The organism is Streptococcus sp. ST16 (assembly GCF_046098135.1).
Taxonomy (GTDB): domain Bacteria; phylum Bacillota; class Bacilli; order Lactobacillales; family Streptococcaceae; genus Streptococcus.
Genome location: NZ_JBJUSE010000001.1, coordinates 1 through 115,343 on the forward strand (window position 1 = coordinate 1; position 115,343 = coordinate 115,343).

Below are 115,343 nucleotides of genomic sequence, written 5' to 3' on the forward strand. Positions count from 1 at the left end.
TATACGGATGTGACAGAATTTGCCATTCCAAATAGCACACAGAAACTCTATTTATCGCCTGTTTTAGATGGCTTTAACAGTGAAATTATTGCTTATCATCTTTCTACTTCGCCCAACTTAGAGCAAGTAAAAACGATGTTGGAACAGGCATTTACAGAGAAACACTATGAAAATACCATTTTACACAGCGACCAGGGCTGGCAATACCAACACGATTCTTATCATCGGTTCCTAGAGAGCAAGGGAATTCAAGCATCCATGTCACGCAAGGGCAACAGCCCAGATAACGGCATGATGGAGTCCTTCTTTGGCATTCTGAAATCGGAGATGTTTTATGGTTATGAGAAGACGTTTCAGTCGCTTAACCAATTGGAACAAGCTATTGTAGACTATATTGATTACTACAACAATAAACGAATTAAGATAAAACTAAAAGGACTTAGTCCTGTGCAATACAGAACTAAATCCTTCACTTAAATTATTTGTCTAACTTTTTGGGGTCAGTACATTCCTCTGGCCTTTTTTAGATATAGGAGTAAAAGAAAGACCCAGCATTTAATACTGGGTTGGTAATCATTTTACCATCATCAATTCGACAATCATTGCTATGTAGATGATTAAGGTAAGGAGAAAACCAGCTCTCCAGAAGAATTTGATAAATTTAGGGTAATAAAAACTTCTTTTTTTGAGAAGGAAAAAGACTACAAGGAGGATTGCTAGGAGAGAAAGTGCGACTCCAAGTCGTGGTAGAAAGTTGTGGGTAAAGGCTTTAGCAGTAATCAGATAGTACTCGAATACCAAAAGTGGAAAAGCTAGATCCGCGAAATTAAATCCTATTTTCCTAAGTCCGAAAAGCTTGGTGACAATAAAGCAAACCACCAAGGTTAATATCAATAATAAAATAGATGCTATTTTCATTAAAATCATACCCATATTGTATCATAAAAAAACGCTAAAGGAAATGAGAAACAAGGGAATTTGTTGGAAAGTCAGGCTTTTGAGATTGTGGGTGTTTTTTGTTATAATGAAAGTTATGAAATCTTATAATACCTTGAATGATTATTATCGAAAACTTTTTGGAGAAAAGACTTTCAAAGTTCCTATTGATGCGGGATTTGACTGTCCCAATCGGGATGGAACTGTAGCTCATGGTGGTTGTACTTTTTGTACAGTTTCTGGTTCTGGAGATGCTATCGTGGCACCAGATGCCCCTATCCGTGAGCAATTTTATAAGGAAATTGACTTTATGCACCGCAAATGGCCAGATGTTAAAAAATATCTAGTTTATTTCCAAAACTTTACCAACACCCATGAAAAGGTGGAAGTGATTCGGGAACGCTATGAGCAGGCTATCAACGAGCCAGGTGTAGTAGGAATCAATATTGGAACGCGGCCAGACTGTCTGCCAGACGAAACCATCGAATATTTGGCTGAGTTATCGGAACGCATGCATGTGACGGTAGAATTGGGCTTGCAGACCACCTTTGAAGTAACATCTGACCTGATTAACCGTGCTCATTCCTATGAATTGTATGTTGAAACAGTAAAACGCTTGAGGAAATATCCCAAGATTGAGATTGTTTCCCATTTGATCAATGGTTTGCCCGGTGAGACTCATGAGATGATGGTCGAAAATGTCCGCCGCTGCGTCACGGATAATGATATACAAGGTATTAAGCTGCACTTGCTTCACCTCATGACCAATACACGGATGCAGCGAGATTACCACGAAGGACGCTTGCAACTGATGAGTCAGGATGAGTATGTTAAGGTCATTTGTGACCAACTGGAAATCATTCCCAAGCATATTGTCATCCACCGAATCACGGGAGATGCGCCTAGAGATATGCTGATTGGTCCCATGTGGAGCCTCAAAAAATGGGAAGTGCTAAATGCTATTGAAACTGAGATGCGCCGTCGTGGAAGTGTGCAAGGATGCAAGGCTGTAAAACAGGAGTTTAAAAATGAAAAGACCACTTGAGATGGCACATGATTTTTTGGCTGAAGTTGTAACAAAAGAGGATATTGTAGTGGATGCGACCATGGGCAATGGCCATGATACCCTTTTTCTAGCCAAGCTAGCCAAGCAAGTCTATGCCTTTGATATCCAAGAGCAGGCTTTGGAGAAGACGCAAGAGCGTTTGGATCAGGCTGGAATGACAAATGCCCAGTTAATCTTGCAAGGTCATGAGACACTAGACCAGTTTGTGACAGAAGCTAAGGCAGGGATTTTTAATCTTGGTTATCTGCCTTCTGCTGACAAATCCGTCATCACACAACCTCAGACTACCATTGAAGCCTTAGAAAAGTTGTGTCATTTGCTTGTCAAAGGAGGACGGATTGCTATCATGATCTACTATGGTCATGAAGGAGGAGACACCGAGAGGGATGCTGTGTTGGATTTTGTTAGCCAGTTGAACCAACAAGAGTATACAGCTGTTATTTATCGAACTCTCAACCAAGTTAACAATCCACCGTTTTTAGTTATGATTGAAAAATTAGAAAGGTATAGACATGGATAAACAATACCTTCGTGAGAAATTAGAGGCCATGCGCCAAAATTTTGTCGAGTCAACGCATCACGAGCGAGCAGTCGGAGTGCTCGACGAAGCACATATGAGCAAGAAAATGCTTAAAATCAAGAAAAAATTAGTTGCTCTTGAAATGGAACGATGCCAGAAAAAAATTGAGCACAAAGACTGTTCCAAGATTGATCAGAAAATCCAAGAGCAAAAGGAGATTTTTGAATCTTGTTGTAAAAAAGATTAAGGAGAAATTGTGTGGAATTACTCATTTACTTGATTCTATTTTTATTTGTCTTAATCATTTCAACTACGACTAATAAACTTCTCCCATTTTTACCCCTTCCTCTTGTGCAAATCCTTTTGGGGATTGGGATTGGCTTATTTGTTCCCGATGCGGACTTTCATCTCAATACAGAACTGTTTCTAGCCATGGTTATTGGTCCCTTACTTTTCCGGGAGGCAGAAGAAGCAGATATTACGTCCATTTTGAAACACTGGCGGATTGTCGTCTTTCTGATTTTTCCTGTGATTTTTATCTCGACCTTAAGCTTAGGGAGCATGGCTCACTTCCTTTGGCTTACTCTTCCTTTGGCGGCCTGTTTAGCAGTTGGAGCGGCACTTGGCCCAACAGATTTGGTTGCCTTTGCCTCTCTTTCTGAACGTTTCCGTTTTCCCAAACGGGTTTCCAATATCCTAAAAGGAGAAGGGCTCTTAAATGATGCTTCTGGTTTGGTTGCCTTTCAGATGGCTCTGGCTGCTTGGACAACAGGAACCTTTTCTCTCAGCCAAGCAGGAACTTCCCTAGCACTTTCTATCCTTGGTGGTTTTGTAGTCGGTTTTGTGACGGCTATGGTCAATCGTTTCTTGCATACCTTTTTACTGAGTGTGCGAGCGATAGATATAGCCAGCGAACTATTGCTAGAGCTAAGTTTACCACTCATGACCTTTTTTATCGCAGAAGAGTTTCATGTTTCAGGGATTATCGCAGTAGTGGTTGCAGGTATTTTGAAGGCCAGTCGCTTTAAGAAAATTACGCTCCTTGAGGCCCAGGTAGACACCGTGACGGAGACCGTCTGGCACACCGTGACCTTTATGCTAAATGGATCAGTCTTTGTTATCTTGGGAATGGAGTTAGAGTTGATTGCGGAGCCAATTTTGTCTAATCCTCTCTACAATCCCCTTCTTTTACTGCTTTCAGTTGTCGTTCTGACCTTCTTGCTTTTTGCGATCCGCTTTGTCATGATTGCTGGTTTTTACTTTGTGAGGACGCGTCGACTCAAGAAAAAAATTCATAAGTACATGAAAGATATGCTTCTTTTGACCTTCTCTGGTGTCAAAGGGACAGTATCTATCGCGACCATTCTCCTCATACCAAGTCATTTGGAGCAGGAATATCCTTTGCTGCTCTTCTTAGTAGCAGGCGTTACACTATTGAGCTTTCTAACAGGTTTATTGGTCCTCCCTCACTTATCTGAGGAACAAGAGGAAAGCAAGGACCATTTGATGCATATTGCGATTCTGAATGACGTAGCTGCAGAATTAGAAAAAGAGCTGGACCATCACAAGAACAAACTTCCTCTTTATGCAGCTATTGATAACTATCATGGTCGGATTGAAAACCTCATCCTTAGTCTGGAAAATAAGAGAGTCCAAGAGGACTGGGAGTCCCTCAAACTTCTTATCTTGAGTATTGAGAGTGATGGTTTAGAGCAAGCCTACGAGGAAAATAGAATCAGTGAGCGTGGCTATCGAGTTTACCAACGTTACCTAAAAAACATGGAGCAGAGTATCAATCGGAATTTCGCTTCTAGAGTGACTTATTATTTCCTAGTTTCCTTACGGATACTGCGCTTTCTACTCCATGAAATGTTTACATTTGGTAAGACCTTTCGTAGTTGGATGAATGAAGAATCTCGTAAGCTGCTAGCAGTTGACTATGATCAGATTTCAGAGTTGTATTTGGAAAATACGGAGTTGATTATCGAGAGTTTGGAAAACCTCAAGGGTGTTTACAAGAGTTCTCTGATTAGTTTTATGCAAGAGTCTCGTCTACGCGAGACGGCCATTATCGGAAGTGGTGCTTTTGTTGAGCGGGTTATCAATCGCATCAAGCCAAGCAATATCGATGAAATGCTACGAGGCTACTATCTCGAACGTAAGGCAATCTTTGAATACGAAGAAGCTAAACTGATAACAGCCAAGTATGCTAAAAAACTACGCCAAAATGTGAATAATTTAGAGAATTATTCTCTGAAAGAGGCTGCAAATACCTTGCCTTATGATATGGTAGATTTAATCAGAAGAACTTAGATGATGAAGAAAATGACGGAGGATGGGATATGAAAAAGTGGTGGAAAGAGCTATTGGATAAGCCCCTATTGAAAGCTTTTTTGCATTATTATCAAGCATCTGATAGCGAGTTGACTAGTGTCGCTGTTGCTTATTATTGGTTGATTTCAATCTTTCCTTTGATAATGATAATGGTCAATATCTTGCCTTATTTTCAGATTCCGGTCTCAAATTTCTTACTTACGATCAAGGAATTTTTACCTGATACAGTGTATGATGTGGTCGCCAAGATTGTCCGAGAAGTTCTGACTCAACCATCGACTGGTTTGCTGAGTTTTGCCGTTTTATCTGCACTCTGGACCTTTTCAAAATCAATGGATTTCCTCCAAAAAGCTTTTAACAAAGCCTATGGGGTGACCAAAAGTCGAGGGATTATCTCCCATCAGTTGATGAGTTTGCTTGTTAGCCTCGGCTTGCAGATTCTTTTTGCCCTAGCCTTGTTTTTGAGTATGTTTGGTCGTATGTTGCTCAACCTCCTCAAAACTTACTGGCAATCAGACAGTCCGCTATTCTCCTACCTGCAAGATTTTACAGGCCCTCTAGTCTATGCCTTGATCTTTGCCATTCTAGTCATGATTTACTATCTCCTTCCAAAAGTAAAAACACCACGAATCCGCTATGTTTTACCAGGAAGTGTCTTTGTCTTGCTAACGCTTATCTTTTTATTGAATATCTTTTCTGTTTATTTTAATAACTATGTCAATCACCTAGTGGATGTCCGATTTTTCAGTTCCATCATCGTGGTAGTCATGATGTTCTGGTTTATTCTTATTGCTAAGATTTTGATTATCGGAGCAGTTATCAATGCCAGTGTTCAAAGCTTGAAAGATCCAACCTTTACAATAAATTAACTAATAAAGTTATCCATTACAAAACGCATAGGATCAAATCTGATTCTATGCGTTTTTTGATTATGAAAATTAATAGATAAACATGGCATCACCGAAACTGAAGAAACGGTAGCGTTCTTGAATAGCGTGCTGGTATGCATCTAAGACTAATTCACGGCCTGCAAAGGCAGAAACCAACATGACGAGAGTTGATTTTGGCAGATGGAAGTTGGTTGAAAAGGCATCCACAACCTTCCATTCGTAACCAGGTTTGATAAAGATATTGGTCCAACCAGAATCAGCCTGGATTTGCCCATCAAACTTGGAACCAATAGTCTCTAACGTGCGGATGGAAGTGGTTCCAACAGCGATGATACGGCCTCCATCTTCCTTAACAGAGCGAAGGGTGGCAGCTGCTTCCTCAGAAAGTTGGTAGAATTCGGAGTGCATTTCGTGTTCGTCCAGATTGTCCACAGAAACAGGTCTAAAAGTTCCGAGTCCGACATGGAGGGTTAGATAAACCAGATGGACTCCCTTGGCTTGGATTTCTGCTAGCAGTTCTTTGGTGAAGTGGAGACCAGCAGTTGGTGCAGCAGCAGAGCCACTTTCTTTAGCGTAGACCGTTTGATAGCGTTCACGGTCATCTAGTTTTTCGTGGATGTAGGGCGGTAGTGGCATTTCACCTAGACTTTCCAAGACTTCTAGAAAAATTCCTTGGTATTCAAAGCGGACAATGCGTCCCCCGTGGGTCAATTCTTCCGTAACGACAGCGCTGAGGCGACCATCACCAAAGTTGACACGAGTCCCGACCTTGAGGCGTTTGGCAGGTTTGGCGAGAACCTCCCACTCATCTCCACTGGTATTTTTGAGTAGGAGAAGCTCCACATGGCCTCCAGTTTCTTCCTTTTGACCATAGAGGCGGGCAGGGAGAACACGAGTGTCATTCATAACAAGAGCATCACCAGGTTCCAGCATATCAATAATAGAGTGGAAGTGTTTATCCTGAAATTCTCCCGTCTCACGATTAACGATAAGGAGTTTAGACGCATCCCGTTTTTCAAGTGGCGTTTGGGCAATTAATTCCTCTGGTAAGTGGAAATCAAAATCAGCTGTATTCATTTTTTCATCATTCTTTCTAAGTTCTAATCTTATCCATTATAACACGTTTCAAGTTTGGGCGCTCTTTTTTTAGAAATTAAATCGTTTTCACTTGACAAAAATTGGTCTATACCATATAATGAATATAGATTAAAACGGAGGATGAAAAGATGAAAGTTATTAAAGTTGAAAATCAGGTTGAAGGTGGAAAAGTTGCTTTTGAGATTCTGAAGGAAAAATTGGCCAATGGTGCTCAAACTTTGGGACTTGCGACAGGAAGCAGTCCGCTTGAGTTTTACAAGGAAATCGTTGAGAGTGACCTTGATTTTTCAAATCTAACCAGTGTCAACCTTGATGAGTATGTAGGACTTGACGGAGACAATCCTCAGTCTTACCGCCATTTTATGCAAGAACACTTATTCAACCAAAAACCATTTAAAGAAAGTTTCTTGCCTCGTGGGATTAAGGACAATGCTGAAGCTGAAGTAGAACGCTACAACCAAATTTTGGCTGACCATCCAGTTGATTTGCAAATCTTGGGAATCGGCCGCAATGGACATATCGGATTTAATGAGCCTGGTACTGCCTTTGATAGCCAGACACACCTTGTAGACCTAGACCAGTCTACAATCGAAGCCAATGCTCGCTTCTTTGACAAGATTGAAGACGTTCCAACTCAAGCCATCTCAATGGGGATTAAAAACATCTTGGATGCAAAGTCAATTATTCTCTTTGCTTATGGTGAGTCGAAAGCAGAGGCCATTGCTGGAACAGTATCAGGCCCAGTGACTGAGAATCTTCCAGCAAGTAGCCTACAAAACCACCCTGATGTGACTATTATTGCAGATGCTGAAGCGCTCAGCTTGCTTGAAAAGTAAAATGACAAGAACCACTTGCTCTTTGGAGTGAGTGGCTTTTTACTTCAAATGTTCACTATCCTGTTAAAGTGGTATAATATAGCTATACGAGGAGGCTCGATTTTGATTAATATAATCAGTTTTATTTGTTTTTTACTTTTAATGTTACTATTTAGTCGCTTAATTCAGCAATCAAAGAACCCTTCGGGTTTTTTAGGAAAACGAATGATGAAATTGTGGAATAGAGCCTACCTTCCCATGTTTGTATGGGCAATTCGTTATCTGGATAGAACATTTTACCCTGTAATCTTAGATGTAGGAGTTGGGAATGGTCGTTCAACCATCCTGCTAAAAGAAACTTTTCCGCAAAGTACCATAACTGGAATCGATATTTCAGATACTGCAATAGCTCAAGCCAAACAGGTAGAGATGACTAATCTAAATTTTGAATGAAGAGACGTTAGGGAGACAGGCTTTTCTGATGAAAGTGTTGATTTAATCACAGCTTTTCAAACTCATTTTCATTGGCAGGACCTAGAGGCTTCTTTTATGGAACTTCGAAGAATACTCAAATCAGGCGGGATGCTCTTACTGGCTTGTGAATATAACAAGTTGTCTTACTTTTTACCAGAGGTCCAAAGCGAAGAAGCATTTAGACGATTCTTGTTATCAGTAGGATTTGAGCTCGTAACTAGTCAAAGAAAGGGATCATGGATCCTTTATAAAATTGTTAAACATTAATGGAGGTACAATCATGAAACAATTATTTCTATGTTCACACTTTGCTGGAGTCAAAAAGCTTTTTAGCGATTATGCAAAGGAAAAGAATCTAGAAAATAAGGTTTTATTTATTCCTACCGCTGGGAACAAAGAGGATTATACTGCCTATATCGATGAGGCTCAGCAAACATTCAAAGATTTAGGATTTGAGATAGAGGTTCTAGATATTGCTTCTTGTGATCGAGAAACTGCACAGGCAAAGATTTTCCAAAGCAAGATTCTTTATATCTCAGGCGGGAATACCTTTTATTTATTGCAAGAATTAAACAAAAAGCAACTCCTATCTCTCATCAAAGAGCAAATAAGAGATGGGCTGGTTTATGTGGGAGAATCAGCGGGGGCTATCATTACAGCCAAGGATATTGACTACAATAAACTCATGGACGACAAGACGGTAGCGACAGAGTTATCTGATACAGCGGGATTGGATGAAGTGGATTTTTATGTCCTTCCACATTATGGTGAAGAACCTTTTACTGATAGTAGTCAGAAGACCTTTGAAACCTATAAAAAGCAGCTTGAATTGCGACCACTTCATAACCACCAAGCAATTATCGTTAACGATGAGCAAATAGATATCTTGACAATAGAATAAAGATGTGGTTGGAAGAACAGTAATATTTTACCAATAAAACGATTAGCGATTGATAATTCACTTAGTAGGAATCTGCCATGGATAGATTAATTTTATGAATTCAAGAAGGGAAAAGTTATGAAAATAAAAACGTTAGATAAAATAGGTGGGGTTATTTTCTTGTTTCTAACGATTGCTATCATTGTCGTTTTTTTATCAGATACGAGCTTTTTTGAGTGGGCATTTACTAGACACCAGAATACTCTGAGTTGGTATATTCGCCCTCTCTTTATTATTCCAATTGTAATGGGAGCTTATAAAAAATCCTATAGCCTGATTTTCTTTTCTGTATTTTGCCTATTTACTAGTATGTTCTGGTTCCCAAATCCGGAAATAGTTGATGTAAAAGTAATTGAGTTTTTGAATTTTGAGAAGACTTATTTTACGAGCGGATGGAGTATTGAAAAAGTTATCATTCTGGCAACAATTCTAGCATTTTTTACGGCGATTATATCCTTAACATGGAGTAGACGTTGGTATGGATTATTAGCAACGGTAGTGATCGGAGCATTTCTGAAGGTTGCCCATAGTCTTTTATTTAGTGGAGGAAGTGGCATATCGATTGTGAAACCAGCTGTTTTGGGCTTGATTCTCTGTATCTTAGTGATTTACTTCATCTTCAAAAGAAGAAAGTAAAAATAATAGAAGTTTATGGTTGCTTTTCTCTTGACAATTATTCACTTTGTGTGTAAAATGGAATAGATCTTGAACTTGAAGGGAGTGAAAAAAATGTCTAAAACAGTGGTACGTAAGAATGAATCTCTTGACGATGCACTTCGTCGTTTCAAACGTGCGGTTACTAAAGCTGGTACTCTTCAAGAAACACGCAAACGTGAATTCTATGAAAAACCTTCTGTAAAACGTAAACGTAAATCAGAAGCAGCTCGTAAACGTAAAAAATTCTAATTTGAAATGAAAGGCTAGACTTGTCTAGCCTTTTTTCTTTCCAAATAAATACTGTAAATCCTGCAAAAAAAGGAAACTTCCTACCACAATTTGATATAATAGTAGGGAGAACTCGATTGAAGGAGGAAATTATGTCGGTTTTAGTAAAAGAAGTCATTGAAAAGCTCAGATTAGACATTGTTTACGGTGAAGGCGATTTACTTGAAAAAGAAATCAATACTGCGGACATTTCTCGACCAGGTCTTGAAATGACAGGCTATTTTGATTACTATACTCCGGAGCGGCTTCAACTGTTGGGAATGAAGGAATGGTCTTATTTAGTCTCCATGTCTTCTCACAACCGTTATAAGGTGTTGACCAAGATGTTTCAACCAGAAACACCCGCTGTCATCGTTGCTCGTGGTTTGGTAGTACCAGAGGAAATGTTGAAAGCTGCTAGAGAATGTAAGATTGCGATTTTGACCAGTCGAACATCAACCAGTCGTTTATCTGGAGAGTTATCTAGCTATTTGGATTCTCGTTTGGCTGAACGTACGAGTGTTCATGGTGTCTTGATGGACATCTATGGCATGGGGGTCTTGATCCAAGGGGATAGTGGTATCGGTAAGAGCGAGACAGGCCTTGAACTTGTGAAACGGGGACACCGTTTGGTGGCAGATGATCGTGTAGATATCTTTGCCAAGGATGAAATGACCCTTTGGGGAGAGCCCGCTGAAATCCTGAAGCATTTACTTGAGATTCGTGGAGTGGGAATTATTGATGTGATGAGTCTCTACGGAGCAAGTGCTGTAAAAGATTCTTCACAAGTTCAGTTGGCTGTTTATTTGGAAAATTATGATACACATAAGACCTTTGATCGTCTAGGAAACAATGCCGAAGAACTCGAAGTTTCTGGTGTAACGATTCCACGTATCCGCATCCCAGTAAAAACAGGACGCAATATTTCTGTCGTTATTGAAGCGGCTGCCATGAACTACCGTGCTAAGGAAATGGGCTTTGATGCGACACGTTTATTTGAAGAACGCTTGACAAATCTGATCGCTCAAAATGAGGTGAAAAATGATTAATCCAGTCGCATTTGAAATCGGTCCTTTTTCTATTCGTTGGTATGCTCTGTGTATTGTGGCTGGTTTGATTTTGGCAGTCTACCTTGCCATGAAGGAAGCTCCTAAAAAGAAAATTCTGTCAGATGATATTTTGGATTTTATCCTGATTGCTTTTCCAGTTGCGATTTTAGGGGCTAGACTATACTACGTACTCTTTCGCTTAGATTATTATCTGCAAAATCCAGGTGAAATCATTGCCATCTGGAATGGTGGTTTGGCCATTTATGGAGGTTTGATAGCGGGGGCTATTGTCCTTTATATCTTTGCAGATAGAAAGCTGATTAATACTTGGGATTTCTTAGACATAGCAGCACCAAGTGTCATGATTGCCCAAAGTTTAGGTCGCTGGGGGAACTTCTTTAACCAAGAAGCCTACGGTGCAGCAATAGATAGTCTGGATTATTTGCCAGGCTTTATCCGTAATCAGATGTACATTGATGGTAGCTACCGTCAGCCGACCTTCTTATATGAGTCGGTTTGGAATCTGATTGGATTTGCTTTGATTCTGATTTTTAGAAGAAAATTGAAGGAAATCAGACGTGGTCAGATCACGGCTTTCTACTTGATTTGGTATGGCTTTGGTCGTATGATCATCGAAGGCATGCGGACAGATAGTCTCATGTTCTTTGGCCTGCGAGTTTCCCAATGGTTATCAGTTGTCCTTATCGGACTTGGTATTTTTATCATACTTTATCAAAATCGAAAGAAAGCCCCTTTCTATCATACAGAGGAGGAAAACTAAATGTTAGAAGTTGCATATATACTTGTTGCCATTGCTTTGATCGTTTGTTTAGTCTATCTGACGATTACCATTCAAAAAGCAGGTCGTATGATTGATGAGACAGAGAAAACCATCAAAACGTTGAGCTCAGATGTGAACGTTACCTTGCATCAGACCAATGAATTGTTGGCTAAGGTTAATGTGTTAGCAGACGATATCAATGTCAAAGTTGCGACGATTGATCCACTTTTTACAGCTGTGGCAGACTTGTCTGAGTCAGTATCTGACCTCAACCAACATGCACGTGTTTTAGGCAAAAAAGCTTCATCTGCTGGTTCAAAGACTATTAAAACGGGTGCAGGCTTGTCAGCTCTCCGTGTCGCAAGTAAATTTTTCAAAAAATAAAAAAGGAGAATTCTTATGGGTAAACTATCCTCTATCCTTTTAGGAACAGTTTCAGGTGCAGCTCTTGCTTTGTTTTTGACGAGTGACAAGGGCAAGCAAGTTTGTAGTCAAGCTCAGGATTTTCTAGATGATTTGAGAGAAGATCCAGAATATGCTAGAGAGCAGGTTTGTGAGAAACTAACTGAAGTGAAGGAACAGGCAACGGATTTTGTGCTGAAAACAAAGGAACAAGTAGAATCTGGTGAAATCACTTTTGATAGTGTCCTTGACCAAGCTAAAACCTGTGCTCGACAAGCGACAGAAGCGTCAAAGGAAACCTTTAACAATCTCAAGGAGCAATGGCAAGAACAGTCAGCAACTCCAGACGTTGCTGAAGACCAAGAAGAAATCATCATCGATATTACTGAAGTATAAGGTATCACCATCTCTGGTTTTTGGAGATGGTGATTTTTATCTGCAAACCTGTCTTTGTGGTATAATAAATACTATGCAGAAAAAACCAACGTCCGCCTACGTGCATATTCCATTTTGCACACAGATTTGTTATTATTGTGACTTTTCAAAAGTATTTATCAAGAATCAGCCGGTAGATAGTTACCTGGAGCATCTGCTAGAGGAGTTTCGTTCTTATGATATCCAAAAGTTACGAACTCTCTATATTGGAGGAGGGACGCCAACGGCTTTGTCCGCTCCGCAATTAGAAGTGCTCTTGGATGGCTTGACTAAAAACCTAGACTTGTCTGTCTTGGAAGAGTTGACGATTGAAGCTAACCCAGGAGACTTGGACGCAGATAAGATTGCGGTTTTGAAACAGTCGCCAGTCAATCGTGTTTCCTTAGGTGTGCAGACTTTTGATGACAAAATGCTGAAAAAGATTGGGCGTAGTCACTTGGAGAAGGATATTTATGAAAATATCGACCGCCTCAAACTGGCCGGTTTTGACAATATCTCCATCGACCTAATCTATGCTCTTCCAGGTCAAACTATGGCTCAGGTCAAGGACAATGTAGCTAAGGCTATCTCGATTGATATTCCTCATATGAGCCTTTATAGCTTGATTTTGGAGAATCATACGGTCTTTATGAACCGCATGAGACGAGGGAAATTGCCCCTACCCAAGGAAGAGTTAGAAGCGGAGATGTTTGAGTACATCATCGCAGAACTGGAGCGAGCTGGTTTTGAGCATTATGAGATTTCCAATTTCTCCAAACCCGGTTTTGAAAGTCGCCACAATCTCATGTACTGGGATAATGCTGAGTATTATGGTATCGGTGCGGGCGCTTCAGGTTATGTGAATGGGGTGCGTTATAAAAACCACGGTCCTATCCGCCACTATCTCAATGCGGTAGAGGCAGGAAATGCTCGGATAACAGAAGAACACCTGAGTCAAAGGGAGCAGATGGAAGAAGAAATGTTTCTGGGACTCCGCAAGAAATCAGGGGTTTCCATGACACGATTTGAGGAAAAATTCGGACGGTCCTTTGATGGACTATATGGAGAAATTGTCAGAGACTTGGTTCAACAAGGTCTTATGCAGATCGACGGTGATCGTGTCCGAATGACAAAGAGGGGTCTCTTCTTGGGAGACACTGTAGCAGAACGATTTATTTTGGAGTAGAACAATGGGCTTAACTTATCAAATGAAAATGAAAATTCCTTTTGATATGGCAGACATGAACGGTCATATCAAACTTCCAGATGTGATTTTGCTGTCCCTGCAAGTATCAGGTATGCAGTCAATTGAGCTGGGAGTTAGCGACAAGGATATGTTAGAACGTTACAATCTGGTCTGGATTATTACAGACTATGCGATTGACGTGGCTCGCTTGCCTCGCTTTGCTGAGGAGATTACGATTGAAACAGAAGCATTGACTTACAATCGTCTTTTTTGCTACCGCCGTTTCACTATCTATGATGAAGCAGGTCAAGAAATCATCCACATGGTGGCAACCTTTGTTCTCATGGACAGAGACAGTCGTAAAGTCCATGCTGTCGAACCAGAGATTGTTGCGCCGTACCAGTCTGAGTTTGATAAAAAACTGATCCGTGGACCAAAGTATGCTAACTTAGAAGACCCAATCAGTAAAGACTACCATGTTCGTTTTTACGACTTGGATATGAATGGTCATGTTAATAACAGTAAATACCTGGATTGGATTTTTGAGGTCATGGGAGCAGACTTTTTGACCAAGTATATTCCAAAGAAAATCAATCTCAAATATGTCAAAGAGGTGCGACCTGGCGGTATGATTGCTTCAGCTTATGAACTCAAGGGGCTAGAAAGCAAGCATCAGATTATCAGTGATGGCGAGATCAATGCCCAAGCTATGATTACTTGGCAAGAAATTGAAGGCAATTAGAAAGGGCGATATGGCTTATAAAGGTTATTTGATTGATTTAGACGGAACCATTTACAAGGGGAAAGACCGAATTCCGGCAGGAGAGGCTTTTGTCCATGAGTTGCAAAAGCGAGACATTCCCTATCTCTTTGTGACCAACAATACAACTCGTACTCCTGAGAGCGTTCAAGAGATGTTGACTCAGAATTTTAATATCGAAACGCCTCTATCAACTGTCTATACAGCAACCTTGGCAACCATCGACTATATGAATGACTTGGGACTGGAAAAGACAGTCTATGTCATCGGTGAAGCGGGGCTCAAGGATGCCATTCAGGCGGCTGGTTATGTCGAAGACAAGGGCAATCCAGCCTATGTGGTAGTTGGACTGGACTGGCAAGTCGACTATGAAAAATTTGCGACGGCGACTCTAGCTATCCAAAAGGGAGCTCACTTTATCGGAACCAATCCAGACCTCAATATCCCGACGGAACGTGGTCTTTTGCCTGGTGCTGGTTCACTTGTAACCCTGCTTGAAGTGGCAACACGAGTGAAACCAGTTTACATTGGGAAACCGAATGCTATCATTATGGATAAGGCAGTTGAGCACTTGGGTTTGAAACGAGAAGAATTGCTCATGGTGGGGGATAATTACCTGACAGACATCCGAGCAGGGATTGACAATGGCATTCCAACGCTCTTGGTGACGACAGGTTTTACCAAAGCAGAAGAAGTGGCTGACTTGCCAATCGCACCAACTCATGTGGTTTCTAGCCTTGCGGAGTGGAATTTTGATGAGAACTAAACTGACTTTTTGGGGAAGTATGCTCTTTCTCCTCTCCCTTTCTATTCTCTTAACCATTTATCTGGCATGGATTTTCTATCCTTTGGAAATTCAGTGGCTGAACTTAGCGGATCGAGTCTATCTAAAGCCCGAAACCATTCAGTACAATTTTCATATCTTGATGAATTACCTGACCAATCCCTTTAGTCAGGTCTTAGAGATGCCAGATTTTCGTTCGTCAGCAGCAGGTTTACACCATTTTGCGGTGGTGAAGAATCTCTTCCACTTAGTTCAGCTAGTTGCCCTAGTGACACTACCAAGTTTCTATTTCTTTGTTAGAAAGATTGTGAAAAAAGGATTTCTACCTCTATATCGTAAAAGTATTCTGACTTTAGTGCTATTGCCTCTAGTCATTGGCCTTGTAGGAATGTTGATTGGTTTTGAGCAATTCTTTACTCTTTTCCATCAGATTCTCTTTGTGGGAGACGATACCTGGCTTTTTGATCCAGCAAAGGATCCCGTTATTTGGATTTTGCCAGAGACTTTCTTTCTCCATGCCTTTTTACTTTTCTTTGCTTTGTATGAAGGAATGTTTGGTTTCCTTCTTGCTAAAGCTTCAAGGAAAAAGTAGATAACATTCTGTATTTTTAATAAAAAACGAGAGAAGTCGCTCTGCTCCCTATTTATTGTTAGGTTATCCTAAAGATAAACTTGCAAGGCAGGAGATTTTTGCAGAAAACAGTCTATTTTCTATGAAAAAATAGGCTTTTTTTCTAAAAATACCTAGTCAAGCGCTTTATTTTTTTGTATAATAGAAATAGCAAGTATAGACAAAAGAAGAGAAAAGCATGATTACACTATTTTTATCACCGAGTTGTACATCATGTCGTAAGGCAAAGGCTTGGTTAGAGACGCATAAAGTGCCCTTTCAAGAGCATAATATTATGACTAGTCCTTTAACAAGAAAAGAATTACAACATATTCTTTCCTTGACCGAAAATGGTACTGATGACATCATTTCAACTCGTTCAAAAATTTTTCAAAAATTGGATATTGATGTAGAGAGTATCTCGGTATCGGAGTTGCTTCAGTTGATTGAGCAATATCCTAGTCTTTTGCGTCGCCCAATTATTATAGATACCAAACGCATGCAGATCGGTTTTAATGAAGATGAGATTCGTGCTTTTCTCCCTCGTAGTTACCGTAAACAAGAATTGAAAGAAGCAACATTGAGAGCTGGTATAGGATAGATGAACAAACAGTATAGTTACCCACTAGATTTGTCGTGGAGCACTGAAGAACTTGCTTCAGTGCTTTCTTTTTTTAATGATGTTGAAGCTGCTTATGAAGATAAGGTAGAAGCAAAAAAGCTGCTAGATTCCTATAAGGAATTTAAGTCTGTCGTCCCGAGCAAAAGTGAAGAAAAGCGCCTAGGTCGCGAATTTGAGACGGCTAGCGGTTATTCCTTCTATCATGCAGTTCAATTAGCAAAAGAAAAAAGAGAAGGGAAGATTTCTCTTGGAAACTAAATTTGAATTTGCCAAACAGATTGTGCAGGAAGCTGCTGACTATATTTTGGCTCACATGAAAGAAGATTTGCAGGTTGAGCGCAAGTCTTCACCTACCGACTTGGTGACGCGTTTGGATAAGGAGGTCCAAGAACTCTTGGTTGATTGGATCAAGTCTACCTATCCTGAGGATTTGATTTGCGCGGAAGAGGGCTGTTTACGTGCTGCGGTTGATCAAGGTTCCGTTTGGGTGATTGATCCCATTGACGGTACCAATAATTTTGTTGCCCAGCAGGAAGATTTTGCAGTTATGTTGGCCTATTTTGAAAATGGGGTTGGGAAATTTGGTATCATTTATGATGTCATGAAAGGGGATTGTTACCATGGTGGTGGTGCCTTTCCTCCTTGTTGTAATAATGAGCCCTTACCGACTTTTAAAAAGAAACCTCTTCAAGAATTTCTAGTGGCTGGTAACTCAGGTATGTTTGAAACCAATGAGTGGGGCTTGGCAGATTTGGGCCGAGCAGCGTTGGGAGTCCGTGTCTATGGTAGTGCGGCCATTAGTTTTGCCAAGGTTTTATCGGGTCGTCTTCTGACTTATATTACCTACTTGCAGCCATGGGATTACGCTGCGGCTAGTATTTTAGGGGAAAGTCTGGGTTATCGCCTTCTTACGGTATCGGGTGAGCCCGCTGATTTTAAAACACGTCAGCCTGTCATGATGGTGCCAATCGAGATGCAAGAAGAGATTCAGTCTTATATCTACGAAAGGAAAGAGAACTAAATGCAATTTCCAGAAGGATTTGTTGAAAAATATGAAGCGATACTAGAAGATGAGGCAAGAGATTTTCTTGCCTCTTTTAAGCAGGAAGCGGTTTCGGCTTTTCGGGTTAATCCCTTAAAAGAAAGTCAATTGTCGTTTGCGGATGCTATTCCAAATACACCTTGGGGACATTATGGTAAGGTCTCAGGGAAGTCACCAGAGCACGTGACGGGTCTCGTTTATTCACAAGAGCCTGCAGCCCAAATGGTGGCCCAGGTAGCTCAACCCCTTCCAGGTATGAAGGTCTTGGACTTGGCAGCAGCACCGGGTGGCAAATCCACTCAACTAGCAGCTTATCTGGCTAATCAAGGAGTCCTTGTTTCCAACGAAATTTCAAGCAAGCGTGCTAAGATTTTAGTGGAAAATATGGAGCGATTTGGAGCGACAAATGTTGTCGTGATCAATGAATCTGCTGACCGCTTAGCCAAGGTTTTTAAAGGTTACTTTGATGTGATTGTCCTTGATGCACCTTGCTCAGGTGAAGGGATGTTTCGTAAGCAGCCAGATGCCATGGGCTATTGGAGTCTTGACTATCCGAGCCAATGTGCCAGCCTCCAAAGAGAGATTTTAGAAGATGCAGTCACCATGCTTGCTGAAGGTGGTCGTCTGGTTTATTCGACCTGTACCTGGGCGCCAGAGGAAAACGAAGAAATCGTTCATTGGCTACTAGATGCTTATGATTTTGAATTACTTCCAGTCGAGCATGTGAACGGTATGGTAGCAGGAATTGATCTTCCTGAAACGGCTCGGATGTACCCTCACCATTTTAAGGGAGAAGGTCAGTTTGTTGCCCATTTGCAGTTTAAGGGAGAAAATCCAGCACCCAAATTCAAACCCTGCAAGACCAATCTCAGTCGCGAACAGCAGAACTTGTGGCAAGAGTTTGCCCAAAAACATCTCAAAATATCACTAACTGGCCTTCTACAAACTTTTGGAGACCAACTCTATCTCTTGCCAGAGATGCTACCTGATCTAGGGAAACTCAAAATTGCCCGAAATGGGCTCCATCTGGGGACGTTTAAGAAGAAACGCTTCGAACCAAGCTTCGCTCTCGGCTTAGCCTTGAAACCAAGTCTAGTAAAACAAAGTGTCGAAATCAAGGATGAGGACTTTGTGAAATATGTGGCTGGCGAGACTGTTCAATTGTCTGAAGCTCGACCAAATGGCTGGTACCAAGTTGTAGTTCAAGGAAACGGATTAGGCTTTGCTAAGGTAACAGGAAATGTTTTAAAAAATTATTATCCAAAAGGACTCAGATTCAGGTGAAAAAGCTAGTCAAAGAGCCTATTCTATGTTATAGTGGAAGTATGAGTTTTTTCTGATAGTCTTTCATTATTACTTATATTATACGATGGAATTGTCCGCTCCTAAGAATGACTAGATAAAATAAAGCGGGACAATCATTGATGATAACTGGATGATCAGGACAAACGGAAGAAATCAGAACATTTATCATTATGTTCAAGGAGAAAAACAGTGAAAAAAAGAAAAAAGCTCGTCATGTCTCTTGCAGCTCTTTTGATGGCAGGTTCTCTAGCAGGATGTGCTAGCTGGATTGATCGTGGAGAATCCATAACAGCTGTTGGTTCAACTGCTCTTCAGCCTCTTGTTGAAGCAGCAGCAGATGAATTTGGTGCTAGAAACATCGGAAAAACAGTCAATGTTCAAGGTGGTGGATCAGGTACAGGACTTTCCCAAGTCCAGTCTGGAGCAGTAGACATCGGTAACTCTGACGTCTTTGCAGAGGAAAAAGAAGGAATCGATGCTTCAGCACTAGTAGACCACAAGGTTGCAGTGGCTGGTCTTGCTGTGATTGTAAACAAGGAAGTGGATGTTGAAAATCTCACAACCGAGCAACTTCGCAAAATCTTTACAGGTGAAGTGACCAACTGGAAAGAAGTTGGTGGCAAAGACCTGGCAATTTCAATCATCAACCGAGCAGCAAGTTCTGGTTCAAGAGCGACGTTTGACAGTGTGGTTATGAATGGCCAAGCAGCAATGCAGAGCCAAGAACAGGACTCTAACGGGATGGCCAAGTCGATTGTATCCCAAACTCCCGGAGCTATTTCTTACCTAGCCTTTGCCTATGTAGATGACTCAGTGAAAAGTATGAAACTGAATGGGTATGAGCCTACGTCTGAGAATGTAACAACCAACAATTGGCCTTTGTGGTCTTATGAGCACATGTACACCTTAGGTCAGCCAAATGAGTTAGCTGCTGAATTCCTGAATTTCATCCTCTCAGATGAAGCTCAAAATGGAATTGTTAAGGGAATGGGCTATATCTCTATCAATGAAATGAAAGTCCAAAAGGATGCTTCAGGTACCGTTACAGCAGTAGAAGGAGGTCAATAATGAATCAAGAAGAATTATCTAAAAAATTACTCTCTCCTTCAAAGAACTCTCGTCTTGAGAAGTTCGGTAAAGGATTGACCTTCACTTGCCTTTCTTTGATTGTTATCATTGTGGCCATGATTTTGATTTTTGTAGCGCAAAAAGGCTTGTCGACTTTCTTTGTTAATGGAGTGAACATCTTTGATTTCCTCTTTGGACAAACTTGGAATCCTTCGGGAAAACAATTTGGTGCCCTTCCGATGATTTTGGGTTCCTTTATTGTGACGATTTTATCAGCCCTCATCGCAACTCCTTTCGCTATCGGAGCTGCAGTCTTTATGACAGAAGTCTCACCAAAGGGTGCAAAAATCTTGCAACCTGCCATTGAACTTCTCGTCGGTATTCCTTCAGTCGTCTATGGATTTATCGGTTTGCAAGTTGTGGTGCCTTTTGTTCGTAGCATCTTTGGTGGAACTGGTTTTGGAATCTTGTCAGGGATTTTCGTTCTTTTTGTCATGATTCTACCAACTGTAACCTTTATGACAACAGACAGCTTGCGTGCTGTTCCTCGTCATTACCGTGAAGCTAGTTTGGCTATGGGAGCCACTCGTTGGCAAACCATCTGGCGTGTGACCTTGAAAGCAGCACGTTCAGGTATTTTCACAGCAGTGGTCTTTGGAATGGCGCGTGCCTTCGGTGAAGCTCTTGCTATTCAGATGGTTGTCGGAAACTCAGCAGTTATCCCAACCTCGCTAACAACACCTGCTGCGACTTTGACTTCTGTTTTGACTATGGGTATCGGAAATACCGTCATGGGAACGGTTGATAATAACGTTCTCTGGTCACTGGCCTTAGTATTGCTCTTGATGAGTTTGGCCTTTAACAGTGTGATTAAGTTGATTACGAAAGAAAGAGGAAAGAAAAACTATGCACGCTAAGAAATTAGATAAACTTGCAACAGCTGTCCTCTATACCATCGCTGGTATCATTGTTGCCATCTTGGCATCCTTGATTCTCTATATCTTGGTGAGAGGGTTACCGCACATCTCTTGGTCTTTCTTGACTGGAAAATCATCCTCTTATCAAGCAGGTGGGGGTATCGGGATTCAGCTCTACAATTCCTTCTTCCTTTTGGTCATTACCTTGATCATTTCTGTTCCTTTATCCATGGGAGCGGGGATTTTCCTAGCTGAATATGCCAAAAAGGGTCCTGTGACCAATTTTATCCGTACCTGTATCGAAATTTTGTCTTCTCTACCGTCGGTCGTTGTGGGGCTCTTTGGTTACTTGATTTTTGTAGTCCAGTTTGAGTATGGATTTTCAATCATTTCAGGTGCCTTGGCCTTGACGGTCTTTAACCTCCCTCAGATGACTCGAAATGTTGAGGACAGTTTAAAACACGTTCACCATACACAACGTGAGGCTGGCTTAGCTCTTGGAATTTCTCGTTGGGAGACTGTAGTTCATGTCGTCATTCCAGAAGCCCTTCCAGGCATCGTAACGGGTGTTGTCTTGGCCTCTGGCCGTATCTTTGGTGAGGCCGCCGCTCTTATCTATACGGCAGGACAATCCGCTCCAGCCCTTGACTGGTCTAACTGGAATATCCTCAGTGTTACCAGCCCCATCTCAATCTTCCGTCAAGCAGAAACCTTGGCTGTCCACATTTGGAAGGTCAACAGTGAAGGAACCATTCCTGATGCTACCATTGTATCTGCTGGTTCTGCCGCTGTGCTCCTCATCTTTATCTTGATTTTTAACTTTGGAGCACGCAAACTCGGAAGCTATCTACACAAGAAATTAACCGCTGCCTAAAGGAGAAGCCATGTCAAAATATAACTGGGATGAAAAGCATATCATCACCTTCCCTGAAGAAAAAGTGGCCCTCTCTACCAAGGATTTACATGTTTACTACGGTAAAAATGAATCCATCAAGGGCATCGATATGCAATTTGAAAGAAATAAAATAACGGCCTTGATTGGTCCTTCCGGATCTGGGAAATCTACCTACCTTCGCAGTCTCAATCGGATGAATGATACCATTGATATTGCCAAGGTCACAGGTCAAATCCTCTACCAAGGGATTGACGTCAACCGTCCAGAAATCAATGTCTATGAGATGCGCAAGCATATCGGAATGGTCTTCCAACGTCCAAATCCATTTGCCAAGTCTATTTACCGCAACATCACTTTTGCTCATGAACGTGCAGGAGTCAAGGATAAGAAAGTCTTGGATGAAATTGTCGAAACCTCTCTACGTCAGGCTGCCCTTTGGGACCAGGTCAAAGACGATTTGCACAAGTCAGCCTTGATGCTTTCTGGTGGTCAACAGCAACGTCTCTGTATCGCTCGCGCCATCTCTGTCAAGCCAGATATCCTCTTGATGGATGAGCCAGCGTCAGCCTTGGATCCAATTGCGACAGCCCAGCTGGAAGAAACCATGTTGGAATTGAAGAAAGACTTTACCATCATCATCGTTACCCACAGTATGCAACAGGCTGCGCGTGCAAGTGACTACACAGGATTTTTCTACCTGGGTGATTTGATTGAGTATGATAAGACATCCAATATTTTCCAAAATGCTAAGTTGCAGTCAACCAATGACTATGTAACAGGACACTTTGGTTAGAAAGGAAACGGTATGTCAGAAGCAATTTTACAGGTGTCAGACCTGTCCGTTTATTACAATAAAAAGAAGGCTTTGAATAGTGTTTCCCTTTCTTTCCAACCCAAGGAAATAACTGCCCTCATTGGTCCTTCTGGATCTGGGAAGTCAACTCTTCTCAAGGCCATCAACCGCATGGGAGATTTAAACCCTGAGGTGACAACAACTGGATCAGTGGTCTATAATGGTCACAATATATACAGTCCCCGTACCGATACGGTTGAATTGCGTAAGGAAATCGGCATGGTTTTCCAACAGCCCAATCCTTTCCCTATGTCTATCTATGAAAATGTTGTCTACGGCCTACGTATCAATGGAGTCAGGGATAAACATGTTTTGGATGAAGCGGTGGAAAAAGCTTTGCAACGCGCTTCTATTTGGGATGAGGTCAAGGATCGCTTGCATGATTCAGCCATTGGTCTCTCAGGTGGACAACAACAACGTGTTTGTGTTGCTCGTGTCTTAGCAACCAGTCCTAAGATTATTCTCTTGGATGAACCAACTTCAGCTTTGGATCCTATCTCGGCTGGTAAGATTGAGGAAACCTTGTATGGTCTGAAAGATAAATACACCATGCTCTTGGTAACGCGTTCGATGCAACAGGCCTCTCGTATCTCTGATAAAACAGGATTTTTCCTAGATGGGGATTTGATCGAGTTTAACGATACTAAGAAAATGTTCCTAGACCCACAAAACAAGGAAACAGAAGATTATATTACAGGAAAATTTGGATAAGGAGTTGAATGATGTTACGATCTCAATTTGAAGAAGATTTGGAGAAATTGCACAACCAGTTCTATGCCATGGGACAAGAAGTGCTCTCACAAATCAATCGTACAGTGCGTGCCTTTGTCACACATGACCGTGATTTGGCAAAAGAAGTTATTGAGGAAGATGCAGAAGTAAATGGATATGAAGTGAAACTTGAAAAGAAATCATTTGAAATGATCGCGCTTCAACAACCTGTTTCTCAAGACCTCCGTACTGTATTGACCGTTCTCAAGGCAGTATCAGACCTGGAACGCATGGGAGACCATGCAGTGTCAATCGCAAAAGCAACTATTCGTATGAAGGGGGAACAACGCATCCCTGCCGTTGAAGAAGAAATCAAAAAAATGGGGCGCGATGTGAAAAACTTCGTTGAATCTGCTCTCGAACTTTACCTGAATGGTTCTGTGGATCAAGCCTATGAAGTAGCGGCTATGGACGAAAAAATCAACCATTACTTTGATAGTATTCGTGATCTTACTACAGAGGAGATTAGGAAACATCCTGAAGCCATCGTTACAGGCCGTGATTACTTCCAGGTAATTTCCTTCTTGGAACGTATCGGAGACTACGCTAAAAATATCTGTGAATGGGTTGTTTACTTTGAAACAGGTAAGATTGTCGAACTATAAGAAACGGTTTAAATATACAGAACAAAAGGCTGATTGTGATAAATCAGTCTTCTTTTTTATGAAAAGAATTGTTTTGCAGTCAAAATCTCTAAAAGGGTTGACAACTATTTTTAAAAGAGTTATAATTATTCATAAATAACAGAAAGGTCGTTTATTTATGAAATTTAAGAAATGGATATTAGTTGTGTGTAGCATGCTTGCTAGCGTGATTTTAGTAGCTTGTCAATCCAGTACGGATAGTTCTCAGTCTGCTGTGGACGCTATTAAACAAAAAGGAAAGCTAGTCGTTGCGACCAGCCCAGACTATGCACCATTTGAATTCCAATCCTTGGTAGATGGTAAAAACCAAGTGGTTGGGGCAGATATTGATATGGCTCAAGCGATTGCGGATGAGCTTGGGGTTAAACTTGAAGTCTCTAGCATGAGTTTTGACAATGTTTTGACCAGCCTTCAAACTGGAAAGGCTGACTTAGCCATTGCAGGAATTAGTGCTACAGATGAGAGAAAGGAAGTCTTTGACTTTTCAATCCCTTACTATGAAAACAAAATGAGTTTCTTGGTGAGAAAATCCGATTTAGACAAGTACAAGGATCTTTCAAGCCTCGCAAGTGCGAATATCGCAGCTCAAAAGGGAACTGTGCCAGAAACTATGGTGAAGGAACAATTGCCAAATGCCCAGTTGACATCCTTGACCAATATGGGGGAAGCAGTTAATGAATTGCAGGCTGGAAAAGTGGATGCTGTTCATATGGATGAACCAGTTGCTCTTAGCTACGCAGGTAAAAACTCAGATCTTGCCGTTGCAACTGTTAATTTGACAATGAAAGATGGCGAAGCCAATGCTGTTGCTATCAAGAAGAATCAATCAGACCTGAAAGCAGTAGTCGATAAGGTTATCCAAAAACTAAAAGATGACGGAACCTATCAAAGCTATCTAGAAAAAGCAGCGAAACTAACAGAAGTTGAACAATAAGAAAAGAGCAGAGTTGGACTTTAATCCAATTCTGCTTTTATGTATTCTAATAACTCTTCTAGATTTTCGAGAGAGACTTTGGCAAACTGATAAGGACAGGCGTCCAAATAAGCCTTCTCAAAAAAGTCTAGTTTGAGTGAGCTGTGTTTTAAACTGGTGATTTTAGGATAGTCTCTCAAATCAAGCAAAAGACCATCATGTAGAGGATAGTGGAGCAAGGGACAGGTGTTTTCTTCAAGCACTTTCTTTATCTGAGTCTGATAGTTCTCTTGAAGGGTCAGTCTGGCCAGTCGATTTTTTTCAAATAACTGGCTATCGATGTAAAGAGAGAGTGCCTTTTGCATGATGAGATTGCTGTCATAGTCCAGGATATTTTTGTAGGAAACAAAGGCCTTTTTTAGGGCATTTGGGAGAATGAGAGCTGTGATACGAAGGGCTGGAAAGAGGCTGGTTGAGAAGGACTTGATATAAATGACCCGATCCTCAGTATCCAGATAGTGGAAGGTCTGCCCTTTTTTAGGGTCTAAATCTCCTAGATAGTCATCCTCTACGATGTAAACACCATACTGGTTTGCTAGATCTAGAATAGCTCTTTTTTCCTGATCAGAATAGGAATGGCCAAGAGGATAGTGGAAGCGAGGTATGGTATAGAAAAACTTAATTTTCCCAGATTTAAACTGTTGTTCCAGTTCTTCCAGGTCAATGCCATCAATACGGCGTTCAATGGTCTGGTAGGCTAATCCCTGAGCGACCAAGAGGCGGTTCATTCGGTGGTAGGTCGGTTGTTCGACCAAAATATCCTCTCCCTTGCTTGGGAAGTCAATCTGAGAAAGGATAAAGAGAGCTTGCTGGGTACCAGATGTTAGAACCAGTTGGTCGGGTTTACAGTAGAGGGCTTGGTCAAAGAGGAGTTGATGGACAGATTGTCTGAGTTCCTCAAGGCCTTCTTGGTTGTCATAGTAGTTGAAGAGGTAGTTTTCTCGGCCTATTAGGGTTTCGTTGACGCAGAGTCGGAAGTCGTCATAGGCACTAGCATGCTCGTCAGTGACTTCAATTTCCAAGTCTTGGTGCTGTCCTTGTTCTAGAACATAGTAGCCACTTTGGGGTTTGGCATAGAGGTATTGTGCATGGCGTAATTCCAGCAGGGCTCGTTGGACAGTGTCCTTGCTACAGTGGAAATCTTGGCTCAGTTGGCGGATAGAGGGAAGCCGGCTACCTGTTGGAAATTTTCCTGATTCGATACCTTTTTTGAGAAAGGAAACGACTGCTTGGTATTTACTTTCTTTCTTCATTCCAGACCTCCCTTGATTTTGTTACATTGTACCTTTTTTTTGCCTCCTTTGCAATGGGAAAAGCATTTCTCCCTTTCACAACTAGGAGCAAATGTGGTATACTTAGAAAGTATGATGATTCATTGAATAAAAGATAAGAAAGAGAATGGATAGAAAAGTGCAGGAACCGGTTAAATTATTTCAATACAATACTCTAGGTGCCCTAATGGCTGGTCTCTATGGTGGAACCATGACAGTAGGAGAATTGCTGGAACATGGTGACCTTGGTTTGGGAACCCTTGATTCGATTGATGGGGAGTTGATTGTCCTTGATGGCAAGGCTTATCAAGCAAAAGGTTCAGGGGAACAACCTGAAATTGTAGAAGTTGCACTTGATGCCCTTATCCCTTATGCGGCAGTGGTTCCTCATCAGGCAGAAGTGATTTTCCGCCAACGCTTTGAGATGACGGACAAGGAATTAGAAAAGCGGATTGAGTCCTACTATGATGGGGAGAATCTCTTCCGTTCCATCAAGATTCATGGCGAATTTTCACAAATGCATGTGCGGATGATTCCTAAATCCACACCTGATACCAAGTTTGCTGAGGTTGCCACCCATCAGCCTGAATATAGCCGTGAAAATGTATCGGGAACCATCGTTGGATTTTGGACACCGGAGATTTTCCATGGGGTGAGTGTGGCAGGCTACCATTTGCACTTTATCTCAGATGATTTGACCTTCGGTGGGCATGTGATGGACTTTGTTATCAAAGAAGGAATGATTGAGGTTGGGGCAGTTGATCAGTTGGACCAACGTTTTCCAGTCCAAGATCGCCAGTATTTATTTGCTAAATTTAACGTTGACGAGATGAAGAAAGACATTGACAAGTCAGAATAGGAGAAAAAAATGAGACTACATATTATCCTCACTATGATCGCTTTGGTGTTAGTCCTAGTAGGTGGGACTTGGTATGCCAAAAAACGCTTTAAGATTTCTCTTGCAGTGATGGGCTTGGGGGCAATCGCATTTTTTGTTTCTTCTCAAGTGTTAGAGAAGATGGTTCACCTTCTGGTACTTCATCCGCAAAAAGACGGAACCATTTTACTCGCGCAGGAGCATCCTTTCTTATACGTCCTTTATGGGATCGCTATGGCAGCCCTCTTTGAAGAGACGGCCCGTTTTATCTTTTTTAAATGGTTGGAGAAAAAGAGAAAGTTGGAAGATAGAGATGCTTGGGCTTATGGCTTAGGACATGGGGGCTTGGAGATGCTCTATCTTGGAATGGGAAGTTTGATTAGCCTTTTGATCCTCTTTTCACTCCTACAATCTTCAAACTCTGATGCGGCGAATCTTCTTACGAAAAGTACATTAGAAACAGTTCAGTCTCTATCAGCATGGCAGATCTATCTACTAGGAGTTGAGCGTGTCCTTGCTCTGGTTCTCCAAATTAGCCTTACTGTCTGGGTTTACCAAAGTGTCATCCAAAAGAAATGGATCTATCTCGTTGCTGCCTATGGTTTGCATGCTTTGTTTGACTTAGCTCCAGCCTTATCTCAAGTGGGATGGATTACAAATCCTCTTCTAGTTGAGATCATCCTTCTCGCAGAACTTATAGCTCTTGTCTGGCTGACAAAATCTACATTTTGGAAAAAATCATAAAAAGAGGGGTGACCTCTTTTTTTATGTGAAGATTGGATACAGAAATTTCCAGTCGTCAAAAATCTTTAAAAATGGTATAATGAAATCACTTTACAAAAGGATGAGAGATATGACATTAGTAACTAGAATACAAGAACAATTAGAAGGAATTGATATTCGTTTTAAGGAACCATTGAAGCTCTATACCTACACTAAGGTAGGGGGACGAGCGGATTATCTGGTTTTGCCGCGGAATCGCTATGAGATGGCGCGTGTCGTTCAATTTGCCAATCAGGAGAGTATTCCTTGGATGGTGCTAGGGAATGCCAGCAATATCATCGTTCGTGACGGTGGAATTCGTGGATTTGTCATCTTGTGTGACAAGCTCAATAACATTTCAGTTGATGGCTATACCATTGAAGCGGAAGCTGGGGCCAACTTGATTGAAACGACACGTATTGCCCTCCGTCATAGTTTGACTGGATTCGAGTTTGCTTGTGGCATTCCAGGGAGCGTCGGCGGTGCGGTCTTTATGAATGCGGGTGCCTATGGAGGAGAGATTGCCCATATCTTGCAGTCTTGTCAAATTTTGACCAAGGAAGGGGAGATTGAGACCTTATCTGCCAAGGAATTGGCTTTTGGTTACCGTCATTCAGCTGTTCAAGATTCTGGAGCTGTTGTTTTGTCAGCTAAATTTGCCCTATCTCCAGGGAATCATCAGGTTATCAAGCAAGAAATGGACCGCTTAACGCACCTACGTGAACTCAAACAACCTCTAGAATACCCATCTTGTGGTTCGGTCTTTAAGCGTCCTGTTGGTCATTTTGCAGGTCAGTTAATTTCAGAAGCTGGATTGAAAGGCTATCGTATCGGTGGTGTTGAAGTGTCTGAAAAGCACGCTGGTTTCATGATCAATGTTGCTGACGGAACGGCGAAAGACTATGAGGACTTGATCCAATCTGTTATTGAAAAAGTCAAGGAACACTCAGGTGTCACCCTTGAGAGAGAAGTCCGAATCTTGGGTGAGAAAGAGTAAAATTTAGACAGAAAAGCTGCTACTATGTCAATGGAAAGGGGGTGAAAGCCTATCGTTAGCGAAGATGCATGTAGGCAGTTCAATCTCCTACACGAGGTAGTAGTGGCCTGACAGAGCCCTGATCTGTTAATTTATGAAAAAGAAGGAATTTATGACAATTGAAAAAACCAATTATTGAATTCAAAAACGTCTCTAAAGTTTTTGAAGACAGCAACACCAAGGTTCTCAAAGACATTAACTTTGAGTTGGAAGAAGGAAAGTTCTATACCCTACTAGGTGCATCAGGTTCAGGGAAATCAACCATCCTGAACATCATTGCAGGTTTACTGGATGCGACGACAGGAGATATTTTTCTGGATGGGGTACGGATCAACGACATCCCAACCAACAAGCGAGACGTCCATACAGTCTTCCAATCCTATGCCTTGTTTCCACATATGAATGTGTTTGAAAATGTTGCCTTTCCACTCCGCTTGCGTAAGATTGACAAGAAAGAAATCGAGCAACGTGTAGCGGAAGTTCTCAAGATGGTTCAGTTGGAAGGTTATGAAAAACGTTCCATCCGTAAACTTTCTGGAGGACAACGTCAGCGTGTGGCTATCGCCCGTGCCATCATCAACCAACCTCGTGTGGTTTTGTTGGATGAGCCCTTGTCAGCGCTGGACTTAAAATTGCGGACAGACATGCAGTACGAACTGCGTGAACTGCAACAACGATTGGGGATTACCTTTGTCTTTGTCACTCACGATCAGGAGGAAGCCCTGGCTATGAGTGACTGGATTTTCGTTATGAATGATGGCGAGATTGTCCAATCAGGAACACCTGTAGATATCTATGATGAGCCAATCAACCATTTTGTTGCTACCTTTATCGGTGAGTCCAACATCTTGCCAGGAACTATGATTGAGGACTACTTGGTCGAGTTTAACGGCAAACGCTTTGAAGCGGTCGATGGTGGGATGAAGCCAAACGAGCCTGTCGAAGTCGTTATTCGTCCAGAGGACTTGCGTATCACTCTTCCTGAAGAAGGCAAGCTCCAAGTTAAGGTTGATACCCAACTTTTCCGTGGGGTTCACTACGAGATTATCGCCTATGACGAACTTGGCAATGAATGGATGATCCACTCGACTCGTAAGGCCATTGTGGGTGAGGAAATCGGTCTGGACTTTGAACCAGAAGACATCCACATCATGCGTCTCAATGAAACTGAAGAAGAGTTCGATGCTCGTATCGAAGAATACGTAGAAATCGAAGAGCAAGAAGCAGGTCTGATTAACGCGATCGAGGAGGAAAGAGATGAAGAAAACAACCTCTAAACTCTTTGTAGTGCCCTACATGCTTTGGATTGCCCTCTTTGTTCTTGCACCCTTGGTCTTGATTTTCGGTCAATCCTTTTTCAACATTGAAGGGCAGTTTAGTTTAGAAAACTATAAATCTTACTTTGCGTCACAAAACCTGACCTACCTTAAAATGAGCTTCAACTCTGTGCTTTATGCAGGGATTGTGACTATGGTGACGCTTCTCATTAGTTATCCGACAGCTCTCTTTTTGACTCGTCTCAAACACCGTCAACTCTGGCTCATGTTGATTATCCTTCCTACATGGATTAACCTACTCCTTAAGGCTTATGCCTTTATCGGGATTTTTGGTCAAAATGGTTCTATTAACCAATTCTTGGAATTCATCGGAATTGGTTCGCAACAGTTGCTCTTTACTGATTTCTCCTTTATCTTTGTCGCAAGCTACATCGAGCTTCCTTTTATGATTTTGCCCATTTTCAATGTCTTGGACGATATGGATAACAATCTCATTAATGCTAGTTACGACCTCGGTGCGACCAAGTGGGAGACCTTCCGCCATGTCATCTTCCCTCTGTCTATGAATGGGGTGAGAAGTGGAGTTCAGTCCGTCTTTATCCCAAGTTTGAGTCTTTTCATGCTGACACGTTTAATTGGTGGGAACCGCGTTATCACCCTCGGGACGGCCATTGAGCAGAACTTCCTGACCAATGACAACTACGGTATGGGTTCAACCATCGGTGTGATTCTCATCCTGACCATGTTTCTCACCATGTGGGTGACCAAGGAAAGGAGAGAACGATGAAAAAATTTGCCAATCTCTACCTACCCTTTGTCTTTATCATCCTTTACTTGCCAATTTTTTACTTGATTGGCTATGCCTTTAATGCTGGCGATGATATGAACAGCTTTACTGGTTTTAGCTTGAGCCATTTTAAAACCATGTTTGGTGATGGTCGTCTCATGTTGATCCTCACCCAAACCTTTTTCTTGGCCTTTCTATCAGCCTTGATTGCAACCATTATCGGGACTTTCGGTGCCATTTATATCTATCAGTCTCGTAAGAAATACCAAGAAGCCTTTCTATCTCTTAATAATATTTTGATGGTTGCGCCTGACGTTATGATTGGTGCCAGCTTCTTGATTCTCTTTACACAGCTTAAGTTTTCACTTGGATTCTTGACGGTTCTATCTAGTCACGTGGCCTTTTCCATTCCTATCGTAGTCTTGATGGTCTTGCCTCGTCTCAAGGAGATGAATGATGACATGATTCATGCGGCTTATGACCTTGGTGCCAGCCAGTTTCAGATGTTCAAGGAAATCATGCTTCCTTACCTGACTCCGTCTATCATTGCAGGTTATTTCATGGCCTTCACCTATTCGCTAGATGACTTTGCCGTGACCTTCTTTGTGACGGGAAATGGCTTTTCAACCCTATCCGTTGAGATTTACTCTCGTGCTCGTAAGGGGATTTCCCTAGAAATCAATGCCCTGTCTGCCCTTGTCTTTCTCTTTAGTATTATCCTAGTTGTAGGTTATTACTTTATCTCACGTGAGAAGGAGGAGCAAGCATGAAAAAACTCTATTCATTTTTAGCAGGAATTGTAGCGATTATCCTTGTCTTATGGGGGATTGCGACTCATCTAGATAGTAAAATCAATAGTCGAGATAGTCAAAAACTGGTTATCTACAACTGGGGGGACTACATTGATCCCGAACTCTTGGAGCAATTCACAGAAGAAACAGGGATCCAAGTCCAGTATGAAACCTTTGACTCCAACGAAGCTATGTATACCAAGATCAAGCAAGGTGGAACAACCTACGATATTGCCATTCCTAGTGAGTATATGATCAACAAGATGAAGGACGAAGACCTTTTGGTTCCTCTTGATTATTCAAAAATTGAAGGAATCGAAAATATCGGACCAGAGTTCCTCAACCAGTCTTTTGATCCAGGCAATAAATTCTCCATTCCTTATTTCTGGGGTACCTTGGGAATTGTCTACAACGAAACCATGGTAGAGGAGGCTCCTGAGCATTGGGATGATCTCTGGAAGCCAGAGTATAAGGATTCCATCATGCTCTTTGATGGGGCACGTGAGGTGCTGGGACTCGGGCTTAACTCGCTCGGTTACAGCCTCAACTCAAAGGATCCACAGCAGTTGGAAGAAACGGTAGACAAACTCTACAAACTGACTCCAAATATCAAGGCTATTGTGGCGGACGAGATGAAGGGTTACATGATTCAGAACAATGCTGCCATCGGTGTCACCTTCTCTGGGGAAGCCAGCCAGATGTTGGAGAAAAATCCTAATCTCAAGTATGTTGTTCCGACTGAGGCCAGCAATCTCTGGTTTGACAACATGGTCATTCCAAAAACTGTTAAAAACCAAGATGCAGCCTATGCCTTTATCAACTTTATGTTGAAACCCGACAATGCTCTGAAAAATGCTGAGTATGTAGGCTATGCAACACCAAATAACACAGCCAAGGAACTGCTCCCAGAGGAGACCAAAGAAGACAAGTCCTTCTATCCAGACGCTGATACCATGAAAAACCTAGAAGTTTATGAGAAATTTGACCATAAATGGACAGGCAAATATAGCGATCTCTTCCTACAGTTTAAAATGTATCGGAAGTAGAAGATTTCCAGTTGTCGGAAAGAAATTTTAATTAAACTAAAATAAAACCTAGCTATTAGTAACAAGAAAAGTTTCTATAGCTAGGTTTTATTATGGTTTCAAGTGGTAAGTAGTAATAATTTGTGAATCGTGTTATAATTTTTCTAATCATAAAGAATTTATCTTTTCATAGAAAAAAGTGATTTGGAAACTATTTGTAGGAGTATTATATCTATTTCGTTTACTTATTGTGGAGTTGTATGTGGAGTCATTTCCGTAGATGACAAATTTTATATAGGGATTAACCCTGATTTATCTCCTAAAGGTACTTTAGTTCAATTTAAAGGCTTTGTATCTAAAAAACAAACTGATGTCAATAATGACAAGAAGCTTCTTAATAAAGTTAACGTTTGGTTAATAATTCATGGTCATCGAGATCATTTAGATGATATAGGGAAAGGATACCTGAGGGATAAAACCGTAATTTCTCCTAACAGAAAAATCACAGAAGGATTGTCATGTTTAAATAATATAGTTTTAAATTGGGGAGAAGAGCAACATTTTTCTTTTGATGAGTATCAAATTGCTATTAAAGCTATACCAGCTTATCATGCGAGTAATTTTATAATGCAAAAAATAGTTGGGAAAGTTAATGGTTACCAAATAACAATCACAAGTCCTTTGCAAACTAGAATAATCTACTTTACAGGTGACACGATTTTATATCCAAGATTGACTGATTATGTTCCCCAAAAAATTGATGCTATTTTTGCAAATCTTGGAGCTGTCAAATCTGATTCATTTGGTGGTCCATTCACAATGGATTTAAAGATGTTAAAGCAATTAGAATCTACACTTCAACCCAAAAATATTTATCCGATTCATATTGAAGATTATAGTCATTACCAGACTACAAAAAGAGAAGTAACAGATGCTAATTATAAAACTCTTTCTGTGGGGGAGATGATTAGTATCTAAGTTTAAGAATCTATAACTTGATGTGGTATCTTTAAAATGATATAACTTGACGAATCTCTATCAAAACAGTATAATAGTAAAGTTGAGAATTGATTTTCAGTTGTCTTAGTCCAGAGAAATGGCGGTGCTGCGAGCCATCTAAGGTAGAAAGTCATGCTACTCAATCAGACAATTGCATAAGATTATGAGAATGACAAGTTCATTGAATGAAGGTGGTACCGCGGTTTTTCGCCCTTCGTGATGTGAGCTTGTCTTTTGATTTTTGGAGGTGTTTATGAAGACATTTCTCGTGAAACAAAAGTTTCGTCTTGGAGGCGAACGCTTCGATATCAAGGATGACAGAGGAGTAGTGAATTATCAGGTGGAGGGATCTTTCTTCCAAATTCCTAAGACCTTTACCATCTATGACGCTTATGGTGAGCAAGTCAGTGAGATTAGTAAAGAATTTTTCACCTTGCTTCCTCGCTTTAATATCCAGTTACGAAACGGTTCAAATTTCGTCATTCGTAAGAAGTTGACCTTCTTTCGAGATAAGTATGAGTTTGATCATCTAGGGCTTCGTATAGAGGGCAATATCTGGGATTTGAATTTCAAATTGCTGGATGATCGTGATCAGCTTGTCGCCGAGATTCAAAAAGAAATTTTCCATTTGACCTCAACCTACAATGTTACCGTCTATGAAGACTCTTATGCAGATCTGGTCATTTCCCTCTGTGTCGCGATTGACTATGTGGAGATGCTGGAAAGCCAATCAAATTAAATAAGTAAATAAGGAGATATTATGAAACAACTATCTAGTGCTCAAGTTCGCCAAATGTGGCTTGACTTCTGGGCAAGCAAAGGCCACTCTGTAGAACCATCAGTGAGTTTGGTTCCTGTAAATGACCCAACTCTTTTATGGATTAACTCTGGGGTAGCAACCCTTAAGAAATACTTTGACGGGACTATTATCCCTGAAAATCCACGTATTACCAATGCCCAAAAAGCCATCCGTACTAATGACATCGAAAACGTAGGGAAGACTGCTCGTCACCATACCATGTTTGAAATGTTGGGGAACTTCTCTATTGGAGATTACTTCCGTGATGAAGCTATCACCTGGGCTTATGAACTCTTGACAAGCCCAGAATGGTTTGATTTTCCAGCTGAAAAACTCTACATGACCTATTACCCTGATGACAAAGATTCTTACAACCGCTGGATTGAAGTAGGAGTGGATCCAAGTCACTTGATTCCAATCGAGGACAACTTCTGGGAAATTGGTGCGGGACCTTCTGGACCTGATACAGAGATTTTCTTTGATCGTGGAGAAGCCTTCGATCCAGAAAACATCGGTATTCGCCTGCTTGCAGAAGATATCGAAAACGACCGTTACATCGAAATCTGGAACATCGTTTTGTCACAATTTAACGCGGATCCTGCTGTTCCTCGTAGCGAATACAAGGAATTGCCACACAAAAACATTGATACGGGCGCTGGTTTGGAGCGTTTGGTAGCGGTTATCCAAGGAGCTAAGACAAACTTTGAAACAGACCTCTTCATGCCGATTATCCGTGAAGTTGAGAAATTGTCAGGCAAGGTCTACGATCAAGATGGCGACAACATGAGCTTCAAGGTCATTGCGGACCATATTCGTTCCCTTTCATTTGCCATCGGTGATGGTGCCCTTCCAGGAAACGAAGGCCGTGGCTATGTCCTTCGCCGTCTCCTCCGTCGCGCGTCTATGCATGGTCAAAAATTGGGTATCAACGAGCCTTTCCTTTACAAACTCGTTCCAACTGTTGGAAAAATCATGGAAAGCTACTACCCAGAAGTGCTTGAAAAACGTGACTTTATCGAAAAAATCGTTAAGAGCGAGGAAGAGTCATTTGCCCGTACCCTTCATTCAGGTCAACACTTTGCAGAAACCATTGTAGCTGACTTGAAAGCGAAAGGTCAAAACGTTATCGCTGGGCAAGATGTCTTCAAACTCTACGACACTTACGGCTTCCCGGTTGAGTTGACGGAAGAAATCGCTGAAGAAGCTGGGATGACTGTAGACCGTGAAGGTTTTGAAGCAGCCATGAAAGAGCAGCAAGAACGTGCGCGTGCGTCAGCTGTCAAAGGTGGCTCTATGGGCATGCAAAATGAAACCCTTCAAAACATTACAGTTGAAAGTGTCTTCAACTACAATGCTAGTCAATTGCATTCAAAATTAGTAGCTATCGTAGCGGATAATGCTGAAGTAGAAGCTGTTTCTGAAGGGACTGCTTCCCTCATCTTTGCAGAGACTCCATTCTATGCTGAAATGGGTGGACAAGTAGCTGACCATGGTAAAATCTTGGACGCTGCTGGAAACATCGTGGCTACTGTAACAGATGTTCAAAAAGCGCCAAATGGCCAACCACTTCATACTGTTGAAGTCCATGCCCCGCTTGCCTTGAACCAAGAATACACATTGGCAATTGATACTGACCGTCGCCTTCGTGTCATGAAAAACCACACTGCGACTCACTTGCTCCATGCAGCGCTTCACAATATCCTTGGAAACCACGCAACTCAAGCAGGTTCACTTAATGAAGTCGAATTCCTCCGTTTTGACTTTACGCACTTCCAAGCAGTAACTCCAGAAGAATTGCGTGCCATTGAACAACAAGTCAACGAGAAAATCTGGGAAGCAATCGCAGTTAAGACTGTTGAGACAGACATTGACACTGCAAAAGAAATGGGAGCTATGGCCCTCTTTGGTGAGAAATACGGTAAGGAAGTTCGTGTTGTTACTATCGGTGACTACTCTATCGAGCTTTGTGGTGGTACCCACGTTGGCAACACTTCTGAGGTTGGCCTCTTCAAGATTGTCAAAGAAGAAGGGATTGGATCAGGAACTCGTCGTATCTTGGCAGTGACTGGTAAGGAAGCCTTTGAAGCCTACCGTGAACAAGAAGACGCTCTGAAAGCAGTCGCAGCAACCTTGAAAGCACCTCAACTCAAGGAAGTGCCTCACAAGGTTGAAGGTCTTCAAGAGCAACTCCGTCAACTTCAAAAAGAAAATGCAGAGTTGAAAGAAAAAGCTGCAGCTGCAGCCGCAGGTGATGTCTTCAAGGATGCGAAGGAAGTCAACGGCCACCGTTACATTGCTAGTCAAGTTTCTGTATCAGATGCAGGTGCTCTTCGTACATTTGCAGATAACTGGAAACAAAAAGACTACTCTGACGTGCTTGTCCTAGTTGCCGCTATTGGTGACAAGGTCAATATCCTTGTTGCAAGCAAGACAAAAGATGTGCATGCAGGAAACCTTGTCAAAGAATTGGCCCCAATCGTTGATGGACGTGGTGGTGGTAAACCGGACATGGCCATGGCAGGAGGAAGCAACCAAGCTAAGATCCAGGAATTGCTGGATGCCGTAGCAGGTAAATTGTAAGAAAACAAAGATCTATCCATTTGGGTAGGTCTTTTTGTGAATACAAAAAGCCAAATCCTAGTGGACTTGGCTTAGTTTTTTAGATTGTATTGACTGCCCAGACACTGACGGAACCTGCTGCTACTGAAAATTCTCCATAACCTTCCTCATCAATTGTGACTTGGTCTTGGTGATTTCCAAGTAAATCTACAAAGGTTTGGTTAGCCCATTCTTGGCCAACAAACATAGACTTGCTGTTTTCTTGGTCATTTGAAATCAAGACTGCGATTGGGGATTGATGCTCAACGCCTGAGCGGACCCAACCGATACAGTTGGCATCGTCAAAGTAGTCTGTTTGCTCTCCATAGGCCCTGTCTTTTCGGATGGCTAGGAGACGATCAAGAACTTCTTTGAAATCTTGTTGAGCATATTGCCCTGAAATACCGTAATAGTCTCCGTAAAAGACACACGGAAGCCCATCTTGACGTAACAGAATGAGGGCATAGGCTGCTGGTTTGAACCATTCTTCAACAGTAGACTCAAGGGCTTGTCCTCGTTGAGTATCATGGTTGTCAACGAAAGTGACAGCCTTGTCAGGCTTGAGTTCAACCAAGCTATCAGTAAAGATAGTACGGAGGTCGTAGCTTGCTCCAGCTTGACTGGCTTCAAAGAGATTCTGGTGGAGACGAACATCGACAAGGTCAAAACGTTCCTCCGTTTTTTCGAGATAGTCTAGGTTGGCTTCTTTATCTGGATTCCAAAATTCACCAAAAACATAGAAATCTTGACCATATTTTTCCTTCATATCACGGATGAAATTGCGCATAAAGAAAGAGTCGATGTGTTTGACGGCATCTAAACGGAAACCAGCAATACCAGTCGTTTCCATGAACCAGTCAGCCCAGTCATAGATATTTTGGATGACTTCAGGATGCTTAAAGTCTAGGTCGGCATACATGAGGTAGTCGTAGTTGCCGTTTTCATTATCGACCAATTCCTCGTTTGCCCAGCCCTTGTTGTCCCCTTGGATCAGGTAAATACCAGACTTACGGCGTTTGGCATCGTAGTCTGTACCTGTGAAGTGGTACCAGTGCCAGTGGAAGTCATTGTAGGTATTTTGACGACCATCGAAAGTAAAGTGAGTCCAGCCATTGATAGTGAAGGGCTCGCTTAGTTGAACGGTACGATCCTCAGGATCCACTTCAATAACCTGAAAGGATTCCATGTGATCGGCTGCAGCCTTGTGATTGAGCACCACATCGGCCATAGGTCGGATTCCATGCTCCTTGAGAGTCTGAATCGTTTGAAGATAGTCTTCTTTAAACCCATACTTGGTGCGGACAGTCCCTTTTTGGTGAAATTCACCTAGGTCAAAAAGATCGTAAACACCATAGCCTACATCTTTTTCGTTGGTTGCCTTGAAGGCAGGTGGCATCCAGACATGGCTGATACCAAGGTTTGCTAGGTGCTCTGCATCATTTGTCAGTCGCGTCCAGTGTTGGCCGTCGTGAGGCAGATACCATTCAAAGTACTGCATAAGTGTCTGATTTTGCATTGTTTTTCCTCTTGCTTATCAATGTTGTGTTTTATTCTACCATAAAGTTTAGAACTAGGCAAACGTTTGCGCAAGATTCTATACTCATTTCTGAAATTGTCTATTTTTAGAGCTTGTCCGCCTTCTTTTCATTGCTGGGAAAAGAGGGTTTAGGATAAAGAATGACATGACCAAACTTTTTTAGAAAAAATTACACTAAGTAAACTAAAGTAAAAATGGATAAGCGGTTTCTTTTTTGAGAATTGTCATAAAATTTGCTATAATAGTAGCTATGAATAGAATTAGGGTCAGCAGACGTGTTGAAAAAAAGCTAGCTAAGGGTCTAGTTCTTTTGGAAGCAAGTGATTTAACAGATATTGATCTGACGGATCAGGCAGTAGAAGTTCTTAGTCAGGACGGGAAGTTTTTAGGGAGTGCCTATCTTTCTCAGCAGAACAAAGGCATCGGCTGGATGGTCAGTAAGGAAAAGGTTAGCTTTAACCAAATCTTTTTTGAAGCTCTGTTTCGTAAGGCCAAGGAAATTAGAAAGCCTTATTATCAGGATGACTTGACTACTGCCTTTCGCCTTTTTAATCAAGAAGGGGATGGCTTTGGCGGTCTGACTGTTGATCTCTACGGAGATTATGCTGTCTTTTCGTGGTACAACTCCTTTGTTTACCAGATTCGTAAGCTGATAGTAAAGGCTTTTAAGGAAGTTTTTCCTGAGGTCTTGGGTGCTTATGAGAAGATTCGTTTTAAAGGTCTAGACTACGAGTCTGCCCATATTTATGGTGAGGAAGCGCCAGACTATTTTACTGTTCTTGAGAATGGCGTGCTCTATCAAGTCTTTATGAATGATGGCTTGATGACAGGGATCTTCCTAGACCAGCATGAAGTTCGTGGGAGTCTGGTTGACGGTCTGGCCATGGGCAAATCCTTGCTCAATATGTTTTCCTATACGGCTGCCTTTTCAGTTGCTGCAGCTATGGGAGGCGCGAGTGAGACGACTTCTGTCGATTTGGCCAAACGGTCCAGAGAGCTGTCAGAGGCTCATTTTCAGGCAAATGGACTCAGCACGGACAATCATCGTTTTATCGTCATGGATGTCTTTGAGTACTTCAAGTATGCCAAGCGAAAAGGCTTGACCTATGATGTGATTGTTCTAGATCCGCCGAGCTTTGCCCGCAATAAAAAACAAACATTTTCTGTGGCGAAGGATTATCACAAGTTGATTTCCCAGAGCCTAGAGATTTTAAATCCGGGAGCGATTATCATTGCCAGTACCAATGCTGCCAATGTTTCCCGCCAGAAATTTATAGAACAAATTGATAAAGGTTTTGCAGGAAGAAGGTATCAGATTTTAAACCAATATGGTCTTCCAGCAGACTTTGCCTATAATAAAAAAGATGAAAGCAGTAATTACCTCAAGGTGATTAGTATGAAGGTTAGTAAATGAAATTAGTCGTCTCAGTAATGCCAAGAAGTTTAGAAGAAGCGCAAGAACTGGATGCCACTAGGTATGAAGATGCCGATATCATTGAGTGGCGTGCGGACTTTCTTGCAAAGGACGCTATTTTACAGGTAGCACCTGCTATCTTTGAAAAATTTGCAGGACGCGAACTGGTCTTTACCCTTCGGACTCGCGCTGAGGGAGGAGAAATTGAACTTTCCTCAGAAGAGTATGTTCAAATTATCAAGGAAGTGGCGCAACTCTATCAACCAGACTATATTGATTTTGAGTATTTCAGCTACAAGGACGTTTTTGAGGAAATGTTGGATTTTCCAAATCTCGTATTGAGCTATCATAATTTCCGTGAAACACCTGAAAACATGATGGAAATCTTGTCTGAGTTGACCAGTCTCTCTCCGAAAGTGGTCAAGGTATCAGTTATGGCCCATACGGAGCAGGATGTTTTAGACCTGATGAACTACACACGAGGATTTAAGACACTCAATCCTGAGCAAGAGTACGTGACCATTTCCATGGGGAAAATGGGCAAGGTATCACGCATTACTTCAGATGTGACGGGTTCAAGTTGGTCATTTGCTAGTCTGGATGAAGCGAGTGCCCCAGGTCAGATTTCATTGGCTAACATGAAAAAAATCAGGGAGATTTTGGATGAAGCTTGATGGCTATACACGTTTAGCTGCAGTTGTTGCCAATCCCATCAAACACTCTATTTCACCCTTTATCCACAATAGGGCCTTTGAGGCGACAGCTACCAATGGTGTCTATGTGGCTTGGGAGATTGAAGCGGGTGACTTGGCAGAAACAGTCGCCAATATTCGCCGCTACCAGATGTTTGGCATCAACCTGTCCATGCCCTATAAGGAGCAAGTGATTCCTTATTTGGATGAGCTGAGTGACGAAGCGCGCTTGATCGGTGCGGTCAATACGGTTGTCAATGAGAATGGCACTTTAATTGGATATAATACAGATGGCAAGGGATTTTTTAAGAGCTTGCCTTCTTTTACAATTACAGGTAAAAAGATGACCCTGCTGGGTGCAGGTGGTGCGGCCAAGTCCATTTTGGCGCAGGCTATTTTGGATGGCGTCAGTCAGATTTCGGTCTTTGTTCGTTCAGCTTCTATGGAAAAAACAAGACCTTACCTAGACAAGTTACAGGAGCAAACAGGCTTTAAAGTAGACTTGTATGCTTTAGAAGATATTTCTGAACTGCAAGCACGGATTACTCAGTCAAACCTGCTCGTCAATGCGACCAGTGTGGGCATGGATGGTCAGTCGTCCCCGGTTCCTGAAAGCATCAATTTGCCAGAAACTCTCTTGGTGGCAGATATCATTTACCAACCTTTTGAGACGCCGTTTTTGAAATGGGCTAGAAGTCAGGGCAATCCAGCCGTCAATGGTCTGGGAATGTTGCTCTATCAAGCTGCTGAAGCTTTTCAACTGTGGACAGGTAAAGAAATGCCGACAGATGAGATTTGGCAGTCCTTAACAGAAAAATACCAATAAAAAAGGAGACCCTACTATGAAAATCAGAATCGATATTCCACATCGTCCTTATGATATTCAGATTGAAAAAGGTTGTCTGGCTCAGGCTGGTCAATGGTTGCGAGAACTCTGGCAACCACAAAAAGTGGTTATCGTAACCGACAACCATGTAGCCTCTCTCTATGCAGAGAAGGTTAAACTCAGCCTAGAAGATGCTGGTTTTCAGGTAGCTGTTTTTGACTTTTTAGAAGGCGAAGAACGAAAAAATTTAACCACTGTTCAGAAGGTCTATGAATTTTTAGTCAAGCAAGGTCTGACTCGTAGCGATGGGATTGTGGCTCTTGGTGGTGGTGTCGTTGGGGATCTAGCTGGTTTCGTAGCCTCTACCTATATGCGGGGCATTCACTTTGTTCAGATTCCGACTAGTTTGACTGCTCAGGTTGATTCTTCTATCGGTGGAAAGACGGGTGTCAATACTCCATTTGCTAAAAATATGGTGGGAACTTTTGCCCAACCAGATGGAGTTCTGATTGATCCGCTTGTCCTTGAAACACTCGGAAAAAGAGAGTTGATTGAAGGAATGGGTGAGGTTATTAAGTATGGCTTGATTGAGGATCCAGAACTATGGGCTCTCTTGACGGAGCTGGATGGTTCTGTAGAGAGCATTCTGGAGCATGCAGAGACTTTGATTGAACATTCTTGTCAGGTTAAGCGGAAGATGGTGGTCGAGGATGAGTTGGACAATGGTGTTCGCCTTTACCTCAATTTTGGGCACACTATTGGTCATGCTATTGAAGCGACTGCTGGCTATGGCAAGGTCATGCATGGTGAGGCTGTGGCTATGGGGATGGTGCAGATTTCCAAGATTGCTGAGGAAAAAGGCCTCATGCCAGCTGGTATAACCCAGTCCATCACAGCTATGTGTCAGAAATTTGGTTTGCCTGTTGACTATGAAAACTGGGATGTTGACAAACTTTATCAGGCTTTGACTCATGATAAGAAAGCGCGTGGGAACACCTTGAAATTGGTCTTGGTACCAGGGCTTGGTTCAGCGACCATTCACCCAGTTTCTCTGGAAGAGATGAAAGACTACTTGGTAAAATAAGGAGAACGTATGAGATATTTAACTGCAGGAGAATCACACGGTCCTCGTTTGACGGCTATCATTGAAGGAATTCCCGCTGGACTTCCTTTGACAGCTGAGGATATTAATGGAGACCTTAAACGCCGTCAGGGTGGCTACGGTCGTGGTGGTCGTATGAAGATTGAGAGTGACCAGGTTGTCTTTACTTCGGGCGTTCGCCACGGGAAGACGACAGGGGCTCCTATTACCATGGATGTCATCAATAAGGACCACCAAAAATGGTTGGATATCATGTCTGCGGAGGACATTGAAGACCGCTTTAAAAGCAAACGAAAAATCACTCATCCACGTCCCGGTCATGCCGACTTGGTTGGGGGCATCAAGTACCGTTTTGATGATTTGCGTAATTCCTTGGAGCGCTCATCTGCCCGTGAAACCACCATGCGAGTGGCAGTTGGAGCAGTGGCCAAACGTCTCTTGGCTGAGCTGGAGATAGAAATTGCCAATCATGTCGTGGTCTTCGGTGGTAAGGAAATCGATGTTCCTGAAGATTTAACAGTCGCTGAGATTAAGAAACTGGCATCCCAGTCAGAAGTTTCTATTGTCAATCAAGAACGGGAACAGGAAATCAAGGATTATATTGATCAAATCAAGCGTGACGGTGATACCATCGGTGGAGTTGTGGAGACAGTTGTTGGAGGCGTACCAGTAGGCCTCGGCTCCTATGTCCAATGGGACCGAAAATTGGATGCGCGATTGGCCCAAGCAGTTGTTTCTATCAATGCCTTTAAAGGGGTGGAATTTGGTCTTGGTTTTGAGGCTGGTTACCTTAAAGGCAGCCAAGTTATGGATGAAATTCTCTGGTCTAAAGAAGACGGCTATACTCGTCGTACCAATAATCTAGGTGGTTTCGAAGGTGGTATGACCAATGGGCAACCTATCGTTGTTCGTGGAGTTATGAAACCCATTCCTACTCTCTACAAACCACTCATGAGTGTAGACATTGAGACTCACGAACCTTATAAGGCAACCGTGGAGAGAAGTGATCCGACCGCTCTTCCAGCAGCGGGTGTCGTCATGGAAGCTGTTGTGGCAACAGTTCTAGCACAAGAAATCCTAGAAAAATTCTCATCCGATAATCTAGAGGAATTAAAGGAAGCGGTAGCCAAACACCGAGAGTATACAAAGAACTATTGAGGAGTTCCTATGGCAAAAACCATCTATATCGCAGGTCTCGGATTGATTGGTGCCTCGATGGCGCTCGGTATCAGGCGCGACCATCCTGAGTATGAAATTTTGGGTTATAATCGCAGTCAGACTTCGAGAGATATTGCCTTGGAGAGGGGAATGATTGACCGTGCGACGGATGATTTTGCCAGTTTTGCTCCTCTGGCAGATATCATCATTCTAACCTTACCGATCAAGCAGACCATTGCTTTTATTAAGGAGTTGGCAGGTTTGGACTTGAAAGAAGGAGTGATTATCTCAGATGCTGGTTCGACCAAGTCAGCCATTGTGGATGCGGCGGAGCAGTATTTGGCTGGCAAGGCTGTTCGCTTTGTTGGGGCCCATCCTATGGCTGGTAGCCACAAGACAGGAGCTGCTTCTGCGGATGTTAATCTCTTTGAAAACGCCTATTATATCTTTACACCTTCGAGCTTGACAAGTCCTGACACACTTGAGGAAATGAAAGATCTGCTTTCAGGCCTTCATGCTCGTTTTATCGAGATTGATGCCAAGGAGCATGATCGGGTGACTTCTCAGATTAGCCATTTTCCTCATATTCTGGCTTCCAGCCTCATGGAGCAAACAGCTGTCTATGCTCAAGAACATGAGATGGCAAGGTGCTTTGCGGCGGGTGGATTTCGAGATATGACTCGGATTGCGGAAAGCGAGCCAGGTATGTGGACCTCCATTCTCTTGTCTAATCGTGAGACTATTCTAGAGCGGATTGCGGATTTCAAGGAGCGATTAGATGAGGTTGGACAAGCCATCAGCAAGGGAGATGAAGAGCAAATTTGGAACTTTTTCAATCAAGCACGTGAGCAACGGCAGGCCATGGAAATCCATAAGCGTGGTGGTGTGGATAGCTCTTACGACCTCTATGTCGACGTTCCCGATGAAGAAGATGTCATCTTGCGGATTTTGGAATTGCTACGAGGAACTTCCTTGGTCAACATTCACATCAACGAAGAAAACCGTGAGGATATTCACGGGATTCTACAAATTTCCTTTAAAAATGCTCAAGACTTAGAACGAGCTGAGCGCTTAATTACAGAAAATACGGACTACACAGTCGTCATCAAATAAGGAGAAAATCATGTCAAATATTTACGATAGTGCAAATGAACTCAGTCGCGGATTACGCGAATTACCAGAATACAAGGCTGTCAAGGCAGCCAAAGATGCTATCCAAGCAGATGAACAAGCTGGCAAGATTTTTGCAGACTATCTTGCCTTCCAGCAAGAAATCCAAGTCATGGCTCAAACTGGACAAATGCCAGATGCTTCTTTCCAAGAAAAGATGCAGTCTTTCAGCAAGCAAATCCAAGAGAACGCTCTTTTGTCAGATTTCTTTGCCAAACAGCAACAATTGTCCATTTATCTTTCAGACATTGAAAAAATTGTCTTTGAACCTGTTTCAGAATTATTGAAATAGTATTTTATCTGTATAAAAGCCAGAAATTTCAGGAATTTCTGGCTTTTTTGTGATAAAATAAGAAAAAGTATTGCAAGTATGAGGTCAACTATGAAACTAAAAACAAACATTCGCCACTTACATGGCAGTATCCGGGTTCCAGGTGACAAGTCTATCAGTCACCGTTCGATTATTTTTGGAAGTTTGGCTGAGGGCGAAACCAAGGTTTATGATATTTTGCGTGGAGAAGATGTACTTTCAACCATGCAGGTTTTTCGTGACCTTGGTGTTGAAATTGAGGACAAAGATGGGGTTGTTACCATTCAAGGTGTAGGCATGGATGGTTTAAAAGCTCCGCAAAATGCCTTGGATATGGGGAATTCTGGTACCTCGATTCGTCTGATTTCAGGTGTACTTGCTGGTGCAGATTTTGAAGTTGAAATGTTCGGAGATGATAGTCTTTCTAAACGTCCTATGGATCGCGTGACCCTTCCCTTGAAAAAAATGGGCGTCAGCATTTCGGGGCAAACTGAGCGAGACCTGCCTCCTCTTCGCCTCAAAGGAACAAAAAATCTAACACCTATTCATTATGAGTTACCAATCGCCTCTGCTCAGGTCAAGTCTGCCTTGATATTTGCAGCCTTGCAGGCTCAAGGGGAGTCAGTTATTATCGAGAAAGAATGTACTCGCAACCACACCGAAGATATGCTTCAGCAATTTGGTGGTCATTTAAGTGTGGATGGCAAAAAAATCACAGTTCAAGGACCACAAAAACTGATCGGACAAAAGGTAGTTGTTCCAGGAGATATTTCCAGTGCAGCCTTTTGGTTGGTCGCAGGTTTGATTGTTCCAAACTCTCGTGTGGTGCTGCAGAATGTGGGCATCAATGAAACGCGTACAGGTATTATTGATATCATTCGTGCTATGGGTGGAAAATTGGAAATAACTGAAATCGATCCAGTCGCTAAATCAGCAACCCTAACTGTCGAGTCTTCAGACTTGAAAGGGACAGAAATTGGTGGAGCCTTGATTCCACGTTTGATTGATGAATTGCCCATTATTGCCCTTCTAGCAACACAAGCGCAAGGTGAAACGGTCATTAAGGATGCTGAAGAACTCAAGGTCAAGGAAACCGACCGCATTCAGGTGGTGGCAGATGCCTTAAATAGCATGGGAGCGGACATCACCCCCACAGCAGACGGGATGATTATCAAAGGGAAATCCGCCCTTCATGGCGGTAGAGTCAATACGTTTGGTGACCATCGAATTGGAATGATGACAGCCATCGCAGCCCTCTTGGTTGCGGATGGAGAAGTGGAACTTGACCGTGCTGAAGCCATCAATACCAGCTATCCTAGCTTCTTTGATGATTTGGAGAGCTTGATTCATGGCTAAGGTATTACTCGGATTTATGGGGGCAGGCAAGTCGACAATCGCTAGAGGCTTGGACCCAGACTATATCGATATGGATGCCTTAATCGAGGAACATTTGGGCATGTCCATTGCGGATTTCTTCGCTGAAAAAGGAGAAGTGGCCTTTCGTCAAGTAGAGTCAGAAGTCCTAGCTGACTTACTAAAAACTGACCGAGTTGTGTCAACTGGCGGAGGAGTTATCATTTCTCAGAGAAATCGTGACTTGCTCAAAACCAATCCTGATAACATCTACCTAAAAGCAGATTTTGAAACCCTCTACCAACGTATCGCAGCTGACAAGGACAATCAGCGCCCGCTCTTTCTTAACAAAAGTAAGGAAGAACTGGCAACTATTTTCCAAGAAAGACAAGCTTGGTATGAGGAAGTAGCCAGTCGTGTTCTGGATGTGACCAAGTTAAGCCCAGAGGAAATTATAGAGGAACTGAGATGAAAATTGCCTATCTAGGTCCCAAGGGATCTTTTTCGCATCATGTTGTGCAGACAGCCTTTCCCAAGGAGGAATTGCATGCCTTTGCCAATATCACAGATGTTATCAAGGCCTATGAACAGGGCTTGGTGGACTATTCTGTGGTACCAGTTGAAAACTCCATTGAAGGTAGTGTCCATGAAAGTTTGGATTACCTTTTTCACCAGGCTCGCATCCAAGCAGTTGCAGAAATTGTTCAACCCATTCACCAGCAGTTGATGGTGATTCCAGGTCAGTCAAAAATTGAGAAAATTTTTTCCCATCCTCAGGCTCTAGCTCAAGGAAAGAAATTCATCGACAAACACTATCCAGAGGCTCAAATCGAGGTAACAGCCAGTACTGCTTATGCGGCTCGCTTTATTTCGGAACATCCAGATCAGCCTTATGCAGCAATTGCTCCTAGAAGTTCAGCTGAAGAATATGGCTTGGAATTAATTGCAGAGGATATTCAGGAGATGGAAGCCAATTTCACACGTTTTTGGGTGTTAGGGGCAGAGATACCGAAGATTCCTTTGAACTCGCAAGCTGAAAAAATGAGTTTGGCCTTGACCTTACCAGACAATCTACCTGGTGCTCTTTACAAGGCACTTTCGACCTTTGCTTGGAGAGGGATTGACTTAACAAAGATTGAAAGTCGCCCCCTTAAAACAGCCTTGGGAGAATACTTTTTCATTATCGATGTAGACTATAGTGATAAAGAACTGGTTCATTTTGCCAGACAAGAACTAGAAGCCATTGGAATCCAGCACAAGATACTGGGAACCTACCCGATTTTTACCATAACTGATATAGAAAAGGAGAGTCAATGAGCAAAGAAAATCCTTTAAGTCATCACGAGCAGTTACGTTATGACTATCTCTTCAAAAATATTCATTACCTCAACGATCGTGAACGGAGGGAGTTTGACTATCTGCAACAGAAAATGGCAGGTCCCAAGTCTGAAGTTCACCATTTCCAACAAGAAGAAAAAGAAGAATCTTGGGGTAGAGACATTGATCTTCCGACTTATGGCAGTAGAAGCCGGTCTAAGAAACGTGAAAAGGTAGCCCCTCAACCTAAAGTCAAAAAGAAAAAAAGAAGAATTCGCTTCAAACGAATACTGACTTGGTTCCTGCTGTTGATTACTTGTGTGCTTGCAGGAATGATTTTTATGTTTCTTCGAGGGTTCCAGTCAGCAGCCAATCCAAGCAATAAGCCAGCTGATGCCAAAGCAGCTCAAGTAGAAGTCTTTAACGGTCAGGATACCAAAGATGGTGTGAATATCCTAGTCATGGGAACAGATGGTCGTATCGGTCAAAATAGTGCGGAGACCCGTACCGACACGATCATGGTGCTGAATGTCAGTGGATCGGATAAGAAGATCAAACTAGTCAGCTTTATGCGTGATAACCTAGTTTATATTGACGGGTATAGTAAGATCGTAAATGGCCAGAAACAAACGGATAATAAACTCAATGTTGCTTATGAACTCGGGGAACAAGAAGGTCAAAAAGGAGCAGAAATGGTCCGCAAGGTTTTAAAAGATAACTTTGACTTGGATATCAAGTACTACGCCCTAGTTGACTTCCAGGCTTTTGCAACAGCTATTGATACCCTCTTCCCTGACGGGGTAACGATTGATGCTCAATTTTCAACTCTGAATGGTCAACCTCTGACAGAAGCCACAGTTGGAGATGACCTTCATGCAACAGAGACAGAGTCACCAACCCAAACCATCAAAGTTGGGAAGCAGCAGATGAATGGATCTACCTTGCTGAACTATGCTCGTTTTCGTGATGATGATGAAGGGGACTACGGTCGTACCAAACGTCAGCAACAGGTGATGTCAGCCGTTCTTGAGCAAATCAAAGATCCAACCAAGCTCTTTACGGGATCAGAGGCACTTGGAAAAGTCTTTGGAATGACCTCAACAAATCTACCATATAGTTTCTTGTTGACCAATGGCTTATCTGTCTTAGAAGGTGCTCAAAATGGAATTGAAAGACTCACAGTACCAGAACTTGGTGACTGGGTAGATGCTTATGATGTCTATGGAGGTCAAGGACTTCTTGTCGATCAAAATAAATACCGGACCAAACTCGCCCAAATGGGGATGAGATAAAAGGCGATAAATGAAAATCAAAGTTTGATTCACTAGTGAAATGGTGGTCTGAGCTTTGGTTTTTCTTACTATCTGATAGATTTTTAAGGCTTTTTTATGGTATAATAAAATGATATAACTCGTTATTGGACAGAAGAGGAGAGATATGAGTGATTTGAAAGCGATTCAGGCTCGTAGTCTGGAAATGGCTGAATATTTCGTCGCATTTTGTAAAGAACATGATTTGTTATGCTACCTCTGTGGTGGAGGAGCTATTGGTGCCCTACGTAACAAAGGTTTCATTCCTTGGGATGATGATTTAGACTTTTTCATGCCTCGTAAGGACTATGAAAAATTAGCAGAACTGTGGCCCCGTTATGCAGATGAGCGTTATTTCTTGTCAAAGAGTAACAAAGATTTTGTAGACCGTAACCTTTTTATCACCATTCGTGACAAGGAAACCACTTGTATCAAGCCTTATCAGCAAGATTTGGATTTGCCACACGGCTTGGCTTTGGACGTTTTGCCTTTGGATTATTATCCGAAAAATCCGGCTGAGCGTAAGAAACAGGTTCGTTGGGCTTTGATTTATTCACTCTTTTGCGCCCAAACTATCCCAGAAAAGCATGGTGCTATCATGAAATGGGGAAGTCGCATTTTACTCGGTTTGACGCCAAAATCTCTACGTTATCGCATTTGGAAAAAAGCTGAGAAAGAAATGACCAAGTACAGTCTAGCTGAGAGCGATGGAATCACGGAATTATGCTCAGGTCCCGGCTACATGAGAAACAAGTACCTAATCGCATCCTTTGAAGATAATGTCTTCTTGCCATTTGAAGATACTGAGATGCCCATCCCAGTCGGTTATGATGCCTATCTCAGCACTGCTTTTGGGGATTATATGACGCCACCACCAGCAGATAAGCAAGTACCGCATCATGATGCCATTATAGCAGACATGGACAAGAGTTACACAGAGTACAAGGGAGAATATGGTGGATAAGAAAAAAATTCTGTTTTTTATGTGGTCCTTTTCTCTTGGAGGCGGAGCAGAGAAGATTCTATCTACCATTGTTTCAAATCTAGATCCAGAAAAGTATGATATTGATATTCTTGAAATGGAACACTTTGATAAGGGGTATGAAACGGTTCCCAACAATGTTCATATTTTAAAGGCTTTTCAGGATTATCGTCAACCAAGATGGTTACGAGCTCTTTTGTGGAGAATAAGAATCTATTTTCCAAGGCTGACTCGTCGCTTGCTTGTAAAAGATGATTATGATGTTGAAGTTTCTTTTACGATTATGAATCCACCACTCTTATTTTCAGAGCGGAAAGAAGTCAAGAAGATATCTTGGATTCATGGAAGTATTGAGGAATTCCTAAAGGATAGTTCAAAACGTGAATCGCATAGACGTCAGTTGGATACTGCGGATGCTATAGTAGGAATTTCCAAAAAGACCAGTAATTCTATCAAAGAAGTGTATCCATACTATGCTTCGAAATTACAAACGGTATACAATGGTTATGATTTTAAGAGTATTCTAGAAAAATCTCAAGAGAAGATAGATATCGAGATTGCGCCTCAAAGTATCTGTACCATTGGACGTGTTGAGGAAAATAAGGGATCTGACCGTGTAGTGGAAGTGATACGACTATTGCACCAAGAAGGAAAACACTACCACCTCTACTTTATAGGTGCAGGTGACATGGAAGTGGAACTGAAAAAACGAGTCAAGGAGTATCATCTTGAAGACTATATTCATTTTCTTGGTTATCAAAAAAATCCTTACCAGTATTTATCTCAGATGAAAGTTCTTCTGTCTATGTCTAAGCAAGAAGGTTTTCCAGGAGTGTATGTGGAAGCCTTGAGTCTTGGAATCCCTTTTGTCTCTACTGATGTCGGAGGGGCTGAGGAATTATCTCAAGAAGGCCGATTCGGACAAATTATTGAGAGCAATCAAGAGGCAGCTCAGGCAATTACGAACTATATGACTTCTGCTTCAAACTTTGATGTTAATGAAGCTAGCCAATTCATTCAACAATTTACAATTGCCAAACAAATCGAACAAGTAGAAAAACTATTAGAGGAGTAGCATGGAAACTGCATTAATTAGTGTGATTGTGCCAGTCTATAATGTGGCGCAATACCTAGAAAAATCGATAGCTTCCATTCAGAAGCAGACCTATCAAAATCTGGAAATCATTCTTGTTGACGATGGGGCAACGGATGAAAGTGGTCGCTTGTGTGATTTAATCGCTGAACAAGATGATAGGGTGTTAGTGCTTCATAAAAATAACGAAGGCCTGTCACAAGCGCGAAACGATGGAATGAAGCAAGCTCATGGGGACTATCTGATTTTTATTGACTCGGATGATTATATCCATCCAGATATGATTCAGAGTTTATATGAGCAATTAATTAAAGAAGATGCAGATGTTTCGAGCTGTGGCGTCATGAATGTCTATGCAAATGATGAAAGCCCACAGTCAGCCAATCAGGATGATTATTTTGTCTGTGATTCTCAAACATTTCTGAGGGAATACCTCATAGGTGAAAAAATACCTGGAACGATCTGCAATAAGCTGATCAAAAGAGAGATTGCAACTGCCCTATCCTTTCCAAAGGGATTGATTTACGAAGATGCTTATTATCATTTTGATTTGATCAAGTTGGCCAAGAAGTATGTGGTTAATACGAAACCCTATTATTACTATTTTCATAGAGGGGATAGCATTACGACCAAACCTTATGCAGAAAAGGATTTAGCCTATATTGATATCTATCAAAAATTTTATAATGAAATTGTGAAAAACTATCCTGACTTGAAGGAGGTCGCTTTCTTCAGATTGGCCTATGCCCACTTCTTTATTCTGGATAAGATGCTTTTGGTAGAGGATTACAGAGAAATTAAAGAATATCCAGCGATTTATCATTTTTTGAAGAAGCACGCTTTTTCTATTTTTAAAAATCCTATTTTTAGAACGGGGAGACGAATTAGTGCTTTAGCTCTATTTTTAAACATACGATTGTATCGAATATTGTTGCTAAAAAATATTGAACAGTCAAGAAAAATTAATTAGAAAAGGAGGAGAGAAATGATTGATGGCAAACGAATATTGCTTTGTGCGACCATTCTAAGCTATTTCTTAACAATTTTAAGTGGCATCACTTATTTGTTTACAAATGAAAATGTCGTACTTTTAATAACTCTACTATTGTTGCTGATTAGTAGCCTTCTATTTTGCTGGAATAATATAAAATATTATTTAATTCACTTTATTTTTTATATTACAATTTTTATATTTTTGGTATCCAGACCCACGATAGATTACTTTAGAGATGGAGCCTTAGACACTTACCAACCTATTGCTTATCGCTTTTCTTTTTTGGTGGTAATCGTCTCAATATTGGGACTGACAATAGGAGGATTTATTGCTAGTTATTACATCAATAGAAAGAAAGTTAACGATATAGAAGTTAGACAAGAATCTACTGCAAACTTTATAAAAAACTTACGTTTTGTATCACTGGGTGTATTTTTGATTACCTATCCATTTTACTTTTTAAGACTACTTGAACGTTTGCTTTATCGTTTACAGACTTCTTATTACAACTATTATGCAAATTTTGAGAGTCAACTTCCATATTTTACCTATATCTTATCGACATTTACGGTTTATGCGATGTGTATGTACTTGGCAACTAAACCAAAAAAATTACACGCGACAGCAGTGCTAGTGTCCTTTATTATCGCAAATACTATTCATTTAGCAATAGGAACACGTAATCCTTTCATTTTAAGTATTCTATTTGCTTTTGTATATTATTTTATGCGTGAGCAGACTGAAAAGGGAAAATGGATTGGCTTTAAAGAGAAATTGGCTATTTTTGTTGGATCACCTATTCTTATGTTAGCAATGGGAATTCTTAATTATGTGCGAGATAATGTGCAAGTTTCTCATACAGGATTTTGGGATATTCTTCTTGATTTTATTTATAAACAGGGAACCAGTTTTGGAGTATTGGCGAGAGGATTTTTATACAATAGTAGTCTCCCTTATAGGGATTTTCGAAATTTCACCTTTGGTCCTATAATTGACTATTTTGCAAGGGGAAGTTTGGGAATCATTTTTGGAGCGAAACCATTTGAACATACAACAAATAGTATTGAATTAGCCATTGATAGTAATAGCTACGCTAATAACCTATCTTATCTTGTCCTAAACAAGGAATACTTAAGAGGTCATGGTATTGGTAGTAGTTACATCATGGAGTTGTATACTGATTATGGTATGATGGGAGTTTTCCTACTAAGTCTCCTACTTGGCTTATTATTTATAGCAATGTTGCAAGTTGCTTATCGCTCGAAAACCATCTTATTCGCTTTATCCCTATTAATCTTGAATAATATCTTCTTTATGCCAAGAAGTAGCTTTTCGGAAAGTTTCTTCAACCTGTTTACAATGCAATTCTGGGGAATTGTTCTTGTTATGCTATTTGTCGCTAAAATGATTACTAAAAAAAATCAATATCTAATACAAAAAAGGAGTTAACTCATGTTTGAACACTATTCAGTAGAGGATCTATTTGCAAATCTCTATAAAAAACGGAAAATTAATCTGCTAGTTTTGATTGTTTTATTTGCACTTATCGCTGTGCCATTTACGATTACAGCGGTCAAAAACAAGAATACGGTGAAAGATACATCTAGCTATTCAACTTATATTACTTATAAAATTACGCCTCCAGAGGATTCTTCAAAAGTAATTTTAAACCACCAAGTTGGAAGATACAGTGATTTTTATGCCAAATTAATTGACGGTAATCTAAATGGAGCCTTTCTATTTAATGATGTTGATTCAGATAAAATGAAAAAAATTGCTCGTGATTTGGATACAACAGAATCAGCCTTAAAAAATTCAACCAGTGACTACTGGACTAAAAAATTAACAGTAAATTCATTAATTGATGATGCAGGTGTAAGTATCAAAATTTTAACTCCTAGCAAAGAGGTAAATGATTTTCTTGAGACCAAGTTTGATTCATTGATTGATAAATTTAAGAGTACCTATGCAAATGTTAAAATTGAAAAGTTAGAAACAGTCAATTCAAAAGAATTAAATCCTAGTGGTGAAATTACAGTTGGCTTCAATCTTAAAAATCTAGTTTTGCGCTTAGCAGTTATAGGAGTTCTATGTGTTGTTCTCCTTATTATGGGAAATGTTCTTGTCTACATTTTTAATCCTACAATTAATCGTGCAGGCGACTTTTTGGCCTATCAACTAGATTTTGTTTCAAATATCACTACCAATGATAACCTATCACAACTTTTGAGTTATAGATGTGAAGGTCAACCATTAGCGGTTGTCAGTTCAGATAGTCGTATCTTAAAGAAATTACAAGAAAATTACAAATTAAATATAGAGGGTATTCATTTTGTAGATTTGCAAAATGTAAAAGATCTTTTAGCAACGGACAATGTTCTATTCGTTGAGGAATATGGTGTTACTCGTTATAAAAAATTTGAAGAAAGCTTGCAGATGGTTAGAAATCTAAATCGTTCAGTTTTAGGAGTCATAGCTTTTAATCTATAAAGTATCTTCATAAAAAGTGAAGAGGTTCAATACTTAAAGAGGACGTGATAGTCCTCTTTTTTATGCCTACGATAAGGTCGAAAGGAAGTCTAATGATATTAGGGTTATCAACCTATCTTTGAACGAAGAAGAAACTTATAATAAGCGAAATAGAAATGCGTTGTTGAAACTAGTTTTCTCAATCAAAAAGGCCTTTTTAACTAACTTTATGATATAATAAACAACGAGGTAAATTGAATGAAAAGTATAAAATTAAATGCTCTGGCTTTTATGGGGATTCGTGTTTTAAATATTATTTTCCCCATTTTAACAGGTACATATGTTGCTCGTGTTTTGGATCGAACAGATTATGGTTATTTTAACTCTGTTGATACCATCCTATCTTTCTTCTTGCCCTTTGCAACTTATGGGGTTTATAACTACGGTCTTCGTGCCATTAGCAATGTAAAAGATAATAAAAAAGAGCTAAACAAAGTTTTCTCTAGTCTTTTTTATTTGTGTGTTGCTTGTACTATTATTACAACACTTGTGTATGTTTTCTCCTATCCCTTATTCTTTACAGCTAATCCTATTATTAAAAAGATCTACTTAGTAATGGGAGTGCAACTCGTTGCTCAGATTTTTTCAATTGAGTGGGTTAATGAGGCACTTGAAAATTATAGCTTTTTATTTTATAAAACAGCTTTCATACGTGTTCTCATGTTGGTATCAATATTTTTATTTGTAAAAAACGAACACGATATTGTTGTTTATACTCTGGTAATGAGTCTATCAACTCTAATTAACTATCTCATTAGTTATTTCTGGATTAAACGAGATATAAAATTTGTAAAAGTTTCACTAAGTGAATTCAAACCGCTCTTCCTTCCACTGACAGCCATGCTTATTTTTGCAAATGCAAATATGTTATTTACATTTCTTGACCGTCTATTTATTGTGAAAACCGGGATTGATGTGAATGTCAGCTACTATACCATCGCACAACGAATTGTAACGGTTATTGCGGGGGTTGTTACAGGTGCAATTGGAGTTAGTGTCCCTCGTTTAAGTTATTATCTTGGAAAAGGAAAGAAAGAGGAGTATGTCAATTTAGTCAATCGAGGAAGCCGTATTTTCAATTTCTTCATCATTCCTCTTAGTATAGGCTTAATGATTTTGGGACCCCAAGCTATCTTAGTATATGGTAGTGAAAAATATATAGGTGGCGGTATTTTAACTTCCCTCTTTGCTGTCCGTACGATTATTCTCGCTCTAGATACTATTCTAGGATCACAAATTCTCTTTACAAATGGATATGAGAGAAGAATTACCCTCTATACTGTTTTTGCGGGTATTTTGAACCTTGTTTTAGATAGTTTACTCTATTTTTATGATATCTATACACCAGAGTATTATCTGATTACAACTATGCTATCTGAAACATTCCTTTTGATTCTTTATATTCTCTTTATCAATAAGCGTAAACTCATCAACTTACGGCACATTCTAAAGTATACTTTACGCTACTCTCTCTTCTCATCGACATTTATTCTAATTTACTTCCTAGTCAATTTTATATATCCGGTACAAATGGTTATCAACTTGCCGCTCTTTATTAATATGTTTATCATTATGGCGTTATCTGCACTCAGTTATATTGGCTTACTAGTATGGACAAAAGATAGTATTTTCTATGAATTTTTAGGACACTTTATTTCGCTAAAAAAACGCGTTATAAAATAATAGGAGGAATATATGAGAAAATTAAGCATTGAAGAAGCTAAAAAGCTTGAACTTGATATTTTAGACTTTATAGATTCCTTTTGTAAGGAGCACGGCATCAACTATTGTATTAACTATGGGACCTTGATTGGTGCTATTCGACACAAGGGATTTATTCCTTGGGATGATGATATAGACCTTTCTATGACTCGTAAAAACTATGAAAAGTTTATTCAGTTATTTAGCGAGAAGCAATCAAAATATAAACTTCTCTCGTTAGAAACGGATGACCAATATTTTAATAACTTTATCAAAATTGTAGATCCTACAACAAAAATAATTGATACGAGAAATACAAAAACTTATGATTCGGGTGTATTCATTGATATTTTTCCGATGGATACATTTAATGATACTAAGGTAGTTGATATCTGCTATAAGTTGGAGAGTTTTAAACTATTATCCTTCAGTAAGCATAAGAATATTGTTTATGGAGATAGCAAGTTAAAAGACTTGATTCGTACTTTATTCTGGCTTCTTCTTCGTCCTGTTTCTCCACGCTTCTTCGCTAATCAAATCGAAAAGCAAATTCAAAGATATAGGGTTGAGGATGGGAAATACATAGCTTTTATTCCATCTAAACTCAAGGAAAAGGAAATTTTTCCAAGAGATATGTTTGATGAACTGATTGAAATACCTTTTGAACACCTTGTTCTTCCAGCGCCTAAACGTTTTGATGTTGTTTTAAAACAGTTTTATGATGATTATATGACGGTGCCACCTAAAGAAAAACAGATTTATATTCACGAATTTGAAGCCTATAAATTGGAGGACTAAATGCAGTATTTAGAAAAAAATGAAATTAAAGAGATACAACTAGGCATTTTGGACTATGTTGATGAGATTTGTAAAAAAAATAATATTTCTTATTTCCTTAGCTATGGAACAATGTTGGGAGCTGTTCGTCATAAAGGAATGATTCCTTGGGATGATGACATTGATATTTCTCTGTATAGAGAGGACTATGAGCGTTTATTGAAAGCTATTGAAGAGGACCAGCATCCTATTTATCAAGTCCTTTCCTACGATACTTCATCTTGGTATTTCCATAATTTTGCAGCTATTTTAGATACATCAACTGTCATTGAGGATAATGTAAAGTATAAGCGTCATGACACCAGTTTGTTTATTGATGTCTTTCCAATCGATCAATTTTCAGATTTGAGTATTGTTGATAAGAGCTATAAATATGTTGCCTTGCGTCAGCTTGCTTATATCAAGAAAGAACGTGCAGTTCACGGAGATAGTAAATTAAAAGATTTTCTTCGCTTGTGCACCTGGTATCCTCTTAGACTTGTTAATCCGAGATACTTCTTTAAGAAAATCGATCAATTAGTAAAAAATAGTGTGACAGAAAATCCTGCTTATGAAGGAGCTATTGGAGTTGACAAAGAGGGAATGAAAGGTGTTTTTCCAGTAGACACTTGTAAAGAATTAATTTTGACAGAGTTTGAAGGAAGAATGTTGCCAATTCCTAAAAACTATGATGCTTTTCTTACACAAATGTATGGAGATTACATGATTCCGCCATCAAAAGAAATGCAGGAGTGGTATAGCCATAGTATAAAAGCATATCGTAAGCTAGAGAAGTAGATCAGTTTCATAAGAGAGCAAATCTTTTGAGTGTTTATTGGAAAAATCAGGACAGTACTATTCATATACAAAGCAGGACATGGAAATAGGTTAAAATGATGATTCATAGAAATGATAAAGGAAAGCGTGATATACAATGAAGAATACAAAGATAAGAAAGTTAATATCATTTAGTTTTCTCATATGTACTTTAATTATGGCTGCCAAATTATCATCAGTCGATGCGGATACCATTTCCGCAGGGGATGGTAATCGAATCCACTTTATTAATTTAAAATCTAAGTCAGGGAGTGATGCTATTCTCTTAGAAAGCAAAGGGCACTTTGCTTTAATTGACATGGGTGAGGATTATGATTTTCCAGATGGAAGCAATCCACGTTATCCAGATAGGTGGGGAATTACCATGGACAATGATCAAGTTTTAGAGGATAGATTGTTCCGTCATCTGAAACAGGTTGGTGTTGAAAAACTAGATTTTATCTTGGGTACTCATGTCCACAGTGATCATATTGGTTCTGCAGATGAAGTACTAAAACATTATCCTGTTGATAAATTTTATCTGAAAAGATACTCAGATGAACGCATTACAACACAGTGGAGGTTGTGGGATAATCTCTATAACTATGATAATGCGGTTAAAACGGCTCTTGAACGTGGTGTAAATCTTATACAAGATATCTCTGACAACGACAGCCACTTTACCATGGGTGATATGGATATTCAGCTTTATAACTACAAAAATGAGTATGACAGTGAAGGAAAGCTTAAAAAGGTTTTCGATGATAATTCAAACTCAATAGTTGCTGTTGTTACTGTAGCTGGAAAGAGAATCTATCTAGGTGGAGATTTGGATAATGCCGAAGGAGCAGAAGATAAGCTAGGCCCGGTTATCGGTAAGGTTGATATGATGAAATGGAACCATCATTATGATGCGACAATTTCAAATACAGTTAACTTTATTAATAATTTATCACCAAGTATTGTTGTTCAGACAAGTGGATCAGATATTAATCGTGAATCCACTAGAGCTCTACTTCGAGAAAAGAATATAAAAATAGTAAAAGCTTATAGTCATACCAAAGATGCGACGGTTTTTGATATAGATAAAGAAGGATTTACTAACGTTTCGGAAGTTTTTCCCGATATACCGACAGTTAGAGAAAAATGGTATAAAGAAGACGGTTACTGGAAATATCGCTTGTCCGATGGTGAAATGACGATTGGTTGGCGAAAAATAGACGGTGTTTATTATTTCTTTAATGGACAAGGGCAAATGCAAGCTGGCAAATGGTTGCATTTGAAAGATTCTAGAGAAAAAATTGATGGAAACTGGTATTACCTAAACAACAACGGTGACATGCGAGAAACTGGTTGGTTCAACCAAGATGGTAATTGGTACTATATCACATCAACGGGAGCAAGAAGCTATAATGAACTCTTAGAAATTGCGGGGCAGAAATACCTATTTGATAAAGATGGTAAGATGCTAACAGGATATCAGGTCTTTAATGGCAAGAAGATGTTCTTTAGCGAAAGTGGTGCACTCCAAACAGCAGGTAAGCCTTCAACTTGGCAAAAGATTGATTCAGATTGGTATTTCTATGATGAGGATGGATTACGGACTGTCGGTAAAAAGAATATCAATGGAAGCACATACTACTTTAATCAAGAAGGTGTCATGCAAACAGGCTGGGCCTTTGTTGATGGTCACTGGAACTATTTTGCAAATTCTGGAGCTATGAAGACTGGCTGGGTCAAGGATCAGGAAACATGGTATTATCTGGATAAAGATGGCATCATGTTAACTGGAAGCCAAGATATCAATGGGGTCCGTTACTATTTGAACGCCAGTGGTGCCATGCAGACTGGCTGGAAGTGGCAAGACAATAGCTGGTACTTCTATACGAGCTCAGGTGCTATGAAAACTGGTTGGTTGGAAGATAATGAATCATGGTATTATTTGGACCCCGAAACAGGTATCATGGTCGTAGGCTCTAAAGAAATTGATGGTAAAACCTATTTCTTTAAATCCTCAGGTATCATGCAAGTTGGATGGCAGTGGTCAAACGATTTCTGGCATTATTACACTGAGTCTGGCGCACTCCAAACTGGTTGGTTGAAGGATGGTGATGCCTGGTATTATCTTGAAGGTAAGGAAGGCGTTATGTTAGTCGGCCTCCATCAAGTAGATGCTAAGCAATATTACTTTAACAGATCTGGAGCCATGCAAACAGGCTGTAAATGGTTTGATAATCATTATCGTTACTTTGAATCAAATGGAGCCATGAAAACTGGTTGGATAAAAGACAAAGGCGTCTGGTATTATCTAAATCCTGAAGATGGTATCATGTTGGTTGGTCTTCATAAAGTAAATGGTGATCATTATTTCTTTGATGAATCAGGAGCTATGCAAACGGGTTGGAAACAGCTTGATGGTAATTGGTACTATTTCCAAGCTGATGGTTCTTTATTGAAGAATGCAACGACACCTGATGGTTATAAAGTAAACGAAGAAGGTATCTGGAAAATAAGTCAAACCACTGTAGCAGTGGAACAAGATAAGAAAGAGCAAATAACTGAAACTTCTACTTCAACTGAGAATTCATCTCATATTGATGATAGTTCATCTCATCATTTAATTGGGGAATAAGTGTGATGTGTAAACACCTTAGAGTCAGGTAGGACTAAACCGGATTTTAGGGTGTTTTTTGAGTTTTATATTGACGCTGATATTATAAAGTTGACTCTAAATATAGAATATTCTCGCTTCATTCTTTTGATAAAATCGTAAAAATCTAGTATAATAGATAGACTGAAAGTATGAGGTTACTAGATATGAAGATGAAACAAATTAGTGATACAACACTGAAAATCACGATGACTTTAGATGATTTGATAGATCGGGGAATGGAGATTGCAGACTTTCTCGTTCCTCAGGAAAAAACTGAAGAGTTTTTCTATGCTATTTTAGATGAACTGGAAATGCCAGACAATTTCTTGGACAGTGGCATGCTGAGTTTTCGTGTGACGCCAAAACCTGATAAGGTCGACGTCTTTGTGACCAAGTCCAAGATTGACCAAAATCTGGATTTTGAAGATTTGGCGGATTTACCCGATATGGAAGAATTAGCCCAAATGTCGCCGGATGAATTTCTCAAAACCTTAGAAAAGAGCATTGCAGACAAGACCAAGGATGATATTGAGGCCATCCAATCTCTAGAGCAGGTCGAAGCAAAGGAAGAAGAGCAAGAGCAAACAGAAACGGAGACTGAGAGTAAGAAAGAACCTTATATCTACTATATTCTGCGTTTTACAAGTCTTGCTGATTTAGTTGCTTTTGCAAAGACGGTCAACTACCAGATGGAAACATCTGAACTCTATAAGATGAATGGACAGTACTATTTGACAATCTTGGTTGATGTGGCAAATCATCCTAGTCCTTACCCATCCTGGCTGTTAGCTCGTATGCGTGAGTTTGCAGACGACAGTGACATCAGTCGTTCAGTCTTGCAAGAGTATGGGCAAATCTTGATCAATCACGATGCAGTTCTCGGTCTGCAAAAGATTTATTCATAATTTTTAAAATCAACTTTCATTTATCAGGAAAGACGAATCATGGGATTCGTTTTTTCTTTTCTAGACTGAAATAGTGATTTACTATATTAGGAATTTTCACAAAATTCTGTTATAATGGCTATATCAGAAAATTTCTAGGAGACAAACATGACAGTTAAAATTGCTTTACTTGGATTTGGTACCGTTGCAAGTGGTGTGCCATTCCTCCTAAAGGAAAATGGAGAAAAAATCGTTCAGTCAGCTCATTCGGAGATTGAAGTAGCCAAGGTATTGGTCAAGGATGAAGATGAAAAGAACCGCTTGCTTGCGGCAGGAAATGACTTTAACTTTGTGACCAATGTAGATGATATTTTATCAGACAAGGACATTACTATCGTAGTGGAATTGATGGGGCGTATCGAGCCAGCTAAAACCTTTATTACTCGTGCCTTAGAAGCTGGGAAACACGTTGTTACTGCCAACAAGGACCTTTTGGCTATCCATGGTGCAGAATTGTTAGAAATTGCTAAAGAGCATAATGTAGCACTTTACTATGAGGCTGCAGTTGCTGGTGGGATTCCAATTCTTCGCACTCTAGCAAATTCATTGGCTTCCGATAAAATCACGCGCGTTCTTGGTGTCGTAAACGGAACTTCTAACTTTATGATGACCAAGATGGTGGAAGAAGGCTGGTCTTATGATGATGCTTTGGCTGAAGCACAAAGACTTGGATTTGCAGAAAGTGACCCAACAAATGACGTTGATGGGATTGACGCAGCTTATAAGATGGTGATTTTGAGCCAATTTGCCTTTGGCATGAAGGTTCCCTTTGACGATGTAGCCCACAAGGGAATCCGCAACATCACACCAGAAGACGTAGCTGTTGCCCAAAACCTCGGCTATGTAGTGAAATTGGTTGGTTCTATCGAGGAAACTCCTTCAGGTATTGCTGCGGAAGTAACTCCAACCTTCCTTCCTAAAGCACATCCACTTGCCAGTGTGAATGGGGTAATGAACGCTGTTTTTGTAGAATCTATTGGCATCGGTGAATCTATGTACTACGGACCAGGTGCGGGTCAAAAACCAACTGCAACAAGTGTTGTAGCAGACATTGTCCGTATCGTTCGTCGCTTGAATGATGGCACTATTGGTAAAGACTTCAACGAATATAGCCGTGAATTGGTCTTGGCTAATCCAGAAGATGTCAAAGCTAATTACTACTTCTCAATCTTGGCTCCAGACTCAAAAGGTCAGGTTTTGAAATTGGCTGAAATCTTTAATGCTCAAGATATTTCCTTCAAGCAGATTCTCCAAGATGGCAAAGAGGGTGACAAGGCGCGTGTAGTGATTATCACTCATAAGATTAATAAAGCACAACTTGAGAATGTTTCAGCTGAGTTGGCCAAAGCTTCAGAATTTGACCTCTTGAATACCTTCAAGGTGTTAGGAGAATAGGATGAAGATTATTGTACCTGCAACCAGTGCCAATATCGGGCCAGGTTTTGATTCGGTCGGTGTAGCTGTTACCAAGTATCTTCAAATTGAGGTCTGCGAAGAACGAGATGAGTGGTTGATTGAACATCAGATCGGCAAATGGATTCCCCATGATGAGCGCAACCTTTTACTCAAGATTGCTTTGCAAATTGCTCCTGACTTGCAACCAAGACGCCTGAAAATGACCAGTGATGTTCCCTTGGCGCGTGGTTTGGGTTCTTCTAGCTCTGTCATTGTTGCTGGGATTGAACTAGCTAACCAACTGGGTAAGCTCAACTTATCTGACCATGAAAAATTGCAGCTGGCGACCAAGATTGAAGGGCATCCTGACAATGTGGCTCCTGCTATCTATGGTAATCTTGTTGTTGCGAGTTCCGTTGAAGGGCATGTTTCAGCGATTGTCGCAGACTTCCCAGAGTGTGATTTTCTAGCTTACATTCCAAACTATGAATTGCGTACCCGAGACAGCCGCGGTGTCTTGCCTAAGAAATTATCCTACAAGGAAGCTGTTGCAGCAAGTTCGATTGCCAATGTTGCTGTTGCAGCCTTGTTAGCAGGGGACATGGTGACAGCTGGTCAAGCAATCGAGGGGGACCTTTTCCACGAGCGTTACCGTCAGGACTTGGTTCGTGAATTTGCGACGATTAAGCAAGTAGCCAAAGAGAATGGTGCCTATGCAACCTACCTTTCTGGTGCTGGGCCGACAGTTATGGTTCTGGCTTCTCATGACAAGATGCCTACGATTAAAGCTGAATTGCAAAAGCAGTCTTTCAAAGGGAAATTGCATGACCTAAAAGTTGATACCCAAGGTGTCCGTGTCGAAGCAAAATAACGAATAGAAGATAGGATGGGGAAACTCTCGACCAGAGAGCTTCCTGTCCTTTTTTTGAAAAGAAGTCTAGTTAATACTCTTCGAAAATCAAATTCAAACCACGTCAACGTCGCCTTGCCGTACTCAAGTACAGCCTTCGGCTAGTTTCCTAGTTTGCTCTTTGATTTTCATTGAGTATAAAAACTTGATAAAGGAGAAATAAAGATGGCAGAAATTTATCTAGCAGGTGGTTGTTTTTGGGGTCTAGAGGAGTATTTTTCACGAATTTCTGGAGTGCTAGCAACCAGTGTTGGCTACGCTAATGGGCAAGTCGAAACAACCAATTACCAGTTGCTCAAGGAAACAGACCATGCAGAGACTGTTCAAGTGATTTACGATGAGAAGGCGGTGTCACTCAGAGAGATTTTGCTCTATTATTTTCGAGTCATCGATCCCTTATCCATCAATCAACAAGGGAATGACCGTGGTCGCCAATATCGAACTGGAATTTATTACCAAGATGAAGCAGATTCGCCAGCTATCTACACAGTGGTGCAGGAGCAAGAGCGAATGTTGGGTCGAAAGATTGCAGTAGAGGTGGAGAAACTTCGCCACTATATCTTAGCTGAAGATTACCACCAAGACTATCTTAAGAAAAATCCTTCTGGTTATTGTCATATCGATGTGACCGATGCTGATAAGCCATTGATTGATGCCTCTAACTATGAAAAGCCTAGTCAAGAGGTGTTAAAGAAAAGCTTGACCGAAGAGTCCTATCGTGTTACCCAAGAAGCTGCTACAGAGGCTCCATTTAGCAATGCCTATGACCAAACCTTTGAAGAAGGGATTTATGTAGATATTACGACGGGTGAGCCACTCTTTTTTGCCAAGGATAAGTTTGCCTCAGGATGTGGTTGGCCAAGTTTTAGCCGTCCGATTTCCAAAGAGTTGATTCACTATTACAAGGACATGAGTCATGGAATGGAGCGAATCGAGGTTCGTTCTCGGTCAGGAAATGCTCACTTGGGTCATGTTTTCACAGATGGTCCTAGGGAGTTAGGTGGACTTCGTTACTGTATCAATTCTGCATCCTTGCGCTTTGTGGCTAAGGATGAGATGGAAGAAGCAGGATATGGCTATCTACTACCATACTTAAACAAATAAATCAGAGATGGTGGGTGCTTCCCACTTTCTGCATTTCCAGAATACGAATAGAAGGGATTTATGAAACACCTATTATCCTACTTTAAACCCTACATCAAGGAATCAATTTTAGCACCCTTGTTCAAGCTGTTAGAAGCTGTTTTTGAGCTCTTGGTTCCCATGGTGATTGCTGGGATTGTTGACCAATCCTTGCCTCATAGAAATCAAGGACATCTCTGGATGCAGATTGGTCTGCTCCTTATCTTTGCAGTGATTGGTGTTGTAGTGGCTTTAATAGCCCAGTTCTACTCAGCTAAGGCTGCGGTTGGATTTGTCAAAGAATTGACAGACGATCTTTATCGTCATATTCTATCTTTACCTAAGGACAGCAGAGACCGTTTGACCACTTCTAGCTTGGTCACTCGCTTGACTTCGGACACTTACCAGATTCAGACTGGTATCAATCAATTCTTGCGTCTCTTTTTACGAGCGCCTATTATCGTTTTTGGAGCCATTTTTATGGCCTATCGAATCTCAGCTGAGCTGACTCTCTGGTTCTTGGTCATGGTTGTCATTTTGACCATTGTTATTGTAGGGATCTCTCGACTGGTCAATCCTCTCTACAGCAGTCTCAGAAAGAAAACGGACCAACTGGTTCAGGAAACACGCCAGCAATTACAAGGGATGCGAGTTATTCGTGCTTTTGGACAAGAAAAACGAGAGTTACAGATTTTTCAAACTCTTAACCAAGTCTATGCTAGATTACAAGAAAAAACAGGTTTCTGGTCTAGTTTATTAACACCTCTGACCTATCTGATTGTCAATGGGACCCTCCTTGTCGTCATCTGGCAGGGCTATATTTCAATTCAAGGAGGCTTACTCAGCCAAGGTGCTCTTATTGCCCTCATCAACTATCTCTTGCAAATCTTGGTGGAATTGGTTAAGCTCGCCATGCTGATCAATTCTCTCAACCAGTCCTACATCTCAGCCAAGCGAATCGAGGAAGTTTTTACCGAAGCTCCAGAAGATATCCATTCAGAATTAGATAAAAAGCAAGCTACCAGTGATCGGGTTTTGCAAGTCAAAGAATTAACCTTTACCTATCCTGATGCGGCCCAGCCTTCTCTGAGAAACATTTCCTTAGATATGAAGCAAGGGCAAATTCTTGGTATCATCGGGGGAACTGGTTCAGGTAAATCAAGCTTGGTGCAAGTCTTGCTTGGACTTTATCCAGTAGATAAGGGAAGCATTGACATTTATAGAGATGGACGTAGTCCTCTTAATTTGGAGCAGTGGCGGTCTTGGATTACCTATGTGCCTCAAAAAGTCGAGCTCTTTAAAGGAACTATTCGTTCCAACTTGACGCTAGGTTTCAATCAAGAACTATCTGACCAAGAACTCTGGAAGGCCTTGGAAATTGCCCAAGCTAAGGATTTTGTCAGTGATAAGGAAGGACTCTTAGACGCCCTAGTTGAGGCAGGAGGACGAAATTTCTCAGGCGGGCAAAAACAAAGGTTGTCTATCGCCCGAGCAGTCTTGCGCCAAGCTCCGTTTCTCATCCTAGATGATGCAACCTCGGCCCTCGATACCATTACCGAGTCCAAGCTATTGAAGGTTATCCGAAAAAATTTGCCAAATACGAGCTTAATCTTGATTTCTCAACGGACTTCGACACTTCAGATGGCTGACCAGATTCTCCTCTTGGAAAAAGGTGAGCTCCTAGCTATCGGCAAGCACGAGGACTTGATGAAATCTAGCCAAGTCTATCGTGAAATCAATGCATCCCAACATGGAAAGGAGGACTAGCATGAGACGACAAACTGCAAACCAGACGCTCATACGTTTAGCCGTGGATTTAGCAAGCCATCCCTTCCTCCTTTTCCTTGCCTTTCTAGGAACTATTGCCCAAGTTGGCTTATCTATTTACCTTCCTATCTTGATTGGGCAGGTCATTGATCAAGTCCTGGTGACTGGTTCTTCGCTAGTTTTTTGGCAGATTTTCATTCAGATGATCTTGGTGGTCATAGGGAATACCCTAGTTCAATGGGGCAATCCTCTCCTCTATAATCGTCTAATCTTCTCTTATACCAAAGACTTGCGAGAGCGAATCATCCATAAACTCCATCGTTTACCGATTGCCTTTGTAGATAGACAAGGTAGTGGGGAGATGGTTAGTCGTGTAACCACGGATATCGAACAGTTGGCAGCTGGCTTGACCATGATTTTTAACCAATTTTTCATTGGTGTCTTGATGATTTTGGTTAGTATTCTAGCCATGCTCCAAATTCATCTCCTCATGACCCTCTTGGTCTTGCTGTTGACGCCACTATCCATGGTGATTTCACGTTTTATTGCTAAACGCTCTTATCATCTCTTCCAGAAGCAAACAGAGACAAGGGGCATTCAGACTCAGTTGATTGAAGAATCTCTTAGCCAGCAGACTATTATCCAGTCCTTTAATGCTCAAGGAGAGTTTATCCAAAGATTGCATGAGGCTAATGACAACTACGCAGACTATTCTCAGTCAGCTATCTTTTATTCATCAACAGTTAATCCTTCGACTCGCTTTGTCAATACACTCATTTATGCCCTTCTAGCTGGAGTAGGAGCTTATCGTATCATGATGGGTTCCACCTTGACCATTGGGCGTTTAGTGACTTTTTTGAATTATGTCCAACAGTACACCAAGCCCTTTAACGATATTTCTTCAGTTCTAGCCGAGTTGCAAAGTGCTCTCGCTTGTGCAGAGCGTGTTTATGCTGTCTTAGAGAGCCCTGAGGTGGCTGAAACAGGTAAGGAAGTCTTGACCAGTGACCAAGTTAAGGGAGCTATCTCCTTTAAACATGTCTCTTTTGGTTACAATCCTGAAAAGATCTTGATTAAGGATTTATCTATTGATATTCCAGCTGGTAGCAAGGTAGCCATTGTTGGTCCGACAGGTGCTGGAAAATCAACCCTTATCAATCTTCTCATGCGTTTTTATCCTATTAATTCAGGAGATATCTTGTTAGATGGTCGTTCCATTTACGACTATACCCGAGCATCATTGAGACAACAGTTTGGGATGGTGCTCCAAGAAACTTGGCTCAAGCAAGGAACTATTCATGACAATATTGCCTTTGGAAATCCTGAAGCCAGTCGGGAGCAGGTGATTGCTGCGGCAAAATCGGCCAATGCAGATTTTTTCATCCAACAGTTGCCGCAGGGATACGATACTAAGTTGGAAAATGCAGGAGAAACTCTCTCTGTCGGCCAAGCCCAACTCTTGACCATCGCCCGAGTCTTTCTAGCTATTCCAAAGATTCTTATCTTAGACGAGGCGACTTCCTCCATCGATACTCGGACAGAAGTGCTAGTTCAGGATGCCTTTGCTAAACTAATGAAGGGGCGCACAAGTTTTATCATTGCCCACCGCTTGTCAACCATTCAGGATGCGGATTTGATTCTTGTCTTGGTAGATGGTGATATTGTTGAGCATGGTAACCATCATGACCTCATGGCTAGAAAGGGCAAGTATTACCAAATGCAAAAAGCTTCAGATTTTAGCTCTGAATAATCCTTTCTATTTTGAAATCTTATGGACAAAAAAAGTTGCCTTCGGGTGACTTTTTTGTTACAATAGCTAGAAAAAATCAGGGTCTTAGAAGGAGAAAACAATGAAAGTCTATCAGCATGTAAATACCGTGACTTGTGACCAAGATTTCCATATTTATTTGGATGGTATCTTAGCCGTTAAGGACTCTCAAATCGTCTATGTCGGCCAAGAGGAGCCAGATATTTTAGAGCAAGCTGAGCAGATTATAGACTATCAGGGAGCCTGGATCATGCCGGGATTGGTCAATTGCCATACCCACTCTGCTATGACAGGCTTGCGAGGAATCCGGGATGACAGCAATCTCCATGAATGGCTCAATGACTATATCTGGCCAGCAGAAGCAGAATTTACTCCCGACATGACTACCAAGTCGGTCAAAGAAGCTCTGACGGAGATGCTCCAGTCAGGAACAACAAGCTTCAACGATATGTATAATCCCAATGGTGTGGATATCCAGCAAATTTATCAGGCAGTGATAGATTCTAAGATGCGTTGTTATTTCTCACCGACCCTCTTTTCTTCAGAGACAGAAACAACTGCTGAGACTATAAGTAGAACACGTGCCATTATAGAGGAAATCTTAGGATATGAAAATCCAAATTTCAAGGTTATGGTAGCCCCACATTCTCCGTATAGCTGTAGTAGAGACTTGCTGGAAGCGAGCTTAGATATGGCAAAAGAGCTGGACATTCCTATCCATATCCATGTAGCAGAGACCCAGGAGGAATCAGGAATTATCCTGAACCGATACGGCAAACGCCCTCTCGCCTTTCTAGGAGAACTGGGTTACTTAGATCATCCGTCTGTCTTTGCTCATGGGGTCGAATTAAATGAGAGAGAAATTAAACGCTTGGCAACTTCTCAAGTGGCTATTGCTCATAATCCTATTAGTAACCTCAAACTGGCCTCAGGAATCGCTCCCATCATCCAACTGCAAAAAGCAGGAGTAGCAGTCGGAATTGCGACTGACTCGGTTGCTTCCAATAACAATCTAGATATGTTTGAGGAAGGACGGACTGCAGCCCTTCTTCAAAAGATGAAAAGTGGGGATGCCAGCCAATTCCCTATCGAAACAGCCCTCAAAGCTCTGACGATAGAAGGTGCTAAGGTTCTTGGAATGGAAGAACAGATAGGAAGTCTGGAAGTTGGCAAGCAAGCAGATTTTCTCGTCATCCAACCTCAAGGAAAAATCCATCTCCAACCTCAGGAAAATATGCTCTCTCACCTGGTTTATGCTGTCAAATCCAGTGATGTCGATGACGTTTATATTGCAGGAGAACAGGTGGTTAAGCAAGGCAAAGTTTTGACAGTCGAGATTTAAAAAATTTTTAAAAAAAGTTTGCAAAAATCTTGCATTCTTTTTTTGTCTATGCTATACTTATATACGGTTTGAAAAAACTGCCTAAGACAGTAGGGGAGCTCGACTCATAAAGATCCTACCGAGGACAAAACGTATCATGTAAAAAGAAGCGTATTGTACTTTCGTGTCTAGGTTTGGGCGCGTTTTTCTTTTGAAAAAATTCCCCAAGCAAAATAATTACGGAGGTGAACACACTAATGAGTGAAGCAATTATTGCTAAAAAAGCGGAACTAGTTGACGTAGTAGCTGAAAAAATGAAAGCTGCTGCATCTATTGTCGTTGTAGACGCTCGTGGTTTGACAGTTGATCAAGATACAGTTCTTCGTCGTGAGCTTCGTGGAAGCGAAGTTGAGTATAAAGTCATTAAAAACTCAATCTTGCGTCGTGCAGCTGAAAAAGCTGGTCTTGAAGACCTTGCATCTGTTTTTGTTGGGCCATCTGCAGTAGCATTTTCTAACGAAGATGTTATCGCACCAGCGAAAATCTTGAACGACTTTGCTAAAAACGCTGAAGCACTTGAAATCAAAGGTGGTGCAATCGAAGGCGCTGTCGCATCTAAAGAAGAAATCGTTGCTCTTGCAACTCTTCCAAACCGCGAAGGACTTCTTTCTATGCTCCTTTCTGTACTTCAAGCGCCAGTGCGCAACGTTGCTCTTGCAGTCAAAGCGGTTGCAGACAACAAAGAAGACGCAGCTTAATCTTAAGCTACGCAGCGTAGCATAGCTACGAAAAAACTATTATAATTAAAAACTTATTTGGAGGAAATAACAATGGCATTGAACATTGAAAACATTATTGCTGAAATTAAAGAAGCTTCAATCCTTGAATTGAACGACCTTGTAAAAGCTATCGAAGAAGAATTTGGTGTAACTGCAGCTGCTCCTGTAGCTGTAGCTGCAGCTGGTGCTGCTGACGCTGGTGCTGCTAAAGATTCATTTGACGTTGAATTGACAGCTGCTGGTGACAAAAAAGTTGGCGTTATCAAAGCTGTACGTGAAATCACTGGTCTTGGACTCAAAGAAGCTAAAGAACTCGTTGATGGTGCACCAGGTGTCATCAAAGAAGGCGTTCCAACTGCAGAAGCTGAAGAAATCAAAGCTAAATTGGAAGAAGCTGGAGCTTCAGTTACTCTTAAATAATAGAGCAACTACTTTAGTAGCTTAAAAACATGATTAAACCGCTATTCTTAGGAGTAGCGGTTTTTCTTTATAATTGAAAAGAGAAAATTTATAAAGTGTCTCCAGTTGTTCCATAAGATTTTCATCATAAAGTTCTGGAGTTTGATTAGAGAATCATGTCAATCAAACTCCAACGCTCGATAAAGCGATGATGTATCTGTGGAAGGAGATTATGTTTGCTAAGGTATTTTTTGCAGAAATAGTGGTACAATATCCTTAGAATAGTTCAAAATTTATCTTTGCTAGGGGAAAGGGAGATTGAACTCCCTGATGCATCCGTCTTAGTATGGGATTAATGTCCTATAAAAAGGAAATGTTATAAAGGTGATATTGATGGAAAGATATGAATTTACAGCGACAACAGCAAAATCAGATATAATAATTGGTATCCTTTTTCCCATGTTCCTCATGCTTCCTGTATTGGGAATACAGTTGGCTATATTCTATTTAAAACTGAATGTTTTTTTAAAATCACAACCTCTTTTTCTTTATACGATAGTATTAGTATTTTTTGGTATTAGTTTTCTTTTAATTAAAAAAATACAAGGTAGTCTAGTGAAGAATTTTGTCGTAGAATTATCTGGAAGAAATATTAGGATTTGGTGTGATGGAAAGGAGATTGTATCAGGAGAAGTTATTTTCTGTAGGATAAAAAATAAGGAGCCTAAACTGGGGGCGAGAGCCTTAAATGTAGACATAGACACCAAGGGGGATAACATTAAATTTCGAGTTCGGTCTAAGGAATATGAAAATTTATCATCTTCTACTTGGAATCCTCTCGGGACAAGCAAACCCTCTGATGTAGAAACGTTATTATCTTTGGGCAAAAAAATAAAAAATGCTATGGAAGAAGAAGTTTTGATAGAAGATGAAGCTTCAAAAAAACCTCGATCGTTTTGATTTAAAATGGGTAAACCTACTTGAAATTATAGTCTGATACGAAAGATTTAGTATGTCATTTTTTCCAAAAGTTACTAGAATTTTGATAGAAATTCAATTTTCTTCTTGACCCTGACCTTGGGTAAGGGATTATACTAATAGTAGATAAGAAAGGAGATTACTATGAAAATCAATATGATTCGTTCAGATAAAGTTTATCAAGAGATGCTAGAGCTACCCTTAGAAAAGAGAGAAGGTTGCTTTCGAGCCAAAATATTAGCACCTTTTGCAACGAAATACCAAACTCAACACATTCCTTTAAAAGCGAAGTATCCTGGAGGATTTGATGCTCTGTTTCTACTTGGCTTTATGAATCAGTTGCCTGCAACTCTCTCGGAAAAGGATAGACCGGCTATCGACGCTCTAAGTTCTGATCAACTCTGGCAAAATTGTCAAGATACCATCAAGAGGAGTATTGGCCTTTTTGAGCAAGCTGGCTATGATTTAGAGGTTGAGGATTACCATTTTACTATTTTATTGGGCAATCCAGACAAGCCTATGCTACAACTCAATAAGGGTTACAGCGGAGATGGTGGAATCCCAGGCTACCTCATGCTTAGTCTACTACCAAATGACTATACTTTGCCACGTGTGCAGGCAGCTCTGGCCCACGAGTGCAATCACAATGTCCGCTTCCAATTTATCAAATGGAAGCAGCAGACGACACTAGCAGACTGGGTAGTCAGTGAAGGATTGGCAGAGTCTTTTGCAGCTGAGCTCTATGGTAAAGAGCTCATTGGACCTTGGGTAACTTCAACCAGTCCAGAGCAATTAGATGAGATAAAGCCCATCATCTCAAGTCAGCTTCAGCTAACAGGGATGGCGGAAATGGCTCCTTATCTCTACGGTGATGAAATCGCTGAGATTCAAGGTCAACTACCAGTCGGTATGCCTTATGCTGCAGGCTATGCTTATGGCTATCATCTGATACAAGCTTATCTCAAAAAGACTGGCAAGAGTATTATTGAAGCGACAGTAACACCGACAGAAGAAATTTTAGAGGCTACAAAAGACTTTTGGAAATGATACATTTTTGCTTGAAAATCTGCCTGAACCTGATATAATGTAGATAATTTCTGGAGGTGACAATATGTACTATAAAAGAGTCGAATTGAAAGTTACAAATCAAGGTATCCATGAGCGAAAGATTTTTCAAGGTGTCAAGATTTTCAATCGTAGTAAGCTGTCCAAAGATCAGAAAAGCATTCTGACGCAGAAGCTTTACCTGACACCAAAGCAAAACATCGTTTACTATCAGCGAACAGATGTCAACTATGACCAGAACTGGCATCATCATAAGGACTATTACGAACTAGCTTATGACCAGTTGGACAGAGAAACTGTCTTTAAGGTTTGTCAAGATTTTGACGAACTAAGTCCTTTTCTGGAGAATGAGCTACTGGAGAAGCTAAAAGAAAAGCAGTCATCAGGCAAGTTTTTTGAAAAATTAGATATATAAAAATCCGGCTGCTTTTATAAGCAGTCGGATTTCTTTGAGTTATAGTTTGATAATCTTTCATAAGGAAAAATAGATCTATTTTTATCATGAACAGCTAACTTAGTTAGAACTTTTGGAAACAGTATAGTTGACATCTATGGGGAATAAACATATAATTAAGAAAAATGATTGAGTACTCACTCAATTTTTTAGATGTGTAAAGGAGTTCATACAATGGTTGTTCAAGCAATACAATATAGTCGTTTCGGTGATGAAGAAGTGTTAGATTTAGTGAACATTAAATCTGATGTTTTGAAAGTGAATCAAGTTAGGGTAGAAGTTTATGCAGTTGGTTTAAATCCTATTGATTATAAAACTTTTGAGGGTGCAAAGCCACTTCGTTTTCTATCTTTTATGACGAAACTAAGGAAGCCAAGTCGTTGGTTTGAGTCAAAATCATCTCTTTTTCCAAGAGGTATTGGTCGGGATTTTGCTGGAGTTATCACAGAAGTTGGTGAAGGAGTAAGTCGGTTTGCAGTAGGTGATAAGGTTTTTGGAACAATGATCAGTGACCCTGGATTAGGCACCAAGAGAGGAGCTTTGGCAACAGAAATTTGTGTCAATGAATCAGAAATTGTGTTGAAGCCAGAGATGATTGATATGAACCATGCAGCTACTATGGGTGTAGCCTCTCTAACTGTGGGAGGTGCTTTTAGAAAGATTGAGCTAAACTCTAAAGATGTTGTAGTTATTTCAGCAGCAGGAGGAGGTATTGGAAGTATCGCAGTACAGTATGCGGTTGCTAAAGGTGCAACGGTTATCGGAATTGCGAGTAAGAAAAATTCAGATTATCTGAAGTCTTTAGGTGCTATACCGGTAGCCTACGAAGAGAACATCCAGAATGCTCTTCTATCAGCAAGTGCAAAGCCAATTACAAAATTCTTGGATTGCTATGGAAGTGATTATGTTAAATTGGCTTTCAGTTTGGGATTGAAGGGCACGGCTATTGGAACGCTAGTACCTTCACCATATGTTATGATAAAAGGTGCCCAGTTCACGGGTCCGAGACATTCCACATATGATGATTTGAACACTCTAGCAGAAATGGTCTCAGAAGGGAAGGTTCGGCTGAATATTGATCAGGTTTATGATTTTTCTCTAAAGTCTGTTAGAGAGGCATATCGTAGTCTAAAATTGGGACACACTCGAGGTAAGAAAGTCGTAAAAGTAAGAAAGTAGCAGAGAGGTGCCAGCAATGGAAAGTTTAGAAGAAAAGTATGCTCAGACATTAGAAAATAGCAACCTGAGTTTAAAACAACGTCAAGTATTATTATCAAGTCTAAAGTTATTTTCAGAAATTGGCTTTGAAAATACAACAGCCAGCCTTATTGCTAAAGAGGCTGGAGTTTCAGAAGGGACAGTTTTTAGTTACTTTAAAACTAAGGAAGGCATCTTAGAAGCAATTTTATCGACTTTTCTTAAACAAGTTATTCCAGATGTGATTGCTGATTTTTCTGAGAAGAAATTTATAGCAAACCAAGAGTCTTTTCCGCTATTTTTAAGAAGCATAGTTAGAGATAGACTAGTTTTTATTCAGGAGAATCAAATGCAAGTTAAAATTCTCTTGAACCGTTCTTTTATTGATAAAACTATTTCTGAGCAGTTAGGGAATACCATTGTTCACTCTATCATTAAGCCAATTAGTCCAGTTCTGAATCAGTTTAAAGAAAATGGTGTTATCCGAGATTGGTCAAATGAAAGAATCGTTCGTTATATTCTAGCTTTGAGTCTTTCTTATGCTCTTCCAATGATGTTGAATAATAATGAGGACCTAGACATAGATGAAGCAGTAAATGAAATAGTTGAATGCCTGTCTTTTGCCTTAGTAGAAGTAAAATAAATCTTGATTTTAAGCTTACTATTTTAAATAGTGAGCTTTTTTGAAGCCTACATAAAAATCCCCAATCAGAGCGATTGAGGATTAAGCAAATGAATCTTAAACAATACCTTGTGCAATCATAGCGTTTGCTACATTTTCGAAGGCAGCGATATTAGCACCAGCCAGGTAGTCAGTACCAAGACCGTATGTTTCAGCGGTTGTTTTAGCTGTGTTGAAGATGTTGGTCATGATGTCTTTGAGACGTCCATCAACTTCTTCACGGGTCCATGAGAGGCGAAGGCTGTTTTGGCTCATTTCAAGTGCTGATACAGCTACACCACCAGCGTTGGCAGCTTTGGCAGGTCCGTAAAGGATTCCGTTTTCTTTGTAGACTTTAATCGCATCAAGGTCACTAGGCATGTTAGCACCTTCAGATACACAGATAACGCCTTGAGCAACCAAACGTTTAGCTGCGTCACCATTGATTTCGTTTTGAGTCGCACATGGAAGAGCGATGTCGTAGTTCCCAGCGTAAGTCCATACAGAACCTTCATGGTAAGTAGCAGTGGCTTTTTCAGCAGCGTACTCAGTCAAACGTGCACGACGGTTATTCTTCACATCTGCTAGAAGGTCGAAGTCGATACCATTTTCGTCAATGACATAACCATTTGAGTCAGATACAGAGATGACAGTAGCACCAAGTTCAGTTGCTTTTTGAAGAGCGTATTGGGCCACGTTACCAGAACCTGAAATCACAACCTTCTTACCAGCAAAGCTGTTACCGTTGGCTTTGAGCATTTCTTCAGTATAGTAAACCAAACCGTAACCAGTTGCTTCTGGACGAATCAAGCTACCACCGAATCCAAGAGGTTTACCAGTCAAGACACCAGCATCAAATTGGTTAAGGCGTTTGTATTGTCCGTAAAGGTAACCAATTTCACGTCCACCAACACCGATATCGCCAGCTGGGACGTCAAGTGATGGTCCGATGTATTTTTGCAATTCTGTCATAAAGCTTTGGCAGAAGCGCATCACTTCAGCATCAGTCTTTCCTTTAGGATCGAAGTCTGATCCCCCTTTACCTCCACCGATTGGAAGGCCAGTCAAGACGTTTTTAAAGATTTGTTCGAAGCCGAGGAATTTCAAGATCCCTTGGTTTACAGTTGGGTGGAAACGAAGTCCGCCTTTATATGGTCCAACAGCTGAGTTGAATTGAACACGGTAACCACGGTTCACTTGGACTTTTCCATTACGGTCAACCCAAGGAACACGGAAAGAAATCACGCGCTCAGGCTCAGTGATACGTGCCAAGATGTTTTCTTCGATATACTCAGGGTGTTTTTCAAAGACAGGCTCCAAGGTACTGAAGAATTCTTCAACCGCCTGGAGAAATTCAGCCTCGTGCCCATTACGAGCTGTTACAGTTTCAAACACGCTTTGGATATATTCTTTAGCAGATGTCATATCGTTCTCCTTTGTTGTTATATTTTATTACATGAGCCATTATAGCAGAATTTTCTGGGGGTGTAAAGAAAAAAACGAAAATTTTCTAAAAATTCTTTCAATTTACATTCAGTCAATACTAAGAGTATTATCAAAAAACGAACGTTTTCTCTAGAAATAACTTTCTCAAAGAGAAAATCTTAAAGTATGGTATAATATTAGAAATAAAAGGAATCTGGAGGATCAGAATCATGGTATCAACGAAAACACAAATAGCTGGCTTTGAATTTGACAATTGCTTGATGAATGCAGCGGGTGTTGCTTGTATGACGATAGAGGAGCTAGAAGGGGTTAAAAACTCAGCGGCGGGTGCTTTTGTTACGAAGACTGCGACCTTGGACTTTCGTCAGGGAAATCCTGAACCACGTTACCAGGATGTTCCACTTGGTTCTATCAACTCCATGGGATTACCAAATAATGGCTTAGACTACTATCTGGACTATCTTTTGGACTTGCAGGAAAAAGAACCAAACCGTACTTTCTTCCTATCTCTAGTTGGCATGTCTCCAGAAGAAACACATGCCATCTTGAAAAAAGTTCAAGAGAGTGAATTCAAAGGACTGACAGAGCTCAATCTCTCTTGTCCAAACGTTCCAGGAAAACCTCAAATTGCCTATGATTTTGAGACAACAGACCGGATTTTGTCAGAGGTATTTGCCTACTTTACCAAACCTCTTGGGATCAAATTACCACCATATTTTGATATTGTTCACTTTGATCAAGCGGCAGCTATTTTCAACAAGTATCCTCTTAAGTTTGTCAACTGTGTTAACTCTATCGGAAACGGACTTTATATAGAAGACGAGTCTGTCGTGATTCGTCCTAAAAATGGTTTTGGTGGCATTGGTGGAGAGTATATCAAACCGACTGCTCTTGCTAATGTGCACGCCTTCTACCAACGTTTAAATCCTCAAATCCAAATCATCGGAACGGGTGGTGTTCTAACGGGTCGTGATGCTTTTGAACATATCCTCTGTGGTGCTAGTATGGTGCAAGTAGGAACGACGCTCCACAAGGAAGGTGTTGGTGCTTTTGAACGAATTACCAATGAACTGAAAGCTATTATGGCGGAAAAAGGGTACGAGAGCCTAGAAGATTTCCGTGGGAAATTGCGCTATATTGATTAAGTTTAATAAAAAATCAGAAGAAAGGAGAGAAGATGCTAGCCATTGAAGACAGTCAGAAGTTGACTTTATCAAATCTATCTAGCTTGAACCTATTTACAGGGACAGATCAGGGTCAGTTTGAAGTTATGAAGAGTCAAGTGTTGAAGCAGATTGGTTATGATTCAGCTGATCTCAATTTTGCTTACTTTGATATGAAAGAAGTAGCTTATAAAGACTTAGAGTTGGAGTTGGTCAGTCTCCCTTTCTTTGCGGATGAGAAAATCGTGATATTAGACCATTTTGTCGATATTACAACTGCCAAAAAACGCTTTTTAACAGATGATGAGCTCAAGTCATTTGAGGAATACCTTGACAATCCTTCACCGACGACTAAACTTTTGATTTTTGCGGAAGGAAAACTGGATAGTAAGAGACGGCTGGTCAAATTGCTCAAACGAGATGCGACTGTCTTTGATGCTATTGAACCCAAGGAACAAGAATTGCGCCAGTATTTCCAAAAGTGGAGCCAGAAACAAGGTCTGCAGTTTGTGGGGCAATCCTTTGAAAATCTACTTATCAAGTCTGGTTTTCAATTTAGTGAAATCCAGAAAAATCTCCTCTTCTTACAGTCTTATAAGTCAGGCGATGTGATTGAGGAAAAGGATATTATCGAAGCCATTCCAAAGACTTTGCAAGACAATATTTTTGATTTGACTCAGTTTATTTTAGCTAAGAAGATTGACCAGGCGCGTGACTTGGTTAGAGATTTGACCTTGCAAGGGGAAGACGAAATTAAGCTCATAGCGGTCATGTTAGGACAGTTTCGAACCTTTACTCAGGTGAAAATTTTATCAGAGACTGGTCAGACGGAATCGCAGATCGCAAGCAGTCTGGGAACTTACTTGGGACGCAATCCTAATCCTTATCAAATCAAGTTCGCATTCAGAGATTCGAGAGGGATTTCCTTGGCCTTTCTCAAACAAGCAATTTCTTATTTAATTGAAGCAGATTATCAGATTAAAACAGGTGTCTATGAAAAAGGCTACCTTTTTGAGAGAGCGCTGTTACAGATATCTAGCCAAGCATAATGAGCAAAAAACTTGAAAAAAGAGGATGATTGCGTTATCATTTTCATATAGAAAGAAAAAGAGGTATTACAGATGGCTATTATCTTACCAGACCTTCCATACGCATACGATGCTTTGGAACCATACATCGATGCAGAAACAATGCACTTGCACCATGACAAACACCACCAAACTTATGTAAACAATGCAAATGCAGCTCTTGAAAAACACCCTGAAATTGGTGAAGACCTTGAAGCTTTGCTTGCTGATGTAGAATCTATCCCAGTTGATATCCGCCAAGCACTTATCAACAATGGTGGTGGACACTTGAACCACGCTCTTTTCTGGGAATTGATGACTCCTGAGAAAACAGCCCCATCAGCAGAACTTGCAGCAGCAATCGATGCAACATTTGGTTCATTTGAAGAGTTCCAAGCAGCCTTTACAGCAGCAGCTACAACTCGCTTCGGTTCTGGATGGGCATGGTTGGTTGTCAACAAAGAAGGGAAGCTTGAAGTAACTTCAACAGCAAACCAAGACACACCAATCTCAGAAGGCAAAAAACCAATCTTGGGCTTGGATGTTTGGGAACATGCTTACTACGTGAAATACCGCAACGTGCGTCCTGACTACATCAAAGCTTTCTTCTCAGTGATCAACTGGAACAAGGTAAATGAGCTCTACGCAGCAGCTAAATAAAAATATGGAGGGAAGAGTCATTCTTCTCTTTTTTGGTTTATATGGCAGAGGTCTGACAAAATCGTCAGACTTTTTTCATTTTTATGAGAAACGTGCTAACTGCTAGAAATTATGGTAAAATAGAGTGTTAAGTAATCGTGGAAAAGGAAGACTATGCGTAAAGAAATTGCACCTGAATTATACAACTATAACAAGTTTCCTGGCCCAGAATTTCATGTAAATGGGGATAAGGTTGAGACTGAAGGGATTGCTTTTACCTTGGTTGAAAATATCAAGGATGCCTTCGATGTGACAGTCTTTAATCAACGCTTCTCAGAAGTGTTGACCAAGTTTGATTATGTCGTGGGGGACTGGAGTAATGAACAGCTCCGCCTACGTGGTTTTTACAAAGATGACCGAACAGAGGAAAAAATTGAAAAGATTAGTCGTCTACAGGACTATCTTTTGGAGTATTGTAGTTATGGTTGTGCCTATTTTGTCCTAGAAAATCAAGCACCGAAACGGGCTTCATTTGACAAGAAAATGCGTAAAAAGGAAGAGGAAAACTTTCCTAGAAGAGGCAAGAAACCTTCGCAAAACAAGAGAAAACCAAATGCGGATAAGCGAAATAGACGTCGTCATAAGGACCAAAAGTCTCAGAAAGAGGACAAGGGACAGCGCCATTTTGTCATTCGTCAGAAATAGATAGAGAATAAGGAGAAGAGATGAAACCGTCTATTTATAGTTTAACACGTCAAACCATGCAAGAATGGGTATTAGAACAGGGAGAAAAGAAATTCCGAGCAGATCAAATCTGGGAATGGCTCTACCGTAAACGTGTCCAGTCATTTGAAGAAATGACCAACCTTTCCAAGGATTTGATTGCCAAGCTCAATGAGCAGTTTGTGGTAAATCCTTTGAAACAACGAATTGTGCAAGAGTCAGCTGACGGTACCGTTAAGTATCTTTTTGAGTTGCCAGATGGCATGTTGATTGAGACAGTACTGATGCGTCAGCACTACGGTTTGTCAGTCTGTGTGACCACTCAGGTCGGTTGTAATATCGGTTGTACCTTCTGTGCATCAGGCTTGATTAAGAAGCAACGTGACCTTAATAACGGGGAAATCGTAGCGCAGATCATGCTAGTTCAGAAATACTTTGATGAGCGTGGTCAGGATGAACGTGTCAGCCATATCGTTGTCATGGGAATTGGTGAACCATTTGATAACTACAACAATGTTTTGAATTTCGTCCGTACCATCAATGATGACAAGGGGATGGCAATCGGTGCTCGTCACATTACGGTTTCAACCTCAGGTTTGGCCCATAAAATTCGTGACTTTGCTAATGAAGGTGTACAGGTTAATCTGGCTGTTTCCCTTCACGCACCCAATAATGAATTGCGCTCAAGCATCATGAAGATCAACCGTGCCTTTCCGATTGAAAAACTCTTCGCAGCTATTGAGTATTATATCGAAACAACAAATCGTCGTGTAACCTTTGAATACATCATGCTCAATGAAGTTAACGATGGTGTTGAACAAGCCTTGGAATTGGCGGAATTGCTCAAGAACATCAAGAAATTGTCATATGTCAACTTGATTCCTTATAATCCAGTTAGTGAACATGACCAATATAGCCGTAGTCCTAAAGAACGCGTGATGGCCTTCTACGATACCCTCAAGAAAAAAGGGGTCAACTGTGTTGTTCGTCAGGAACATGGTACAGATATTGATGCAGCTTGTGGGCAATTGCGTTCCAATACAATGAAACGTGACCGCCAGAAGGCAGTCGCAGCGGTAAATCCATAAATGACTAAAAAAAGAGAATTAATCTTAAGATTGGGAGTGGCTATTTACAGCCTTTGCATTATTTGCTTTTGCTTTACTCCCCAACCTCAGCTTCCTACAGGAGTGGAAACTCCAGGTATTCAAACTTTTGGACGCCTGGTTTTTCTTTTGACGCCTTTTAACTCCCTTTGGAATCTAGGTGAAGTGACCAGTTTGGGACAGGTCCTTTGGATCTTTTTACAGAACATTTTAAATGTCTTCTTGCTTTTCCCACTAGTCTTTCAACTGATCTATCTCTGTCCAAACTTGCGGCAAACGAAAAAAATCCTCCTTCTCAGTTTTCTACTGAGTCTAGGAATTGAGTGTACGCAACTGGCCTTAGACTTTTTCTTTGATTTTAATCGAGTCTTTGAGATTGATGATTTGTGGACCAATACCTTGGGAGGCTATCTGGCTTGGGTCCTCTATAAAGGACTGCATAAAAACAAGATAAGGAATTAGAATGAGTATTTTAGAAGTTAAAAATTTGAGTCACGGTTTTGGTGACCGTGCAATTTTTGAAGATGTGTCTTTCCGTCTCCTAAAGGGAGAGCATATCGGTCTGGTCGGTGCCAATGGTGAAGGGAAATCAACCTTTATGAGCATTGTGACAGGTAAGATGTTGCCAGATGAAGGGAAAGTGGAGTGGTCTAAGTATGTGACTGCTGGCTACCTGGATCAGCATGCTGTGCTAAAGGAAGGCCAAACTGTGCGTGATGTTTTGCGGACAGCCTTTGATGAGCTTTTTAAAGCAGAAGCTCGTATCAATGACCTCTATATGGAAATGGCAGAAGAGGGTGCTGATATTGATGCGCTAATGGAAGAAGTTGGTGAACTCCAAGATCGTTTGGAGAGCCGTGACTTCTATACTTTGGATGCTAAGATTGATGAAGTGGCGCGTGCTTTCGGTGTCATGGACTTTGGCATGGATACGGATGTAACTGCCTTATCAGGCGGTCAAAGAACCAAGGTCCTCTTGGCCAAACTCCTTCTTGAAAAACCAGATATCTTGTTACTGGACGAGCCAACCAACTACTTGGATGCTGAACACATTGACTGGCTCAAGCGTTATCTCCAAAACTATGAGAATGCCTTTGTCCTCATTTCTCACGATATTCCTTTCCTCAACGACGTGATCAATATCGTCTATCACGTGGAAAATCAACAGCTGACGCGTTATTCTGGTGACTACTACCAGTTCCAAGAAGTCTATGCCGTGAAGAAATCTCAGCTAGAAGCGGCCTATGAACGTCAACAGAAAGAGATTGCAGACCTCAAAGACTTTGTAGCTCGAAACAAAGCCCGTGTCGCAACGCGTAATATGGCCATGTCTCGCCAGAAGAAATTGGATAAGATGGATATCATTGAACTGCAAAGTGAGAAACCAAAGCCGTCCTTTGATTTCAAAACAGCTCGTACGCCAGGGCGTTTTATCTTCCAAGCAAAAGATTTGCAGATTGGTTATGACCGTCCTCTGACTAAGCCTTTAAATCTCACCTTTGAACGCAATCAAAAGGTTGCCATTATTGGAGCCAATGGTATCGGGAAAACAACTCTCTTGAAGAGTCTCTTAGGCATTATTCCGCCAATCGCTGGAGAAGTCGAACGCGGTGATTACCTAGAACTTGGTTACTTTGAACAGGAAGTAGAAGGAGGCAATCGTCAAACACCATTAGAGGCCGTCTGGAATGCCTTTCCTGCCCTTAATCAAGCAGAAGTCCGTGCAGCCCTTGCCCGTTGTGGTTTAACAACCAAACACATCGAAAGTCAGATTCAGGTCTTGTCAGGTGGGGAACAAGCCAAGGTGCGTTTCTGTCTCTTGATGAACCGTGAAAACAACGTTTTAGTGCTGGACGAGCCGACCAACCACTTGGATGTAGATGCCAAGGACGAACTCAAACGGGCGCTTAAAGAATACAAAGGAAGCATTCTCATGGTTTGCCACGAACCAGACTTTTATGAAGGCTGGATGGACCAAATCTGGGACTTTAACAAGCTAACTTAAAAATGAGGGAAAAAGAAATACAGTATCGAATGCGGATACTGTATTTTTTAGGTTATTTAGGATTTAAAATCGTAATCTTTTACCACTTCGATACTATCGATAGTGATAGCAGTAGTTGGTTTGTCTTTTTCATCTTTTTCAGCCTTGGCAATCTTGTCAACAATATCCATGCCGTCGATGACTTGGCCAAAGACTGGGTGTTTACCATCTAGACTAGGATTTCCACCCTCTTTATAGGCTTCGATGATCTTCTTTGGATACTTACTTGTAGGGAGTTTAGCAGAGGTATCTGTAGAGTTTTGGTTGATGAAGAACTGGCTACCATTGGTGTTTGGTTGACCAGTATTAGCCATAGCAAGAGCTCCTCGGATATTGTATAGGTAAGGAGAAATTTCATTTTTGAAACCAGTTCCCTTGTCCTTCGTTTTATCCTTATCATGCCAGATAGATTGACCACCTGTACCATCTCCCTTAGGATCTCCAGTTTGGACCATAAAGCCATCGATGACACGGTGGAAAGTGATGCCGTTATAGTAACCTTCCTTAGCGTGAGTGAGAAAGTTTTCAACTGCTAAAGGAGCGAGTTTAGGGAAAAGTTTGATGCGTATATCACCCTGACTTGTGTGGAGAATGACTTCGGCTTCATCTTCAGCAACTTCTTTAGAAAGTTGAGGGAAGTTAGCATTTTCATTGGTCAGAGCATCGTTCAAATCTTTGGCGGCCTGAGCAGCTGCTTTAGAACTTTCTTCAGCAGAGATACTAGAGTCAACATAGTCATCGCCACGCAGACTACGTTGGATGCTACTACATCCAGCTAGGGCAACAGTTGATAGTAAAAGAAGGGTTGCTAGTTTTTTCATTGTTAACCTCTCAAAAATTCATTTCTACCATTGTACCTTAAAAGGGAAGTGATTTCAAATGTAAAAGATTTTACTAAAAATTTCTAGTAGTAAAAAAAATTAAAACTCTGTCAAGTTTTTTTCTTGACACCTGTCAAAAATCTGCTATAATAGAACATGTGCTAAATAGCTCAGCTATTTCACCGAAATAAAAAATAAGAAAAGAGACATTAAAAAATGGCAGTTAAAATCCGTTTGACTCGTATGGGTTCTAAGAAAAAACCTTTCTACCGTATCAACGTAGCAGATTCACGTTCACCACGTGACGGACGTTTCATCGAAACAGTTGGAACTTATAACCCACTTGTTGCTGAAAACCAAGTAACTTTGAAAGAAGACCGCGTTCTTGCATGGTTGGCTGATGGGGCTCAACCTTCAGATACAGTTCGCAACATCCTTTCAAAAGAAGGCGTATTGAAAAAATTCCACGATTCTAAATTCTCAAAATAAGTTTAAGTAGGTTGACAGATGGATACGATTGAAAATCTCATTATTGCGATTGTGAAACCTTTGATTTCACAACCTGATGCCTTAACTATCAAGATTGAAGACACACCAGAATTTTTGGAGTATCACTTGGATCTTGACCAAAGCGATGTCGGTCGTGTTATCGGTCGTAAGGGTCGCACTATCTCAGCGATAAGAACGATTGTCTACTCTGTCCCAACTGAAGACAAAAAAGTAAGAATCGTTATCAATGAAAAATAAAAAAAGCGGGACAGATGTCTCGCTTTTTTTGTGGAGAGCAGAAGATGAAAGATTTAACGTTTAAACAATTACAAGATTATTTACTCGAACATTACCAGCAATCTCGAACTGAGGAAGGCCTCTTTATCAAGCTAGTGGAGGAAGTCGGAGAAGTAGCCGAGGTCTTGAATGGGCGCTCTGGTCGAAAAGAGGGCGTTCAGGACTCAAATGAGGAACTAGCCAAAGAACTAGCTGATATTATTCACTACACTGTCGCAATTGCGGCCATCAACCATATTGATCTAACCAAAGCCATCTTTGACAAAGATAAGAAGGCTGCCATTAAGTACCAACATGAACGTGATTTAGAAAAGTTTTTAGACGCTCAAAGCTAATTGCAGTCACTGTTCTTCAACTTGTGAAAATCCTTGGAACGTGATAAAATAAAGGGTAGAAATAGATACAGGAGACAAGATGAACTACTTTAATGTTGGGAAAATCGTTAATACGCAGGGTCTGCAGGGTGAGATGCGTGTCTTGTCTGTGACGGATTTTTCAGAAGAACGGTTTAAAAAAGGAGCAGAGCTGGCTTTATTTGATGAAAAAGATCAGTTTGTTCAAACAGTAATAATCGCTAGCCATCGTAAGCATAAGAACTTTGACATTATCAAGTTCAAAGACATGTACCATATCAATGCGATTGAAAAGTACAAGGGCTATAGTCTCAAGGTCGCTGAGGAAGATTTGAACGATTTAGATGATGGTGAATTCTACTATCATGAAATTATTGGTTTGGATGTTTACGAGGGAGACAACTTGATTGGAACCATCAAGGAGATTCTGCAACCAGGTGCCAACGATGTCTGGGTAGTCAAACGAAAAGGTAAGCGCGATTTGCTTTTACCCTACATCCCACCAGTAGTTCTCAATGTTGATATTCCAAATAAACGAGTTGATGTGGATATCTTAGAAGGGTTAGACGATGAAGATTGATATTTTAACCCTCTTTCCTGAGATGTTTTCTCCATTGGAACACTCGATCGTTGGAAAAGCTCGAGAAAAAGGGCTCTTGGATATCCAGTATCATAATTTCAGAGAATACGCTGAAAAGGCCCGTCATGTTGACGATGAGCCCTACGGAGGCGGTCAGGGGATGTTGCTCCGAGCCCAACCCATTTTCGATGCCTTTGATGCTATTGAAAAGAAACATCCCCGCGTCATTCTTCTTGATCCTGCTGGGAAACAGTTCGATCAAGCTTACGCTGAGGATTTGGCTCAGGAAGATGAACTGATCTTTATTTGTGGTCACTATGAAGGGTATGACGAGCGCATCAAGACCCTGGTAACCGATGAGATTTCCCTAGGAGACTATGTCTTGACTGGAGGAGAATTGGCGGCCATGACCATGATCGATGCGACCGTTCGCCTGATTCCTGAAGTGATTGGCAAGGAGTCTAGCCACCAAGATGACAGTTTTTCTTCGGGACTCCTCGAATATCCTCAGTACACACGTCCTTATGACTATCGTGGCATGGTGGTTCCAGATGTGCTCATGAGTGGGCACCATGAAAAGATTCGCCAGTGGCGGCTGTATGAAAGTCTAAAGAAAACCTACCAGCGCAGACCTGACCTGCTAGAAAACTATCAACTGACAGCCGAAGAAGAAAAGATGCTGGCTAAAATTAAAGAAAACAAAGAATAAAGGAGAACCTTATGCAAGTAATCAAACGTAATGGAGAAATTGCTGAATTTGATCCAGATAAAATTTACCAAGCTGTCCTAAAAGCAGCTCAAACCGTTTATGTTTTGACAGATGATTTGCGTCAAAACCTTGCACAAGTTACTAAAAAAGTCGTTTTGGACTTGGAAGAAGCAAAAGTGGAACGTGCGACTATCAGCATGATCCAGTCAATGGTTGAGCATCGCTTACTTGGAGCTGGCTACATTACTATTGCAGAACACTATATCTCTTATCGCTTACAACGCGATTTGGAGAGAAGTGGTTATGGCGACCATATCGCTGTTCATCTTCATTTTGAACAAATCCGTTAAGAAAAAGAGTGGGATGCAAAGAACATCTCACTCTTTCTTAAATAGACTTTTCTGAGCCTTTTGTACGGTTGAGGGAACAAAACGAAGCCGTTTAATATCACTGATACGAATGATTCGAGTCACGTTTTTTGAAAAATTCTTGATGATAATTTGTTGGCGCTTGGCGTCGTGTTTGATAATATCACCCGTAAAACTTGTTTCTGCAAGTATCACATGAACAGCCGCCTTTTTCTGGATGGCTTGTTCAATTATAGCAGTGAGGGAGTTGTCCTCGATTTGAGGATGATCATCATTCCCATTGAAAAAACTATGTAGTTTATCTAGAACTAGTTGGAATGCCTGTCTCATAGAATCCTCCCTTCTTACATATCCACATTATATAAAATTTTCCTAAAAACTACAAGATTTTTCGAATAATCTAATGAAAACTTAAAAGGAGAACAAAATGGCAGAATTTACATTTGAAATCGAAGAACACTTACTGACCCTGTCTGAAAATGAAAAAGGATGGACCAAGGAAATCAACCGTGTCAGCTTTAATGGAGCCTCTGCAAAGTTTGACATTCGCGCTTGGAGTCCAGATCATACTAAAATGGGCAAGGGAATCACTCTTACAAATGAAGAATTTCAGGTAATGGTGGATGCCTTTAAAGGTGGACAATAAAAAGAATCTTGAGTGGAACTCAAGATTCTTTTTTTATGACACAATATAGTCACAGAGAGAAGTCTTAGCCAATTGAATAAAAGTCTCTCTAAATTCTTCAGGTGGTGTTGGATTATCTTTACGAATCCACACTTCAATGAATGAAATCGCCATGGTCGTAATGATATAGGCTATGTCCTCTTCACTAAAATTATATTTCAGCTGGTAGTTAACATTTTTTAGTACCCACTGAGAATATTTCTCACGTAGAGACTCCCTCCAACAAGTGGTGGCTTGAGAATTGTACAAGGTACCGACGACTTCTCGCTTTTCATAGATGAGAGGAAGAATGTGGTCTGCTAAGAAAGTGATGGGATCGCCATCTCTTTTAGGACAGTAGTTGTTAAAATTATTAAAGATCTGTTGATCGGTTTCCTTGTGGATATAATCGATAATATCTTCGAAGTTATTAAAGTGCTTTTGATAAATCGCTTGGCGGGAAATACCAGCTTCTGCAGCAATCTCAGTCATGGTAAAAGAAGTTCGCTGAGGGTTTCTCCTTGCAAGAGTGATAAAAGCACCTAAGATTAACTCTCTAGTTTTATTTGCCATAGCTTTACCTTCCTATCTATAAATATTAAAAATACTAGATTTAGTATTACCCAAGCTTTCCCTTTAGCGTAAATAAACTGAATAGATGATTATTTGAAAGCCTCTATAAGACTATTATATCATAGATTTATTATAAATAACAGATTGTTACAAGGAGCTATTATTTTTTAGAAATTCCTATTATGTCAGTATTTTCAGACAATTATTAGGATATTCGCCTTTTATATGGTGTCATGAAATAATATATCAAAAAAGTTGACATTGTGTAAATAAATAACAGGGTGAATTGCAAGATCTTAATAAAAATATTCAACGATATGTAGTATAATAGTCATGGATGATATTTTGCTATATTTCCATCTGACCAAGAGTAATGATACTCCTGCTAAAGATTGAATTGAATAAATATTTTAAATACTATAATAGTGTACTCATTTTTCAAAGCAAGTGTTACAAGTATGTTATCGTGTAACAAATCATGTGATTGAAAGGGGTGTTGCCTACTGGGAGAAGAAGATGCACTATTCAATCAATTTCAATCATTTAGAAAGGAAAGTCATGAAATTTAAGAAATTGTGGCTCTATATTTTAACGCCACTACTCGTTTTATTGGGTTCTGCTGCTTTGACAAATACAGTTCAAGCACAAGAACTTAAAAATGTCATTACCAAAGTAGGAATTTGGGAGACTGATAATGGTAAGTTTGTGACACCAGATGCTAAAGGAGTTTACAACCTATCACCACAAAATCAATCTTACGAAAACTATAAGTTTGCTGCTGATTTTGATTTGAGCGCTTATGATGGAAAACTGAAGGATGGTGATACCTTTACATTCACTATTCCAGCTCCATTATCTGTTCGTGCTGAAACCTTTGAACTCAAAGATAAAGAGACTGATACTGCTGTAGGTGATGCAACAGTTGTTTCTAATGGTGACAACCAAGGTGGTAAAGTTACCATTACTTTGAAAAACCTTGCTGAGTACCTTAAGAAAAAAGGTGGTACAGAAGTTCGTGGTGTTTCAGGTACCTTCTACGTAGCTTTCAGCTCTAAGAAAGAAACAGAAGAAGAATCAATTCAACTTGATAAGACAGAAACAAAAGATGATGTCAACTTCAAGATGAAGTTCAAAAAAGGTGGAGAACAGGACTATTCTAAGGGTATTGGTAAAACAAACATTAGTAAAGTTAATGGTACTATCAATAAAGAGAAATGGGAATCAGCCCTTCTTGGAAAATCAGGAGATTACATCCACAAGTGGAATCTTCGTGTAAACCCTAAACAAGCTGAGTACAACAAGATTGTAGTTCGAGACTGGGTTGATAAGGACTACTCACCAATGCAAATCATCCCTGAATCAATCGTGGTTACTGCTGGTTACTACAACAAACTCTATGCTTTAGTTGACGATGTAACTCTTGAAGCAGGTAAAGACTACGAAATCAAGTGGAATGATTCTTACACTGAGTTCACTATTACCTTTAATAATGCTAAAGCTATTCGTGCTACAAACGGTAAAGCAGCAGCATTCCGTATCGTCTATAACACAACAGCGCCAGCTGACGGAACAAAAGTTCAAAACAATGCTGAAATCACAGCTGATGACCAAGTTCTTCCAGTGAGCGACGATCGTACTGAGACTGTTACAAAAGTTATCGGTAACTCAACAGTTACATCAGGTGGTACTATCCAACTGAAAACTGGTTACCGTATCACACTGTATAAAGTAGATGAAAAATCACTTGACCGTCTTGCAGGAGCTAAATTCAAGATTACTCCTCCAGAAGGTGCAACTACAGCGCAAGAAGAAACAGTAACAACAGACGCTAGTGGTGTTGCCCAATCTAAAATCTACACTGATGAAGACGTTAAAAAGGGTGAATTCACCATCACTGAAGTTGAAGCTCCTAAAGGTTACCAATTGGATTCTACTCCAATCAAAGTAACTGTTGGTCAAGAAGGTGTTATCAAAACAGTCACAAACAAACGCAACAACACGAAAGCTCAAATCCAAGCAATTAAAAAATTGACTGGTCGTGCGATGAAAGCTGGTGAGTTTGAATTTGATTTGTTTGATGACAAGACAGATAAAGTTGTTGAAACTGTAACAAATGATGCAGATGGAAATATCAATTTTTCTGAATTGACATTTGACAAAGCTGGTACATACAACTATCACATCGTTGAGAAAAAAGCTAATAAAACAGAAAAAGGTGTTACTTATGATGCTAACCCTGTTGGCGTTACAGTCACTGTAACAGCAGACTCTGAAGGGAAATTGACTGCAGCTGTATCTTACGAAAGTGATGATAAGACTTTCGAAAACACTTACGCTGCTGAAAAAACTTCAGCTTCTCTTGAAGTGACTAAGAAGTTGACAGGTCGTGAGTTGAAAGCTGATGAATTTGAGTTTGTCTTGAAGAATGATGCAGATGGTTCAGAACTTCAAAAAGTGAAGAATACTGCTGACGGTAAAGTAACATTCGCTCCAATCGAATATACTAAAGCTGGTACATACAACTACACCATTGTTGAAACAAACGCTGGTAAGACTATTGACGGTGTGACTTACGATAATCTTGAAGTTAAAGTCACAGTAGAAGTTACAGATGACGGCGAAGGAAAACTTCATGCGAATGTGACTTACCCAGAGGACAAAGAATTCAACAACAGCTATGGAACTTCAAAAGCAAAAGCAGCTCTTGAAGTGACTAAGAAGTTGACTGGCCGTGAGTTGAGAGCTGATGAGTTTGAGTTCACCTTGACAGACCAAGATAGCAATGTGAAAGAAACCGTGAAGAATGACAAAGACGGAAACGTGAAGTTTTCAGCATTGGAATTCGACAAAGCAGGCACTTATACTTACAAGATTGCTGAAAAAGCGGGTACTGCTACAGGTATCCAGTACGATACTAAAACCATCACAGCTACAGTAACTGTAGCGGACAATGGTAAAGGTGTCCTTGAAGCAACTGTTGCTTACGACGATGAAAAAGCATTCGAGAACACTTACACTCCAGCCGGAGCTACAAGTGTAACTCTTGGAGCTAAGAAAGTTCTTGAAGGTAAAACACTTGAAGCTGGTAAATACAGCTTTGAATTGAAGAAAGAAGACGGTAGTGTTGTCGAAACAGTGACAAACGCTGCTGATGGAACGGTGACCTTCTCACCAATCTCATATGATGAGAGCCAAGTGGGAACTCACAAGTACACTATCTCAGAAGTTGTTGGATCTGAAGCAGGAATCACTTATGATAAGACAGTTCAAGAAGTTGAAGTAACGGTTGAAAAAGTAAGTGCGACTGAATTGAAAGCAACAGCTTCAAAAGAAGCAAAAGATCTTGTATTTACAAACAAATATACACCAGCCAAAACTCAAGTTTCTGTGAAGAAAGCATGGGATGATAAGGACAACCAAGACGGTAAACGTCCAACTTCTGTCACAGTTAAATTGCTTGCGGATGGTCAAGATACTGGTAAGACACTTGAGCTTAACGCCGCAAACAACTGGGCTGGAAGCTTCACAAACCTTGATGCTGATAAAGGTGGCACACCTATCCAGTACACAGTAGTAGAAGTAACTGTTCCTGGTTATACTTCTGAAGTTACTGGTGACGCTGCATCAGGATTCACTATCACAAATAGCTATTCACCAGAAACAGTTAATGTAAAAGCAACTAAGAACTGGGATGACGCGAACAACCAAGACGGCAAACGTCCAACTAAGATTACAATCAATCTTTTAGCAGACGGTCAGAAAGTCGCATCGAAAGAAGTTCAAGCAGCCGCAGACGGAACTTGGACTGCTACATTCGAAAAATTAGCAAAATATAAAGTTGGTAAAGAAATCAAATACACTGTAACAGAAGAAGCCGTAGCAGAATACGAATCAACTATTACAGACTTTACCATCACAAACAAATATGCACCAAAAGAAATCGACTACAAGGTAACAAAAGTATGGAACGACGCGAACGACCAAGACGGCAAACGTCCTAAGTCCGTAACCGTTCAACTTTTCAAATCTGTAGATGGATCTAAACCAGTAGCTGTTGAAGGTAAGAAATTAACCTTGACAGCTGATGATAAGACCGACGCTAACACTTGGGTAGCATCCTTCACAAATCTTCCACAATACGAAGCTGGTAAAGAAATCACTTACTCTATCGATGAAGTAGATGTACCAGCTGGCTATAAAGCCTCTGTAACTGGTCAAGTAGTGACTAACACTCATAATCCAGAAACAGTCGTTCTTTCAGGAACTAAGGTGTGGGATGATAACAACAACCAAGACGGCAAACGTACAGCATCTGTGAAAGTTCAAATTCTTAAAAACGATAAAGAAGTCGTTCAAGAAATTGAAGTTTCAGAAGCAACTGGTTGGAAGTTCGAATCAAAAGCACTTCCTAAGTATGAAAATGGTAAACTAATCGAGTACAAAGTCAAAGAAGTGGCTGTGAAAGAATATACCTCAACAGTTACTACGGACAAAGATGGTAAGTACACAGTTACCAATACACATGCTCCAGAGAAAATTACTGTTAAAGGTAAGAAAATCTGGAATGATGCTAATAACAAAGATGGTAAACGTCCAGAATTTATCACAGTGAGACTTCTTGCGGATGGTAACGAAACTGATAAGACAGTAAAAGTTACAAAAGCAACAGCTCTATCAGATAACGAGTGGGCTTATGAGTTTACAGGGCTTGATCGTTACAAAGAAAATGGTCAAGAAATCAAGTACACTGTTAAAGAAGTTGATGTTCCTAAAGATTACCAAGCTGAAGTAGATGGCATGAACGTTACAAATACACATACTCCAGAAAAACCAACACCAGGTGAACCAAATGAACCAGGAAAACCAGGACAAAAACCTCAACTTCCTAACACTGGTGAAAAAGCATCTAGCGCAGCAGTAGTTGCAGGACTTGCTTTGATGGCAGTGACTGGTGGATTGTACTTTGTAAGCCGTAAAAATAAATAATCTCTAAAAGAGAGTTGATTTTCAGTTAGTTCTTAGGAAGTAATTGGAAAGGAAATAGTCCAGAACACTTGTTCTGGACTATTTTTTATCTTGAAAAATAAGCGATGCTTTTCAATCGTTCCAGTAAGGGACGACCAATGAAACTAATGGCAATGATCTTACCTAGGTCAGGGAGGATAAAGGGAAGGACACCAACTGCAAGTGCCTTATCGAATGGCATCCCAGCAAGGAAGTGGAGGCTGAGAATACCTCCGACAAAGACGAGAGAATTGCCCAAGAGGTTGGCTAGGAAAATGCGAATGTAGCCACTATTTTGATGGATGAGATAGGATGTAAGTCCAGCATAGACAAGGTCGAACCAAAGATAGCCTGCGCTTGGACCAACTAAAACGTGAAATCCAGCTCCTCCCCCTGCAAAAACAGGTAAACCAATGGCACCTAGTAGGAGATAGAGAGCAACAGATAGGACCGCTTCTCTGGGTCTAAAAACAGTAGCAATCAGACCGATTGCAAAGTTTTGTAGGGTGAAGGGGACAGGACCGATAGGGAGACTGATTTGTGCCAAAACGGCGATGAGAGCCGCACCGATAGCAGGGATAGCGTAGATATGAGCTTTTTTCAAAACTGTTAACCTCTTTTCAAAATTATAGTAACTATTATACTAATTCAGAAGAAAAAGTCAACCTATTTTTTATAACGAGATAACAATTTTGTAACAGCCGATTTTACATGTAAAAAGAGACCTCTTCAGGTCTCTTGCGATAACTAGCGCATGGTCACAAATTCTTCAGAAGCAGTTGGGTGGATAGCTACTGTAGCGTCAAAGTCTGCCTTTGTCGCTCCCATCTTGATAGCGACTGCAAATCCTTGAATCATCTCATCTACTCCGTAACCAAGTCCGTGAAGTCCAACAACTTTTTCGTCAGCACCGGCGGTGATGAGTTTGAAGCGTGATTCCTGACGATGGTTTGTAACGGCAGAGTACATGGATGCAAAGCTTGACTTGTAGACTTTGATGTTATCTTGGCCGTATTCTTTGATAGCTTGATCTTCAGTCAATCCCACGGTTCCGATTGCTGGGTGGGAGAAGACAACAGTAGGGATAGTTGTGTAGTCCATCTTAGCACTTGTTTTCCCATTAAAGAGACGTTCAGATAGGGTACGTCCAGCCTTGATGGCTACTGGAGTTAGTTCCTTCTCACCAGTAACGTCTCCAAGGGCATAGATACCATCTACAACAGTATTTTGATACTCATCCACTTGGATAAACCCACGTTCATTGAGTGTAACTCCAGCCTTTTCTAACTCAAGACCGTCTACATTTGGACGGCGACCGGTAGCCCAGATAACTTGGCTGGCAGTGTGACTAGAACCATCTTCGAAATGAATGGTAATACCTTGCTCGGTTTCTTCGAGTTTGACAGGTACCTTATGTGTGTGTAAAGGTAGACCTGTTTTTTCCATTTCATTGACAAGTCCTTCAACGATGTAGCTGTCAAAAGTGCGCAAGGGACGATCGCGACGGACAAACAAATCGGTTTTTACTCCTAGTGCGTGGAGAACACCTGCTAATTCAACGGCGATATAACCAGCTCCAAGAATCGCAACGGATTCAGGAAGTTGCTCCCAAGCAAAGACATCGTCTGAGCTGCCACCGAGTTCAGCTCCAGGGATAGTTGGGATGCTTGGACGAGCCCCAGTTGCAATCACGATATGCTTAGCACGAATCAATTCACCATTAACGCTGACGGTGTGGGAATCAACAAAATGAGCACGACCTTCAATCAAATCAACACCGTTGCGCTTGAAACTTCCATCATAAGATGAGCGAGCACGATCGATGTAGGCTTCACGATTTTGACGAAGTTTTGCGAAATCAAATTGAACATCTGAGCTCGTAAACCCATAGTCAGGGCCGTAGTGGTGGAAGCTTTCAGCGATTTGCGCTCCATACCACATGATTTTCTTAGGAACACAGCCAACGTTGACACAAGTTCCACCTAATTTTTTCTCCTCGATAACAGCTGCTTTAGCACCGTGTTCGCCAGCTCGGTTCATAGTGGCAATGCCGCCACTCCCTCCTCCGATGGCGATGATATCATATTCTCTCATAGAAAACTCCTTATAGCTTTGATAGTCATATTCTATCGTTTTTACTTTTTGAATGCAAAAATCTGCTACGATAAAAAATTTATAAAAACGCTTGCCAAATTTCAAAAGATGGTGTACTATATAACTAGTACAATAACCCAAAAAACAAATACCGAACGAAATATTTCTCCTGAACTGTTATTGTTTCTCTCTGAACGATCATTGTTTGGGTCTAGTATTTCTGATATAATGGTTTTTGTAAGCTTAAAGTGAAAAGGAGATTAACTATGAAAAGAAATAAAAAGGCAAAAAAATGGCAATTATACACAGCGATTGCTGTTGCCAGTGCTATTGTTATCAGTGCTGCGGCGATTATGACTTTTAGACAACCTTCCCAGTCAGCAGTCAAGGATGAAACCTCTCATATCGTTACTGCTAAGGAAGGTTCCGTTGCTTCATCGGTTCTCTTGTCAGGTACGGTTACAGCAAAAAATGAACAATACGTTTATTTCGATGCTAGTAAGGGTGATTTAGATGAAATCCTCGTTTCAGTTGGGGACAAGGTCGAAGAAGGGCAAGCTTTAGTGAAATACAGTAGTTCAGATGCTCAAGCTGCCTATGATGCGGCCAATCGTGCAGTTGCAAAGGCAGACCGTCATATCGAGGAGTTAAACAAAGCTCGTGAAAATGCATCAGCTGCACCAGCTTCCCCACAGGTTCCAACAGAAGCTGGACTCCCAGAACAAGCACAAGCAACGACTTCTTCAGTATCTTCTATTGATTCTCAAATCAGTGATGCCAAGGATAACCGTGCAGATGCTGTGGCTCAGCTCAACAAGGCTCAGGCTCAGCTAGATGCTGCAACTGTCCTCAGTACACTAGAAGGGACTGTAGTTGAAGTTAATCGTAATGTTTCCAAATCGCCAACAGGCAATAGCCAAGTGGTAGTACATGTTGTAAGTAATGAAAACTTGCAGGTCAAAGGGGAGTTGTCTGAATACAACCTTGCTAATCTTTCTGTTGGGCAAGAAGTTACCTTTACTTCGAAGGTTTATCAAGATAAGAGCTGGACTGGTAAGATTAGCTATATCTCTGATTATCCTAAAAACAATGGAGAAGCAGCAAATGCAGCCCTTGGAGGAAATACTGGATCTAAGTACCCTTATACTGTTGATGTGACTAGCGATATCGGTGAGTTGAAACAAGGTTTCTCAGTCAGTGTTGAAGTCAAAAACAAAAGTAAAGCCATCCTTGTTCCTTTGACAAGTGTTGTTACCGAAAATGACAAAAACTATGTCTGGCTCGTTGACGACCAGAAAAAAGCGAAGAAGGTAGAAGTTACTTTGGGGAATGCGGATGCAGACAACCAAGAAATTACTTCAGGTTTGACAGACGGTGCCAAGGTCATCAGTAATCCAACATCTTCCTTGGAAGAAGGAAAAGAGGTGAAGGCTGATGAAGAAACTAATTAGTCTCAAAAATATTTGCAGGAGTTACCGAAATGGTGACCAAGAACTGCAGGTCCTTAAAAATATCAATCTAGAAGTTCAAGAAGGTGAGTTTGTCGCCATTATGGGACCGTCCGGTTCTGGTAAGTCCACTTTGATGAATACCATCGGAATGTTGGATACACCAACCAGTGGAGAGTACTACCTTGAAGGGCAAGAAGTTGCAGGCCTTGGAGAGAAACAACTGGCCAAGGTCCGCAATCAGCAAATCGGCTTTGTCTTTCAGCAGTTCTTTCTCTTGTCTAAGCTCAATGCACTTCAAAACGTCGAATTGCCCTTGATTTACGCTGGAGTTTCAGCTTCAAAACGTCGAAAATTGGCTGAGGAATTTCTGGAAAAGGTTGAGCTAACGGAGCGCAGTCAGCATTTGCCTTCCGAGTTATCAGGTGGTCAAAAGCAACGTGTAGCGATTGCCCGTGCCTTGGTAAATAATCCCTCTATCATCCTAGCAGACGAACCCACAGGAGCCTTGGATACCAAGACAGGAAATCAAATCATGCAACTGTTGGTGGAGTTAAACAAGGAAGGGAAGACCATTATCATGGTCACGCATGAGCCTGAAATTGCTGCCTATGCCAAACGTCAGATTGTCATTCGTGATGGGGTCATCTCATCAGACAGTGCCCCAGTAGAAAAGGAGGAAAACTAGATGCAGAATCTGAAATTTGCCTTTTCATCCATCATGGCCCACAAGATGCGTTCCTTCCTCACCATGATTGGGATTATCATCGGAGTTTCGTCTGTCGTTGTCATCATGGCTCTGGGAGACTCCATGTCTCGTCAGGTCAATAAAAACATGACCAAATCACAGAAGGATATCCATGTCTTTTTCTCTCCTATCAAAAGCAAGGACGGCTCCTTTACGCAGAAACAATCCGCTTTGACAGTCAGCGGGAAAGAAGAGGATGTTCATGTTGAACCACCAAAACCACTGGAGTCTTGGGTCAAGGAGGCTGCTAAACTCAAAGGAGTAGACAGTTACTATGTCACTAACTCGGCCAACGTTACCCTATCTTATAAGGATAAGAAGGTTGAACGAGCGACTCTGACAGGCGGAAATAGCACCTACATGAACGCAGTTGAAAATGAAATCGTTGCGGGTAGAAGTCTAAGACCGCAAGACTACAAGGAATTTGCCAGTGTGATTTTGTTGGATGAAGAACTAGCCAAGAGTTTGTTTGATAGTCCAGAAGCTGCGATTAATCAAATCATCTCTGTCAATGAATTTAGTTACCGTGTGATCGGCGTTTATACTAGCAATGAAGCTAAAACTGCTAAAGCCTTTGGGATTGGAGGTCTTCCAATTACGACCAATATCTCTCTCGCAGCTAATTTTAATACTGATGAAATCTCGAACATCGTCTTTCGTGTCAATGATACTAGTCTAACGCAGACCTTGGGTCCAGAGTTGGCTCGAAAACTGACTGAGATTGCAGGTCTTCAGCAAGGGGAGTACCAAGTTGCGGACGCAACTGCTGCCTTCCAAGAGGTACAACAACTATTTGGTTTTATGACAACCATTATCAGTGCCATCGCAGGAATCTCTCTCTTTGTTGGAGGAACTGGTGTCATGAATATCATGCTGGTTTCGGTGACAGAACGTACGCGTGAGATTGGTCTGCGGAAAGCTCTCGGCGCTACACGGGCTAATATCCTAGTTCAGTTTTTGATTGAATCCATGATCTTGACCTTGCTAGGTGGTGTCATCGGTCTTGGGATTGCTGCTGGAATGACCATGTTAGCGGGTATCTTGTTGCAAAATATGATTGCAGGTATCGAAGTTGGGGTTTCCTTCCCAATTGCTCTCTTTAGTTTGGCTGTGTCAGCCAGCGTTGGTATGATCTTCGGAGTCTTGCCGGCCAATAAAGCCTCTAAGCTTGATCCGATTGAAGCCCTTCGTTATGAATAAGATATAGAGCAGAAAAAACAAGATGGACATTTGTCTGTCTTGTTTTTGTATGGATTTTCCTATCGAAAATCACTAAAAATATGATATAATGAAGTGTTAGAAAAACAGGTTTCATTTGCCTGGAAAGGAAATATTATGTCTGAAAAGAATTTTTATATTACAACACCGATTTACTATCCATCTGGTAAACTTCATATCGGTTCTGCTTACACAACCATCGCTTGTGATGTCCTAGCTCGTTACAAACGCCTTATGGGCTACGATGTCTTTTATCTGACAGGTTTAGATGAGCATGGTCAAAAGATTCAACAAAAAGCGGAAGAAGCTGGTATCACACCTCAAGCTTATGTTGATGGGATGGCAGTTGGAGTCAAAGAACTCTGGCAATTACTAGATATCTCATACGATAAATTCATCCGTACGACGGATGACTACCATGAAAAAGTAGTGGCGCAAGTCTTTGAACGCTTACTTGCTCAAGATGACATCTACCTAGGTGAATATTCTGGTTGGTATTCAGTATCAGATGAAGAATTCTTTACAGAAAGCCAGCTTGCAGAAGTTTTCCGTGATGAAGCTGGAAATGTGACGGGCGGTATCGCTCCATCAGGACATGAAGTGGAATGGGTTTCAGAAGAGTCTTATTTCCTTCGCCTCAGCAAATACCAAGACCGTTTGGTTGAATTTTTCAAATCGCACCCTGATTTCATCACTCCAGATGGTCGTCTTAATGAAATGTTGCGTAACTTTATTGAGCCAGGTTTGGAAGACTTAGCGGTTTCTCGTACAACCTTTACCTGGGGAGTGCCAGTACCATCTAATCCAAAACACGTTGTCTATGTTTGGATCGATGCCCTCCTTAACTATGCGACTGCTCTTGGTTATGGTCAAGACGATCATACTAACTACGACAAGTTCTGGAACGGAACAGTCTTCCACATGGTCGGAAAAGATATTCTCCGTTTCCACTCCATCTACTGGCCAATCTTGCTCATGATGCTCGATATCAAGTTGCCAGAACGTTTGATTGCCCACGGTTGGTTTGTCATGAAAGACGGCAAGATGTCTAAGTCTAAAGGGAATGTCGTTTACCCTGAAATGCTAGTAGAACGTTATGGACTGGATCCACTTCGTTACTACCTTATGCGTAGCCTCCCAGTCGGTTCAGACGGAACCTTTACTCCTGAGGACTACGTCGGCCGTATCAACTATGAATTGGCCAATGACCTTGGAAATCTCCTCAACCGAACAGTTTCCATGATTAATAAGTATTTTGATGGAAAAGTTCCAGCCTATGTAGAGGGTGTAACAGAGTTTGATAATGCTCTTGCTGAGGTTGCAGAACAATCAATCGCAGACTACCATACACACATGGAAGCAGTTGACTATCCACGTGCTTTAGAAGCAGTCTGGACTCTTATCTCTCGTACCAACAAATACATCGATGAGACAGCCCCATGGGTCTTGGCTAAGGATGAAGCTCTTCGTGACCAATTGGCAAGTGTCATAAGCCACTTGGCAGCCAGCCTTCGTGTCGTAGCTCACTTGATTGAACCATTTATGATGGAAACTAGTCGTGCAGTCTTGACTCAACTTGGTCTAGCAGAAGTTTCTAGCCTTGAGAACTTGAGCTTGGCTGATTTCCCTGCAGGTGTGACTGTAGTTGCCAAAGGAACTCCAATCTTCCCACGTCTCGATATGGAAGAAGAAATCGCCTATATCAAGGAACAAATGGAAGGCAACAAACCTGTGGTTGAAAAAGAATGGAATCCAGATGAAGTCGAACTCAAACTAAACAGGGAAGAAATCAAGTTTGAAGACTTCGATAAGGTCGAAATCCGTGTCGCAGAAGTCAAAGAAGTTTCTAAAGTGGAAGGTTCTGATAAGTTGCTCCAATTCCGCCTAGATGCTGGTGATGGCGAAGACCGTCAAATCCTCTCAGGAATAGCTAAATACTATCCAAACGAACAAGAATTGGTCGGCAAGAAAGTCCAAATCGTTGCCAACCTCAAACCTCGTAAGATGATGAAAAAATATGTCAGCCAAGGGATGATTCTCTCAGCTGAATATGATGGCAAACTAACCCTTCTCACAGTTGATCCAGCTGTACCAAACGGAAGTATGATTGGGTAATAGCAAAAAACCAACGTTATACACGTTGGTTTTTCTTGTTATATGCGAGATTATCTAAGAAGTGGTCCATCTCCTTTTGAGACCTGAGGAGAATTACTTTCTCTGGATAGGTTTCTTGAATCCCCTTGTAGCGTTCCTTAGCGGATTTGCTCCGCCCATCCCAGAGAATCCATCGGATAAAGTCCCAGTCAAAGCGTTCGGGGCAACCTGCAGCCATGCTTTCTCGGACCTTGCCTCGGTATGTGAGATACCGTTTAAGGGCTCGAAAGAGACAAGTCCATGGTGAAAAATTGAGAAAGATGATTTGGTCAGCTTGCTCCATCCTTTCCTCATAGCAGCACCAAGAGTAGTTTCCATCGATGACCCAGTCTGAGTGAGTGGTTAGGAATTTTTTCATCTCAGATTTCATCCAATCACGATCACTGTCTTGCCAATTTGGTTGAAATTGGAGGGTGTCCATATGCAGTTTGGGAATTGAGTAGAACTGGGATAACTTTTGTGCCAGGGTTGATTTCCCAGCACCAGAATAGCCGATAATTGAGATTTTCATTTTCTACCTTTTCGTAATGGAGGACAAAAAAACAGCCTCGGTGGACTGTTTCTTATTTAGCAAGTTTAGCTGAAAGACGAGCTTTATCGCGGCTTGCTTTGTTTTTATGAATCAAACCTTTAGTTTCTGCTTTGTCGATAGCTGAGCTAGCAGCACGGAAAAGTTCTTCAGAAGGGTCTGCTTCGAAAGCTTTGATAGCAGTACGCATAGCTGATTTTTGAGCTGAGTTTTTTTCGTTTTGTTTAACGTTCAATTCAGCGCGTTTGATAGCTGATTTAATGTTTGCCAATGTTCTTACCTCCATATTTACTAACTATACCATTATATATGAAAACTTAGGTTTTGACAAGGGGAAATTATTTTTTTAGATAAATTTCATCGATTTCATGGTTTTTAGTCTTGTGGAGAATGACCTCAGCGCGATTCCTTGTTGGTTCGATATAGTTTTGTAGATTTGTGAGATTAATACTGGTCCAAACCTGATGTGCAAAGGTTTCAACTTCTCCAATCGGCATTTGCGTAAAGCGGTGGTAGTAGCTGTTGGGATCATTTTGGGCAAAGCTGAGTAGTTTTAAGAAACGATCCAGATACCAGCTTTCAATATCCTCGACAGCAGCATCCACATAGATGGAGAAATCAAAGAAATCAGTGATGTAAAGACGCTCATTTTGAGGGTTTTGAAAGACATTGATGCCTTCAACAATAACAAAATCCGCAGCTTTGACACGTTGTTTCTCTCCAGGAACGATGTCATACACTTCATGAGAATAGACGGGGATATCGACATCTTGCCCATTCTTTAGGCGATCAAGAAAATTCAGCAAGGTTTCCATATCATAACTTTCAGGAAAACCTTTGCGATTTAATATATCTTGATCCATCAAGGTTTGATTGGGATAGAGAAAACCGTCAGTTGTCACCAATTCTACAGTAGCATCCGTTACAGTACGTGATAGAAGAATCTGAAGTAAGCGACTAGTGGTTGATTTCCCCACAGCAACACTACCAGAAACCCCAATGATAAAAGGCTGTGATTTGCTTTCACGTTGGAGGAAAATTCCTTTTGAAAATGCCAAATCATCCTTGGTGCGCTTGTAAATATGGATAAGATGGACAAGGGGAAGATAGACATCCGTTACGTCCTGCAGACTAATCTGGTCATTGAAACTCTTGATGGATTCTAACTCTTCCTCTGTCAAGGGAGGGGTTGTTTTGCGATGCAATGATTGCCAAGTATGGCGGCTGATTTTCTCAAAATGTAAAAATTCGTTGGTCATTTGTTTTCCCCTAGATATTTTGTTTATCATACCATAAAAAGCTAAAAAAATAAAGCGGTTTCTTGATGGTAGTAAGTCAATATCGTATAATAGAGATGGAGGTTGAATAGTTTGATGATGAGATAGGGAATGGTTTCTGAAGACTTATCAGTTATTGAAAGTGGGCTTTTTGGTTCACAACTTATAGGAGGTATACAATGAAAATCTTGAGATGTTACATATTGGAACTCTGTTTTATTTTAAGTTTTACACTACCTTTTATAAGGGGAGCGAATGCGGATAATGGTAGACGCTTTGTAGAAACCTATCACGGTTTTACCTTCTTAATGGACCATCTCCTTGTAACAGTTATCTTTATCTGTTCACTGTTGATTGCTTGGTTAGTAAAAAAGCAGTGGACAAAATGGCTTGCTGCTGGTAGTTATCTATTTTTGATTTTGTGGATTGCTACAGAAGGATATCTATTCCGTGTGTCACTAGAAGATTTGATACGACTTTGGACAAGTTTGGAAATTCTGACACAAACTTATCAGTTGGGCTTTTATCTAAACATCTTATTGGGAATCCTGTTGATAATAAAGCATTTTAAGGTTAAGAAATAGCAATAAAAATGCGCCTGATTGCAGACGATCTGTTTTTTCCTGACTATGATAATTTGTAGTTCCCGATCGATTGTAATGTATTTCTAATAATTGAAAGAGATTGAAGAAAAGGTCTTCTTGACTAGTTTTTTCAGTCTTTTTCATTTTATCATCACTTTGTAAACGATTTACAATTCAAGCCAAATTATGGTAAAATAGTTTTATGAGTAAAATGTATTATGCAGAAAATCCTGATGCTGCTCACGACATTCATGAGTTGAGAGTGGAGTTGTTGGGAGAAAACATGACCTTTTTGACGGATGCGGGTGTTTTTAGCAAGAAAATGGTTGACTTTGGGAGTCAGCTTTTATTGAAGTGTCTAGAGGTTAACAAAGGAGAAACGGTCCTTGATGTGGGTTGTGGATATGGGCCTTTGGGCTTGTCCTTGGTCAAGGCTTATGGAGCTCAGGCGACCATGGTTGATATCAATAATCGTGCACTGGACTTAGCACGACAAAATGCTGAACGAAATAAAGTAGAAGCAACGATTTTCCAATCCAATATCTATGAACAAGTTGAAGGGAAATTTGACCATGTTATTTCTAATCCGCCTATTCGAGCGGGTAAACAAGTTGTTCATGAGATTATCAAAAAGAGCAGAGATTTCTTGAAAGATGGAGGTGATTTAACCATTGTCATTCAGAAAAAGCAAGGAGCTCCAAGTGCAAAAAATAAGATGGAAGATGTTTTTGGAAATTGTGAAATAGTAAAGAAAGACAAGGGATATTATATCCTTAGAAGTGTGAAATCATGAGAGCAGTTGATTTAATCCAAAAAAAACGAGACGGCAAAGAATTGACTTCAAGTGAAATTGAATGGTTAGTAGAAGGCTATGTGGATGGAACAGTTCCAGACTATCAAATGTCTGCCTTTGCTATGGCGGTTTATTTTAAAGGAATGACGACACGTGAGATTTCTGATTTGACGATGAAGATGGTCAAGACAGGCCAAGAGTTTGATTTATCAGCAATTAATGGGATTAAGGTTGACAAGCATTCTACGGGTGGTGTTGGTGATAAGGTAACCTTGATTTTAGCTCCCCTTGTTGCTAGCTTTGGTGTGCCTGTAGCAAAAATGAGTGGTCGTGGACTAGGCCATACTGGCGGAACCCTAGATAAGTTAGAAGCGATCAAGGGCTTTCAAGTGGAACGTAGTCAAGAAGATTTCATCAAACAGGTGCAGGAAATAGGTGTATCTGTCATTGGGCAGTCAGATCAGCTGGTTAAAGCAGATAAACTTCTCTATGCCCTCCGTGATGTGACGGCGACTGTCGACACTATTCCTTTGATTGCTAGTTCTGTCATGAGCAAGAAAATTGCTGCTGGGGCGGATGCCATTTTGCTAGACGTGACTGTTGGTGAGGGTGCCTTCATGAAGACGGTTGATGAGGCGCGGGAATTGGCTCAAACCATGGTGGATCTTGGTAAGGCCGTTGGTCGAAAGACAGTAGCAGTCATTACCGATATGAGTCAACCCTTGGGACGAGCCATTGGCAATCGTCTCGAAATCCTTGAGGCAATCGAGATTCTCCAAGGAAAAGGCCGAGAAGATATTAGTCACTTTATCTGCGAGCTAGCTCAGATTATGCTTGGCTTAGCTGATGTTAAAAAAACGATCAAGGAAATTCGTCAACACCTGGAAAATGGCCAAGCACTGGCTAAGTTTGAAGAAATGGTAGCAGCACAAGGCGGTGATTTAGAAGATCTTTATCGCCCAGTCAAGGTTGCTCATGTGGTGGAAATTCCAGCTCAAGATACAGGTGTTATTTCAGCCCTTCCAGCGATGGAATTTGGGCTATATGCCATGAGACTAGGAGCTGGTCGTGCAGTCAAGTCTGATGACTTGGACTATGAAACAGGGATTGTTTTTGAAAAGAAAGTTGGAGACTCCGTTCAAAAGGGAGAAATTGTCGCAAAAGTTTATACAAATGGAAAAATTTTCCCTCAACTAGTTACAGAATTCCAAAAATATGTTAAAATAAATGATAGTGTGAAACGTTTGCAGGAAATAATTGAAATCATCTCATGAAAAAGAGAGGAATCCGAATATGAAATTAAACAAATACATTGATCATACGCTTTTAAAACAAGATGCAAGTCAAGAACAAATTGATCGTTTGCTATCTGAAGCGCGTGAGTATGACTTTGCCAGCGTTTGTGTTAATCCCACATGGGTTAAACATGCGAAAACAGGACTTGAAGGCTCAGATGTAAAGGTTTGTACAGTAGTTGGTTTCCCCTTGGGAGCGACAACTTCAGCTGTAAAAGCTTTTGAAACCAAGGAAGCCATCCAAAATGGTGCAGATGAGATTGATATGGTTATCAATGTCGGTGCTCTCAAATCAGGTAATCTTGATTTGGTTGAATCGGACATCAGTGCTGTCGTAGAAGCAAGTGGTGACAAGTTGGTTAAGGTCATTATTGAAGCTTGCTTGTTGACAGACGATGAAAAGGTTGTGGCTTGCCAATTATCCCAGAAAGCAGGTGCTGACTTTGTCAAAACATCAACTGGATTTTCAACTGGTGGTGCCACTATAGAGGATGTTAAGTTGATGCGTAAAACAGTCGGACCAGATATGGGAGTTAAGGCTGCTGGTGGCGCTCGCTCATATGCAGATGCTCTTGCCTTTGTGGAAGCAGGCGCTACTCGTATTGGAACATCAGCTGGTGTGGCAATTTTAAAAGGAGAATTAGCAGATGGCGACTACTGAGTTGATTGATTTAGCAATTGAAACCAGCAAGCAAGCCTATGTACCCTATTCTCACTTTCCTGTTGGCGCTGTTCTAGTGGCGAAAGATGGTAACGTTTATACAGGTGTTAATATTGAGAATGCTAGCTATTCTTTGACGAACTGTGGAGAGCGTACAGCGATTTTCAAAGCAGTTTCCGAAGGCCAAAGAGAGTTTTCAGAGTTGATTGTCTATGGACAGACTGAAAAACCCATCTCGCCATGTGGTGCTTGTCGCCAAGTGATGGCTGAATTTTTTGAAAAAGATCTAAAAGTGACACTTGTCGCAAAAGATAAATCGACGGTCGAGATGACGGTCGGGGAGTTACTTCCATACTCTTTTACAGACTTAAACTAGTCTGAGTCACTCTTTGAGTGACGCGGTCCTTGTGGCCAACCAATCCATACTTGCAACATCGTTGCACATCTTATTTAGGAGGTTCAGTAATGAACAAGAAACAATGGCTAGGCCTTGGTCTAGTTGCAGTGGCAGCAGTTGGACTTGCTGCATGTGGTAACCGCTCTTCTCGTAACGCAGCTTCATCTTCATCTGAAATGAAGACGAAAGCAGCGATTGTAACAGATACTGGTGGTGTTGATGATAAATCATTTAACCAATCAGCTTGGGAAGGTTTGCAAGACTGGGGTAAAGAACACAATCTTTCTAAAGATAAAGGCTTCACTTATTTCCAATCAACAAGTGAAGCAGACTATGCTAACAACTTGCAACAAGCGGCTGGAAGTTACAACCTGATCTTCGGTGTTGGTTTTGCACTTCACAATGCAGTTGAAGAGGCAGCAAAAGACCACTCTGACTTAAACTATGTCTTGATTGATGATGTGATCAAAGATCAAAAGAATGTTGCGAGCGTAACATTTGCTGATAACGAAGCAGCTTACCTTGCAGGTGTTGCAGCAGCTAAAACAACTAAAACAAAACAAGTTGGTTTTGTAGGTGGTATCGAATCTGAAGTTATTTCACGTTTCGCTGCTGGATTTAAGGCTGGTGTTGCCTCAGTAGACCCATCTATCAAAGTACAAGTTGACTATGCTGGTTCATTTGGTGATGCTGCCAAAGGTAAAACAATTGCAGCTGCTCAATACGCTGCAGGTGCAGACGTTGTCTACCAAGCAGCTGGTGGTACAGGTGCTGGTGTCTTTGCTGAAGCAAAATCTTTGAACGAAAGTAAAAATGAAGACGAAAAAGTTTGGGTTATTGGTGTAGACCGTGACCAAGCAGCGGAAGGTAAATACACTTCTAAAGATGGTAAAGAATCAAACTTTGTTCTTGTATCTACATTGAAACAAGTTGGTACAACTGTAAAAGATATTGCCAACAAAACAGAAAAAGGTGAATTCCCTGGCGGACAAGTTATTGTCTACTCATTGAAGGATAAAGGGGTTGACTTGGCAGTAACAAACCTTTCAGAAGAAGGTAAAAAAGCTGTTGAAGACGCAAAAGCTAAAATCCTTGACGGAAGCGTAAAAGTTCCTGAAAAATAATGGATAAAAGTCATTTCTTAGGAAGCGACCATCGGTCGCTTCTTTAAGAATTGAGGCAATTTTTTGTCTCAATAGAACTTGTTAACACGATTAGCAGGTTTTATTGAAACAAAATAAACCTCGGAAAGGAAAAGCATATGGCACACGAAAATGTCATTGAGATGCGGGATATTACCAAGGTGTTTGGTGAATTTGTAGCGAACGACAAGATCAACTTGCAACTGCGAAAAGGTGAAATCCATGCACTTTTAGGAGAAAATGGAGCGGGTAAATCCACTCTGATGAATATGCTGGCAGGACTTCTCGAGCCAACTAGTGGTGAAATTGCCGTGAATGGTCAAGTTGTCAAACTAGATTCACCTTCTAAAGCCGCTAGTCTTGGAATTGGGATGGTTCACCAACATTTTATGTTGGTTGAGGCTTTTACAGTAGCTGAAAATATCATTTTGGGGAGTGAAATCACTAAAAATGGTGTGCTAGATATAGCTGAAGCTACTAAAGAAATCAAGGCTCTTTCTGAACGTTATGGTTTGGCAGTGGATCCTGCTGCCAAGGTGGCAGATATTTCCGTTGGTGCTCAACAACGTGTAGAAATCTTGAAGACACTTTACCGTGGTGCTGATATCCTCATCTTTGACGAACCTACGGCAGTATTGACTCCTTCAGAGATTGATGAGTTGATGGCTATCATGAAAAACCTTGTTAAAGAAGGAAAATCCATTATTTTGATTACCCATAAACTGGATGAAATTCGTGCGGTATCCAATCGAGTGACGGTTATCCGTCGTGGGAAATCAATCCAGACGGTTGAGATTGAAGGGGCAACCAATGCAGACTTGGCAGAGATGATGGTAGGACGTTCTGTCTCCTTCAAAACGGAGAAACAGGCACCACAACCAAAAGAAGTAGTCTTGTCTATCAAAGACTTGGTTGTTAATGAAAACCGCGGTGTACCAGCTGTGAAGAATCTTTCTTTGGATGTTCGTGCTGGTGAAATTGTCGGTATTGCAGGTATTGATGGCAATGGCCAATCTGAACTCATTCAAGCCATCACGGGTCTTCGTAAGGTTGAGTCTGGTAGTATTGAATTAAAAGGCAAATCAATCGTAGGGATGCACCCTCGACAAATTACGGAACTCAGTGTGGGGCATGTTCCTGAAGACCGCCACCGTGATGGTTTGATTTTGGATATGATGATTTCAGAAAATATCGCTCTCCAAACCTACTACAAAGAACCACTCAGCAAGAATGGTATCTTAAACTATGCGAATATCACTTCACATGCCAAAAAATTAATGGAAGAATTTGACGTCCGTGCGGCGAGCGAATTTGTCCCAGCAGCAGCTCTTTCAGGGGGAAATCAACAAAAAGCGATTATCGCTCGTGAGATTGATCGTGATCCTGATCTCCTTATCGTCAGCCAACCAACTCGTGGTTTGGATGTCGGTGCCATTGAATATATCCACAAACGCTTGATTGAAGAACGTGATAACGGAAAAGCTGTGCTTGTTGTCAGCTTTGAATTGGATGAGATTTTAAATGTTTCAGACCGAATTGCTGTTATTCATGATGGGAAGATTCAAGGTATTGTGTCGCCAGAAACGACTAACAAACAAGAACTTGGTATCTTGATGGCAGGTGGAAACTTGGGAAAGGAGAAGGATGATGTCTAAAAAGTTACAACAAATTTCGGTTCCCTTGATTTCCGTATTCTTAGGAATCTTGCTCGGAGCCATTGTCATGTGGATTTTCGGCTACGATGCTATCTGGGGTTATGAGGAGTTGTTCTATACAGCTTTTGGTAGTCTCCGTGGGATTGGTGAAATTTTCCGTGCCATGGGTCCTCTTATCTTGATTGGTCTGGGGTTTGCAGTTGCCAGCCGTGCAGGTTTCTTTAACGTTGGACTTCCTGGTCAGGCACTAGCGGGTTGGATTCTTAGTGGTTGGTTTGCTTTGTCGCATCCGGACATGCCACGCCCAATGTTGATTTTAGCGACCGTAGTAATTGCTTTGATTGCAGGTGGGATTGTAGGTGCTATTCCAGGTATTCTCAGAGCTTATTTAGGTACATCAGAGGTTATCGTAACCATTATGATGAACTATATTGTTTTGTACGTAGGGAATGCCTTTATTCATTCTTTCCCGAAAGACTTTATGCAAAGTACAGACTCAACGATTCGTGTGAGTGCCAATGCCACTTATCAAACACCATGGTTATCTGAGTTAACTGGCAATTCTCGTATGAATATCGGAATCTTCTTTGCCATCATTGCTGTTGGTGTGATTTGGTTCTTGCTCAAGAAAACGACTCTCGGTTTTGAAATTCGTGCAGTTGGTCTTAATCCCCATGCCTCAGAGTACGCTGGTATTTCAGCAAAACGTACAATCATCCTATCGATGATTATCTCTGGTGCTTTGGCTGGTCTTGGTGGAGCGGTCGAAGGTCTTGGAACCTTCCAAAACGTTTACGTTCAGGGCTCGTCATTAGCTATCGGATTTAACGGGATGGCAGTTAGTTTGCTTGCTGGGAATTCACCAATTGGAATTCTCTTTGCGGCCTTCTTATTTGGTGTTCTGCAGGTAGGTGCGCCGGGTATGAACGCTGCGCAAGTTCCGTCTGAACTTGTCAGCATTGTAACAGCGTCCATTATCTTCTTTGTCAGTGTTCACTATATTATCGAACATTTTGTCAAACCAAAAAAACAAGTTAAAGGAGGTAAGTAAGGATGTCTATTACAACATTACTCACCCTCTTGGTCTCTTCTATGCTGATTTACTCAGCACCACTTATTTTTACGAGTATCGGAGGAGTTTTTTCTGAACGTGGTGGTGTAGTTAACGTCGGTCTTGAAGGAATTATGGTTATGGGGGCCTTTTCTGGAGTTGTCTTTAACCTTGAGTTTGCAGAACAACTTGGAGCAGCGACTCCTTGGATTTCCTTATTAGTTGCTGGTATCGTGGGAGCTATTTTCTCCCTCATCCATGCAGTCGCTACAGTTCATTTCCGTGCAGACCATGTTGTCAGTGGTACAGTATTGAACTTGATGGCTCCTGCCCTAGCAGTTTTCTTGATTAAAGTTCTTTATAACAAAGGGCAAACGGATAACTTAAGCCAAACTTTTGGACGTTTTGATTTCCCAGTTTTGGCTGATATCCCTGTGATTGGAGATATCTTCTTCAAGTCTACCAGTCTACTAGGTTATATCGCGATTGCCTTCTCTTTCCTTGCTTGGTTTATTCTCTTTAAGACACGCTTTGGTCTTCGCCTTCGCTCTGTCGGTGAACACCCTCAAGCAGCGGATACCTTGGGGATCAATGTCTACAAGATGCGGTATCTTGGGGTTGTTATTTCAGGTTTCCTTGGGGGAATTGGGGGAGCGATTTATGCTCAATCAATTTCTGTAAACTTCTCAGTGACAACTATTGTCGGTCCTGGATTTATCGCTCTTGCTGCGATGATCTTTGGTAAATGGAACCCAATCGGTGCTATGCTTTCTAGTCTTTTCTTTGGACTTTCACAAAGTTTGGCAGTTATCGGTTCTCAGTTGCCTTTCCTACAAGGAGTGCCAGCGGTTTACCTTCAAATCGCCCCTTATGTCTTGACCATCCTTGTCTTAGCAGCCTTCTTTGGAAAAGCAGTTGCACCAAAGGCAGACGGTATCAACTACATCAAGTCAAAATAAGCATACAAAAAAACGTCAGTTTAAACTGGCGTTTTATTTTTTAGGATTTTGATGTGTCAAGTTTAGTCCCCAAGGAACAAGATTTTCAGTTTTGTTTTTGATGCGTGTGATATTATCCTTGTGACGAATGATAATCAAGCTAGCAAGTGCTAGGATAATCAGAATGAAGAGAGGGTCATAGTTGTCTAGGATAAATCCAAATAGTGGAAATAGTAGAACTCCGATAACAGCTGCGATAGAAGCGGCAACGCTAGACAAGGAAATCATACTGCCTAGATAGAGGGTTCCAAAAAATACAATCGCTAGATAGAGACAGAAAACAGGGGCAAATCCGAAAACAACTCCAGCGCTAGTTGCGACAGCCTTGCCCCCTTTAAATCCTGCAAAGATAGGAAAGGTATGTCCAATTACAGCTAAAAGTCCAAAGACAAGAGGCGATACACCTTGTAGGTGGAAAAGGATTGGAAGGAGAGTGGCCAAGGTTCCTTTGAAAAAGTCAATCACAAAGGTTGCCATACCTGCTTTTTTACCTAAAATCCGGAAAGTGTTTGTCGTTCCTGTATTACCAGAGCCATGCTCACGTAAGTTTGTTTGAAAGAAAACTTGTCCAATCCAGAGACCAGACGGAATCGAACCTAGCAGATAAGCTAGTATTAATAATACAAATGTCATCATAGACCTATTATACCATGAAATGCTGTAGAAAGGCTGAGAATATCTTGTGAAATTGTGACAGCTGAATGGGAAAAACTTTGCAAAATACCTAGAAAACCTGTAAAATAGTAAAGATGAATGAATAGGAGGTTCCTTGTGTCAAAAAAGGAAATCAATATTAATAACTACAATGATGACGCCATTCAGGTGCTAGAAGGGTTGGATGCGGTTCGTAAACGTCCGGGTATGTACATCGGATCAACTGACGGAGCAGGGCTTCATCATCTAGTCTGGGAAATTGTGGACAATGCAGTCGATGAAGCCTTGTCAGGATTTGGTGATCGAATCGATGTGACCATCAATAAAGACGGAAGTCTAACAGTAGAGGACCATGGTCGTGGGATGCCGACTGGTATGCATGCCATGGGTATCCCAACTGTCGAGGTTATTTTTACCATTCTCCACGCCGGAGGGAAATTCGGTCAAGGAGGTTATAAGACATCTGGAGGTCTCCACGGGGTGGGGTCTTCTGTTGTTAATGCCCTTTCTAGTTGGCTAGAAGTAGAAATTACTCGTGATGGTGCTGTTTATAAGCAACGCTTTGAAAATGGTGGAAAACCTGCCACGACTTTGAAGAAAATTGGTACAGCACCCAAGTCTAAGACAGGTACCAAAGTCACCTTCATGCCTGACGCGACGATCTTTTCTACGACTGACTTTAAGTACAATACCATTTCAGAACGACTCAATGAGTCAGCCTTTCTCTTAAAAAATGTGACCTTGTCTCTGACAGACAAACGAACAGATGAAGCGATTGAATACCATTATGAAAATGGAGTTCAGGACTTTGTTTCCTACCTCAACGAAGACAAGGAAACCTTGACGCCGGTTCTGTACTTTGAAGGGGAAGACAATGGTTTCCAAGTGGAAGTAGCCCTCCAGTACAATGATGGATTTTCAGATAACATTCTATCCTTTGTCAATAACGTTCGTACCAAGGACGGTGGGACGCATGAGACAGGACTCAAGTCCGCCATTACAAAGGTCATGAACGACTATGCGCGTAAGACGGGACTTCTCAAGGAAAAAGATAAAAACCTTGAAGGTTCAGACTATCGTGAGGGACTAGCGGCCGTTCTTTCTATCCTAGTTCCGGAAGAACACCTCCAATTTGAGGGGCAGACCAAGGACAAACTAGGAAGTCCTCTGGCTCGTCCTGTTGTGGATGGCATAGTATCTGATAAGTTGACCTTCTTCCTCATGGAAAATGGGGAATTAGCTTCGAATCTCATTCGCAAAGCTATCAAGGCTCGTGACGCTCGTGAAGCAGCTCGTAAGGCGCGTGATGAGAGCCGAAATGGCAAGAAAAACAAGAAAGACAAGGGCTTGCTTTCTGGGAAATTAACGCCAGCCCAGTCTAAAAACCCTGCCAAGAATGAACTCTATCTGGTCGAGGGAGACTCTGCCGGTGGTTCGGCTAAACAAGGTCGTGACCGCAAGTTCCAGGCTATCTTGCCCCTTCGTGGTAAGGTGATTAATACAGCCAAGGCCAAGATGGCAGATATCCTCAAAAATGAAGAAATCAATACCATGATTTATACCATCGGAGCGGGTGTCGGAGCAGACTTCTCTATTGAAGATGCCAACTATGACAAGATCATTATCATGACCGATGCGGATACAGATGGTGCCCATATTCAGACCTTGCTCTTAACCTTTTTCTACCGTTACATGCGTCCCCTAGTTGAGGCAGGACATGTCTATATCGCCCTTCCGCCTCTTTACAAGATGTCCAAAGGCAAAGGCAAAAAGGAAGAAGTAGCCTACGCTTGGACGGACGGAGAGCTAGAAGAACTTCGCAAGCAGTTTGGTAAAGGCGCAACACTCCAACGATATAAAGGTCTTGGTGAGATGAATGCGGACCAACTCTGGGAAACAACCATGAATCCAGAAACCCGCACTCTTATCCGTGTTACAATCGAAGATCTAGCACGCGCTGAACGCCGTGTCAATGTCCTAATGGGAGATAAGGTCGAACCACGTCGCAAGTGGATTGAAGACAATGTCAAGTTTACGCTGGAAGAAGCGACGGTGTTTTAATATAGTATAGGAAATATTATGGCGAGACAGAATTATTTTGATATTTTGAACCGGATGGAGTTTGATCCACAGAGAGAGTTAAAAAATTTGATGAATTTACTGGAAATGGAGAGAAATTTCGAGCGTAGTTATTATAAAACAAGTTTAAATAGTGCGATTTCTGATAATTTCTTAGATTATCCTAATCGTTCAACCTTTACCAGTTATTCACAAATGATAGAATTTGTTAGATCGAATATCTATAATACAACTGAACAACTATTTGTTTTCTCTGAGTTCTTAGTCGATATTTTTTGTAATCTTGCAGAAAAATTTACAAAGAAAGAGAATGAGTTTATTCAAATTATATTTGATAATATTAAAAGGTTTTTAGAATTATCAAATCATGAATTGATTACATTGGACAATGGTAACAAAATCATTGTTGAAAAGAATGTATATGCCTCAGAAGCTTCTCAGATTGTATCTGAAACTAGTATTGAAGAAGCGATAAAGGTCTTAGAATATAATCATTTTTCAAATAAGGGAAATATTCAGCGTAAGAAAGAAATACTTATTGCTTTAGCGAACTACCTTGAACCGTTTAGAAGAGAACTAAATTATTCTGAAGAATTAAAAGATATTATGAAAGTTAACAATCAAAAGGTTATCGCGTTTGAAAAACTTTTTGAAATGTATAATAATTTTGGTTTAAGGCACAATAATTCAAA

General features: G+C 40.9%; 117 protein-coding genes, 1 pseudogene and 1 other annotated feature (1 of these 119 running past the window's edge). Of the genes and pseudogenes, 104 read left to right on the forward strand and 14 right to left on the reverse strand.

Annotated elements, in window-relative coordinates; genetic code table 11:
- Positions 1–477, forward strand: a 477-nt coding sequence (locus ACIY14_RS00005) for an IS3 family transposase (protein ID WP_409001073.1), incomplete at its 5' end; no start/stop codon positions are given.
- A gap of 96 nt (positions 478–573) precedes the next feature.
- Here ACIY14_RS00005 and ACIY14_RS00010 read toward each other — a convergent pair.
- Positions 574–933 (reverse strand): DUF3397 domain-containing protein, encoded by a 360-nt coding sequence (locus ACIY14_RS00010; protein WP_268705034.1) that lies wholly within the window; start codon positions 931–933, stop codon positions 574–576.
- Positions 934–1,024: 91 nt separating this feature from the next.
- Here ACIY14_RS00010 and ACIY14_RS00015 point away from each other — a divergent pair, with 91 nt between their 5' ends.
- Genes ACIY14_RS00015 through ACIY14_RS00035 form a run of 5 tightly spaced genes read left to right on the forward strand, consistent with a single transcriptional unit; the run spans position 1,025 to position 5,725 of the window.
- The gene (locus tag ACIY14_RS00015) at positions 1,025–1,981 is read left to right on the forward strand and encodes a TIGR01212 family radical SAM protein (RefSeq protein ID WP_409001074.1); all 957 of its coding nucleotides are present in this window, start codon (positions 1,025–1,027) and stop codon (positions 1,979–1,981) included.
- Complete coding sequence (locus ACIY14_RS00020; protein WP_409001075.1) at positions 1,965–2,522, forward strand: class I SAM-dependent methyltransferase; 558 nt, start codon at positions 1,965–1,967, stop codon at positions 2,520–2,522. The genes ACIY14_RS00015 and ACIY14_RS00020 overlap by 17 nt, the downstream gene beginning before the upstream one ends.
- Complete coding sequence (locus ACIY14_RS00025; RefSeq protein WP_000361094.1) at positions 2,515–2,769, forward strand: hypothetical protein; 255 nt, start codon at positions 2,515–2,517, stop codon at positions 2,767–2,769. Before ACIY14_RS00020 ends, ACIY14_RS00025 begins: the two co-directional genes overlap by 8 nt.
- A gap of 11 nt (positions 2,770–2,780) precedes the next feature.
- Positions 2,781–4,835 (forward strand): cation:proton antiporter, encoded by a 2,055-nt coding sequence (locus ACIY14_RS00030; RefSeq protein ID WP_409001076.1) that lies wholly within the window; start codon positions 2,781–2,783, stop codon positions 4,833–4,835.
- Positions 4,836–4,864: 29 nt separating this feature from the next.
- On the forward strand, positions 4,865–5,725 hold the full coding sequence (locus tag ACIY14_RS00035; protein WP_409001077.1) for a YihY/virulence factor BrkB family protein: 861 nt from the start codon (positions 4,865–4,867) through the stop codon (positions 5,723–5,725).
- Positions 5,726–5,794: 69 nt separating this feature from the next.
- On the opposite strand, the gene queA is transcribed toward ACIY14_RS00035, so the two are convergent.
- Positions 5,795–6,823, reverse strand: a complete 1,029-nt coding sequence (gene queA, locus ACIY14_RS00040) for a tRNA preQ1(34) S-adenosylmethionine ribosyltransferase-isomerase QueA (protein ID WP_409001078.1) — start codon at positions 6,821–6,823, stop codon at positions 5,795–5,797.
- A 149-nt stretch (positions 6,824–6,972) separates the two neighbouring features.
- Between queA and ACIY14_RS00045 the strand changes: the two genes are divergently transcribed.
- The 24 genes and pseudogenes from ACIY14_RS00045 (at position 6,973) to ACIY14_RS00160 (ending at position 25,034) form a co-directional block, all read left to right on the forward strand.
- Entirely contained in the window at positions 6,973–7,680 is a 708-nt protein-coding gene (locus ACIY14_RS00045; RefSeq protein ID WP_000864599.1) for a glucosamine-6-phosphate deaminase, read from the forward strand.
- A 102-nt stretch (positions 7,681–7,782) separates the two neighbouring features.
- Positions 7,783–8,400 (forward strand): annotated as a pseudogene (locus ACIY14_RS00050) (class I SAM-dependent methyltransferase).
- Between the two features lie 13 nt (positions 8,401–8,413).
- Positions 8,414–9,034, forward strand: a complete 621-nt coding sequence (locus ACIY14_RS00055) for a Type 1 glutamine amidotransferase-like domain-containing protein (protein WP_409001079.1) — start codon at positions 8,414–8,416, stop codon at positions 9,032–9,034.
- A gap of 117 nt (positions 9,035–9,151) precedes the next feature.
- Complete coding sequence (locus tag ACIY14_RS00060; RefSeq protein WP_409001080.1) at positions 9,152–9,709, forward strand: hypothetical protein; 558 nt, start codon at positions 9,152–9,154, stop codon at positions 9,707–9,709.
- A 93-nt stretch (positions 9,710–9,802) separates the two neighbouring features.
- Positions 9,803–9,979, forward strand: a complete 177-nt coding sequence (gene rpsU, locus ACIY14_RS00065; RefSeq protein WP_000048054.1) for a 30S ribosomal protein S21 — start codon at positions 9,803–9,805, stop codon at positions 9,977–9,979.
- 131 nt (positions 9,980–10,110) lie between these two features.
- Positions 10,111–11,046, forward strand: coding sequence for an HPr(Ser) kinase/phosphatase (hprK, locus tag ACIY14_RS00070; RefSeq protein ID WP_409001081.1), 936 nt, complete (start codon positions 10,111–10,113; stop codon positions 11,044–11,046).
- Positions 11,039–11,827 (forward strand): prolipoprotein diacylglyceryl transferase, encoded by a 789-nt coding sequence (gene lgt, locus ACIY14_RS00075; protein WP_409001082.1) that lies wholly within the window; start codon positions 11,039–11,041, stop codon positions 11,825–11,827. Before hprK ends, lgt begins: the two co-directional genes overlap by 8 nt.
- A complete protein-coding gene (locus ACIY14_RS00080) occupies positions 11,828–12,211 on the forward strand; it encodes a DUF948 domain-containing protein (protein WP_000895031.1) in 384 nt (127 codons plus the stop codon).
- 15 nt (positions 12,212–12,226) lie between these two features.
- The gene (locus ACIY14_RS00085; protein ID WP_084974988.1) at positions 12,227–12,625 is read left to right on the forward strand and encodes a YtxH domain-containing protein; all 399 of its coding nucleotides are present in this window, start codon (positions 12,227–12,229) and stop codon (positions 12,623–12,625) included.
- A 73-nt stretch (positions 12,626–12,698) separates the two neighbouring features.
- On the forward strand, positions 12,699–13,829 hold the full coding sequence (hemW, locus tag ACIY14_RS00090) for a radical SAM family heme chaperone HemW (protein ID WP_409001083.1): 1,131 nt from the start codon (positions 12,699–12,701) through the stop codon (positions 13,827–13,829).
- A gap of 4 nt (positions 13,830–13,833) precedes the next feature.
- Positions 13,834–14,571: an acyl-ACP thioesterase domain-containing protein gene (locus tag ACIY14_RS00095; RefSeq protein WP_409001084.1), complete on the forward strand. Its 738-nt coding sequence runs from the start codon at positions 13,834–13,836 to the stop codon at positions 14,569–14,571.
- Positions 14,572–14,581: 10 nt separating this feature from the next.
- A complete protein-coding gene (locus tag ACIY14_RS00100; protein WP_409001085.1) occupies positions 14,582–15,355 on the forward strand; it encodes a TIGR01457 family HAD-type hydrolase in 774 nt (257 codons plus the stop codon).
- On the forward strand, positions 15,345–15,965 hold the full coding sequence (locus tag ACIY14_RS00105) for a TIGR01906 family membrane protein (RefSeq protein WP_409001086.1): 621 nt from the start codon (positions 15,345–15,347) through the stop codon (positions 15,963–15,965). Before ACIY14_RS00100 ends, ACIY14_RS00105 begins: the two co-directional genes overlap by 11 nt.
- 217 nt (positions 15,966–16,182) lie before the next feature.
- A complete protein-coding gene (locus tag ACIY14_RS00110) occupies positions 16,183–16,584 on the forward strand; it encodes a Spx/MgsR family RNA polymerase-binding regulatory protein (RefSeq protein WP_000631261.1) in 402 nt (133 codons plus the stop codon).
- Positions 16,585–16,863, forward strand: coding sequence for a UPF0223 family protein (locus ACIY14_RS00115; RefSeq protein ID WP_001041959.1), 279 nt, complete (start codon positions 16,585–16,587; stop codon positions 16,861–16,863).
- On the forward strand, positions 16,853–17,626 hold the full coding sequence (locus ACIY14_RS00120; protein WP_409001087.1) for an inositol monophosphatase family protein: 774 nt from the start codon (positions 16,853–16,855) through the stop codon (positions 17,624–17,626). Before ACIY14_RS00115 ends, ACIY14_RS00120 begins: the two co-directional genes overlap by 11 nt.
- Positions 17,627–18,931, forward strand: a complete 1,305-nt coding sequence (locus ACIY14_RS00125; RefSeq protein WP_409001088.1) for an RsmF rRNA methyltransferase first C-terminal domain-containing protein — start codon at positions 17,627–17,629, stop codon at positions 18,929–18,931.
- Between the two features lie 210 nt (positions 18,932–19,141).
- On the forward strand, positions 19,142–20,020 hold the full coding sequence (locus ACIY14_RS00130) for a phosphate ABC transporter substrate-binding protein PstS (protein ID WP_409001089.1): 879 nt from the start codon (positions 19,142–19,144) through the stop codon (positions 20,018–20,020).
- Positions 20,020–20,937 carry a phosphate ABC transporter permease subunit PstC gene (gene pstC, locus ACIY14_RS00135; protein ID WP_001070950.1) on the forward strand — a complete coding sequence of 306 codons (918 nt, stop codon included), beginning with the start codon at positions 20,020–20,022 and terminating at the stop codon, positions 20,935–20,937. Before ACIY14_RS00130 ends, pstC begins: the two co-directional genes overlap by 1 nt.
- The gene (gene pstA, locus ACIY14_RS00140) at positions 20,927–21,811 is read left to right on the forward strand and encodes a phosphate ABC transporter permease PstA (RefSeq protein WP_409001090.1); all 885 of its coding nucleotides are present in this window, start codon (positions 20,927–20,929) and stop codon (positions 21,809–21,811) included. The genes pstC and pstA overlap by 11 nt, the downstream gene beginning before the upstream one ends.
- Before the next feature lie 10 nt (positions 21,812–21,821).
- On the forward strand, positions 21,822–22,625 hold the full coding sequence (gene pstB, locus ACIY14_RS00145) for a phosphate ABC transporter ATP-binding protein PstB (protein WP_009730331.1): 804 nt from the start codon (positions 21,822–21,824) through the stop codon (positions 22,623–22,625).
- A 12-nt stretch (positions 22,626–22,637) separates the two neighbouring features.
- The gene (gene pstB / locus ACIY14_RS00150; protein WP_409001091.1) at positions 22,638–23,396 is read left to right on the forward strand and encodes a phosphate ABC transporter ATP-binding protein PstB; all 759 of its coding nucleotides are present in this window, start codon (positions 22,638–22,640) and stop codon (positions 23,394–23,396) included.
- 11 nt (positions 23,397–23,407) lie between these two features.
- Positions 23,408–24,061 (forward strand): phosphate signaling complex protein PhoU, encoded by a 654-nt coding sequence (gene phoU / locus ACIY14_RS00155; protein ID WP_000946477.1) that lies wholly within the window; start codon positions 23,408–23,410, stop codon positions 24,059–24,061.
- Positions 24,062–24,218: 157 nt separating this feature from the next.
- On the forward strand, positions 24,219–25,034 hold the full coding sequence (locus tag ACIY14_RS00160; protein WP_409001092.1) for an ABC transporter substrate-binding protein: 816 nt from the start codon (positions 24,219–24,221) through the stop codon (positions 25,032–25,034).
- Positions 25,035–25,054: 20 nt separating this feature from the next.
- On the opposite strand, the gene ACIY14_RS00165 is transcribed toward ACIY14_RS00160, so the two are convergent.
- On the reverse strand, positions 25,055–26,326 hold the full coding sequence (locus ACIY14_RS00165) for a PLP-dependent aminotransferase family protein (protein WP_409001093.1): 1,272 nt from the start codon (positions 26,324–26,326) through the stop codon (positions 25,055–25,057).
- Between the two features lie 145 nt (positions 26,327–26,471).
- On the opposite strand from ACIY14_RS00165, the gene budA reads away from it, so the two are divergent.
- From budA to alaS, 10 genes are all read left to right on the forward strand, one after another.
- Positions 26,472–27,203, forward strand: coding sequence for an acetolactate decarboxylase (gene budA, locus ACIY14_RS00170; protein WP_409001094.1), 732 nt, complete (start codon positions 26,472–26,474; stop codon positions 27,201–27,203).
- A 9-nt stretch (positions 27,204–27,212) separates the two neighbouring features.
- A complete protein-coding gene (locus ACIY14_RS00175; protein WP_409001095.1) occupies positions 27,213–27,965 on the forward strand; it encodes a YhfC family intramembrane metalloprotease in 753 nt (250 codons plus the stop codon).
- A 109-nt stretch (positions 27,966–28,074) separates the two neighbouring features.
- On the forward strand, positions 28,075–28,980 hold the full coding sequence (gene murB, locus ACIY14_RS00180; RefSeq protein ID WP_409001096.1) for a UDP-N-acetylmuramate dehydrogenase: 906 nt from the start codon (positions 28,075–28,077) through the stop codon (positions 28,978–28,980).
- Positions 28,981–29,138: 158 nt separating this feature from the next.
- On the forward strand, positions 29,139–30,296 hold the full coding sequence (locus ACIY14_RS00185; protein WP_409001097.1) for an ABC transporter ATP-binding protein: 1,158 nt from the start codon (positions 29,139–29,141) through the stop codon (positions 30,294–30,296).
- On the forward strand, positions 30,277–31,083 hold the full coding sequence (locus tag ACIY14_RS00190; RefSeq protein ID WP_000754121.1) for an ABC transporter permease: 807 nt from the start codon (positions 30,277–30,279) through the stop codon (positions 31,081–31,083). The genes ACIY14_RS00185 and ACIY14_RS00190 overlap by 20 nt, the downstream gene beginning before the upstream one ends.
- The gene (locus ACIY14_RS00195; RefSeq protein ID WP_409001098.1) at positions 31,080–31,853 is read left to right on the forward strand and encodes an ABC transporter permease; all 774 of its coding nucleotides are present in this window, start codon (positions 31,080–31,082) and stop codon (positions 31,851–31,853) included. The genes ACIY14_RS00190 and ACIY14_RS00195 overlap by 4 nt, the downstream gene beginning before the upstream one ends.
- Complete coding sequence (locus tag ACIY14_RS00200; RefSeq protein WP_409001099.1) at positions 31,850–32,920, forward strand: ABC transporter substrate-binding protein; 1,071 nt, start codon at positions 31,850–31,852, stop codon at positions 32,918–32,920. The genes ACIY14_RS00195 and ACIY14_RS00200 overlap by 4 nt, the downstream gene beginning before the upstream one ends.
- Positions 32,921–33,103: 183 nt before the next feature.
- Complete coding sequence (locus tag ACIY14_RS00205) at positions 33,104–33,877, forward strand: MBL fold metallo-hydrolase (protein ID WP_409001100.1); 774 nt, start codon at positions 33,104–33,106, stop codon at positions 33,875–33,877.
- Between the two features lie 274 nt (positions 33,878–34,151).
- Complete coding sequence (locus tag ACIY14_RS00210) at positions 34,152–34,637, forward strand: LURP-one-related/scramblase family protein (protein ID WP_268714494.1); 486 nt, start codon at positions 34,152–34,154, stop codon at positions 34,635–34,637.
- 21 nt (positions 34,638–34,658) lie between these two features.
- Positions 34,659–37,277, forward strand: a complete 2,619-nt coding sequence (gene alaS, locus ACIY14_RS00215; protein WP_409001101.1) for an alanine--tRNA ligase — start codon at positions 34,659–34,661, stop codon at positions 37,275–37,277.
- 79 nt (positions 37,278–37,356) lie between these two features.
- Here alaS and ACIY14_RS00220 read toward each other — a convergent pair whose 3' ends face one another.
- The gene (locus ACIY14_RS00220; protein ID WP_409001102.1) at positions 37,357–38,811 is read right to left on the reverse strand and encodes an alpha-amylase; all 1,455 of its coding nucleotides are present in this window, start codon (positions 38,809–38,811) and stop codon (positions 37,357–37,359) included.
- A 271-nt stretch (positions 38,812–39,082) separates the two neighbouring features.
- Between ACIY14_RS00220 and ACIY14_RS00225 the strand changes: the two genes are divergently transcribed.
- The 34 genes from ACIY14_RS00225 (at position 39,083) to ACIY14_RS00390 (ending at position 75,810) form a co-directional block, all read left to right on the forward strand.
- The gene (locus tag ACIY14_RS00225; protein WP_409001103.1) at positions 39,083–40,246 is read left to right on the forward strand and encodes a class I SAM-dependent rRNA methyltransferase; all 1,164 of its coding nucleotides are present in this window, start codon (positions 39,083–39,085) and stop codon (positions 40,244–40,246) included.
- A complete protein-coding gene (gene aroD / locus ACIY14_RS00230) occupies positions 40,243–40,920 on the forward strand; it encodes a type I 3-dehydroquinate dehydratase (RefSeq protein ID WP_000780373.1) in 678 nt (225 codons plus the stop codon). The genes ACIY14_RS00225 and aroD overlap by 4 nt, the downstream gene beginning before the upstream one ends.
- A complete protein-coding gene (locus tag ACIY14_RS00235; protein WP_409001104.1) occupies positions 40,910–41,764 on the forward strand; it encodes a shikimate dehydrogenase in 855 nt (284 codons plus the stop codon). The genes aroD and ACIY14_RS00235 overlap by 11 nt, the downstream gene beginning before the upstream one ends.
- A gap of 16 nt (positions 41,765–41,780) precedes the next feature.
- Positions 41,781–42,848: a 3-dehydroquinate synthase gene (gene aroB, locus ACIY14_RS00240; RefSeq protein ID WP_409001105.1), complete on the forward strand. Its 1,068-nt coding sequence runs from the start codon at positions 41,781–41,783 to the stop codon at positions 42,846–42,848.
- A 9-nt stretch (positions 42,849–42,857) separates the two neighbouring features.
- On the forward strand, positions 42,858–44,024 hold the full coding sequence (gene aroC, locus ACIY14_RS00245; RefSeq protein WP_409001106.1) for a chorismate synthase: 1,167 nt from the start codon (positions 42,858–42,860) through the stop codon (positions 44,022–44,024).
- 9 nt (positions 44,025–44,033) lie between these two features.
- Positions 44,034–45,137: a prephenate dehydrogenase gene (locus ACIY14_RS00250; protein WP_409001107.1), complete on the forward strand. Its 1,104-nt coding sequence runs from the start codon at positions 44,034–44,036 to the stop codon at positions 45,135–45,137.
- Between the two features lie 10 nt (positions 45,138–45,147).
- The gene (locus ACIY14_RS00255) at positions 45,148–45,486 is read left to right on the forward strand and encodes a YlbF/YmcA family competence regulator (protein ID WP_409001108.1); all 339 of its coding nucleotides are present in this window, start codon (positions 45,148–45,150) and stop codon (positions 45,484–45,486) included.
- Positions 45,487–45,576: 90 nt separating this feature from the next.
- On the forward strand, positions 45,577–46,860 hold the full coding sequence (aroA, locus tag ACIY14_RS00260; RefSeq protein WP_409001109.1) for a 3-phosphoshikimate 1-carboxyvinyltransferase: 1,284 nt from the start codon (positions 45,577–45,579) through the stop codon (positions 46,858–46,860).
- On the forward strand, positions 46,853–47,329 hold the full coding sequence (locus ACIY14_RS00265; RefSeq protein ID WP_409001110.1) for a shikimate kinase: 477 nt from the start codon (positions 46,853–46,855) through the stop codon (positions 47,327–47,329). Before aroA ends, ACIY14_RS00265 begins: the two co-directional genes overlap by 8 nt.
- A complete protein-coding gene (gene pheA / locus ACIY14_RS00270) occupies positions 47,326–48,174 on the forward strand; it encodes a prephenate dehydratase (protein WP_409001111.1) in 849 nt (282 codons plus the stop codon). The genes ACIY14_RS00265 and pheA overlap by 4 nt, the downstream gene beginning before the upstream one ends.
- Positions 48,171–49,466 (forward strand): LCP family protein, encoded by a 1,296-nt coding sequence (locus ACIY14_RS00275; RefSeq protein ID WP_409001112.1) that lies wholly within the window; start codon positions 48,171–48,173, stop codon positions 49,464–49,466. The genes pheA and ACIY14_RS00275 overlap by 4 nt, the downstream gene beginning before the upstream one ends.
- Before the next feature lie 145 nt (positions 49,467–49,611).
- Positions 49,612–50,448, forward strand: a complete 837-nt coding sequence (locus tag ACIY14_RS00280; protein WP_409001113.1) for a phosphorylcholine transferase LicD — start codon at positions 49,612–49,614, stop codon at positions 50,446–50,448.
- On the forward strand, positions 50,438–51,541 hold the full coding sequence (locus ACIY14_RS00285; protein WP_409001114.1) for a glycosyltransferase: 1,104 nt from the start codon (positions 50,438–50,440) through the stop codon (positions 51,539–51,541). The genes ACIY14_RS00280 and ACIY14_RS00285 overlap by 11 nt, the downstream gene beginning before the upstream one ends.
- 1 nt (position 51,542) lies before the next feature.
- Entirely contained in the window at positions 51,543–52,529 is a 987-nt protein-coding gene (locus tag ACIY14_RS00290; protein ID WP_409001115.1) for a glycosyltransferase, read from the forward strand.
- Between the two features lie 15 nt (positions 52,530–52,544).
- Complete coding sequence (locus ACIY14_RS00295) at positions 52,545–54,002, forward strand: O-antigen polysaccharide polymerase Wzy family protein (RefSeq protein WP_409001116.1); 1,458 nt, start codon at positions 52,545–52,547, stop codon at positions 54,000–54,002.
- A 3-nt stretch (positions 54,003–54,005) separates the two neighbouring features.
- The gene (locus ACIY14_RS00300; protein ID WP_409001117.1) at positions 54,006–55,043 is read left to right on the forward strand and encodes a prephenate dehydratase; all 1,038 of its coding nucleotides are present in this window, start codon (positions 54,006–54,008) and stop codon (positions 55,041–55,043) included.
- Between the two features lie 237 nt (positions 55,044–55,280).
- The gene (locus tag ACIY14_RS00305; protein ID WP_409001118.1) at positions 55,281–56,765 is read left to right on the forward strand and encodes an oligosaccharide flippase family protein; all 1,485 of its coding nucleotides are present in this window, start codon (positions 55,281–55,283) and stop codon (positions 56,763–56,765) included.
- Between the two features lie 12 nt (positions 56,766–56,777).
- On the forward strand, positions 56,778–57,581 hold the full coding sequence (locus ACIY14_RS00310; RefSeq protein ID WP_409001119.1) for a phosphorylcholine transferase LicD: 804 nt from the start codon (positions 56,778–56,780) through the stop codon (positions 57,579–57,581).
- Positions 57,582–58,397 carry a phosphorylcholine transferase LicD gene (locus tag ACIY14_RS00315; RefSeq protein ID WP_409001120.1) on the forward strand — a complete coding sequence of 272 codons (816 nt, stop codon included), beginning with the start codon at positions 57,582–57,584 and terminating at the stop codon, positions 58,395–58,397.
- A 196-nt stretch (positions 58,398–58,593) separates the two neighbouring features.
- Positions 58,594–61,047 (forward strand): MBL fold metallo-hydrolase, encoded by a 2,454-nt coding sequence (locus ACIY14_RS00320; RefSeq protein WP_409001121.1) that lies wholly within the window; start codon positions 58,594–58,596, stop codon positions 61,045–61,047.
- 185 nt (positions 61,048–61,232) lie between these two features.
- Positions 61,233–61,973, forward strand: a complete 741-nt coding sequence (mecA, locus tag ACIY14_RS00325; RefSeq protein ID WP_409001282.1) for an adaptor protein MecA — start codon at positions 61,233–61,235, stop codon at positions 61,971–61,973.
- Positions 61,974–62,120: 147 nt separating this feature from the next.
- Positions 62,121–63,407 (forward strand): homoserine dehydrogenase, encoded by a 1,287-nt coding sequence (locus ACIY14_RS00330; protein WP_409001122.1) that lies wholly within the window; start codon positions 62,121–62,123, stop codon positions 63,405–63,407.
- 1 nt (position 63,408) lies between these two features.
- Complete coding sequence (gene thrB / locus ACIY14_RS00335) at positions 63,409–64,278, forward strand: homoserine kinase (protein WP_409001123.1); 870 nt, start codon at positions 63,409–63,411, stop codon at positions 64,276–64,278.
- 204 nt (positions 64,279–64,482) lie between these two features.
- A complete protein-coding gene (msrB, locus tag ACIY14_RS00340) occupies positions 64,483–65,421 on the forward strand; it encodes a peptide-methionine (R)-S-oxide reductase MsrB (protein WP_409001124.1) in 939 nt (312 codons plus the stop codon).
- 60 nt (positions 65,422–65,481) lie between these two features.
- The gene (locus ACIY14_RS00345) at positions 65,482–67,206 is read left to right on the forward strand and encodes an ABC transporter ATP-binding protein (protein ID WP_409001125.1); all 1,725 of its coding nucleotides are present in this window, start codon (positions 65,482–65,484) and stop codon (positions 67,204–67,206) included.
- 1 nt (position 67,207) lies between these two features.
- Complete coding sequence (locus ACIY14_RS00350; protein ID WP_409001126.1) at positions 67,208–68,956, forward strand: ABC transporter ATP-binding protein; 1,749 nt, start codon at positions 67,208–67,210, stop codon at positions 68,954–68,956.
- A 100-nt stretch (positions 68,957–69,056) separates the two neighbouring features.
- Positions 69,057–70,316: a TRZ/ATZ family protein gene (locus tag ACIY14_RS00355; RefSeq protein ID WP_409001127.1), complete on the forward strand. Its 1,260-nt coding sequence runs from the start codon at positions 69,057–69,059 to the stop codon at positions 70,314–70,316.
- A gap of 62 nt (positions 70,317–70,378) precedes the next feature.
- Positions 70,379–70,514, forward strand: a sequence feature (ribosomal protein L10 leader region).
- 38 nt (positions 70,515–70,552) lie between these two features.
- The gene (gene rplJ, locus ACIY14_RS00360) at positions 70,553–71,053 is read left to right on the forward strand and encodes a 50S ribosomal protein L10 (protein ID WP_001287266.1); all 501 of its coding nucleotides are present in this window, start codon (positions 70,553–70,555) and stop codon (positions 71,051–71,053) included.
- A gap of 72 nt (positions 71,054–71,125) precedes the next feature.
- The gene (rplL, locus tag ACIY14_RS00365) at positions 71,126–71,494 is read left to right on the forward strand and encodes a 50S ribosomal protein L7/L12 (RefSeq protein ID WP_001196962.1); all 369 of its coding nucleotides are present in this window, start codon (positions 71,126–71,128) and stop codon (positions 71,492–71,494) included.
- A 372-nt stretch (positions 71,495–71,866) separates the two neighbouring features.
- A complete protein-coding gene (locus tag ACIY14_RS00370; RefSeq protein ID WP_409001128.1) occupies positions 71,867–72,433 on the forward strand; it encodes a hypothetical protein in 567 nt (188 codons plus the stop codon).
- Positions 72,434–72,595: 162 nt separating this feature from the next.
- Positions 72,596–73,498, forward strand: coding sequence for a DUF2268 domain-containing protein (locus ACIY14_RS00375; protein WP_409001129.1), 903 nt, complete (start codon positions 72,596–72,598; stop codon positions 73,496–73,498).
- Between the two features lie 64 nt (positions 73,499–73,562).
- A complete protein-coding gene (locus ACIY14_RS00380; protein WP_409001130.1) occupies positions 73,563–73,931 on the forward strand; it encodes an EXLDI protein in 369 nt (122 codons plus the stop codon).
- 213 nt (positions 73,932–74,144) lie between these two features.
- Positions 74,145–75,149 (forward strand): NADP-dependent oxidoreductase, encoded by a 1,005-nt coding sequence (locus tag ACIY14_RS00385; RefSeq protein ID WP_409001131.1) that lies wholly within the window; start codon positions 74,145–74,147, stop codon positions 75,147–75,149.
- 16 nt (positions 75,150–75,165) lie between these two features.
- Positions 75,166–75,810 carry a TetR/AcrR family transcriptional regulator gene (locus ACIY14_RS00390; protein WP_409001132.1) on the forward strand — a complete coding sequence of 215 codons (645 nt, stop codon included), beginning with the start codon at positions 75,166–75,168 and terminating at the stop codon, positions 75,808–75,810.
- Positions 75,811–75,906: 96 nt separating this feature from the next.
- Here ACIY14_RS00390 and gdhA read toward each other — a convergent pair whose 3' ends face one another.
- Positions 75,907–77,253 carry an NADP-specific glutamate dehydrogenase gene (gdhA, locus tag ACIY14_RS00395; protein ID WP_409001133.1) on the reverse strand — a complete coding sequence of 449 codons (1,347 nt, stop codon included), beginning with the start codon at positions 77,251–77,253 and terminating at the stop codon, positions 75,907–75,909.
- A gap of 230 nt (positions 77,254–77,483) precedes the next feature.
- Between gdhA and ACIY14_RS00400 the strand changes: the two genes are divergently transcribed.
- From ACIY14_RS00400 to ACIY14_RS00430, 7 genes are all read left to right on the forward strand, one after another.
- On the forward strand, positions 77,484–78,419 hold the full coding sequence (locus ACIY14_RS00400; RefSeq protein WP_409001134.1) for a dihydroorotate oxidase: 936 nt from the start codon (positions 77,484–77,486) through the stop codon (positions 78,417–78,419).
- Positions 78,420–78,451: 32 nt separating this feature from the next.
- Positions 78,452–79,486, forward strand: coding sequence for a DNA polymerase III subunit delta (gene holA, locus ACIY14_RS00405; RefSeq protein ID WP_409001135.1), 1,035 nt, complete (start codon positions 78,452–78,454; stop codon positions 79,484–79,486).
- 72 nt (positions 79,487–79,558) lie between these two features.
- Positions 79,559–80,164, forward strand: coding sequence for a superoxide dismutase SodA (gene sodA / locus ACIY14_RS00410; RefSeq protein ID WP_409001136.1), 606 nt, complete (start codon positions 79,559–79,561; stop codon positions 80,162–80,164).
- Positions 80,165–80,317: 153 nt separating this feature from the next.
- Complete coding sequence (locus ACIY14_RS00415; protein ID WP_409001137.1) at positions 80,318–80,848, forward strand: YutD family protein; 531 nt, start codon at positions 80,318–80,320, stop codon at positions 80,846–80,848.
- Between the two features lie 20 nt (positions 80,849–80,868).
- Positions 80,869–81,954 carry a 23S rRNA (adenine(2503)-C(2))-methyltransferase RlmN gene (gene rlmN, locus ACIY14_RS00420; protein WP_000804768.1) on the forward strand — a complete coding sequence of 362 codons (1,086 nt, stop codon included), beginning with the start codon at positions 80,869–80,871 and terminating at the stop codon, positions 81,952–81,954.
- A complete protein-coding gene (locus tag ACIY14_RS00425) occupies positions 81,955–82,434 on the forward strand; it encodes a VanZ family protein (protein ID WP_409001138.1) in 480 nt (159 codons plus the stop codon).
- A gap of 1 nt (position 82,435) precedes the next feature.
- The gene (locus ACIY14_RS00430; protein ID WP_409001139.1) at positions 82,436–83,977 is read left to right on the forward strand and encodes an ABC-F family ATP-binding cassette domain-containing protein; all 1,542 of its coding nucleotides are present in this window, start codon (positions 82,436–82,438) and stop codon (positions 83,975–83,977) included.
- Between the two features lie 56 nt (positions 83,978–84,033).
- Here the strand turns inward: ACIY14_RS00430 and ACIY14_RS00435 are convergent, their stop codons facing one another.
- Positions 84,034–84,837, reverse strand: a complete 804-nt coding sequence (locus ACIY14_RS00435; RefSeq protein ID WP_409001140.1) for a peptidylprolyl isomerase — start codon at positions 84,835–84,837, stop codon at positions 84,034–84,036.
- Positions 84,838–85,053: 216 nt separating this feature from the next.
- Between ACIY14_RS00435 and rpsP the strand changes: the two genes are divergently transcribed.
- The 6 genes from rpsP (at position 85,054) to ACIY14_RS00465 (ending at position 87,615) form a co-directional block, all read left to right on the forward strand.
- Complete coding sequence (gene rpsP / locus ACIY14_RS00440) at positions 85,054–85,326, forward strand: 30S ribosomal protein S16 (protein ID WP_000268760.1); 273 nt, start codon at positions 85,054–85,056, stop codon at positions 85,324–85,326.
- Positions 85,327–85,344: 18 nt separating this feature from the next.
- A complete protein-coding gene (gene kphA, locus ACIY14_RS00445; RefSeq protein WP_000379619.1) occupies positions 85,345–85,584 on the forward strand; it encodes an RNA-binding protein KphA in 240 nt (79 codons plus the stop codon).
- A gap of 44 nt (positions 85,585–85,628) precedes the next feature.
- On the forward strand, positions 85,629–85,958 hold the full coding sequence (locus ACIY14_RS00450; protein WP_409001141.1) for a MazG nucleotide pyrophosphohydrolase domain-containing protein: 330 nt from the start codon (positions 85,629–85,631) through the stop codon (positions 85,956–85,958).
- Positions 85,959–86,037: 79 nt separating this feature from the next.
- Positions 86,038–86,556, forward strand: a complete 519-nt coding sequence (gene rimM, locus ACIY14_RS00455) for a ribosome maturation factor RimM (RefSeq protein ID WP_409001142.1) — start codon at positions 86,038–86,040, stop codon at positions 86,554–86,556.
- Positions 86,546–87,265 carry a tRNA (guanosine(37)-N1)-methyltransferase TrmD gene (gene trmD, locus ACIY14_RS00460; RefSeq protein ID WP_409001143.1) on the forward strand — a complete coding sequence of 240 codons (720 nt, stop codon included), beginning with the start codon at positions 86,546–86,548 and terminating at the stop codon, positions 87,263–87,265. The genes rimM and trmD overlap by 11 nt, the downstream gene beginning before the upstream one ends.
- 11 nt (positions 87,266–87,276) lie before the next feature.
- Complete coding sequence (locus ACIY14_RS00465) at positions 87,277–87,615, forward strand: ATP cone domain-containing protein (RefSeq protein WP_001196045.1); 339 nt, start codon at positions 87,277–87,279, stop codon at positions 87,613–87,615.
- Between the two features lie 27 nt (positions 87,616–87,642).
- Here ACIY14_RS00465 and ACIY14_RS00470 read toward each other — a convergent pair whose 3' ends face one another.
- On the reverse strand, positions 87,643–87,963 hold the full coding sequence (locus tag ACIY14_RS00470) for a hypothetical protein (protein WP_409001144.1): 321 nt from the start codon (positions 87,961–87,963) through the stop codon (positions 87,643–87,645).
- 97 nt (positions 87,964–88,060) lie between these two features.
- On the opposite strand from ACIY14_RS00470, the gene ACIY14_RS00475 reads away from it, so the two are divergent.
- Entirely contained in the window at positions 88,061–88,279 is a 219-nt protein-coding gene (locus ACIY14_RS00475) for a YdbC family protein (protein ID WP_409001145.1), read from the forward strand.
- A gap of 33 nt (positions 88,280–88,312) precedes the next feature.
- Here the strand turns inward: ACIY14_RS00475 and ACIY14_RS00480 are convergent, their stop codons facing one another.
- Complete coding sequence (locus ACIY14_RS00480) at positions 88,313–88,870, reverse strand: TetR/AcrR family transcriptional regulator (RefSeq protein WP_409001146.1); 558 nt, start codon at positions 88,868–88,870, stop codon at positions 88,313–88,315.
- Between the two features lie 558 nt (positions 88,871–89,428).
- On the opposite strand from ACIY14_RS00480, the gene ACIY14_RS00485 reads away from it, so the two are divergent.
- Entirely contained in the window at positions 89,429–93,856 is a 4,428-nt protein-coding gene (locus ACIY14_RS00485) for a Cna B-type domain-containing protein (protein ID WP_409001147.1), read from the forward strand.
- An 85-nt stretch (positions 93,857–93,941) separates the two neighbouring features.
- Here the strand turns inward: ACIY14_RS00485 and ACIY14_RS00490 are convergent, their stop codons facing one another.
- Together ACIY14_RS00490 and gor are read right to left on the reverse strand one after the other, a co-directional pair.
- Positions 93,942–94,478, reverse strand: a complete 537-nt coding sequence (locus tag ACIY14_RS00490) for a biotin transporter BioY (RefSeq protein ID WP_409001148.1) — start codon at positions 94,476–94,478, stop codon at positions 93,942–93,944.
- Between the two features lie 143 nt (positions 94,479–94,621).
- Entirely contained in the window at positions 94,622–95,968 is a 1,347-nt protein-coding gene (gene gor / locus ACIY14_RS00495) for a glutathione-disulfide reductase (protein WP_409001149.1), read from the reverse strand.
- A 266-nt stretch (positions 95,969–96,234) separates the two neighbouring features.
- Between gor and ACIY14_RS00500 the strand changes: the two genes are divergently transcribed.
- The 4 genes from ACIY14_RS00500 (at position 96,235) to metG (ending at position 101,497) form a co-directional block, all read left to right on the forward strand.
- On the forward strand, positions 96,235–97,419 hold the full coding sequence (locus tag ACIY14_RS00500) for an efflux RND transporter periplasmic adaptor subunit (RefSeq protein WP_409001150.1): 1,185 nt from the start codon (positions 96,235–96,237) through the stop codon (positions 97,417–97,419).
- Positions 97,403–98,104, forward strand: a complete 702-nt coding sequence (locus ACIY14_RS00505) for an ABC transporter ATP-binding protein (protein ID WP_409001151.1) — start codon at positions 97,403–97,405, stop codon at positions 98,102–98,104. Before ACIY14_RS00500 ends, ACIY14_RS00505 begins: the two co-directional genes overlap by 17 nt.
- Positions 98,105–99,364 (forward strand): ABC transporter permease, encoded by a 1,260-nt coding sequence (locus ACIY14_RS00510; RefSeq protein ID WP_409001152.1) that lies wholly within the window; start codon positions 98,105–98,107, stop codon positions 99,362–99,364.
- Positions 99,365–99,499: 135 nt separating this feature from the next.
- Positions 99,500–101,497 (forward strand): methionine--tRNA ligase, encoded by a 1,998-nt coding sequence (metG, locus tag ACIY14_RS00515; protein WP_409001153.1) that lies wholly within the window; start codon positions 99,500–99,502, stop codon positions 101,495–101,497.
- Between the two features lie 16 nt (positions 101,498–101,513).
- Here the strand turns inward: metG and ACIY14_RS00520 are convergent, their stop codons facing one another.
- The 3 genes from ACIY14_RS00520 to coaA form a co-directional block, all read right to left on the reverse strand.
- Positions 101,514–102,047, reverse strand: coding sequence for a DNA topology modulation protein (locus tag ACIY14_RS00520; RefSeq protein ID WP_409001154.1), 534 nt, complete (start codon positions 102,045–102,047; stop codon positions 101,514–101,516).
- A gap of 52 nt (positions 102,048–102,099) precedes the next feature.
- Positions 102,100–102,336, reverse strand: a complete 237-nt coding sequence (gene rpsT, locus ACIY14_RS00525; RefSeq protein ID WP_409001155.1) for a 30S ribosomal protein S20 — start codon at positions 102,334–102,336, stop codon at positions 102,100–102,102.
- Between the two features lie 67 nt (positions 102,337–102,403).
- Complete coding sequence (gene coaA, locus ACIY14_RS00530; RefSeq protein WP_409001156.1) at positions 102,404–103,324, reverse strand: type I pantothenate kinase; 921 nt, start codon at positions 103,322–103,324, stop codon at positions 102,404–102,406.
- A gap of 197 nt (positions 103,325–103,521) precedes the next feature.
- Here coaA and ACIY14_RS00535 point away from each other — a divergent pair, with 197 nt between their 5' ends.
- From ACIY14_RS00535 to ACIY14_RS00575, 9 genes are all read left to right on the forward strand, one after another.
- Positions 103,522–103,926: a hypothetical protein gene (locus ACIY14_RS00535; protein ID WP_409001157.1), complete on the forward strand. Its 405-nt coding sequence runs from the start codon at positions 103,522–103,524 to the stop codon at positions 103,924–103,926.
- 202 nt (positions 103,927–104,128) lie between these two features.
- Entirely contained in the window at positions 104,129–104,719 is a 591-nt protein-coding gene (locus tag ACIY14_RS00540) for a class I SAM-dependent methyltransferase (protein ID WP_409001158.1), read from the forward strand.
- Positions 104,716–105,993 carry a pyrimidine-nucleoside phosphorylase gene (locus tag ACIY14_RS00545; protein ID WP_409001159.1) on the forward strand — a complete coding sequence of 426 codons (1,278 nt, stop codon included), beginning with the start codon at positions 104,716–104,718 and terminating at the stop codon, positions 105,991–105,993. Before ACIY14_RS00540 ends, ACIY14_RS00545 begins: the two co-directional genes overlap by 4 nt.
- A gap of 19 nt (positions 105,994–106,012) precedes the next feature.
- A complete protein-coding gene (deoC, locus tag ACIY14_RS00550) occupies positions 106,013–106,675 on the forward strand; it encodes a deoxyribose-phosphate aldolase (protein ID WP_409001160.1) in 663 nt (220 codons plus the stop codon).
- On the forward strand, positions 106,662–107,051 hold the full coding sequence (locus tag ACIY14_RS00555) for a cytidine deaminase (protein WP_409001161.1): 390 nt from the start codon (positions 106,662–106,664) through the stop codon (positions 107,049–107,051). The genes deoC and ACIY14_RS00555 overlap by 14 nt, the downstream gene beginning before the upstream one ends.
- Positions 107,052–107,140: 89 nt before the next feature.
- Positions 107,141–108,196 (forward strand): BMP family protein, encoded by a 1,056-nt coding sequence (locus ACIY14_RS00560; protein WP_409001162.1) that lies wholly within the window; start codon positions 107,141–107,143, stop codon positions 108,194–108,196.
- A 137-nt stretch (positions 108,197–108,333) separates the two neighbouring features.
- A complete protein-coding gene (locus ACIY14_RS00565) occupies positions 108,334–109,869 on the forward strand; it encodes an ABC transporter ATP-binding protein (RefSeq protein ID WP_409001163.1) in 1,536 nt (511 codons plus the stop codon).
- The gene (locus ACIY14_RS00570; RefSeq protein WP_000038645.1) at positions 109,862–110,920 is read left to right on the forward strand and encodes an ABC transporter permease; all 1,059 of its coding nucleotides are present in this window, start codon (positions 109,862–109,864) and stop codon (positions 110,918–110,920) included. Before ACIY14_RS00565 ends, ACIY14_RS00570 begins: the two co-directional genes overlap by 8 nt.
- Positions 110,921–110,922: 2 nt before the next feature.
- Positions 110,923–111,879: an ABC transporter permease gene (locus tag ACIY14_RS00575; protein ID WP_409001164.1), complete on the forward strand. Its 957-nt coding sequence runs from the start codon at positions 110,923–110,925 to the stop codon at positions 111,877–111,879.
- A 33-nt stretch (positions 111,880–111,912) separates the two neighbouring features.
- Here ACIY14_RS00575 and plsY read toward each other — a convergent pair whose 3' ends face one another.
- Positions 111,913–112,554: a glycerol-3-phosphate 1-O-acyltransferase PlsY gene (gene plsY, locus ACIY14_RS00580; protein WP_409001165.1), complete on the reverse strand. Its 642-nt coding sequence runs from the start codon at positions 112,552–112,554 to the stop codon at positions 111,913–111,915.
- A gap of 135 nt (positions 112,555–112,689) precedes the next feature.
- Between plsY and parE the strand changes: the two genes are divergently transcribed.
- Positions 112,690–114,633, forward strand: a complete 1,944-nt coding sequence (parE, locus tag ACIY14_RS00585; RefSeq protein ID WP_409001166.1) for a DNA topoisomerase IV subunit B — start codon at positions 112,690–112,692, stop codon at positions 114,631–114,633.
- An 18-nt stretch (positions 114,634–114,651) separates the two neighbouring features.
- Positions 114,652–115,343 carry the 5' portion of a hypothetical protein gene (locus tag ACIY14_RS00590; RefSeq protein ID WP_409001167.1) on the forward strand. It continues 136 nt past the right edge of the window, so 692 of the gene's 828 nt are visible here — the first part of the coding sequence; its start codon is at positions 114,652–114,654; its stop codon lies off the right edge, out of view.

Excerpts from the sequence above, each read along its gene's own strand:
- ACIY14_RS00575 (WP_409001164.1), top strand. The coding sequence starts at position 110,923 with ATGTCTATTACAACATTACTCACCCTCTTGGTCTCTTCTATGCTGATT.
- ACIY14_RS00200 (WP_409001099.1), top strand. The coding sequence starts at position 31,850 with ATGAAAAAACTCTATTCATTTTTAGCAGGAATTGTAGCGATTATCCTT.
- aroA (WP_409001109.1), top strand. The coding sequence starts at position 45,577 with ATGAAACTAAAAACAAACATTCGCCACTTACATGGCAGTATCCGGGTT.
- ACIY14_RS00555 (WP_409001161.1), top strand. The coding sequence starts at position 106,662 with ATGGCGACTACTGAGTTGATTGATTTAGCAATTGAAACCAGCAAGCAA.
- ACIY14_RS00355 (WP_409001127.1), top strand. The coding sequence starts at position 69,057 with ATGAAAGTCTATCAGCATGTAAATACCGTGACTTGTGACCAAGATTTC.
- ACIY14_RS00295 (WP_409001116.1), top strand. The coding sequence starts at position 52,545 with ATGATTGATGGCAAACGAATATTGCTTTGTGCGACCATTCTAAGCTAT.
- ACIY14_RS00225 (WP_409001103.1), top strand. The coding sequence starts at position 39,083 with ATGAATAGAATTAGGGTCAGCAGACGTGTTGAAAAAAAGCTAGCTAAG.
- ACIY14_RS00470 (WP_409001144.1), bottom strand. The coding sequence starts at position 87,963 with ATGAGACAGGCATTCCAACTAGTTCTAGATAAACTACATAGTTTTTTC.
- ACIY14_RS00015 (WP_409001074.1), top strand. The coding sequence starts at position 1,025 with ATGAAAGTTATGAAATCTTATAATACCTTGAATGATTATTATCGAAAA.
- pstA (WP_409001090.1), top strand. The coding sequence starts at position 20,927 with ATGCACGCTAAGAAATTAGATAAACTTGCAACAGCTGTCCTCTATACC.
- metG (WP_409001153.1), top strand. The coding sequence starts at position 99,500 with ATGTCTGAAAAGAATTTTTATATTACAACACCGATTTACTATCCATCT.
- pheA (WP_409001111.1), top strand. The coding sequence starts at position 47,326 with ATGAAAATTGCCTATCTAGGTCCCAAGGGATCTTTTTCGCATCATGTT.
- ACIY14_RS00250 (WP_409001107.1), top strand. The coding sequence starts at position 44,034 with ATGGCAAAAACCATCTATATCGCAGGTCTCGGATTGATTGGTGCCTCG.
- aroC (WP_409001106.1), top strand. The coding sequence starts at position 42,858 with ATGAGATATTTAACTGCAGGAGAATCACACGGTCCTCGTTTGACGGCT.
- ACIY14_RS00160 (WP_409001092.1), top strand. The coding sequence starts at position 24,219 with ATGAAATTTAAGAAATGGATATTAGTTGTGTGTAGCATGCTTGCTAGC.
- mecA (WP_409001282.1), top strand. The coding sequence starts at position 61,233 with ATGAAGATGAAACAAATTAGTGATACAACACTGAAAATCACGATGACT.
- ACIY14_RS00425 (WP_409001138.1), top strand. The coding sequence starts at position 81,955 with ATGACTAAAAAAAGAGAATTAATCTTAAGATTGGGAGTGGCTATTTAC.
- ACIY14_RS00315 (WP_409001120.1), top strand. The coding sequence starts at position 57,582 with ATGCAGTATTTAGAAAAAAATGAAATTAAAGAGATACAACTAGGCATT.
- ACIY14_RS00060 (WP_409001080.1), top strand. The coding sequence starts at position 9,152 with ATGAAAATAAAAACGTTAGATAAAATAGGTGGGGTTATTTTCTTGTTT.
- ACIY14_RS00285 (WP_409001114.1), top strand. The coding sequence starts at position 50,438 with ATGGTGGATAAGAAAAAAATTCTGTTTTTTATGTGGTCCTTTTCTCTT.
- ACIY14_RS00110 (WP_000631261.1), top strand. The coding sequence starts at position 16,183 with ATGATTACACTATTTTTATCACCGAGTTGTACATCATGTCGTAAGGCA.
- ACIY14_RS00255 (WP_409001108.1), top strand. The coding sequence starts at position 45,148 with ATGTCAAATATTTACGATAGTGCAAATGAACTCAGTCGCGGATTACGC.
- deoC (WP_409001160.1), top strand. The coding sequence starts at position 106,013 with ATGAAATTAAACAAATACATTGATCATACGCTTTTAAAACAAGATGCA.
- ACIY14_RS00085 (WP_084974988.1), top strand. The coding sequence starts at position 12,227 with ATGGGTAAACTATCCTCTATCCTTTTAGGAACAGTTTCAGGTGCAGCT.
- ACIY14_RS00450 (WP_409001141.1), top strand. The coding sequence starts at position 85,629 with ATGAAAGATTTAACGTTTAAACAATTACAAGATTATTTACTCGAACAT.
- ACIY14_RS00095 (WP_409001084.1), top strand. The coding sequence starts at position 13,834 with ATGGGCTTAACTTATCAAATGAAAATGAAAATTCCTTTTGATATGGCA.
- gdhA (WP_409001133.1), bottom strand. The coding sequence starts at position 77,253 with ATGACATCTGCTAAAGAATATATCCAAAGCGTGTTTGAAACTGTAACA.
- ACIY14_RS00175 (WP_409001095.1), top strand. The coding sequence starts at position 27,213 with ATGAGACTACATATTATCCTCACTATGATCGCTTTGGTGTTAGTCCTA.
- trmD (WP_409001143.1), top strand. The coding sequence starts at position 86,546 with ATGAAGATTGATATTTTAACCCTCTTTCCTGAGATGTTTTCTCCATTG.
- ACIY14_RS00080 (WP_000895031.1), top strand. The coding sequence starts at position 11,828 with ATGTTAGAAGTTGCATATATACTTGTTGCCATTGCTTTGATCGTTTGT.
- pstB (WP_409001091.1), top strand. The coding sequence starts at position 22,638 with ATGTCAGAAGCAATTTTACAGGTGTCAGACCTGTCCGTTTATTACAAT.
- ACIY14_RS00545 (WP_409001159.1), top strand. The coding sequence starts at position 104,716 with ATGAGAGCAGTTGATTTAATCCAAAAAAAACGAGACGGCAAAGAATTG.
- ACIY14_RS00565 (WP_409001163.1), top strand. The coding sequence starts at position 108,334 with ATGGCACACGAAAATGTCATTGAGATGCGGGATATTACCAAGGTGTTT.
- ACIY14_RS00100 (WP_409001085.1), top strand. The coding sequence starts at position 14,582 with ATGGCTTATAAAGGTTATTTGATTGATTTAGACGGAACCATTTACAAG.
- ACIY14_RS00010 (WP_268705034.1), bottom strand. The coding sequence starts at position 933 with ATGGGTATGATTTTAATGAAAATAGCATCTATTTTATTATTGATATTA.
- ACIY14_RS00540 (WP_409001158.1), top strand. The coding sequence starts at position 104,129 with ATGAGTAAAATGTATTATGCAGAAAATCCTGATGCTGCTCACGACATT.
- ACIY14_RS00350 (WP_409001126.1), top strand. The coding sequence starts at position 67,208 with ATGAGACGACAAACTGCAAACCAGACGCTCATACGTTTAGCCGTGGAT.
- ACIY14_RS00480 (WP_409001146.1), bottom strand. The coding sequence starts at position 88,870 with ATGGCAAATAAAACTAGAGAGTTAATCTTAGGTGCTTTTATCACTCTT.
- ACIY14_RS00385 (WP_409001131.1), top strand. The coding sequence starts at position 74,145 with ATGGTTGTTCAAGCAATACAATATAGTCGTTTCGGTGATGAAGAAGTG.
- lgt (WP_409001082.1), top strand. The coding sequence starts at position 11,039 with ATGATTAATCCAGTCGCATTTGAAATCGGTCCTTTTTCTATTCGTTGG.
- ACIY14_RS00045 (WP_000864599.1), top strand. The coding sequence starts at position 6,973 with ATGAAAGTTATTAAAGTTGAAAATCAGGTTGAAGGTGGAAAAGTTGCT.
- ACIY14_RS00115 (WP_001041959.1), top strand. The coding sequence starts at position 16,585 with ATGAACAAACAGTATAGTTACCCACTAGATTTGTCGTGGAGCACTGAA.
- ACIY14_RS00320 (WP_409001121.1), top strand. The coding sequence starts at position 58,594 with ATGGCTGCCAAATTATCATCAGTCGATGCGGATACCATTTCCGCAGGG.
- ACIY14_RS00275 (WP_409001112.1), top strand. The coding sequence starts at position 48,171 with ATGAGCAAAGAAAATCCTTTAAGTCATCACGAGCAGTTACGTTATGAC.
- ACIY14_RS00465 (WP_001196045.1), top strand. The coding sequence starts at position 87,277 with ATGCAAGTAATCAAACGTAATGGAGAAATTGCTGAATTTGATCCAGAT.
- ACIY14_RS00510 (WP_409001152.1), top strand. The coding sequence starts at position 98,105 with ATGCAGAATCTGAAATTTGCCTTTTCATCCATCATGGCCCACAAGATG.
- ACIY14_RS00485 (WP_409001147.1), top strand. The coding sequence starts at position 89,429 with ATGAAATTTAAGAAATTGTGGCTCTATATTTTAACGCCACTACTCGTT.
- ACIY14_RS00380 (WP_409001130.1), top strand. The coding sequence starts at position 73,563 with ATGTACTATAAAAGAGTCGAATTGAAAGTTACAAATCAAGGTATCCAT.
- gor (WP_409001149.1), bottom strand. The coding sequence starts at position 95,968 with ATGAGAGAATATGATATCATCGCCATCGGAGGAGGGAGTGGCGGCATT.
- ACIY14_RS00475 (WP_409001145.1), top strand. The coding sequence starts at position 88,061 with ATGGCAGAATTTACATTTGAAATCGAAGAACACTTACTGACCCTGTCT.
- aroB (WP_409001105.1), top strand. The coding sequence starts at position 41,781 with ATGAAAATCAGAATCGATATTCCACATCGTCCTTATGATATTCAGATT.
- sodA (WP_409001136.1), top strand. The coding sequence starts at position 79,559 with ATGGCTATTATCTTACCAGACCTTCCATACGCATACGATGCTTTGGAA.
- msrB (WP_409001124.1), top strand. The coding sequence starts at position 64,483 with ATGGCAGAAATTTATCTAGCAGGTGGTTGTTTTTGGGGTCTAGAGGAG.
- ACIY14_RS00190 (WP_000754121.1), top strand. The coding sequence starts at position 30,277 with ATGAAGAAAACAACCTCTAAACTCTTTGTAGTGCCCTACATGCTTTGG.
- ACIY14_RS00165 (WP_409001093.1), bottom strand. The coding sequence starts at position 26,326 with ATGAAGAAAGAAAGTAAATACCAAGCAGTCGTTTCCTTTCTCAAAAAA.
- hemW (WP_409001083.1), top strand. The coding sequence starts at position 12,699 with ATGCAGAAAAAACCAACGTCCGCCTACGTGCATATTCCATTTTGCACA.
- ACIY14_RS00280 (WP_409001113.1), top strand. The coding sequence starts at position 49,612 with ATGAGTGATTTGAAAGCGATTCAGGCTCGTAGTCTGGAAATGGCTGAA.
- ACIY14_RS00235 (WP_409001104.1), top strand. The coding sequence starts at position 40,910 with ATGAAGCTTGATGGCTATACACGTTTAGCTGCAGTTGTTGCCAATCCC.
- ACIY14_RS00300 (WP_409001117.1), top strand. The coding sequence starts at position 54,006 with ATGTTTGAACACTATTCAGTAGAGGATCTATTTGCAAATCTCTATAAA.
- ACIY14_RS00430 (WP_409001139.1), top strand. The coding sequence starts at position 82,436 with ATGAGTATTTTAGAAGTTAAAAATTTGAGTCACGGTTTTGGTGACCGT.
- rpsP (WP_000268760.1), top strand. The coding sequence starts at position 85,054 with ATGGCAGTTAAAATCCGTTTGACTCGTATGGGTTCTAAGAAAAAACCT.
- ACIY14_RS00055 (WP_409001079.1), top strand. The coding sequence starts at position 8,414 with ATGAAACAATTATTTCTATGTTCACACTTTGCTGGAGTCAAAAAGCTT.
- budA (WP_409001094.1), top strand. The coding sequence starts at position 26,472 with ATGGATAGAAAAGTGCAGGAACCGGTTAAATTATTTCAATACAATACT.
- ACIY14_RS00435 (WP_409001140.1), bottom strand. The coding sequence starts at position 84,837 with ATGAAAAAACTAGCAACCCTTCTTTTACTATCAACTGTTGCCCTAGCT.
- rimM (WP_409001142.1), top strand. The coding sequence starts at position 86,038 with ATGAACTACTTTAATGTTGGGAAAATCGTTAATACGCAGGGTCTGCAG.
- ACIY14_RS00265 (WP_409001110.1), top strand. The coding sequence starts at position 46,853 with ATGGCTAAGGTATTACTCGGATTTATGGGGGCAGGCAAGTCGACAATC.
- phoU (WP_000946477.1), top strand. The coding sequence starts at position 23,408 with ATGTTACGATCTCAATTTGAAGAAGATTTGGAGAAATTGCACAACCAG.
- alaS (WP_409001101.1), top strand. The coding sequence starts at position 34,659 with ATGAAACAACTATCTAGTGCTCAAGTTCGCCAAATGTGGCTTGACTTC.
- ACIY14_RS00390 (WP_409001132.1), top strand. The coding sequence starts at position 75,166 with ATGGAAAGTTTAGAAGAAAAGTATGCTCAGACATTAGAAAATAGCAAC.
- coaA (WP_409001156.1), bottom strand. The coding sequence starts at position 103,324 with ATGACCAACGAATTTTTACATTTTGAGAAAATCAGCCGCCATACTTGG.
- pstB (WP_009730331.1), top strand. The coding sequence starts at position 21,822 with ATGTCAAAATATAACTGGGATGAAAAGCATATCATCACCTTCCCTGAA.
- rpsU (WP_000048054.1), top strand. The coding sequence starts at position 9,803 with ATGTCTAAAACAGTGGTACGTAAGAATGAATCTCTTGACGATGCACTT.
- ACIY14_RS00330 (WP_409001122.1), top strand. The coding sequence starts at position 62,121 with ATGACAGTTAAAATTGCTTTACTTGGATTTGGTACCGTTGCAAGTGGT.
- ACIY14_RS00290 (WP_409001115.1), top strand. The coding sequence starts at position 51,543 with ATGGAAACTGCATTAATTAGTGTGATTGTGCCAGTCTATAATGTGGCG.
- ACIY14_RS00220 (WP_409001102.1), bottom strand. The coding sequence starts at position 38,811 with ATGCAAAATCAGACACTTATGCAGTACTTTGAATGGTATCTGCCTCAC.
- ACIY14_RS00195 (WP_409001098.1), top strand. The coding sequence starts at position 31,080 with ATGAAAAAATTTGCCAATCTCTACCTACCCTTTGTCTTTATCATCCTT.
- murB (WP_409001096.1), top strand. The coding sequence starts at position 28,075 with ATGACATTAGTAACTAGAATACAAGAACAATTAGAAGGAATTGATATT.
- ACIY14_RS00125 (WP_409001088.1), top strand. The coding sequence starts at position 17,627 with ATGCAATTTCCAGAAGGATTTGTTGAAAAATATGAAGCGATACTAGAA.
- ACIY14_RS00520 (WP_409001154.1), bottom strand. The coding sequence starts at position 102,047 with ATGAAAATCTCAATTATCGGCTATTCTGGTGCTGGGAAATCAACCCTG.
- thrB (WP_409001123.1), top strand. The coding sequence starts at position 63,409 with ATGAAGATTATTGTACCTGCAACCAGTGCCAATATCGGGCCAGGTTTT.
- ACIY14_RS00535 (WP_409001157.1), top strand. The coding sequence starts at position 103,522 with ATGAAAATCTTGAGATGTTACATATTGGAACTCTGTTTTATTTTAAGT.
- hprK (WP_409001081.1), top strand. The coding sequence starts at position 10,111 with ATGTCGGTTTTAGTAAAAGAAGTCATTGAAAAGCTCAGATTAGACATT.
- ACIY14_RS00415 (WP_409001137.1), top strand. The coding sequence starts at position 80,318 with ATGCGTAAAGAAATTGCACCTGAATTATACAACTATAACAAGTTTCCT.
- plsY (WP_409001165.1), bottom strand. The coding sequence starts at position 112,554 with ATGATGACATTTGTATTATTAATACTAGCTTATCTGCTAGGTTCGATT.
- kphA (WP_000379619.1), top strand. The coding sequence starts at position 85,345 with ATGGATACGATTGAAAATCTCATTATTGCGATTGTGAAACCTTTGATT.
- ACIY14_RS00020 (WP_409001075.1), top strand. The coding sequence starts at position 1,965 with ATGAAAAGACCACTTGAGATGGCACATGATTTTTTGGCTGAAGTTGTA.
- ACIY14_RS00105 (WP_409001086.1), top strand. The coding sequence starts at position 15,345 with ATGAGAACTAAACTGACTTTTTGGGGAAGTATGCTCTTTCTCCTCTCC.
- ACIY14_RS00025 (WP_000361094.1), top strand. The coding sequence starts at position 2,515 with ATGGATAAACAATACCTTCGTGAGAAATTAGAGGCCATGCGCCAAAAT.
- holA (WP_409001135.1), top strand. The coding sequence starts at position 78,452 with ATGCTAGCCATTGAAGACAGTCAGAAGTTGACTTTATCAAATCTATCT.
- ACIY14_RS00375 (WP_409001129.1), top strand. The coding sequence starts at position 72,596 with ATGAAAATCAATATGATTCGTTCAGATAAAGTTTATCAAGAGATGCTA.
- aroD (WP_000780373.1), top strand. The coding sequence starts at position 40,243 with ATGAAATTAGTCGTCTCAGTAATGCCAAGAAGTTTAGAAGAAGCGCAA.
- ACIY14_RS00370 (WP_409001128.1), top strand. The coding sequence starts at position 71,867 with ATGGAAAGATATGAATTTACAGCGACAACAGCAAAATCAGATATAATA.
- ACIY14_RS00560 (WP_409001162.1), top strand. The coding sequence starts at position 107,141 with ATGAACAAGAAACAATGGCTAGGCCTTGGTCTAGTTGCAGTGGCAGCA.
- rlmN (WP_000804768.1), top strand. The coding sequence starts at position 80,869 with ATGAAACCGTCTATTTATAGTTTAACACGTCAAACCATGCAAGAATGG.
- ACIY14_RS00310 (WP_409001119.1), top strand. The coding sequence starts at position 56,778 with ATGAGAAAATTAAGCATTGAAGAAGCTAAAAAGCTTGAACTTGATATT.
- ACIY14_RS00305 (WP_409001118.1), top strand. The coding sequence starts at position 55,281 with ATGAAAAGTATAAAATTAAATGCTCTGGCTTTTATGGGGATTCGTGTT.
- queA (WP_409001078.1), bottom strand. The coding sequence starts at position 6,823 with ATGAATACAGCTGATTTTGATTTCCACTTACCAGAGGAATTAATTGCC.
- rplL (WP_001196962.1), top strand. The coding sequence starts at position 71,126 with ATGGCATTGAACATTGAAAACATTATTGCTGAAATTAAAGAAGCTTCA.
- ACIY14_RS00345 (WP_409001125.1), top strand. The coding sequence starts at position 65,482 with ATGAAACACCTATTATCCTACTTTAAACCCTACATCAAGGAATCAATT.
- ACIY14_RS00400 (WP_409001134.1), top strand. The coding sequence starts at position 77,484 with ATGGTATCAACGAAAACACAAATAGCTGGCTTTGAATTTGACAATTGC.
- ACIY14_RS00570 (WP_000038645.1), top strand. The coding sequence starts at position 109,862 with ATGTCTAAAAAGTTACAACAAATTTCGGTTCCCTTGATTTCCGTATTC.
- rplJ (WP_001287266.1), top strand. The coding sequence starts at position 70,553 with ATGAGTGAAGCAATTATTGCTAAAAAAGCGGAACTAGTTGACGTAGTA.
- ACIY14_RS00505 (WP_409001151.1), top strand. The coding sequence starts at position 97,403 with ATGAAGAAACTAATTAGTCTCAAAAATATTTGCAGGAGTTACCGAAAT.
- ACIY14_RS00500 (WP_409001150.1), top strand. The coding sequence starts at position 96,235 with ATGAAAAGAAATAAAAAGGCAAAAAAATGGCAATTATACACAGCGATT.
- ACIY14_RS00210 (WP_268714494.1), top strand. The coding sequence starts at position 34,152 with ATGAAGACATTTCTCGTGAAACAAAAGTTTCGTCTTGGAGGCGAACGC.
- pstC (WP_001070950.1), top strand. The coding sequence starts at position 20,020 with ATGAATCAAGAAGAATTATCTAAAAAATTACTCTCTCCTTCAAAGAAC.
- ACIY14_RS00035 (WP_409001077.1), top strand. The coding sequence starts at position 4,865 with ATGAAAAAGTGGTGGAAAGAGCTATTGGATAAGCCCCTATTGAAAGCT.